Below are 94,071 nucleotides of genomic sequence, written 5' to 3'. Positions count from 1 at the left end.
ATCACAGCCGATTCCAGCCCCGCAAGCCGGAATCGCCAACCGACTCTGTCGACTCACAAACTCCCCGGACGGACACTAAACAGTAACTACCCTCGCCCGAATCATGCCAAAGGGTATGTCAGACCCTTGCGATTACCGAAACCGTAATCCTTCCCCACCGCCCCACATAGACATCCCCCCGCGCTTTCCCTAAAGTCTGCCGCCGCCATGCCATAATCGGCGGGCACCTAGACACCGTCTTCAAGCCTTGGGGAATTCCATGCGTCTTTCCGCCTATTTTCTGCCGATCCTGAAAGAGACGCCCGCAGAGGCGCAGATCGCCTCGCACCGGCTGATGCTGCGCGCCGGCATGGTGCGCCAGGCCAGCGCCGGCATCTATTCATGGCTGCCGCTGGGCTTCCGGGTCTTGCAGAAGATCGAACAGGTGGTGCGTGAGGAGCAGGACGCCGCCGGCGCGCAGGAAATGCTGATGCCGACCATCCAGTCGGCCGATCTGTGGCGCCAGAGCGGGCGCTATGACGGCTATGGCAAGGAAATGCTGCGCATCAAGGACCGGCACGACCGCGAGATGCTGTACGGCCCGACCAACGAGGAGCAGATCACCGAGATCTTCCGCTCCTCGGTGCGGTCCTACAAGGACCTGCCGCGCATGCTCTACCATATCCAGTGGAAGTTCCGCGACGAAGTGCGACCGCGCTTCGGCGTGATGCGCGGGCGCGAGTTCCTGATGAAGGACGCCTATTCCTTCGATGTCGATTACGAGGGCGCCAAGCGCGCCTACAACAAGATGTTCGTGGCCTATTTGCGCACCTTCGACCGGCTGGGGCTGAAGGCGATCCCGATGGCGGCCGACACCGGCCCGATCGGCGGCGACATGAGCCATGAATTCATCATCCTGGCGGAAACCGGCGAGAGCCAGGTGTTCTGCCACAAGGGCTGGATGGATCTCGGCATTTCCGGCATTGAGGTGGATTTCGAGGGCGACCTGCAGCCGGTGGTGGACAAGTTCACCAGCCTGTACGCCGCCACCGACGAGAAGCATGTGCCGGCGGACTGCCCGGTGCCGGCTGCCGAGCTGATCGAGACGCGCGGCATCGAGGTCGGCCACATCTTCTATTTCGCCAGCAAATATTCCGAGCCGCTTAAGGCCGAGGTGCAGATGCCCGACGGCTCGACCGGCCCGGTGCATATGGGCAGCTACGGCATTGGCGTGTCGCGTCTGGTTGGCGGCATCATCGAGGCCAGCCATGACGAGGCCGGCATCATCTGGCCGGAATCGGTGGCGCCCTTCAAGGTCGGGCTGGTCAATCTGAAGGCCGGCGATGCCGACTGCACCCGCGTGTGCGACGATCTCTATGCCAAGCTGAACGCCGCCGGCGTCGAGGTACTGTATGACGACCGCGACGACCGGCCGGGCCCGAAGCTCGCCACCATGGACCTCATCGGCCTGCCCTGGCAGCTCATTGTCGGTCCGCGCGGCATCCAGAACGGCGTCGTCGAGATCAAGAATCGCCGCACCGGCGAGAAGCAGGAACTCTCCATCGATTCCGCCCTGTCGAAGCTGATCGGTTGAGGCCGTCCGTATGATCTTCTCCGCCTTTGAGCGCATGGTCGCCTTCCGCTATCTGCGCGCGCGCCGGCAGGAGGGGTTCATCTCGGTCATCGCGGGGTTCTCGCTGCTGGGCATTGCGCTTGGCGTGGCGACGCTGATCATCGTCATGTCGGTGATGAACGGCTTCCGGGCGGAGCTGCTGGGCCGCATCCTCGGTGTGAACGGCCATCTGACGATCTTCGCGCAGCAGGGGCCGCTGCCCGGCTATGCCGGCATGGTCGATCAAGTGCGGCTGGTCGAGGGCGTGGCGATGGCCTTCCCGCAGGTCGAGGGGCAGGTGATGGCGACCGCCAATGGCGTGGCCTCCGGCGCGCTGGTGAAGGGCATGCGGCGCGAGGATGTGCAGCGCCGCGCGCTGCTGTCGGACGCCATCATGGCGGGATCGCTTGACGCGTTCGAGGGCAATGACGCGGTGATGATCGGCACGCGCATGGCGCAGCGCATGAATCTGACGGTCGGCAACCAGATCACCCTGATCAGCCCGCAATCGAACCCGACCGCCTTCGGCTCGATCCCGCGATTGAAATCCTACAAGATCGCCGCCCTGTTCGAGGTCGGCATGTACGAATACGACAACAGTTTCGTCTATATGCCGATGGACGCGGCGCAGACCTTCTTCCGGCTGGGCGACGCAGTGACCGGCATCGATATATTGCTCGACGATCCGGACGCGGTGCGCGACATCCGCGAGGCGATCTCCACCGCCATCGGGCCGGGCAAGCGGCTGTATGACTGGCAGCAGGCCAATTCCAGCTTCTTCACTGCGATCCAGGTGGAACGCAACGTCATGTTCCTGATCCTGACGCTGATCATCCTGGTGGCCGCCTTCAACATCATCTCCAGCATGATCATGCTGGTGAAGGACAAGGGCAGGGACATCGCCGTGCTGCGCACCATGGGCGCGTCCAAGGGCATGATCATGCGCATCTTCTTCATGACGGGGGCCTCCATCGGCGTGGTCGGCACGCTGGCCGGCTTCGTGCTGGGGCTGGTGTTCTGCCTGAACATCGAGAGCATCCGGAAGGGCGTCGAGTTCCTGACCGGGACCGAGCTGTTCTCGGCGGAGATCTATTTCCTGTCGCGCCTGCCGGCGAAGGTGGATAGCGGCGAGGTGGTCACCGTGGTGCTGATGGCGCTGATCCTGTCCTTCCTGGCGACGATCTATCCGGCCTGGCGCGCGGCGCGGCAGGACCCGGTGGAGGCCCTGCGCTATGAGTGAGGCCGCTGCCGATATGCCGGCTCTGGCGCTGAATGGAGTAATCCGCCGGTTCGAGCAGGCCGGGCGACCGCTTGAGGTGCTGCGCGGCGTCAATCTTACGGTGCAGCCGGGGGAGATGGTGGCGCTGGTCGGGCCGTCCGGCGCCGGCAAATCGACGCTGCTGCAGATCGCCGGCCTGCTGGAACGCCCAACCTCCGGCGAGGTGCTGATCGGCGGCCATTCCTGCGGGCGCATGGGCGACGCTGCGCGCACCGAGATGCGCCGCCACTCGATCGGTTTCGTCTATCAGTTCCATCACCTGCTGCCGGAATTCTCCGCGCTGGAGAATGTCGTGCTGCCGCAGCTTATCGCCGGCCTCAGCCGCAAGGAGGCGGTGGACAGGGCGCACGAGCTGCTGGCCATGGTCGGGCTGGCCGAGCGCGAGGATCACCGTCCGGCGCGGCTGTCCGGTGGCGAACAACAGCGGGTCGCCATCGTGCGCGCCATGGCCAACGTGCCGAAGCTGCTGCTGGCCGACGAACCGACCGGCAATCTCGACCCGCACACCGCCGAGGACGTGTTCGCCCATCTGACGCGGATCTGCCGGGCGGTTAGGCTGGGTGCGCTGATCGCCACCCACAATCTCGACCTCGCAGCCCGAATGGACCGCATTCTGGAAATGCGCGACGGGCTGGTTGTGGAATACAGCCGCTAGATACACTTATAGCGTGCATTAAATCACAGCCCTTGCTACCCTGTCGGAAAGTCAGGGAGCAGGATCATGCTGCGCATGCTCAGCAGGACGGGCCGGCCTGGGGTCCTCCAACGCCAGATTAACGCTCCTGGCGGTTTTGCTGCCTTAAATGGCCAGTCGCAGTCACTGACGGCCATCGTTGGATTGGTCACGCGTTACAATCGCTTCTGCGCAAGAATTCCCACCTATCAGCGGCTGCAGATGCTGAGCCAGATTCGCGATTCGCTGCATCGCTGGCTGGTAACAAACATTCAGCATATGGACCGTGACATTTTGCTCGACCTATTGGACCAGGTTCGTGCCGAGCATCAGCGGATCATCGCGACCACCGGCGCGACAGATCAAATCTATGCACTTAACGACGGGAATGGCGAGGCACAGCAACTATGGGGAATGCTTGTAGGCGGTCAGGGGAGGGTGATCATTGACGCGACGGATTACGGCCGTTTGATTCAAACCGGAGTCCGACAGACCGTACCGAATTTTCGTGCCCGCATGCTAAGCAGCCTTGCGGTGCTGTTAGAGACGCCGGAAGGGCGAAAGCTGATCCGCAAGCTGTTGAACAGTCCGCAAACGGTTCGACTGGTGCCGTTGACGCCACGGACGCAGCAGGCGTTGACCCTGATGCAGCAGCAGGTCGCTCTCAACCGCCAGACGCAACCGGGGGCAAGGGGGTTCCAGGTTGGGAATCCGCCTATTCTGCCGCCCCCCGTACATGGCGGTAATTCTCCTGGGCTAACTTTCGCCGATCCTGTGCCGTTTATTAGGCAGAATGGATTCGATGTTAATGCCTATATCGGCGCTGTTGTTGGCGCGCGCGCCAATATGGACCTAAATGGGGGGACGCTGCCGCCGTTGAATGGCGGCGTGCCGCAAGGCTCCGCCGCGATCGTTGCAATCGATCCCAATCTTGACGATTCCGGAGCGTTTGCCGTCAACGCTACGACCGGACAACCCTTGACTACGCCTTTGTTCCTGACGTTGGCGCACGAGTTACTGCATGCCAAACGTATCATGCGTGGCAGGTCACGCTCCGGTCCGGCACCGATTCCAGCTTTCAACAATGCGGAGGAATATCGGACCATCGCCGGGCCGAATTCTTCAGAAAATCGCTTTAGAACGGCCTATGGTCTTGGCACGCGATTCGGACATGGTGGCGGTCTGCGTAACCAACTTGCCCTGCCACAAGGACATCAACTTGTCCTCTACCAGCCGCCGCCTCAGGTGCCACAGCAAATGGCCCTCGTGCCGTACCAAGCGCCGGGCAACGGCCAGATGGTCCCTTATGTCGCGCCACCACAAGGCCCGCAACAGATGGCGCTGGTGCCGTACCAGCCACAGAATCTGGCGCTGGTTCCGTACAGGCCGCCGGCTGCGCGACTACCCCTGGCGATCATGCCGCCGCCACAACTGCCGATGATCGGTTGGCACTAAAAACAGCAATATCTGGTATGCGGCTTCTGGGGATAACCTATATGTTCGCATCCTGTTCCGGATGACCGGGGCGCGCTGGCGTGGAATCATGTCTCCATGTCCAGTCATGCCGATTTCGTCCATCTGCGCGTCCATTCCGCCTATTCGCTGTCGGAAGGCGCGCTGAAAATCAAGGAACTGGTGGGGCTCTGCCAGGAGCACCGGATGCCGGCCGTGGCCGTCACCGACACCGCCAACATGTTCGGCGCGCTGGAGTTTGCCGGCGCCGCGACCGGGGCGGGCGTGCAGCCGATCATCGGCTGCCAGGTCAATCTGCGCCGTGAGCAGAAGGTCGATCCCCGTATGCCAAACGGCAATGGCAACGGCCACACGACACCGCCGCCCGACCAGCTGGTGCTGCTGGTGCAGGAAGAGGCCGGCTACCGCAACCTGATGAAGCTGGTCAGCAAATCCTTCCTGGAGACGCCGACCGGCGAACTGCCACAGATCGCCTTCGCCGATCTGGAGGCCCACAATGCCGGACTGCTGTGTTTCACCGGCGGCCCGGCGGGGCCGGTCGGCCGGTTGCTGCTGGAAAGCCAGCGCGACGCCGCGACCGCGTTGATGAAGCGGCTGGCGGAACTCTTCCCCGGCCGGCTCTATGTCGAGCTGATGCGCCATGGACTGAATGCCGAGCGCCGCATCGAAGGGGCCTTGCTGGAACTTGCCTATGCGCAGGATCTGCCGCTGGTCGCCACCAACGACTGCTTCTTTGCCAATGAGGCGATGTACGAGGCGCATGATGCCTTGCTGTGCATCGCCGAGGGCACCTATGTCGTCGAGGAGAAGCGCCGCCGCCTGACGCCGGAGCATCGCTTCAAATCAGCCGCCGAGATGCGCGCGCTGTTCGCCGATCTGCCGGAGGCTGTCGATAACACCGTTCAGATCGCCCGCCGCTGCGCCTATTTTCCGGAGAAGATCGCGCCAATCCTGCCGCCCTACGATACCGGCGAGGGCCGGGACGAGGCCAGCGAACTGCGCGTGCAGGCCATGGCCGGGCTGGACCGGCGGCTGCCGGTGCATGTCTTCACGCCGGAGATGGACGAGGCGGCCCGCGAGGCGGCGGCGAAACCCTATCGCGAACGGCTCGATTTCGAGCTGAACGTGATCAACCAGATGGGCTTTCCGGGCTACTTCCTGATCGTCGCCGACTTCATCCAATGGGCGAAGGACGAGGGGATTCCGGTCGGGCCGGGCCGCGGTTCGGGTGCCGGTTCGGTGGTCGCCTGGGCGCTGACCATCACCGATCTTGACCCGTTGCGCTGGAACCTGCTGTTCGAGCGGTTCCTGAATCCCGAACGTGTCTCCATGCCTGACTTCGATATCGATTTCTGTCAGGAGCGGCGTGACGAGGTCATCCGCTACGTGCAGCGCAAATACGGCACCGACAAGGTCGCGCAGATCATCACCTTCGGTAAGCTGCAGGCCCGCGCGGTGCTGCGCGATGTCGGGCGGGTCCTGCAATTGCCCTATGGCCAGGTGGACCGTATCTGCAAGCTGGTGCCGAACAATCCAGCCAACCCGGTAACGCTGGCCGAGGCCATTGCCGGCGAGCCGGAACTGCAGCGCCAGCGCGACGAGGACCAGACCGTCGGCCAGATGATCTCCATGGGGCTGAAGCTGGAAGGGCTGTACCGCCACGCCTCCACCCATGCCGCCGGCGTGGTGATCGGCGACCGGCCGCTGGACGAGCTGGTGCCGCTGTACCGCGATCCGCGCTCCGACATGCCGGTCACCCAGTTCAACATGAAATATGTCGAATCGGCGGGGCTGGTTAAGTTCGACTTCCTTGGGCTGAAGACGCTCTCCGTCCTGGCGATGGCGGAGCGGCTGATCCGCGCGCGCGGCGTGGAGATCGACCTGGCGACGATCCCGCTGGAGGATGCGAAGACATTCAAGATGCTGAGCCGCGGCGATGCGACCGGCGTGTTCCAGCTTGAAAGTTCGGGCATGCGCGACGTGCTGCGCAAGCTTCAGCCCGACCGGTTCGAGGACATCATCGCGGTCGTGGCGCTGTACCGCCCCGGCCCGATGGACAACATCCCCAGCTACATCAACCGCAAGCATGGGAAGGAAGCGCCGGACTATCTCTATCCCAGCCTGGAAACGATCCTGAACGAGACCTACGGGATCATGATCTACCAGGAACAGGTGATGCAGATCGCCCAGGTGCTGTCGGGCTACAGCCTGGGCAGTGCCGACCTGCTGCGCCGCGCCATGGGCAAGAAGATCAAGGAGGAGATGGACGACCAGCGCAAGCTGTTCGTCGATGGCGCGGTGGAACGCGGCGTGCCGGCCAACAAGGCTTCGGACATCTTCGATCAGGTGGCGAAATTCGCCGGCTACGGCTTTAACAAGAGCCATGCGGCGGCCTATGCGCTGGTTGCCTACCAGACGGCCTATCTGAAGGCGAATTACCCGGTCGAATTCCTCGCCGCCTCGATGACCTTCGACATGGGCAACACCGACAAGCTGAATGTGTTCCGCCAGGAATTGCAGCGCCTCGACATCGGCCTGCTGCCGCCGGACATCAACCGTTCCGAGGTGGTGTTCTCGGTCGAGCGCGCGAAGCCGGAAGACAAGGGGGCCATCCGCTACGCCCTGGCGGCGGTGAAGAATGTCGGCGCGCAGGCGATGGGGCTGGTGGTGGAGGAACGGCGGCAGGCCGGCCCCTTCAAAAGCCTTGGGGATTTCGCGCAGCGCGCCGACCCGCGCAGCCTGAACAAGCGGCAGCTGGAAAATCTGGTCGCCTCCGGTGCCTTTGACGGGCTGGAGAAGAATCGCGCCAAACTTTATGAGGGGCTGGAAACCCTGTTGCGCCATGCCAGTGCCGCGGCGCAGGACCGCACCAGCAGCCAGGTCAGCCTGTTCGCCGGTGCCGCCAACGAGACCCCGACCATTCCGCTGCGCGAGCGCCCGGACTGGCCGATCATGGAGAAGCTGCAATACGAGTTCGATGCGCTGGGCTTCTATCTCTCGGCGCATCCGCTGGATGCCTACGGCACCTCGCTGCAACGCATCGAGGTTGTCGAATCCGCCAACCTGCTGCCCTTGCTGGCCGCCAGCGGCGGCTCCAAGCGGGTGAAGCTGGCCGGCAATCTGGTCAGCAAGCAGGAACGCATGTCGAAATCCGGCAACCGCTTCGCGTTCGTCACGCTGACCGACCGCGCCGGCGTGTTCGAGGTGACGCTGTTCTCGGAAATCCTGGCGACCAGCCGGGAGCTGATCGAGAGCGGCCAGCCGTTGCTGGTGACGGCCGATGCGCGGGCGGAGGGCGAGAGCTACCGGCTGCTCGCCAACGCCATCGAACCGCTGGACCGCGCCGTGGCGAACGCGGTGACCGGGCTGAAAGTGTTCCTGCGTGACGAGGCGCCGCTGACGCATCTGAAGACCCTGTTCCAGAGCCAGGGGCAGGGCAGGGGGCGGGTACGTTTCGTGCTTGATATCGAGGAGCAGGAGGTCGAGCTGGTCCTGCCGGGCAGCTATCAGATCAATGCCGGCATGCGTGCTGCCATCAAATCCATCCCCGGCATCGTCGATGTGCGCGATATTTAGGCGCAGGCAGCCCCCTTTTGCTTGCCAAATCGGGCTGTTGGGTCTATAGCACCGGCCAATCTCGCACGCGGGTTCGCGGCCAGGGCCGATAGGTCATGGTCGCTCCGGTGTCCGGCACAAGGGCTTTGCTGCTTGTCCGGGCGTTCGCCCGCGGAGGATTAACCGGAAAATGACAGGACACTTAACGCTATGACTCTGCCAACTTTCTCCATGCGCCAGCTGCTCGAAGCCGGCGTGCATTTCGGCCATCACACCCGCCGCTGGAACCCGAAGATGGCGCCGTACATCTTCGGCGTGCGCAATGGCGTGCACATCATCGATCTGGAACAGACGGTGCCGATGCTGCATCGCGCGCTGCAGGCGATCCGCGACGTGACTGCCCAGGGCGGCCGCGTGCTGTTCGTCGGCACCAAGCGCCAGGCGGCCGAAAAGATCGCCGAAGCCGCCGCGAAGTCCGGCCAGTATTTCGTCAACCACCGCTGGCTCGGCGGCATGCTGACCAACTGGAAGACCATCTCGCACTCGATCAAGCGCCTGCGTGACCTGGATGAGCAGCTTGCCGGCGATACGCACGGCCTGACCAAGAAAGAGCTGCTGAACCTCACCCGCGAGCGTGAGAAGCTGGACCGCGCCCTTGGCGGCATCCGTGAAATGGGCGGCCTGCCGGACGTGCTGTTCGTGATCGACACGAACAAGGAGGCGATCGCCATCCAGGAAGCCAACAAGCTGGGCATCCCGGTCATCGCCATCCTGGACAGCAACTGTAATCCTGACGGCATCGCCTTCCCGATCCCCGGCAATGACGACGCGATGCGCGCCATCGAGATGTATTGCGAGCTGGTTGCCAGCTCCGTGCTCGATGGCCTGCAGGCCGAGATGATCGCCAGCGGCGCCGATATCGGTGCTTCCGAGGAAGCGCCCGTCGAGACGCTGCCGACGACGGAAGCCACAACGGAAGCCGCCGCTGTGGAGACCGTTCAGGCATCTGCCTAAGTCGGTTTCAAAATGGGATACGGATCGGCGGCCTTGTGCCGCCGCTCCTTTTACGACCATCGGATTGTTACGCCACGCGCGCGTCCGCTGCGCGTCGGCAGGGAAATCAAGAGGAAGGAAAAGATCATGGCCGAGATTACCGCCGCCCTCGTCAAGGAGCTTCGTGAGAAGACCGGCGCCGGCATGATGGATTGCAAGAAGGCGCTCACCGAAACCGCTGGCGATCTGGAAGCCGCAGTTGACTGGCTGCGCACCAAGGGTCTTGCCGCCGCCGCCAAGAAGGCTGGCCGGGTTGCCGCCGAAGGTCTGGTCGGCGCTGCCGCCGCCGGCCCGAAGGCCGCCATCGTCGAGGTGAATTCCGAGACCGACTTCGTCGCCCGTAACGAGACCTTCCAGGGTTTCGTCGCCAAGGTTGCCGAGCTGTCGCTGTCCGTCGATGGCAACATCGACGCGCTGAAGGCCGCCGCCTATCCGGGCACCGGCCGTACCGTCGAGGAAGAGCTGGCGCACCAGATCGCGACCATCGGCGAGAACATGAATCTGCGCCGCACCGCCACCCTGTCGGTCCCGCAGGGCGTGGTTGCCAGCTACATCCACAATCAGGTCGCGCCGAACCTCGGCAAGATCGCCGTGCTAGTCGCCATGGAATCCGCCGGTGACGCGGAAAAGCTGCAGGCGCTCGGCAAGCAGCTCGCCATGCATGTTGCGGCCACCAACCCGGCCTCGCTCGGCACCGACGATCTCGATCCGGCCCTGCTGGAGCGCGAGCGCAACGTGCTGATCGAGCAGGCCAAGGCCAGCGGCCGCGCCGACGACATCATCCAGAAAATGGTCGAGGGCCGCATCCGCAAGTTCTATGAGGAGGTCTGCTTCCTGGAGCAGGTCTTCGTCATGGATGGCAAGACCAAGGTCAGCAAGGTGGTCGAAGATGCCGCCAAGGAGATTGGCGCTCCGGTGAAGGTGACCGGCTTCCTGCGCTTCGCGCTGGGCGAAGGCATCGAAAAGGAAGAAGGCGACTTCGCGGCCGAGGTGGCTGCCGCGGCCAAGGTCGGCTGATAGAAGCAGTCGGCGCGTTCTTCCCTTTGGGAAGGCGCGCTTGCACTTGTCACGCACGGCAGGAAGGTCGATAGTTTCGACCGCCTGCCGGCTTCGTATCCAGCTGTAGGAAAGGCCCGAGATGCCCACCCAGAACACGGACGAGGACAAACCGCTCTATCGGCGGGTGCTGCTGAAGATTTCCGGCGAAGCCCTGATGGGCGAGCGGGAATACGGTCTCGATCCCGACATGGTCAGTCGCGTCGCCTCGGAAATCCGGTCGGTCTGCGAACAGGGTGTTGAAGTCAGCGTCGTCATCGGCGGCGGGAACATCTTCCGTGGCGTTTCCGGCGCCACCACCGGCATGGAACGCGCGACCGCCGACTATATGGGCATGCTGGCGACGGTCATTAACTGCCTTGCCATGCAGAACGCGCTGGAGCGTTGCGGGGTCACCACGCGGGTCCAGTCGGCGCTGCATATCCATGCGGTGTGCGAGCCCTATATCCGCCGCCGCGCCATTCGCCATATGGAAAAGGGGCGGGTGGTGATCTTCGCCGCCGGCACCGGCAATCCGTTTTTCACGACCGATACGGCGGCGGCCTTGCGCGCCACGGAGATGGGCTGCGACGCCTTGCTGAAGGCGACGCAGGTGGACGGGGTTTACGATTCCGACCCGCTGAAGAACAAGGATGCGCAGCGTTTCGAGACGCTGACCTATCTCGATGTGCTGTCCAAGGACCTGAAGGTCATGGACGCCTCGGCGATCTCGTTGGCGCGTGAGAACAAAATTCCGATATTGGTGTTTTCTATTCACAAGCATGGGGCGTTTCGAGACGTCTTGTGCGGTCGCGGACGGTACACGAAAATCACCGACTGACCGGTGCGGCCAGAATTCGATCCGGGAGTCGATAAAGTGGGAGGATTAACGTGGCACAGCCTGATCTGAAGGACATCCAACGCCGGATGAACGGTGCCGTCGAGGTGTTGCGGCAGGAATTCGGCGGTCTCAGGACCGGCCGCGCCTCGACCAGCCTGGTCGAGCCGGTGACCGTGGATGCCTATAGCTCGCAGATGCCGCTGAATCAGGTGGCGTCGGTCAGCGTGCCGGAACCACGCATGCTGACGGTCCAGGTGTGGGACAATGGCATGGTCAAGGCCGTCGAAAAGGCGATCCGTGAGGCAGGCCTTGGCCTCAATCCGCAGACCGAAGGCAATATGATCCGGCTGCCGATCCCGGACCTCAGCGAGGAACGGCGCCAGGAACTGACCAAGGTTGCGGCGAAATATGCCGAGCAGGCCCGCGTGTCGATCCGCAATGTGCGGCGCGACGGCATGGACCTGCTGAAGCGCCTGGAGAAGGACGGCGATATCAGCCAGGACGAGCATCGCCGCTTCGAAAAGGACATCCAGAAGATGACCGACGACTCCATCGCCGAGGTCGATCAGGCGCTGGTGACCAAGGACAAAGAGATCATGCAGGTTTAGTCCTGGCGCATCATGGCCGTACTCGAACATCCCCAGGATCGCCAACCACCGGTTCATGTTGCCATCATCATGGATGGCAATGGACGCTGGGCGATGGCGCGCGGCCAACCGCGTAGCCTTGGCCACAAGCAGGGGGCGGAAGCGGTGCGCCGTACCGTGCGCAGCGCCGGCGAACTGGGCATCGGCTATCTGACCCTGTTCGGCTTTTCCAGCGAGAATTGGCGCCGGCCGACCGGCGAGATCGACGATCTGATGGGGCTGCTGCGCTTCTATCTGCGCCGCGAGATCGCCGAACTGCACGGCAACAATGTCCGCTTCCGCATGATTGGCGACCGCTCCCGGCTGGCGCCCGACATCGTGGCGCTGATCGAGAATGCGGAACGGCTGACCGCCGGCAATGGCGGGCTGGTGCTGACGGTGGCGCTCAGCTATGGCGGCCGGCAGGAGATTGCCCAGGCCGCAAGGACGCTTGCAGCCAAGGCGGCGGCCGGCGAACTCGATCCCGCCGCGATCGACGAGACAATGTTTGCAGGCGCCCTGGAAACCCAGAATATCCCTGACCCGGATCTGCTGATCCGGACCAGCGGGGAAAAGCGTATCAGTAATTTCCTGCTTTGGCAGACTGCCTATAGCGAGCTGGTTTTCCTTGATGTTCTGTGGCCCGATTTCGGCCGCGAGCATCTGGAAGAGGCGATCCACGAGTTCCATCGCCGTGAGCGGCGCTTTGGCACCGCGGTCGGCTGACCCGGTGGCCCGAACCGCCTTCTCTTCCTTTGCAGAATTGCCCCGGCGTGCGCTTTCGGCGGCGGTTATTGCCCCGCCGGCACTGGCGGCGGTCTGGTTCGGCGGCTATTGGCTGCTGGCGCTGGCCCTGCCGGTTGCCTTCCTGATGGGGCTGGAATGGGGGCGGCTGGTCGGCTATGGCGGCCATCCCTGGCTGGTGCGCGCGCTCGCCATCGCGGCGCCGCAGCCGGTGCTGGCGCTGCTGATCGGCGGTTGGCCGATTGCCGCGCTGCATCTGCTGCTGCTGGCCGGCGCGCTGTATGCTTTGGCCGGCGCGCTGGATCGTGATGCCAGCAAACAATCCGGCCTGTGGTATGCTGCTGGACTGCCGGCTATCGGACTGCCGGTGCTCTGCCTGGTCTGGCTTCGCGCGCAGGAACCGGCAGGTGCTGAGACGGTTTTGTGGCTGGTTGCGCTGGTGATCGCCACCGACATCGGCGCCTATTTCTGCGGCCGGCTGATCGGCGGCCCGAAACTGATGCCACGCATCAGCCCGAAGAAGACCTGGGCCGGCCTTGTCGGCGGCATGGCCGCGGCCGCGTGCATCGGTGCGCTGGCCACAACGCTTGTCGCGGGAGACGAGGGCCGGGCACCGGTCATGGCTGTGGCGCTGTTGTCGGCGCTGCTGGCGGTGGTCGCGCAGACGGGCGACCTTGCCGAATCGGCAGTAAAGCGTAATTTCAATGTCAAAGATTCAGGGACTCTGATCCCTGGACATGGTGGGTTGTTCGACCGGCTTGACGGATTCTTGATCACCTTGCCAGCCCTGGCCCTCCTGGTCGCCCTGACGGGAATGAGTGTGCTGCAATGGCAATAAACAACATGCTGAAGCCAGGAGAACCCCGCCATGTCACGGTGCTGGGCAGCACCGGTTCCGTCGGCTGCAACACGGTCGATCTGCTGCTGCGGGACCGTGAGGCCTTCACGGTGGAAGCATTGGCGGCCGGCAGCAATGTCACCTTGTTGATCGAGCAGGCGCTCGCCTTGCGGCCGGCTTTTGTGGCGATGGCCGATCCGTCCGCACGGGACGCGCTGGAAGCCGGGCTGGCAGGCACCGGCATCGCGTTCGCCGTGGGGCCGGAGGCTGTGATCGAGGCAGCGGAGCGGCCATCCGACTGGGTGATGGCGGCAATTGTCGGTGCCGCCGGCTTGTCATCGACACTGGCAGCGATCCGGCGCGGCGTCATCGTGGCGGTTGCCAACAAGGAGTGCCTGGTGTGCGCCGGCGATCTGGTGATGGCCGAGACGAAACGCAGCGGCGCAACCCTGCTGCCGGTCGATTCCGAGCATAGCGCCATTTACCAGGTCTTCGATTTCGCCCAGCGCGACAGTATCGAGCGGATTATCCTGACGGCGTCCGGCGGGCCGTTCCGCGAGGCCGATCTCGCCCATATGCGCAAGGTCACGCCGGCCGAGGCGGTGGCGCATCCGAACTGGAGCATGGGCGCGAAGATATCAATCGATTCAGCCACAATGATGAACAAGGGGCTGGAACTGATCGAGGCGCATTACCTGTTCGACATGCCGGAAAGCCGGATCGACGTGCTGGTGCATCCGCAATCGGTGATCCATTCCATGGTGAGCTACATCGATGGCTCGGTCCTGGCACAGCTGGGCAGCCCCGACATGCGGACACCAATCGCCTATGCGCTCGGCTGGCCGCGGCGGATCGCCGCGCCGGCAGCGCGTCTCGATCTCGCAGCCTTGTCCCGCCTGACCTTCGAACAGCCCGATCCGAAGCGCTTCCCGGCCCTGCGATTGGCTCGCACCGCCTTGCAAAGCGGGGGAGGCGCCCCTACTATCCTGAATGCTGCCAATGAAGTCGCCGTCCGGCATTTCCTCGAGCGTAATATCGGGTTTCTCGATATCGCGGACATCGTCGAGGAAACGCTTTCGGTCATTGACGGCGGACGCGTGACCAGCCTGGCCGAGATACTGGAACTGGACCGGCAAAGCCGGGACCGTGCTGGTCGCCTCGTCGAGCGCTGCGTTGCCCGTTAAAATTCCAGGCCCGTTAAGATTTTCGGGCCCGCCAAGAATTTCGATAATGTGCGTTTCGCAGCCTGCTAGGTAGTTTCATGGATTTGATTTCCGGCTTCTTCGACTATGTCCTGCCCTTCGTCATCGTGCTGTCGGTGCTCGTCTTCGTGCATGAGATGGGGCATTTCATGGTGGCGCGGTGGAACGATGTCAGGGTGGAGGTCTTCTCCATTGGCTTCGGGCCGGAAATCTATGGCTGGACCGCGAAAAACGGGACTCGCTGGAAGGTCAGCGCCGTGCCGCTGGGTGGCTATGTGAAGATGTATGGCGACGCCGATGCGGCCAGTTCGCCGGACGGTTCGCTGGCGGAGATGACGCCGGAAGAACGCGCGGTTTCCTTCCATCACAAGCGGCTTGGACAGCGTGCCGCCATCGTCGCTGCCGGTCCCGGGATTAATTTCCTGTTCGCCATCCTGCTGCTGGCGGGTCTCTACAGCATTGTCGGCCAGCCCTATACCCCGGCCGTGGTCGATCAGATCGTTGCCGGCAGCGCCGCCGAACGCGCCGGCCTGCAGACCGGCGACCGGATCAGCGCCATCGAGGGCACCGGCATCGACCGGTTCGAGGAATTGCAGCGCTATGTGCAGGAACGCCCCGGCCAGACCCTGGCCCTGACGGTGCAGCGCGAGGGCCAGCCGCTCGCCCTGTCCGTGGTGCCGGAGACTCATACCCTGACAGACCGCTTCGGCAACGAACGGCAGATCGGCCGGATCGGCATTCAGAGCAACCAGGTGCAGACGGTGCGGCACAATCCGCTGGTTGCGTCCTGGGAAGCGGTGAAGGAAACCGTGTTCCTGACCGGCGCAACGCTGAAGGCGGTCGGCCAGATCATTATCGGAACCCGTTCCGCCGACGAGCTGGGCGGCCCGTTGCGGATCGGCCAGATGTCTGGCGAAGTCGCCCAGGGCGGCATCGTACCGCTTATCTGGTTCATGGCGATTCTTTCGATAAACCTCGGTCTTATAAACCTTTTTCCTATTCCAGTCCTTGACGGCGGGCATCTATTATTCTACGCCGCTGAGGCGGTGCGGGGGAAACCGCTCGGCCAGCGTGTACAAGAGTATGCGTCGATGGTAGGGCTTACCCTCGTTGTCGCCTTGATGGTGTTCGCCACATGGAATGACCTGGTTCAGCTTCGGGTGGTCGATTTCATTGGCTCTCTGTTCAGCTAGGTCAGTTGCTCGTGAAGGATCGGGGTTCGTCGGTGTCGAAAGGCTCAATCAACGCTGTCTTGTTCGCCTGTATCCTTCTGCTGGGAGCGCTTGCCGCACCCGGGGCGAAGGCTCAGAGCGGCTTCATCGGAAATATCCGCGTCGAAGGCACCCAGCGCATCGACCCGAGCACGGTGATCTCCTATCTCAGCATCAAGCCTGGTGATCCGTTCGATGCGGTGGCACTCGACCGGTCGCTTAAAACGCTGTTCGCAACCGGTCTGTTCGCGGATGTGGCCTTGCGGCGCGAGGGCAGCGACCTGATTGTCCGTATCGTCGAGAACCCGATCATCAATCGCATCGCCTTCGAGGGAAACAAGCGCATCGAGGATGACGCCCTGAGCCGGGAGGTGCAGCTTCGCCCGCGCGTCGTCTATACCCGCACCAAGGTGCAGAATGATGTGCAGCGCATGCTGGATGTCTATCGCCGCAGCGGCCGTTTCGCTGCGACGGTGGAGCCGAAGGTGATCCAGCTCGACCAGAACCGTGTCGATCTTATCTTCGAGATCAATGAAGGCGAGCGCACCGAGGTGCGCCGCATTTCCTTCATCGGTAACAAGCGGTTCAGCGACCGGTCGCTGCAGGATGTCATCTCCACGAAGGAGACCGCCTGGTATCGGTTCTTCACCAGCGACGATACCTATGATCCCGACCGCCTGACCTTCGACCGTGAGTTGCTGCGCCGCTACTATCTGCGCAACGGCTATGCGGATTTCCGCGTGCTCTCCGGCATCGCGGAGCTGACGCCGGACAAGCAGGGCTTCTTCGTCACCTTCACGGTGGAAGAGGGGGAGCGTTACAAGTTCGGCAAGGTTGGTATCGACGCCGAGCTTAAAGGGCTCGATCCCAAGGTTCTGGACTCCCAGCTCACGGTGAAGGAAGGCGACTGGTACGACGCCAGCAAGGTTGAGCGCAATATCGATGCGATCACCGAGCGGCTCGGCAATCTGGGCTATGCCTTCGTCGATGTGCAGCCGCGCCTGAACCGCCACGCCGAGGACCGCACGGTGGATATCTCCCTGGTCGTGCGCGAAGGGCCGCGTGTGTTCGTTGAGGAAATCAACATCAAGGGCAATATCCGCACGCTCGACAAGGTGATCCGCCGGGAGATGCGGCTGGTCGAGGGCGATGCCTTCAATACGCAGCGCATTCGGCGCTCGCAGCAGCGGCTGCGCGACCTCAATTTCTTCAGCAATGTGACGCTGGATACCGTCGAGGGCACGGCGCCGGACAAATCGAAGATCGAAATCGCGGTGGAGGAACGTTCCACCGGCGAACTCAGCGTCGGTTTCGGTGTCTCCACCCGTGACGCTCTGCTGGGCGATATCCGCATCCGCGAACGCAACTTGTTGGGACGCGGCCAGGATCTGAGCCTGGGCTTCACCCTGTCGGCACGCCGGCAGGAAATCGACCTGCGCTTCACCGAACCCTATTTCCTGGATCGCGATGTGGCGGCCGGCTTCGACCTGTTCCGCGTTACCACCGACTACCAGGACGAAGCCTCCTACGATCTGGAACGGACGGGCGGTTCGCTGCGCGCCACCTACAGCCTGATGGAAGATTTGCGCCACACCGTGCGCTACACCTACAGCGCCACCACCATCAAGAACGTGCCTTCCACGGCTTCCTTCTTCATTCGGGCGCAGGAAGGCGATTCGACCAGTTCCATCGTCGGCAACAGCCTCGCCTACGACAAGCGCGACAGTAAGATTGATCCGCGCGACGGCTATATCGTCACGCTGAACAATGATGTCGCCACCCTGGGCGGCGACACGCGCTATGTCCGCACCGTGCTGCAGGGCGGCTACTACTTCCCGGTCGGCGAAACCTGGGTCCTGTCCACGAATGCGGAAATCGGCAATGTCACGCCCTATGGCGACGAAGATGTCAGGATCGCCGACCGCTTCTTCCTGGGCGGTGCCAAATTGCGCGGTTTCGAGTATGGTGGCGTTGGGCCGCGCGATCGTTCGACGGGCGATTCGCTCGGCGCCGAGAACTATTATGCTGGCAGCGTGGAATTGCTGTTCCCGCTGGGTCTGCCCCGCGAGATGGGCGTGCGCGGCGGCGTGTTCAGCGATTTCGGCTCCGCCTGGGATGTCGCGGCATCGGGCCCGAACATCGCCGATGTGAACTCGATCCGCGCCAGTGTGGGCGTCAGCTTCCTCTGGGAATCGCCCATGGGGCCTTTGCGTCTCGACTTCGCCGCGCCGGTGGTCAAGGAAGAGTTCGACGAGACCGAAATTTTCCGCTTTAGCTTTGGGACACGATTTTAATCATGCTTAGTTTCCTCGCCTGCCGCCGGATCGCGTTTGCCCGGATTGCTATTGCAGGGATCCTGGCGCTTGGGGTGGTAGCCGCGCTGTCGCCGCAGGTGCAGGCGGCAGATCCGTTGCCGCAGGCGCGCATCGCCTTCATCGACGTGCAGGGTGTGCTGCGCGCCTCCGAGGCGGCGCGCACGGTGCGCGATCAGATCGAGGCGCAGCGCGCGCGCTATCAGGAGGAAATCTCGAAGCAGGAGCGCGAGCTGCGCACCCTGGAGCAGGAGCTGGTGCAACAGCGCTCGGTGCTGGCGCCGGATGCCTTCCAGCAGCGCCGTCAGCAGTTCGAGCAGCGCGTCGCCGAAATCCAGCGCGCGGTGCAGGCCCGCAAGCGCCAGCTCGACGAAGGCTACGCGCAGGCGATGGAGCAGGTGCGTGTCGCCCTGGTCGAGATCGTCGCCGATATCGCGAAGGAACGGCAGGCAACGGCCGTGCTGTCGAAGTCGGCCATCGTGCTGGCGGAAAAGAGCATCGACATTTCCGAGGATGCGCTGAACCGGCTGAACCAGCGCCTGACCTCCGTCACTGTGAAATTGCCGCCGATCCAGCAGCAATAAGGATACGGAGGCCATGGCCGATCCGCGATTCTTCCTCACATCGCCGCCCAAGACTCTCGCGGAGCTGGCGGAGATCGCCGAAGCGACGCTGGCCGATGCCGCCTGTGCCGGCCGGCGGATCAGCGACATCGCCACGCTGGAAGCGGCCGGTGCGGAGCAGATCAGCTTTCTGGGGAACCGAAAATATATCCCGGCCTTCCAGGCATCGAAGGCCGGTGCCTGTCTGGTCGAACCCGCCTTCGCCGACAAGGCGCCAGCCGGCATGGCGGTGCTGCTCTGCGCAAAGCCGAGGCGCGGCTTCGCCCGTATCGCCGCCGCCTTCCATCCAGAGCAGGCATCGGCGCCAGGCATTCATCCCAGCGCCGTTATCGATGCCAGCGCCGAGATCGGCCCCGGGTGCCGGATCGAAGCCAATGTCGTGATCGGTCCGGGGGTCACGATTGCAGCCGGCACCCGTATCGGCGCGAACAGCGTGGTCGAACGCGGCGTCTCGGTTGGCGAGAACTGCATCATCGGGGCCAATGTCACGCTGAGCTACTGCCTGCTGGGCGACCGTGTCCTGATCGCTTCCGGTGCAGTGATCGGCAATACCGGATTCGGCTACGATCTCGATCCGACTGGCCGCGTGAAGGTACCGCATCTGGGCCGTGTCCTGATCGCCGATGATGTCGAGATTGGCGCGAACACGACGGTCGATCGCGGCAGCGGCCCGGATACCGTCATCGGGCGCGGCACCGTGATTGATAATCTCGTGATGATCGCGCATAACGTCCAGATCGGCGAGGGCTGCATCATTGCGGCCCAGAACGGCATCGCTGGCAGTGCGCGGCTCGGCAATTACGTGACCTTCGCCGGCCAGGTGGGGGTCGCCAATCATGCAACGGTCGGCGATGGTGTGGTCGCCGCGGGGCAAACCGGCATCACCAACAATGTGCCGTCCGGCAGCATCGTTGGCGGTACGCCAGCCATGCCGATCCGCGAGTGGCGGCGGCTGGTCGGCATGCAGCGGCTGATGCTGAAGAAAAGGCAGGGCAAGGACGTTAGCGAATGAATGATATCGGGGGCGCAAAGGGCGTGGCACAGGAGATCAAGGAGATTCGCGTCGAGCGGATCATGGAGATGATCCCCCATCGTTATCCGATGCTGCTGGTGGATCGTGTCATCGACGTGGTGCCGAACCAATCGGCGACCGGGATAAAGAACGTCTCGGTCAACGAACCGTTCTTCGTCGGGCATTTTCCGCGCCGGCCGGTGATGCCGGGCGTCATGATCGTCGAGGCCATGGCGCAGACTGCCGCCGTGCTGGTGGTCGCCACCCTGGGCGCGGAGGCGGAAAGCAAGCTGGTCTATTTCATGGCGGTGGACAAGGCCCGCTTCCGCAAGCCGGTTACGCCGGGCGACACGCTGCACATTCATGTCACCAAGGAGCAGAGCCGCGGCGCGGTGTGGAAATTCTCCGCCATCGCCAAGGTCAATGGCGCTTCCGTGGCCGAGGCAACCTACACCGCGATGATCATGGACGATTGATGACCGGTAGCAGCGCATCCGCGATCCATCCGACCGCCATCGTCGACCCCAAGGCAGAGCTGGGAGAAGGTGTCTCCATCGGTCCCTACAGCATTGTGGGGCCGCAAGTCCGGCTGGATGACGGCGTGGAGCTTCATGCCCATGTCGTGGTGGCCGGGCGGACACGGATTGGCGCGCGCACGCGCATCTTCCCCTTCGCCTCTATCGGCAGCGCGCCGCAGGATCTGAAATTCAAGGGCGAGCCATCGGAACTGGTGATCGGATCGGACAACACGATCCGCGAGCATGTCACCATGAATCCCGGTACCGAGGGCGGTGGCATGCTGACCCAGATTGGCGATGGCTGCCTGTTCATGGTGGGCAGCCATGTCGGCCATGATTGCCGTATCGGCAACCGGGTGATCCTGGCCAACAACGCCACGCTGGGCGGGCATGTGACCATCGAGGATCACGCGATCCTGGGCGGGCTCTCGGCGGTGCATCAGTTCTGCCGCATTGGCCAGCATGTGATGGTGGGCGGCATGACCGGCGTCGAACATGACGTGGTGCCCTATGCGATGGTGATGGGGAACCGGGCCTGGATTTCCGGTCTCAATCTCATCGGGCTGAAGCGCCGCGGCTTCAACCGCGAGACGATCCGCGCGCTGCGCGATGCCTATGCGATGCTGTTTGCCGAGGGTGGCACATGGCTGGAGCATATCGGGCAGGTGGCAGAGCGCTACGCCGACGATACCGCGGTGCGGGAGCTGATCGATTTCGTGCAGCAGGATTCCTCCCGTGGCTTCTGCCGACCCCAGGCGGAAGGGAAGGGCAATGCGCGGCCCGGCGATGACGCATGAGGGCAAGCCGGTAACGGACAAGATCGGCATTGTGGCCGGCGGCGGGGCGGTTCCCGGCCAGCTGATCACGGCGCTTCGGGATCGCGGGCATGCTTTTTTCGTGATCGGTCTGGACGGCCAGGTGCAGGCGGAAACGCTGGATGGCACGCCGCATCTACGAGTCCGCATCGGTGCTGTCGGCACGGCCCTTGACGCGCTGCGCCGGGAAGGCGTGCAGCGGCTGATCTTCGCCGGTTCCGTCAGGCGGCCTTCGCTTGCCGAACTGCGGCCGGACTGGACGGCGACCAAGCTGATCGCCCGGATGGGGCCGAAAATATTCTCCGCCGGTGACGATGCGCTGCTGTCGGCCGTCGTGAAGGTACTGGAAGGCGAGGGTTTTACCGTGGAACGCGCGGATTCGCTGCTGGATGGGCTGCTGGCCGGGGCCGGCTATCTGGGCCGGCACCGTGCCGATGTGACGGCGGAGGCGGATATCGCGCGCGGCGTGGCGATCCTGCGGGCGCTGGGGCCACTTGATGTCGGGCAGGGCGTGGTTGTGCAGCAGGGGCTGTGCCTCGGCATAGAAGCCATAGAGGGTACCGACGCGCTGCTGGCGCGGGTTGCCCCGCTGCGCCGCGAGGGCGGCGGCGGCGTTCTGGTGAAGCTGCGCAAGCCTGGCCAGAACGAGCGTGTGGACCTGCCGACCATCGGTGTCGCCACGGTGGAAGCGGCGGCTCAGGCCGGCCTCGCCGGTATTGCCGTGGATGCGGGCGGTGCCTGGATCGTGGACCGCGAAGCGGTCATCGAGGCGGCCGACCGGCTGGGCCTTTTCGTCACAGGCATCGCCGGAGACACGCCGTGAGCGAGACGCCAGCGCCGCTGATCTTCCTGATTGCCGGCGAACATTCCGGCGATGCGCTGGGTGCCAAGGTCATTGCCGGCCTGAAACAGGCCACGGGAGGCCATGTCCGGATCGCCGGCATCGGTGGAGCCGAAATGGCGGCGGAGGGGCTGCAGAGCCTGTTTCCGATGCGGGAACTGGCCATCATGGGGCTGCTGGAGGTGATCCCGCATATTCCCCGCGTGCTGCGTCGGATAGACCAGACCGTGAAGACAATCGAGGAGATGCGCCCCGACGCGGTGCTGACCATCGATGCGCCGGGCTTCTGCTTTCGCGTCGCGAAGAAACTAAAGGGGAAGGGCATTCCGCTGGTCCATCTAGTCGCGCCGACGGTGTGGGCCTGGAAGCCGAAGCGCGCGGAGAAGATCGCGAAGTTCCTCGACCATCTGCTGGTCATCCTGCCCTTCGAGCCGCCCTATTTCACGAAACATGGCCTCGACACCAGTTATGTCGGCCATCCGGTCGTCGAAAACCCGGCAGGCGATGGCGCCGCCTTCCGCGCCCGCCACGGCATTCCGCCACAGGAAACCGTGCTGGCGGTCCTGCCCGGCAGCCGGCGCGGCGAGATCGATCGGCTGCTGCCGCCCTTCGGCGAGGCGGTCGCCCGCCTGGCCGGGCGGCATCCTGGCCTGCGGATCGCCTTGCCGGCGGTCGATACGCTGCGCGACCAGATCGCCGAGACAGTCCGCGTCTGGCCGGTGCCGGTCACGCTGTGCGATGGCGCCACGGAAAAAGCCGATCTGTTCGCCGCCGCGAACCTGGCGCTCTCGGCGGCCGGTACGGCGGTGCTGGAACTGGTTCTGGCCGGCGTGCCGACGGTAGCCGCCTACAAGGTGAACCCTGTCAGCTACCGGATTGCGCGGCGGCTCGTCAGCCTGAAGCGCTATACCCTGCCGAATATTCTGCTGGACGGGGACATCGTGCCGGAACTGATCCAGGAAGATTGTACCGCCGACCGGCTGGAAGCGGCGCTGGAGCGGCTGCTCACCGACGCGGCGGCGCGATCACGGCAGGTCGAGGCAGGCGTGCATCTGAAGGAGCTGCTGGGCGGCAATGGCCCCGCGCCCAGCCGGCGGATTGCCGAGAAGCTGCTCGCAATCGCCGGCGAATACGCTAAATCTAGAAACTGAACCCCAACCCGAAGATCAGAAAGGGAGTCTCATGTCCGCGACGACAATGGAAGACCGTCCGGCGGTGGATACCAGCGGTTTTCGCATGCTGCACACAATGATCCGCGTGCTCGACCTGGATAAGTCCATCGATTTCTACACCCGGCTGCTCGGCATGAATCTGATGCGGCGCACGGATTACGAGAGTGGCCGTTTCACCCTGGCCTTCGTCGGCTATGGCGAGGAAAAGGCCAATACGGTGATCGAACTGACCCATAACTGGGACCAGGCGGAACCCTATACGATCGGTTCCGGCTTCGGCCATCTGGCAATCGGCGTGCCCGATATCTATGGCACCTGCGAGAAGCTGGCGGCGGAAGGGGTAAAAATCCCGCGCCCGCCGGGGCCGATGAAGCATGGCGGCAGCGTGATCGCCTTCATCGAGGATCCCGACGGTTACAAGATCGAGCTGATCGAGAAGAAGTAGGCGTCAGAAATCAGAAAATGTAGAAAACGGCGGCCATAATCAGGGCCGCCGTTCCTATAACAGCAATACGCGGCCACATGCCTTTACGGGCGGGCCGCGCATTGTCGTTAGCGGGCAGGCGCAGGCGGATGGCGAAGGTGCGGGAGAACGGCGAATCGCCGTTTCCCCTACCCAGTTCTGCGGCCTTGTCGAGCCACCTTTTCCGCCTTTGCAGAAGCAAGCCCGAATGCCTCCATACTACCTTGCTATATAAGCCCTAGCTTGCGTATAAGCCGCCTTAGCGCTTCGAGAGCGCCACATAGGGACGGTGATCATGGCCGGTATAGAGCTGGCGCGGACGCCCGATCTTCTGCCCCGGATCCTCGATCATCTCCTTCCACTGTGCCACCCAGCCAGTGGTGCGCGCAACGGCAAACAGCACGGTGAACATGCTGGTCGGGAAGCCCATCGCCTTCAGGATGATGCCCGAGTAGAAATCGACGTTCGGATACAGCTTCTTCTCGACGAAATAATCATCCTCAAGCGCGATCTTTTCCAGCTCCATCGCGATGTCGAGCAGCGGCTCGTTCTTGATGCCCAGCTCGCCCAGCACCTGGTGGCAGGTCTGCTGCATCACCTTGGCGCGCGGATCGTAGTTCTTATAGACCCGGTGGCCGAAGCCCATCAGGCGGAACGGATCGTTCTTGTCCTTCGCCTTTTTCACGAATTCCGGAATGTTCTTGGCATCGCCGATCTCACCCAGCATGTTCAGCACGGCTTCGTTGGCGCCGCCATGCGAGGGGCCCCACAGCGAGGCGATGCCCGCCGCGATGCAGGCGAACGGGTTAGCGCCCGAGGAGCCGGCGAGCCGGACCGTCGAGGTCGAGGCGTTCTGCTCGTGATCGGCATGCAGGATGAAGATCTTGTCCATCGCCTCGGACAGGATCGGATTATCGACATAATCCTCAGCCGGCACGCCGAACGTCATCTGCATGAAGTTCTGCGCGTAGGTCAGCTTGTTCTTCGGATACATGAAGGGCTGGCCGACAGAATATTTGTACGCCATCGCGGCGATCGTCGGCATCTTGGCGATCAGCCGGTAGGAGGCGATCATCCGCTGGCGCGGATCCTCGATGTCGGTCGAATCATGATAGAAGGCGGACATCGCGCCGACCACACCGCACATGATGGCCATCGGGTGCGCGTCGCGGCGGAAGCCGCGGAAGAAGTTGGCCATCTGTTCGTGCACCATCGTGTGATAGGTGATGTCGTGCTCGAACTTGGCTTTTTCGGTGGGGTTTGGCAGTTCGCCATTCATCAGCAGATAGGCGACTTCCAGGAAGTCGCAATGCTCGGCCAGATCCTCGATGGCGTAGCCGCGGTGCAGCAGCACGCCCTTGTCACCGTCGATATAGGTGATCTTGGATTCGCAGGAACCGGTCGAGGTGAAGCCCGGATCGTAGGTGAAATAGCCGGTCTCGGCGTACAGCTTGCGGATATCCATCACCTCCGGGCCAACGGACCCGGCGATCATCGGCAGCTCGACCGTCTTGTCCTTGTTCGGATCGACAAGCTTGATCGGCTTCAGATTATTGGCGGTCATTCTTGAGAACTCCCCTTTCTTCGGTCCCTCATGCGAGGGTTCAGACGGCCACTGGCCTTGTATTGCGTTGCAATATATTGCCCCGTAAACGGTTTGGCGAGGGCTTAGCGCAGGTTGCGTCAATTCCCCCCGGCAACCGCGCGGATACGCGCTATCGACGCGTCGCGTCCGAGCACGGCCAGGACATCGAAAATGCCAGGAGACGTGGTCGAGCCGGTCAGGGCGGCGCGCAGCGGTTGCGCGACGGCGCCCAGCTTCAGCGCTTCCGCCTCGGCAAAGCTCCGCACACGCTCCTCGAGCGCGGCTTCGCTCCAGTCGGCCTGCGCCTCCAGTGCGGCGGCCAGCTTGTCCAGTGTCTGCCGGGCTTCCGGCGTCAGCAGGGCGGCTGCCTTGTCGGTGAAGGGCAGGGGCAGGGGGTGCACGTAGAACAGCGCGCTGTCGGCCAGCTCGACCAGCGTCTTGGCACGGAGCTTCAGCCCGGCCATGCCTGCGCGCAACAGGGCCTTGCCTGAATCATCGACCGGACGGCCCAGCTTTTCCTCCAGCATTGGCAGGATCAGGGTGGCCAGCCGTTTGTCGTCGGCCTCGCGCAGGTAATGCGCGTTCAGATTCTCCAGCTTCGCCATATCGAAGCGCGAGGCCGAGCGGCCAACCGCGTCGAGATCGAACCATTCGATGGCCTTGTCGGTCGGGATGATCTCCTCGTCGCCATGCCCCCAGCCCAGGCGCAGCAAATAGTTGCGCATCGCCTCCGGTAGGAAGCCCATGTCGCGATAGGCCTCCACGCCCAGCGCGCCGTGGCGCTTCGACAGCTTTGCCCCGTCCGGCCCGTGGATCAGCGGGATATGCGCGAAATGCGGCACGTCCCAGCCCATCGCCTGATAGAGCTGGGTCTGCCGGAAGGCGTTGTTCAGATGGTCGTCGCCCCGGATCACATGGGTGATGCCCATATCGTGATCGTCCACCACCACTGACAGCATGTAGGTTGGGGTGCCGTCGCCGCGCAGCAGCACGAAATCATCCAGCTGTTCATTGGCGACCGTCACCTCGCCCTGCACCATGTCCTGAATGATCGTCTGGCCGGTCTGCGGCGCCTTCAGCCGGATCACCGGCGCCACGCCCGCCGGCGCATCGGAGTCCGGCCGGTCGCGCCAGCGCCCGTCATAGCGCACCGGACGCCCCTCCGCCTTGGCCTGCTCGCGCATCGCCGTCAACTCCTCCGGCGAGGCATAGCAGCGATAGGCCTTGCCCTGCGCCAGCAGCTCGTGCGCCACCTCGGCATGGCGGCCGGCACGGGCGAACTGCATGACGGCTTCGTCGTCCCAGTCAAGGCCCAGCCATTTCAGCCCGTCGAAGATCGCCTGCACCGCGTCCTCGGTGGAGCGCGCGCGGTCGGTATCCTCGATGCGCAGCAGGAATTTGCCGCCGGTGTGCCGCGCATAAAGCCAGTTGAACAGCGCCGTGCGGCCGCCGCCAATATGCAGGAAGCCGGTGGGCGAGGGAGCAAAACGGGTGACGACGGTCATGGGGGATCGGTTCCGATGCCGGATGGAGGAGCCCGGACCTAAAGCCAGGCCGGTGAATTGGTGGCCGCTATGTAGCACAAACCGCGCGAATCTGCACAGTGCGGGTGAAAGAATCTAGCCGGTGAATGATTCGGGATCGGTCTCCCGCAGGCTTTGCCGGCCGCGCATAGCCTCCCACCAGGCGGAGAGCTGTGGATAGGCTGCCAGCGCGGCCTGACCTTCCGCCGCCGCGGTGAAATAGGCCATCATCGGGGCCACATGCAGGTCGGCCAGCGACAAGGCGCTGCCGGCAAGATAGCCATCCGGTCCTGTCAGTCTTTCCAGCGCATCCAGCACCTTGTGCGATGCCTGCAGGCCGGTGCGAATCTACGCCTCCTCCACGGGTTCGCCAAGCCGGCTGCGGAATACCCGATGCGAAAAGACCTGCCGCACCATGGGCCAGTATCCATAGGAATCGATGATCGCGATGATCTGCGTCATCCGCGCCCGGTCGCGCGGATCGGCCGGTTGCAGGGCGGCCCCCGGAAAGGCGTCGTCGAGATAGCGGGTAATCGCAACGGTTTCGTAAAGCACGAACCCGTCATGCTCCAGCACCGGCACGCGCCGGAAAGGATGCAGCGCCAGAAACCCATCCGGCAGAGGCTCGGCGAACGGGTTTACCTCCACCCAGCCATAGGCGATGGGTTTTTCGGCGCAGACCATGCGCGCGATCCTGGCATAGACGCTGTGGCGATAGCCATGGAGTGTCACACCCAAAATCAGTCTCCTCATGCGCGGTGCAGTGGTGCCTGCGGCAGCCATACTACGGGATGCCTCCCGGTGAAAGCTGCATTAGTCTATGCTGCATAACAGGGAGGGGCGATGCTGCAGGAAACGGCCATAGAGCGCGCGGAAAGCGGCATTTTCGGCACCGGATTCGGCTGGCTTGTGTCCCCTTTCCTGGCAGAGCGGGAACGCTGGATGCTCTGGCTGCCGGTGGTGCTGGGCGGCGGCATCGGCTGCTACTTCCTGCTGAAGGCCGAGCCGCCCTTATGGATCGGCTGGGCGGGGCTGTGTGGCGCTTTCCTGCTTGGCCTTCTTCTGTACCGGTCGCTGAATGGGCGGCTGCTGGCCCTGCTGCTGTGCGCCTTCGCGCTGGGTTTCGCGGCGGCGCAATATCGCAGCCAGACCGTCGGTACACTCTTTCTGGAACGGCAGATCGGCCCGGTGAGCGTCGAGGGACAGCTGGTCCGCATCGAACAGCGGCCCGGCGATGTCCGGCTGACGCTGGAACATCCCCGCATCGGTCGGCTACCGGATGAGCATACGCCGCGCCGGGTGCGGGCGGTGGTGCGCGGCGATATGCCCGATGTCAGCCATGGCGATCTTGTGCGGCTGCGCGCCGTGCTGCGCCCGCCACCCGGGCCATCGGCGCCCGGCGGTTTCGACTTTCAGCGCCATGCCTATTTCGAGGGGATTGGCGGCGTCGGTTACGCGGTGGGCGATGTCACCCGCCTGGCCGAAGGCGCACCCTCCGGGTTCTGGGTGGGTATCGACCGGCTGCGCCGCACGGTCACCGCCCGGATTCGTACGGCCCTGCCGGGCGAGACCGGGGCCATGGCAGCGGCGCTGCTGACCGGAGACCGTTCCGGCCTGCCGGAGCGGGCGCTGGACACCATGCGGGATTCCGGCCTCGCGCATCTGCTGGCGATTTCCGGCCTGCATATGGGGCTGGTGGCAGGCACCGTATTCTTTGTGCTGCGATTGCTGCTCGCCTGCCATTCCGGCCTGGCGTTGAACCAGCCGATCAAGAAATGGGCGGCGCTGGCCGCCCTTGCGGCCTCCTTTGTCTATCTGCTGCTGGCCGGCGCCACCGTGCCGACGCAACGCGCCTTCCTGATGACCGGGCTGGTGCTGGTGGCGGTGCTGATTGACCGGGTGGCGATCTCGCTGCGGCTGGTTGCCTGGGCGGCCGCCGCGATCCTGCTGCTGGCGCCCGAGGTGATGCTGGGGCCGAGCTTCCAGATGTCCTTCGCCGCCGTGCTGATGCTGGTGGCGTTCTATGAGGCCAACAGGGAGCGCTTCGCCGCCCTGCGCGCCGGGGCGGGACCGCTGCGGCTGGGGCTGCTCTATCTGGTCGGCCTCTGTGCCACTTCAGTGCTGGCAACAGCCGGGACGCTGCCCTTTGCCGCCTATCATTTCAACCAGGTGGCGCTCTATGGCGTGCTGGCCAATATGGCGGCGGTGCCGCTGACCGCCTTCTGGATCATGCCATGGGGCGTGCTGGCCCTGCTATTGATGCCGCTGGGCCTGGAAGGGCTGGCGCTGGTGCCGATGGGGCTGGGAATCGAGGGTGTGCTGGCCGTCGGCGCCTGGATCTCAACCTTGCCAGGGGCCGTGCTGGCGGTCCCTGCCATGCCGGCGGCCGGTCTGCTGGCGATCTCGCTGGGCGGGCTGTGGCTGGCGCTCTGGCGGCGGTCCTGGCGGTTCGCCGGGCTGGCGCCGGTCGCCCTGGGGCTTGCCCTGCCGTGGTTTACCACCCAGCCGGTCCTGCTGGTCGATGGCGAGGCCAAGCTGGTGGCGTTGCGCACGGTGCAGGGGCTGGCGTTTTCCTCCGCCCGGGCGGCCTCCTTCACGGCGGATGCCTGGCTGCAGCGCACCGCCCAGCCGCGCCGCATCGCCATGCCGCGTGCCGGCAGCGGCGGGCGGGACGGCATTGCCTGCGATGCCCTGGGCTGTATCGGCGGCGTGGGGGCATTCAAGATCGCCATCATCCGCGATGCGCAAGCCCTGCCCGAGGATTGCACCAGTGCCGATATCGTCGTGGCGCTGGTGCCGGTCCGCCGCCGCTGCCCTTCGGCCCGGCTGGTGGTGGACCGTTTCGATCTGTGGCGGAACGGGGCGCATGCGCTCTATCTGGAGGCCGGCACCATCCGCCTGGACTCGGTTGGCCGGGATCGCGGCATCCGGCCCTGGGCGCCCGATCCGGCGGCCCGGCGCAACCGGGAGGCTCAGTAGCGGCCCTCAGTAGCGACGCAGCAGCCCGACGAGGCGGCCCTGAACCTTCACCCGCTCCGGTCCGAAGATACGGGTCTCGTAGGCGGCGTTCGCCGGTTCCAGCGCAATCGAGCCACCCTTACGGCGCAGCCGCTTCAGGGTCGCTTCCTGCTCATCTACCAGGGCCACCACGATGGTGCCGTTCTCCGCCGTATCACAGCGCTGGATGATGACGGTATCGCCATCCTGAATGCCGGCATCGATCATTGAATCGCCTTCGATTTCAAGGGCGTAATGCTCGCCTGTGCCGAGCAGGCTGAGCGGCACGTCGATCGCGGCGGTTTCATCGTGCAGCGCCTCGATGGGGGTGCCGGCGGCGATCTTGCCGTAGAGCGGCAAGGGGACCGCCCTTAAATCCTGGCCCGTGGCGGCGCCGGCCAGCGGCCCGGCGAAATGCCCCTCGATGACATTTGGCGTGAAGCGCCGGCCGGTGGTCTCCCCGGTCTGCTTGTCGCCCTGCTTGCTGGTGTCCTTCGCCGATACCTGGTCGGGCAGCCGCAGCACTTCGAGCGCGCGGGCGCGATGCGGCAAGCGGCGGATGAAGCCGCGCTCCTCAAGCCCGGTGATGAGGCGGTGAATGCCCGACTTGGAGCGCAGGCCCAGCGCTTCCTTCATCTCGTCGAAGGAGGGCGATACGCCGCTCTCGGTCAGCCGTCGGTTGATGAAGGTCAGCAGCTCGAATTGTTTGCGAGTCAGCATCGGCGCCTCCTGTCCATCACGCCCTCTTGCCGGATCGCCGCAAGGGCTGGCGGCTGACTGCATGAGCGCAACTAAATATGGAACAAAACAAAAACCTGAGTAAGTGTTTTAGTTTTGTTCTCGTTTCCGGTCAAGCCCGAACACTAGGCCGAACACCAGGCGGATAAAAAATCTCAGAAATAGCTGTCGCGGAAGGGAATGACCTGAACCGTCTCGCCGGCGCTGCGCGCCGGATCGTGCGGCGGCCGGACGAGCAGGCAGTCGGCCTTGGTCAGCAGCGAGAATTGCGAGCTGTCCTGCTTCGCGAAGGGCGTGGCCAGCATCGTCCCGTCAGCATCGACCGACAGCGTGGCGCGCAGATAATCCTGCCGGCGGTCGTTCGGCTTCAGGCCGGCGGTCAAGCGGGCCGGCTGTGTCTCCGGTCCCCTGGCGGAACGCCCCAGCAGCCGCTCGATGGCCGGCCCGAGGAAGAGCAGGGCGCAAACCATGGACGAGACCGGATTGCCGGGCAGGCCGAGCACCGGCGTATCGTGGATCTTGCCGAACATCAGCGGCTTGCCGGGCCGCATGGCGATCTTCCAGAAATCCAGGCTGCCGGTCTCGCCCAGCACGGTCTGAATCAGATCGTGATCGCCGACCGAGGCGCCGCCGGTGGTGACCAGCAAATCGGCGCCGCGTGCGCCGGCGATCATCCGGGTCAGCCCGTCCATCTCGTCCGGCGCGATGCCCAGCACCAGCGGCTCGCCGCCGGCGCCGCGCACGAAGGCGGAGAGCGCCAGCGCGTTGGAGCTGACGATCTGGTCGCGGCCGATGGGATCGCCCGGCCGGACGATCTCGTCGCCGGTCGCCAGAATGGCGATGCGCGGCCGGCGCACCACGCGCAGCCAGGGATGGTTCATGCCGGCGGCAAGGCCGATATCGCGCGCGGTCAGCAGCTTGCCGGCCGGAATGCCGATATCGCCGACGCGGAAGTCGAGGCCGGCAGGGCGCACGAAATTGCCGGGGGCGGGGGCTTCCTTCACGGTGACCTGGTTGCCGCTGGCCTCGGTATCCTCCTGGATGACGATGCTGTCGGCCCCGTCCGGCAGTGGCGCGCCGGTGAAGATGCGCACCGCCTGACCGCTTTCTACCATGCCCTGATAGCCGCGCCCGGCCGGCGCCTCGCCGATTACCGCCAGAGTGGCCGGCACGCTGGCGACATCCACCGCCTTCACGGCATAGCCATCCATGGCGGAGACCGGCTTGGGCGGCTGCGTCACGCGGGCGGCGACATCCTCGGCCAGCACCCGGCCCAGCCCCGCCTCGACCGAAATTTCCTCGGCGCCCAGCGGTGTCAGGGCGGCGAGAATCTTCGCCAGCGCCTCCTCGACAGGGATCACCGTTCTGCCTCGTAAGTACCGGATTTACCGCCCGATTTATGGACAAGCCGGATATCGCCGATGCGCATGCCGCGATCCACCGCCTTGCACATGTCATAGACGGTCAGTGCCGCGATGCTGACCGCCGTCAGCGCCTCCATCTCGACGCCAGTACGGCCGTTCAGCTTGCAGGTCGCCTCGATATCGACGGCGTTGCGGGACGGATCGGCCTTCAGCTCCACCTTCACCGAGGACAATGCCAGCGGATGGCACAGCGGGATCAGATCCGGCGTGCGCTTGGCGCCCATGATGCCGGCGAGGCGCGCGACCGACAGCACGTCACCCTTCTTCACGCCGCCTTCGAGGATCAGCGCCAGGGTTTCCGGCTGCATCGTGATGCTGCCGACGGCGGTCGCCACACGTTCCGTCTCGTCCTTGGCCGAGACATCGACCATGACCGCCTTGCCCTCGGCGTCGAAATGGGTGAAGCCGCTCATGATATCAGGCCGCCGCCTCGTTGCGGGCGAGCAGGGCGCGCGTCGCCGCCGCAACATCCGGCTGGCGCATCAGCGATTCGCCGATCAGGAAGCAGCGCGCGCCGGCGCGTTCCATGCGGGCGAGATCGTCTGGCGTGTAGAGGCCGCTCTCCGCGACCAGCATCTTGCTCGCCGGCACCCGCGCTGCCAGCTGTTCCGTCGTCGCGATATCGACCGCCAGGGTCTTGAGATTGCGGTTGTTCACGCCGAGCAGCGGCGATTGCAGTTTCAGCGCCCGGTCGAGTTCCGCGCCGTCATGCACCTCGACCAGAACATCCATGTCGAGATCGAAAGCGGCCTGTTCCAGCTCCGCCGCCTGCGCGTCTGACAGCGCCGCCATGATGAGCAGGATGCAATCCGCCCCCAGCGCGCGGGATTCCACGATCTGATAGGGATCGAGCATGAAGTCCTTGCGCAGGCAGGGCAGGTTCACCGCCGCGCGGGCGGCGACGAGATAATCGTCCTTGCCCTGGAAATAAGGCTCGTCGGTCAGCACCGACAGGCAGGAGGCACCACCCTCGCGGTAGGCGCGGGCGAGAGAGGGCGGATCGAAATCGGCGCGGATCAGCCCCTTGCTGGGCGAGGCCTTCTTGATCTCCGCGATCAGACCATAGCGACCCTCAGCATTGGCCTTTTTCAGCGCCGTCACGAAACCGCGCGGCGCGCTGGCCTGCTTAGCCTCGGTCTCAAGGGCCGACAAGGACTTCGCTGCCTTGCAGGCGGCAATATGCTCACGCTTGTCGGCGCAGATTTTCGTCAGAACGTCGCTCATGCCGCCTTGCCCCTGTTGGTGATGGCGACCAGCTTCGCCAGCGCATCCTTCGCCTTGCCCTGATCCAGCGCGGTGGCGGCGAGGGCAACCCCTTCCTGCAGGTCACTGGCCTTGCCGGCAACGATGAGGGCGGCCGCCGCGTTCAGCAGCACGATATCGCGGTAGGCACCTTTCTCACCGTCCAGCAACCGGTGCAGCGCGGCGGCGTTGAAAGCAGGGTCGCCGCCCTTGATGTCCTCAGGCTTCGCCAGTTTCAGGCCGGCATCGGCCGGGCCGATCTCGAACTCGGTCAGCGTGCCGTTCTTCAGCTCGACCACATGGGTCGGACCGGTGGTGGTGATCTCGTCCAGCCCGTCACTGCCATGGATGACCCAGGCATGCACGCTGCCCAGATTGCGCAGCGCCTCGGCCATCGGCTTCAGGAAATCGCGCGAGAACACGCCGATCAGCTGGCGTTTCACACCGGCAGGGCTGGAGAGCGGGCCCAGCAGGTTGAAGATGGTGCGCGTGCCCAACTCGACGCGGGTGCCGGCGACATGCCGCATGGCGCCATGATGGCGCGGCGCCATCAGGAAGCCGACATGGGCGTCGCGTATAGCCTCCTCGATCAGGCTCATGGCGCAGTCGATATCGACACCCAGCGCGGTCAGCACATCGGCGGCGCCGGATTTCGAGGTCAGGCTGCGGTTGCCATGCTTGGCGACCGGCACGCCGAGCCCGGCGCAGACCAGCGCCACGGCGGTGGAGATGTTGTAGGTGCCGGACGCATCGCCGCCGGTGCCGCAGGTATCGATGGCATCCGCCGGGGCTGCTACTTTCAGCGCCTTGTCGCGCATCACGCTGGCGGCGGCGGTGATCTCGTCCACCGTCTCGCCGCGCACGCGCAGCGCCATCAGGAAGCCGCCCATCTGAGACGGGGTGGCGTCGCCGCTCATGATGATCTCGAACGCGGCTTCCGCCTCGGCGCGGGTCAGCGCCCGGCCTGTGGCGACAATGCCCAGCAGGGCTTTCATATCCATAACCATACCCAACCCTCAGGCCGCGTTGCGGCGTTCCGCGATGTCGAGGAAGTTCTTCAGCATGGCGTGGCCATGTTCGGTTGCGATGCTCTCGGGGTGGAACTGCACGCCATGGATCGGCAGGGTCTTGTGCGCCAGCCCCTGAATTACGCCATCCTCGCTTTCCGCCGTGATCTCCAGGCAGTCCGGCAGGCTGGCCTTCTCGATCACCAGCGAATGGTAACGCGTTGCCGTCAGCGGCGAGGGCAGCCCCTTGAACACGCTGGCATTCTTGTGAAGGATCGGGCTGACCTTGCCATGCATCGGCACCGGGCCGCGCACCACCTTGCCGCCAAAGGCCTGGCCGATGGCCTGCATGCCGAGGCAGACACCGAAGATCGGCAGATTGCCCACGGCGCGCCCGATCAGTTCCAGGCAGATGCCGGCACGGTCCGGGTCGCACGGGCCGGGCGAGATGACGACGCCCTGATAGCCGCCCGCCAGCACCTGATCGACGGTGATCTGGTCATTGCGCTTCACGATCACCTCGGCGCCGAGGTCGCCCAGGAAGTGCCAGAGGTTGTAGGTGAAGCTGTCGTAATTATCGATCAGGAGATACATATCAATCACTTGGCAGTCATTGTTGGACCGTTTCAGCGGCCCGGATGATCGTTATAGCAAGCCCCGCCGCGCCCGGAAAGGCAAGCGCATTGGTGCTGTTCGAAATCTCCTTGACCTTCCCAATACTGGAAGCCCCATCTAGGAGTCATGAGCATTGAACAGACATATGACCTCGCCATCGAGGGGATGAGCTGCGCGGCCTGCGTCGGTCGCGTCGAGAAAGCCCTTGCCAAGGTGCCGGGCGTGGACCGGGCCGCCGTCAATCTGGCGACCGAACAGGCACGCGTGCGGCTGGCGGAGACGCTTGATCCTGCCGACCTCGTCGCCGCCGTGGAGAAGGCGGGCTATGGCGCGCATCTGATTGAGGCCGGGGCCGGACCGGACAAGCAGGCCGAGGCCGATACGCTGCGCTGGGAGAGCATCCGCCTGGCCGCCGCCATCCTGCTGACCCTGCCGCTGGTGCTGCCGATGATCGGTATGGCCGCGGGCGTGCACTGGATGCCGCCGGCCTGGGTGCAGCTCGTGCTGGCGACACCGGTGCAGTTCTGGATCGGCGGGCGGTTTTATATCAATGCCTGGAAGGCTTTGAAGACGCGCACCGGCACGATGGATCAGCTGGTCGCCATCGGCACCAGCGCGGCTTTCGGACTCAGCCTCTATCACATGGCCACCGGCGGCAGCGATCATCTGTATTTCGAAGCCTCGGCGGCGGTGATCACCCTCATCACGCTGGGCAAGTATCTGGAAAGCCGGGCAAAGCGCGGCACTGCCTCGGCGATCCGGGCGCTGATGGCGCTCCGGCCGGAAGAGGCGCGGGTGAAGCGCGGCGATACAATCGAGACCCTGCCCGTCGCCGCCCTGATGGAAGGCGATATTCTTATCGTGAAGCCGGGCGAACGGGTGCCGGCCGACGGCAGGATAGTGGAAGGCCGCAGCCAGTTCGACGAATCGCTGCTGACCGGCGAGAGCCTGCCGGTCGAAAAGCAGGCGGAGGATAACGTCATCGGCGGCTCGGTGAACGGTTCCGGCCTGGTCGAGATCGCGGTGACGGCGGTCGGCGGGGACAGCCTGCTGGCCCGCATTATCGAAAGGGTGCAGGGGGCACAGGCCTCCAAGGCGCCGGTGCAGCGGCTGGTGGACAAGGTCAGCGGCATCTTCGTGCCGATCGTACTGGCCATCGCGCTGGTGACCTTCCTTGGCTGGCTGGCGGCGGGCGCCGGCAGTGAGACCGCGATCCTGAACGCTGTCGCCGTGCTGGTCATCGCCTGCCCCTGCGCGCTGGGCCTCGCCACGCCGACCGCGATCATGGCCGGCACCGGCGTCGCCGCAAAGGCCGGCATTCTGATCAAGGACGCCGAAGCGCTGGAACGCGCACACGGCATCCGCACCGTGGTGTTCGACAAGACCGGCACGCTGACCGAGGGGCGGCCCCGCGTCACGGCGCTGCTGCCGGCAGAGGGCGTCGCCGACGAGGAGTTGCTCTCCCTTGCCGCCAGTGTGCAGCAGGGCAGCGAGCATCCGCTGGCGAAGGCGGTGCTGGCCGCCGCCGAAGAGCGGGGGGGGGGCATACCCAAGGCTCAGGATTTCGACTCGCTGCCGGGCAGGGGGGTGATGGCGACGGTGGAAGGCCGGGCTGTACTGATCGGCAGTCCGCGCCTGATGCAGGAGAAGGAAATCGCGACTTCGGCCCTGGAGGAACAGGCCGCAAAGCGGGAAGGCGAGGGCAACAGTGTGGTCTGGGTGGCTGCGGATGGCCGTCTGCTTGGCGCCATCGCCATCGGCGACCGGTTGCGCGGCAGCGCCGCAGAGGCGATCCGGCTGCTTGGCGAAAAGGACATTGAGACGGCGCTGCTGACCGGCGATAACCGCCGCGCCGCGGAATCGGTCGCAAGCCGGCTGGGGATTTCCACCGTGCTGGCCGAGATATTGCCGGACGGCAAGGCGGATGCGATTTCCGGCTTGCAGGAGAAGGGCGGCATCGTCGCCATGGTCGGCGACGGGGTGAATGATGCGCCTGCGCTGGCACAGGCGGATGTTGGCATTGCCATGGGCAGCGGGACCGACGTCGCTATGGAGGCGGCATCCGTCACGCTGATGCGGCCGGACCCGCTGCTGGTGCTGGACGCGATTTCCGTCTCGCGGGCGACAGTCGCCAAGATCTGGCAGAATCTGTTCTGGGCCTTCATCTACAACATCATCGGCATCCCGCTGGCGGCGCTGGGCTATCTCAGCCCGCTGATTGCCGGCGCGGCGATGGCGGCCTCCAGCGTCAGCGTGGTGTCGAACGCCTTGTTGCTGCGGCGCTGGAAACCGCGCGCCGGTTCGCGAAAGGATTAGCGTCATGAATATTGGACAGGCAGCATCGGCCTCCGGCGTACCGGCCAAGACCATCCGCTATTACGAGAGCATCGGCCTGCTGAAACCGGCGCCGCGCAGCGAGGGCGGCTACCGCGTCTATGGCGAGACCGATCTGCGGGTACTGAAATTCATCCAACGCGCCCGTTCCCTCGGCTTTTCGGTGAAGGATGTCGGCAATCTGCTGTTGCTGTGGAGCGACCGGGAACGCTCAAGCTCAGACGTCAAGGCAGTGGCCTTGCGCCATGTCGAGGAGATCGACCGCAAGCTGGTCGAACTGCAATCCATGCGCGATACGCTGATCGACCTGACCCATCGCTGCCATGGCGATGACCGTCCAGACTGCCCGATCATCGAGGATCTGGCCCGGAACGGATAAGCGGTGGCGGGGTAAGCTGCGCCAATTTCGCCGTATTTTGCGGTTAATATTCAGCGCGCTACAGGATATAGTCGCGCTCGGTGGCCGCCAGCCTGAGGGCGGTTTCCCAGATCTCGTCCGTTTCATGGGTAAGTCCTCGCATGGCGCGTAAGCCGGCCTCCCGAAAGCCCAAGACGAAGAAGCGTTCCGGCGGCAACGGATTCGGCCTCTCCGTCGCGCTGGCCATCGCCGCGCTGCTGATCGGCGGCGGGCTTGGCCTGTATTATGGCGATGCGCTCATCGGCCGGCAGGATGTCGCCGTGGAGAGGCCGGCTGCCGCGCCTGACCTTGCTGCACGGCCTGCCGCACCTTCGCCGGGCATCGCCCTGCCGCAGAAGCCGGCCCCCCAACCTGCACCCGAACCGGCGCCCGCCGCGCCGGAAGCCACGCAGCCGCCTGTGCAATTACAGCCTGAACCGCAGCTGGCCAGCCTGCCGCCCCAGGAAGCCGCCCCAGTGCCTTCCGAGTCCGATCCGCCCTGGCGGCGCAATGCCCTGCCGGCCATAGACAGCGGCAACAAGCCGAGGATCGCCATCGTCATCGACGATATGGGGATCGACCGCAAGCGCTCGCAGCGTGCGCTGACACTCAAGGCACCGGTAACCTTCGCCTATCTGCCCTACGCCCATGGCGTGGCGGAACAGGTGCGCAAGGCACATACCGCCGGCCATGAAATCCTCGTCCATCTGCCGATGGAACCGTCCTCGGAAACGATTGACCCCGGCCCAAATGCCATGCTTTCCGGTCTGACGCCGGAGGTTCTGGCAGAGCGTCTGGCCTGGAATCTCAGCCAGTTCGATGGGTTCGTCGGGGTGAACAACCATATGGGCAGCCGCTTCACCAGCGATGCCGCCACAATGCGCCCGGTGCTGGAAGAGCTGAACCGGCGCGGGCTGCTGTTCCTCGATTCGCGCACTGCGCCGAACACGGTCGGCTTCCGGATGGCGCGGGATCTGGGCATGCCGGCGCTGCAGCGTGATGTGTTCCTCGACAATACCGACAATCATGACGCGGTGGCGAAGCAGCTATCGGAGACCGAGCAGCAGGCCAGCAAATACGGCCAGGCCATTGCCATCGGCCATCCGCGCGATGCCACACTCGATATGCTGGAACTCTGGATCGAGGACGTCCAGGCGCGCGGTTTCGTGCTGGTGCCGCTGACGGCAATGCTGAAACCGGTACCGCCGCCGGCGACAGCCGGCCTGCCAATCAGATAGAGCCGATCAGATAGTAGGAGCGATGAAGTCCGGCAGGATGCCGCACTCACGGCTGAACGCCAGGCTGTCACGCCCGGCGAGGAAGCCGCTCTCGACCAGCAGGGCCCGCATGCCATGCGCCCTTGCGCCGATCACATCGGTATGCGGCGTGTCGCCGACGGCGAGAATGCGGCTTGGATCGACTTCCGGAAAGCGTTCGCGCACCAGCCGATAGACGCCACCGAAGGGCTTGCCGAGGAAGGTAGGCGATATTCCAGACCTGTCGGCGATGCGGTGGGCGAAATAGCCCGGCTCGGCCGAGAAGCCGCCGACATGCGGGGCGACCACATCCGGATTGGCGACGATGAAGGGGCGGGGGCGGACGGTCAGCGCGTCGCTGAGGAGCGCCTGACGATCCTCGTCCCAGATTTCCGTTGCCATGAAGACGATGCCATCCACCGACTCATAGGCTGCCCGGTCGAGGTCCAGCGTCACCATGCCCCCGGTAATCGCGGTCTCCGGACGCGGATCCTGTGCGATGATCCCCCAGTTCCGGACCTCGGGGAAGGAAGCCACGGCCTCTCCGACCAGCGACGCGCCGGCGATCACCTCGTCATCGCGGAAATCATAGCCCCGGCCGCGATGCTTCGCCGCAATGGCGGCGGTCCCTTGCGAGCCGTCATTGGTGATAACGCACAGATGCTTGCCGGCGGCGCGAATCGCCTTCACCGCTGCCAGACCCTGCGGAATGACGCTGCTGCCCAGATTGAGCACACCATAGGCGTCCAGCACCACGATATCGACCTGATCCAGCACCTCGGCGATGCCGGCGATGCGCTGCGGCTCGACGGGCACGGGCTTGGCGGGCAGGCGGTGCTCCCAGCGCCGGTAGGAGGACCAGGCGTCGTCGAAACCGAGTACGGGGAAGCTCATGGCGGGGGCGCTGCCTTGCAGGGAATGGAGGGCACCTATCTAAGCGGGCAAAAGCCTCTAGGCAATCCTGTTCGGTGCCGACTATTCTGCGCCGCAATCGAGACGACCAAGCCACGGATCACATAAAGCCGCACGCCAAGGGGGAAGATATGACCACCCAGTTCGACAAATCCAAGCTGCCCAGCCGCCATGTGTCGGTTGGCCCCAGCTCCGCCCCGCATCGCAGCTACTATTACGCGATGGGCATGACCGAGGAGGAGATTGCCCAGCCCTTCATCGGCGTGGCGACCACCTGGAACGAGGCCGCCCCCTGCAATATCGCGCTGGCCCGCCAGGCGCAGGCCACCAAGCGCGGCGTAAAGGCCGCTGGCGGCACACCGCGCGAATTCACCACCATCACCGTCACCGATGGCATCGCCATGGGCCATGCCGGCATGAAATCCTCGCTGGTCAGCCGCGAGGTGATTGCCGATTCGGTCGAACTGACGATGCGCGGCCATTGCTACGATGCGCTGGTCGGCCTGGCCGGCTGCGACAAGTCGCTGCCCGGCATGATGATGGCGATGCTGCGCCTGAACGTGCCATCGGTCTTCATGTATGGCGGTTCCATCCTGCCCGGCCGCTTCAAAGGCAAGGACGTGACCGTGCAGGACGTGTTCGAGGCTGTGGGCGCGCACGCCGCCGGCAGCATGTCGGACGAGGATCTGCACGAGCTGGAGTGCGTGGCCTGCCCGTCGGCCGGCTCCTGCGGTGGCATGTTCACGGCCAATACCATGGCTTGCGTGTCGGAGGCCATCGGCCTGGCGCTGCCCGGCTCGGCCGGTGCGCCGGCGCCCTACGAGACCCGCGATGCCTATGCCGAGGCGTCTGGCGTGGCGGTGATGGAGCTGATCAAGCGCAATCTGCGGCCGCGCGACATTGTCACCCGCAAGGCGCTGGAGAATGCGGCCACGGTGGTCGCGGCTGCCGGTGGCTCGACCAATGCGGCGCTGCATCTGCCGGCCATGGCGCATGAGGCGGGCATCGAATTCACCATCCATGACGTCGCCGAGATCTTCAAGCGCACGCCCTATATCGGCGATCTGAAGCCGGGCGGACGCTATGTCGCCAAGGATCTGTTCGAGATCGGCGGCGTGCAGGTGCTGCTGCGCGCACTTTACGATGGCGGCTACATCCATGGCGACTGCATCACCGTCACCGGCAAGACCATCGCGGAGAATCTGGAAGGCGTCACCCTGCCGACCGATCAGGATATCGTCCGTCCGACCAGCGATCCGATCACGCCCACCGGCGGTGTCGTCGGCCTGCGCGGCAATCTGGCCCCCCAGGGCGCCATCGTGAAGGTGGCCGGCATGCACAAGCTGCAGTTCAAGGGCGTGGCGCGCTGCTTCGATACCGAGGAACAGGCCTTCGAGGCGGTGAAGAAGAGCCAGTACAAGGAAGGCGAGGTGCTGGTCATCCGCTATGAGGGGCCGCGTGGCGGTCCCGGCATGCGCGAGATGCTGGCGACCACGGCGGCGATCTACGGCCAGGGCATGGGCGACAAGGTGGCGCTGATCACCGATGGTCGCTTCTCCGGCGCCACGCGCGGCTTCTGCATCGGCCATGTCGGGCCGGAGGCGGCGGTCGGCGGACCGATCGGCCTGCTGAAGGACGGCGATATCATCGTCATCGACGCCGAGAAGGGCACGCTGGACGTGGAACTGTCCGACGCCGAACTGGAAGCGCGCCGCAAGGAATGGAAGCCGCGCAGCCACGAGTATCAGTCCGGTGCGATCTGGAAATATGCCCAGACCGTCGGCGATGCCGAGAAGGGTGCCGTCACCCATCCGGGCGGTGCCGCCGAGGTGCATTGCTACGCCGACCAGTAACAGCGTTCGGCCTGAGACGGGACCGTCAGCGGGAAACGCTGGCGGTCCCGTCTCGTTTGGCCTATATTAGTATTTAGCGGCATCGAGAAGAGGTGCCCGAACGCGGCGGTAAAATACCATGGCGATCAACCCGGTAGCGACATACTCCTATAATCCCCAGACGGCTTCCTCGGGCAGCCGGCCTAATGTTGCGTCCGCACAGCCCGCAGGAGAAGCCGCGCCCGGCATGTATGTCGTACGCTCCACCACCGGCGCCAAGCCGCAGATGCTGGGCTTCATCATCGAGAATCGCGACCCGGATGCGATACGCGGCCAGCTGCGCGAGCAGCTCTCGCAATTCTTCAACGTGTTCTACAAGAAAGAGTCGGAGGCGAATGCCGCCATCGACAAGACGCTCTCCAGCCTGTCCGGCCTGATCGACAAGGCCGCCAGCGACAGCAGCGTCGACGGGTTCGACATCCGTCTGGCGCAGGTGTCCACACAGTACAGTGCGGGCGGCAGCTCGCTGGCCTCGATCCTGGGCATCGGCATCGAGGCCGGATTGTCGCGCGACGGCAAGGTCTCGGCCGAGGACAGCAGGGTCATGGATGTGGCCGGCGCGGCCGTGCCGCTGACCAAGAAGGAATTGTCCGCCGGCTTCGAGCAGGCACGCTATGTGCGCAACGACAGCACGCTGGGCGGTGCTTCCAACGGCGATGAGCGGCTGCAGAAGGCGATGGACCAGTTGCGCGAGACCCAGGACGCGCTGAACCGCTTCCGGAAGGGCGATACCGGTGCGCTGAAGCCGCTGCTGGAACGGCTGATGGGCAATAGCGGCTTTAACCTGTCAGCCTGAATCCCACTTTCCTGACGATTGCGCCCTTGCCCGGCCCGGCCGGGGCGGGCATCCTTCGCTGCACCCAATATCTGTAAGCAGTGGAGACAATTTCCCATGGCGCGTATCGCGATCGGCGGCTTCCAGCACGAGACCAACACCTTCGCCCCCTCCAAGGCGACATTCGAGGATTTCGCGCGCGGCGGCAGCTGGCCGGCGCTGGTCTCCGGTGGCGATCTGTTCGACGCGGTGAAGGGCATCAACCTGTCGATCGCAGGCTTCATCGAGGAAGCGCAGGAACGCGGCCATGAGCTGGTGCCGACCGCCTGGGGCGCCGCCAGCCCGTCCGCGCATGTGACCGAGGACGCCTATGAGCGCATCGCCGGCATGATCGTGGACGGCATCCGCGACAAGGGGCCGTTCGAGGCGGTCTATCTCTGCCTGCACGGCGCCATGGTGACCGAGCATCTGGAGGATGGCGAAGGCGAATTGCTGCGCCGGGTGCGGGAGCTCGTCGGGCCGAAGGTGCCGGTGATGGCCAGCCTCGACCTGCATTCCAACACCACGCCGGAGATGATCAAATACGCCGAAGCGCTGGTCGCCTACCGCACCTACCCGCATGTCGATATGGCCGATACCGGCCGACGCACGGCGATCCATCTGGACAATCTGCTGCGCGGCTCCGGCGCGGTGAACAAGGCGTTCCGGCAGATTCCCTTCCTGATCCCGCTGAATTTCCAATGCACGCTGATGGAGCCGACCAAGTCGATCTACGAGATGACGGAGGAGCTGGAGAAGGGCGATGTCGCGCGGGTTTCCTTCACGCCCGGCTTCCCGGCGGCCGACATCCATCATTGCGGCCCGTCGCTTATGGTCTATGCCACCGATCAGGTGAAGGCCGACAAGGCGGCAAAGGCGCTGGAGGAGGAAATCCTGCGCAATGAGGCGAAATTCGCCGGCAAGCTGTACGAGCCGGACGAGGGCGTGAAGTACGCGATGAAGATCGCGCGCTCCGCCAACAAGCCGGTGGTCATTGCCGACACCCAAGACAATCCGGGGGCGGGTGGTGATTCCAACACCACCGGCATGCTGCGCGCGCTGGTCGAGAATGACGCGCCGAACGCCGCCATCGGCATCATGGTCGATGAGGAGGTGGCGCGCATCGCCCACAGCGCCGGCGAGGGGGCGGAGATCACCGTGGCGCTGGGCGGCAAGTCGAACATTCCGGGCGACAAGCCGTTCCACGCGACCTTCAAGGTGGTGAAGCTGAACACCGGCGTGTTTACGGGGACCGGTCCGTTCTACAAAGGCGCCAGGATGAATCTGGGGCCGATGGCCTGCCTGAAGATTCGCGATGTAGAGATCGTCGTCGCCTGCAAGAAAGCGCAGATGGCGGATCAGGAAATGTACCGCCATGTCGGCATCGAGCCGACCCGCAAAGGCATACTGGTGAACAAGAGCTCGGTGCATTTCCGCGCCGATTTCCAGCCGATCGCCCAAGAGGTGCTGGTCTGCACCGCGCCCGGCCCGATGGTGGCCGATCCGGCGCTGCTGCCCTGGACCCGGCTGCGCAAGGGCATCAAGCTGCGCCCGCTGGGGCCGGTGTTCGAGGGGTAAGAGGGCCGGAGCCTACTTGTCGCCGACACGCTCCGGCTTGCCCTTTCGGCTGGTCGAGGCCAGCTCTTCCAGCTCGGCCTCGGTCATCGACTCGTACATCTCTTTCGATGCGCCCTGAAGGTCGCTCTTCCGGGCCTCGCCGCGTTTGGCCGCCAGTGCCGCGCCGGCGGCTTTCTGCTGGGCTTTCGATTTTGCGGGCATGATCCTGCCTCCTCTACTGCCTGTCTGTTCGGTGCAACCGATAAGGGCGGCTTCGGGTTCCCACCGATTGGTCAGTCTGCAAGCAGGAGGTTTCCGCCCAGGGCCGTGAGGCCGCCGAAGAAGATCAGGGCGAACAGCATCAGCAAGCCGTCCCGGGTGGTCAGCGACAGACCAAATAAAGCAATCACCGCTCCGGCGAGTGTCGATGCGAATGGTATGATTTCGAGAAACGGCATGCTGAGCGCCGCCAACAGGCAGATTGCGGCGGAAAATCGCGTCGCAAGGCCATGCGTCATCCAGGTGAGGCGCTGGCCGGTTGCCCGGTCGAGATAGTGGGCCGGTTTCTTCAGGAACCGGACCAGCCGGAGGACGCGGCTCGCATCAAGCGAAGCTGACTGCATGCCCGCGGGAAACCAGAGATGGCGGCGTCCGAGGATCATCTGCACACAAATCAGGGAAACCGTCACCCCCAGGAAAGTGGGCAGCAGCGGAATACCACTCAGGGGAGAAAATATAATCAGACCCGGAATCAGAAGCAGCGGTCCAGTGAAGCGATGACCGGCGATCTTCATGACGCTGTCCAGCGACATGTCCTCGCCTGACCTGGCCAACCGTTCCAGCCTCGCCAGCAGATCAACCACCGAGGTTGGCGTGCTGCTATCCTGATTACCTTCTGCGATCGTTCTGGAAACCATCCTTACCGAACGCGTGCGCAGGGAACATGTTCCTCGTCTTTCCCTCAGGGTTCTCGTCAGCGCGGCCCCAGTGGCGAGGGCAGCTCCGGGTCCTTCATACGATCCGGCCCATTATCCTGATACTGCTTCCGCCCGTCATCGAAATGCACCCAGCCTGGACTCGACATGGTCCAGATATGCCATTGCGGGTGCAGCGCTTCGGGATCGTCCAGACTGGCCAGCGTGACATCCATCTCCGCCGGGTCACTGCCGAGATAGCGGAAGGTCAGCGAGGTGCCGCAATGTGGGCAGAAGCTGCGCTCCGCCTGCGGGGTGGAGTGGTGCAGGGCGGGTGTGCCCTTGGTCCAACGGAAATTCTTCAGGAAGAAACTGCCCCAGGGCACGGCGGGCGCACCGACAGAGCGCTGGCACAGCCGGCAATGGCACCATCCGGAGACCCGGACCGGGCCGGTTGCCTCATAGCGGACGGCGCCGCACAGGCATCCGCCTTCATAGCGCGTTTCGCTCATATCCCTCTCCTGACATCGAACATAACAGGAACATATCGCAGCCAAAAAAGCGGCGCAACCATCCGGTCCGCCGCTTCCGGTAGAGACTGTGAGGTCTTGAGGCTAGACCGAGATATCGACCGAGGAACTGCCGGAAGAAGAAGAAGCGGCCTGCTGCGCGATCTGCTTGGTGGCTTCCAGCGCCTGGGTGACTGCCTGGGCCGCAACCTGAGCCTGCTGCTTTTCGCTGCGCATGCCGATCACGGCAAGGCCGGTGGTGTCAACGGGACCAATCGCCATTTTGGCTTCCTTTCGGTAATCCTGTGGGGCAGCCTTCTAGCCACCTATATTTCAGACTACCCGCAAAAGCCTCAGGAGTCCAGAACACACCAGACCGGGGTGTGGTCGGACGCCTTCTCGCGGCCGCGCACATGCTTGTCGATGCCTGCATCACGGAGCCGGTCGGCGGCCTGCGGGGAGAGCAGCAGATGGTCGATGCGGATTCCTTCGTCGCGCGGCCAGCGCCCGGCCTGATAGTCCCAGAAGCTGTAGGCGACGCGCTGCGGATTGATCGCCCGGAAAGCGTCGGTATATCCCAGATTGACGATTTCCCGGAAATGCCGGCGGGTTTCAGGCAGGAACAGCGCATCCCCGGCCCAGGCCACCGGGTCGTAGCAATCGCGCGGTTCCGGGATCACATTATAGTCGCCGGCCAGCACGACCGGCTGTTCGCTGGCCAGCAGCAATGCGGCATGCGCCTTCAGGCGCTTCATCCAGCCGAGCTTGTAGGGATATTTCTCGCTATCGACAGGATTGCCGTTCGGCAGGTAGATCGAGGCGACACGGACGCCACCAACGGTGGCCTCGACATAGCGCGCCTGCTCGTCCGACACATCGCCGGGCAGCCCTTCGATCACATCGCTGGCCGGCTGTTTCGACAGCAGCGCAACGCCGTTATAGCTCTTCTGGCCGACGGCATGCACCTGATAGCCCATCGACTGGAACTCCATCGCCGGGAAGTCCACGGCCTGGCATTTGATCTCCTGCAGCAGTGCCACGTCCGGATCGGCTTCCTTCAGCCATTCCAGCACATTGGGCAGGCGAGCCTTGATCGAATTCACGTTCCAGGTGGCGATTTTCACGGGGGCTTTGCTCCAAAACGAAAGGCGATTGTATACTTTACAAACCCATCGGATTTGATAAGATAAGGCTCATAAGGAGATTGAGCCATGTCCGTGCTTTCCCAGCCCTACTTTCATGACGAAGCCGCCGCGTTTGCGAAGCTAGAGGAAATCCTCTGGGCTGATGGCATTGTATGCCCGCATTGCGGCACGGTTGGGAAGGCATACGAGATCAAGGGCAAGACCACCCGGATTGGCCTCAAGAAGTGCGGTGCGTGCCGTAAGCAGTTTACCGTGAAGGTCGGCACCGTGTTCGAGTCCAGCCACGTCCCGCTGCACAAGTGGTTCCAGGCTGTCTTTCTGATGGCCTCCAGCAAGAAGGGCATTAGCGCTCATCAGCTTCATCGTACGCTGGAAGTCACCTACAAGACGGCTTGGTTCATGGCGCACCGTATCCGCGAGGCCATGCGCACGATGGGTATGGAGCCGATGGGCGGCGAAGGTGGCGTGGTTGAGGTTGATGAAACTTTCATCGGTCGCGAGCCGGGCAAGCCCAAGAAGCGCGCCTATCACCACAAGATGAAGGTTCTCACGCTGGTTGATCGCGAGTCCGGTCGGGCACGTAGCATGGTGGTGGATGATCTCAAGCCCGCCACCATCGCGCCGATCCTGCGTGAGAACATGGCGCGCGAGGCTCGCCTAGCTACCGATGAAGCCGGTCACTATCTGCGCATCGGCAAGGAGTTCGCCGCTCATGGCGTCGTCCGTCATGGCCGCGAAGAATATGTAGTTGGTGAAGTCCATACGAACACGATTGAGGGCTATTTCAGCATCTTCAAGCGCGGCATGAAGGGCGTGTATCAGCACTGTGCCAAAAAGCACCTGCATCGCTATCTGGCGGAGTTCGACTTCCGGTACAATTATCGGGAGGCCAACGGTGTCGGGGATCAATCGCGCGTGCTTAAAGTTCTTGAAGGTGTGGTAGGAAAGCGGCTCAAATACCAAACACCTTGTATCTAAGCGAGGCGGCTGATGGCGGCACAGTCAGCGCGAAAGTTGGAGCCTTGGCAAAGGCGGCTATTTGTCCCCAACTACCAAGTTGGAGAGGCTGCAAAGTACGCCAAGATTTCCGCGAAAACCGTTGCGGATTGGCACAAGGTTGGGGCGCGCCAAACGCTGTCCGTCCGCGAAAAGCGAGCCGCCCTAAGCTACATGCAATTAATCGAGGTAGCTGTAGTCGCAGCCTTTCGAAGAGCCGGCATACGATTGAATTCGATTCGAAACGCCCGCGACTACATTAGCAAGGAACTAAAATCGGAGTTTCCCTTTGCAGAGCATCGATTTAAGGCGGATGGGCATCGCCTGGTTATGGATTATCAGCAGATAATCGGGGAACGTGGTAACGGAAAGGTGCTGCGCCCTGATCAATCTGGGCAGCTGGCGTGGGAACATATTCTAGGCCGCTTAGAAGAATTTGAATACGAACGTCGCGGCATAGTGGTTAAGTGGCACATCGATGGCCCATCGTCACCAATAGTCATAGACCCGAGAGTAGCATTTGGCGCGCCTAGTGTAGGAGGCACCCCTACGTGGGTGATAAAGGGACGGTGGTCTGCGGGGGAGACCGTTGAAGAAATCGCTGATGATTTCGGCATAGACAACTCTCAAGTTGCTTATGCGCTGAAGTTTGAAGGCATAGAAAACGGCATGTGGAAGTGGCTAAACTAACGTTCTATTTTGATCGTTGTTTTGGGAAGCGGCTTCCAGAATTTCTGGAGCGCGCTAATCCGCCATTTTCTGTGGAGCATCAGCACAATAAGAGGAACCGATTCCCACAAGATATGACCGATGATGCGTGGTTGAAAATCTGTGGAGAGCGCGGTTGGGTGGCCTTCACCCATGACAGTAAGTTTCAGCATCTAGAAGTCGAGGCGCTAGCAATCAAGCAGCATAAAGTTGCGGGGTTTGCTATCTGGGGAGCGCAAATGCCAACGTGGGACAAGGTTTGCCTGTTCGTTCGTGGCTACCCGAAAATGATGGAAATCATAAAAAGCGAGAAGCCTCCTTATCTATACCGGCTTCGGTCAAATGCCCGATTAGAGAAAGTTAATCTGCGATGAATGCGACGCCCAAGAACTCCATCGCCGATCAATATGAGAGATTCAAAAAGGCCGCTCGCGAAAGCGGGTGCGACGAATCAGCGGAAGCCTTTGAGGCGAAACTGAAACGGATCGCCAAGGCGCAGCCGCCGAAGGACGATAAACCCAAGAAGCCCGGCCAGTGAGCCGGGCTTCTTCATTTAGGAGAAATAGAATGCGAAAAATGGTAGTTCATTTTGTAGCAAAAGCACTCCGTATATCTATTCGTATCGATGGTCTTCCGTACGGTCACTATAAGGCACGGCCAAAGGGCGTATCTGGATTCATTGGTGCCATTTCTCCATAATAAAATTAGAAACATTGTCTGGTAAGTTTTGCCACGCTGCGTTGTTATTAGTGGCATCAACCACATATACAGTATCGTTTTCATCACATGCGGCCCAAACTATATCACAAGCCTCAGATGCCGATTTCTTTGACTTCACATACCAAAACGATTCATGAATTTTTGCCCATTTGCCAAGAGATTTTATGGCGTCAGTGACATCATCGTAATTTTGTCCAGGTGAATGAAGGTCGTACGATATGTGCAGATTGTTTGCCATCCCACCCTCCCATTTGGCAATAACGGGAAAATTTGACTCGAATACAACCGAGAGTCAATTCAAGCGTAAGGCGCAACATGCCATCAGATCACTACTCTGACTGCGCGCTGCACAGCGGGCCGGCGCGCTACCCTCGTGCCTGCGACTGCGGCAGGATCACAGGCGACACACTATTCGGTCTATCGTCCGGTCATTGGGGTTATACCCATGCCGTGCGCCTTGAAAACGCGCTGTCGTTATTTGCAGTTCGCTTGATTTGGCTACGTGAAAGTCACGCCAGCCTACGCCACTGCCTCCAGACAGTTGCCATGCGCTTAGGGTTAAGTCGCCGCTGTCATCGTAGCCTAGCAAATGCGGCTCTACGGTGCGAACGCGCCCCTCATAGCGAAAGGAAATGACATGCTGATCTTTAATGGCTTGGCATATCGCGTTGGTGCTCATTGTCCCCTCCCATGCTGCCTGCATCAGAGTATGCTAAACGGCATGGGTGTGGGAAATATATAATCGCCAAACGAAAGGGCCCGCGAAGGCGGGCCCAGAAGTGTAGCGGGGGAGTCTAACGGGCGCGACCCCGGTTTTCTAGATCGCGAAAGAGGTACCGCAGCCGCAGGAAGAGGCCGCATTCGGGTTCTTCACCTGGAAGGAGGCGCCGATCAGCTCCTCCACATAATCGACCTCGGAACCGGACAGCAGTTCCAGCGACATCTCATCGACCACCAGCTTCACGCCGTCGCGCTCGAAGACGGCATCGTCGCTGCGCACCTCATCATCGAAGGAGAAATTATACTGAAAGCCGGAGCAGCCGCCGCCAGTGACCGACAGCCGCAGCATCAAATCCGCGCCACCCGGTTCCTGCGCGCGCAGCTTGGCAACCTGCCGCGCCGCGCTGGCACTCAGACCGACGCTGTGGGGACGTTCGAGGACAGTGGTTTCCGACATGATCCGATCCTTCCGCATGGGCGGGCCGCAACGGCGATAAATAACCTGCTCTAAATCTAGGGAATTTCGCGCGATTTTCAATTGCGGAGAATTCACAGCCCGTTGCGTCCGCCGCACCGCGCCTGTAGGTTCGCCAGCATGTCGAGCCTCGCCAGTCTTGCGCCTTATGCCTGCGATCCGGACAGTTCCCGGGGACGGCTCCATCCGGAGCCCGAACACCCCGAGCGGAGCTGCTTTCAGCGCGACCGCGACCGCATTCTCCATTCCGCCGCTTTTCGCCGGCTGAAGCACAAGACCCAGGTCTTCGTCTATCATGAGGGCGATCATTACCGCACGCGCCTGACACACAGTCTGGAAGTGGCGCAGATCGCCCGCTCCATCGGCCGGGCGCTGGGGCTGAACGAGGATCTGGCCGAGGCGCTGGCACTGGCGCATGATTTCGGCCACACCTGCTTCGGCCATGCCGGGGAGGAGGCGCTGGACGAGGCGATGCAGCCCTATGGCGGCTTCGACCATAATGTCCAGACCCTGCGCGTGCTGACCGAACTGGAACATCGCTACGCCGATTTCGACGGGCTGAACCTGACCTGGGAGACGCTGGAAGGCACGGTAAAGCACAATGGCCCGGTGACCGGGCCGCTGGCGACCCGCAAACCGCAGCCGGGTATCCTGAATTTCAGCGCCAAATTCGATCTGGAGCTGGACAGCTTTGCCTCGCTGGAAGCGCAGATCGCCTCGCTGTCCGACGATATCGCCTATCAGAACCACGATCTCGACGATGGCTTGCGCGCCGGACTGTTCGATATCGAGGATATTATCGAAATGCCGCTGGTCGGCCCGATCCTTCAGGGGCTGCGCAAAAGCCACCCGAACCTTGACCGGTCCCGTCTGATCCACGAGTTGGTGCGCCGGGTGATCAACGCCATGGTGACCGACCTGTTGACCGAGACGCGCGAGCGGCTGGCCCGCCAGCAGCCGAAATCGGCGCAGCATATCCGCGGGGCCGGCGCGCCGACCGCTGCCTTCTCCGAACGGATGATGACACATCACAAGGCCTTGCGCGCCTTCCTGTTTGAGCGCATGTACCGCCACTATCTGGTCAACCGCATGACCTCCAAGGCGCGCCGCGTCGTGCATGACCTGTTCGATCTGCTGTTCCGGGAACCGCAATGCCTGCCGACGGAATGGCGGGTCCAAACGGACGCCCCCCAGACTCCCCGCACGGCGCGCGTCGTGGCGGATTACATCGCCGGAATGACCGACCGTTTCGCGTTACGCGAATATGACCGGCTGTTCGATATAAAAGACAGAACATAATGAATATTTTCAACAACCTGAAATCCCGTATTTACGTAGCGCTGGAAGCGATGATGGCGGCGGGCGAGCTGCCGTCCGGCCTGGCGCTGGACCGCGTGACGGTGGAACCCCCGCGCGATTCCGCACATGGCGATGCCGCAACCAACGCCGCCATGGTGCTGTCCAAACCGGCCGGAATGAAGCCGCGAGATCTGGCGGAAAAGCTGCGCGTCCGCCTCGATGCCCTGGATTTCGTCACTGAAACCTCGGTCGATGGTCCGGGTTTCCTGAACATGCGGCTGGACGACACGATCTGGCGCGCGCAGGTCGCGGGCATCCTGCGTCATGGCACCAATTTCGGCGATTCGACGCTGGGCCAGGGCAAGCAGGTCAATGTCGAGTATGTCTCGGCCAACCCGACCGGGCCACTGACCGCCGGCCATGCGCGCGGCGCGGTGGTTGGCGATGCGCTAGCCAATCTGTTGCAGAAGGCAGGCTACGCCGTCTGCAAGGAATATTACATCAACGATGCCGGCAATCAGGTTGCCACGCTCGCGCGCTCGACCTACCTGCGCTATCTCGAGGCGCTGGGCGAGGGACCGGCCGATATCCCGGAAGGCTTCTATCCGGGCGAGTATCTGAAGGATGTCGGCAAGGCGCTGGCCGACCGTGATGGCGGCAAATGGAAGGGCAGGGACGAGGCGGAATGGCTGGAGCCGATCCGCAATTTCGCCATCGACTCCCTGATGGAGGAAATCCGCACCGACCTGAAGGCGCTGGGTGTCGAACAGACAGTGTTCTCGTCGGAACGCAAGCTGGTCGAGGCCGGCAAGGTGGAGGCGGTTCTGGCGACCCTGACCGAGGCCGGACACGTCTATACCGGCGTGCTGGAGCCGCCCAAGGGCAAGACGCCCGAGGATTGGGAGCCGCGGCCGCAGACGCTGTTCCGCGCCACGGCTTTCGGCGACGATGTGGACCGTCCGCTGAAGAAATCGGACGGCAGCTGGACCTATTTCGCCAACGATATCGCCTATCACCTGGACAAGTTCGAGCGCGGCTTCGCCACCATGATCGATATCTGGGGCGCCGATCATGGCGGCTACATCAAGCGCATGCAGGCGGCGGTAAAGGCGGTCACCGGCGGCAAGGGCGCTCTCGACGTGAAGACCTGCCAGCTGGTCCATATGTTCGACAATGGCAAGCCGGTGCGCATGTCGAAGCGGGCCGGCACCTTCGTCACGCTGCGCGACGTCATCGAGGCGGTCGGCAAGGATGTCGTTCGCTTCATCATGCTGACACGGCGCAACGACCAGACGCTGGAATTCGACTTCGCCAAAGTGACGGAACAGTCGCGCGACAACCCGGTTTTCTATGTGCAATACGCCCATGCCCGCGCCCATTCGGTGCTGCGCCATGCGGCCGAGGCGCTGTCCGGGCAGGCTCTCGACGACGCATCGCTGGCCATAGCCGATCTCACGCGGCTCGACGATCCGGCGGAGCTGGCGCTGATGAAGCGGCTGGCGGGCTGGCCGCGCCTGGTGGAGAGCGCCGCCGAGGCGCATGAGCCGCATCGCGTCGCGTTTTATCTGCAAGAGCTTGCGGCGGAGTTCCACGCGTTGTGGAATAAGGGCCGGGACGAGGCGTCACTGCGGTTCATCATCGCCGAGGACGAGGCTGTCACACTGGCGCGCATGGCGCTGGTACGGGCGGTTGCAGTGACCATTGCCTCGGGTCTGCAAGTCATGGGCGTCGTACCGGCGGAGGAAATGTAATGAGTTACGAGCGCGATCAGGATCCGATGGACCGTCCGCCGCTGCCGCCGGAGCCGGATGAATTCCGCCGCCGCCGCGGGCGCGATGGTGGGGGAGGCGGCGGCAAGCCGCGCAGCCGGGCCCTGCCGATCTTCATCGCGCTGTTCGCGCTCGGCGCCTTCGGCGGTATCGTCTGGTACGCCTATACGCAAGGGGTGCAGAGCGGCGTTTCCACCGTGGCGCCGGTGATCAAAGCGGAGGACGGGCCCACCAAGGCGAAGCCGGAACAGCCGGGCGGGTTGCAGGTGCCGCATCAGGACAAGCAGGTCTTCCAGCGGCTGCTGCCGGAAGGCCAGACCCCGCAGACCGTGGAGCGGCTGCTGCCGCCGCCGCCCGAGCCGCTGCAGCCGCCGCCGGCACCCGAACCCGCGGCCCCTTCCGCCGAACCGGTACAGCCACTCCCGTCGCAGACCGTGGCCGAACGGCCCGTCGTAACGCCCCAACCTGCCCCTCAGACCGTTCCGCAGGGCACACCGCCGGTGCCATCTGCCGCGCCCGCGCCGCAACCGCCCCAGGACGCGCCAGCCCAGACACCGCCAGCCGCCAGGGCGCCGGCTCCCCAGCCCGCACCGCAGCCGGTGGCTGAACCCAAGCCGGAACCCAAGGCTGAGCCGAAACCGACTCCGGCACCGGCCCAGACGCAGGCCAGCATCGCGGCGGTCAGCGGTGGCGGCTTCAAGGTGCAGCTTGCCGCCGTGCGCAGCGATGAAGCGGCGAAGCAGGAATGGAACCGGCTGAAGAACCGCTACAAGGAAGAGCTGGGGGCGCTGTCGCTGACCGTTCAGCGCGTCGATCTCGGCGCCGGCAAGGGCGTCTATCACCGCATCCAGGCAGGCCCGCTGGACGAAGCGGCGGCCGAGCGTGCCTGCACCGCGCTGAAGGCGAAGAACCAGGCTTGCCTGGTCGTTCGCCCCTGATCGGCCCGGTGAAAACCCGATGAGCGTATCCAGCGCCGTACTCTTCGGCCTTTCCGGTCTTGAGCTGAGCGCCACAGAGCGCGCCTTCTTCCGCGACTGTGATCCGGCAGGCTTCATCCTGTTCCAGCGCAATTGCGGCGATCCGGAACAGCTGAAGCGGCTGACCGGCGATCTGCGCGACTGCCTCGGGCGCGGCGACATCCCGATCCTGATCGACCAGGAAGGCGGGCGGGTGCAGCGCATGAAGCCGCCGCACTGGCGCCAGACACCGCCGGCCGGCGCCTTCGCCGATCTCTACCGGCGCGACGAGGAAGCGGCGATGGAAGGGGCCTATCTGAATGCCCGCCTCATCGCTGCGGAACTGGCCGACCACGGTATCAATGTCGATTGCGCGCCGGTCATGGATATCCTGCGCCCGGAAACCCACGGCATCATCGGCGACCGCGCCTATGGCGAAACGCTGGAGGCAGTGGCGGCCCTCGGCCTGATGGTCGCGAACGGCCTGCTGGCCGGCGGCGTGCGCCCGGTCATCAAGCATGTGCCGGGGCATGGCCGCGCCACGGTGGACAGCCATCTGGAACTGCCTGTCGTCGCGTCTTCCGTCGCGGAGATGGAGCAGAGCGATTTCGGTGCCTTCTCGGCGCTGGTGGACGCGCCCTTCGCGATGACCGCGCATGTCGTCTATACCGCCATTGACCGCGCGCGCCCGGCCACCATTTCTCCTGTTGTGATTGAACAGATCATCCGCAAGACCATTGGCTATCAGGGCTGCCTCATGTCCGATGATATCGGCATGAAGGCGCTGGGCGGCAGCTATGCCGACCGCACGACAGCCTGCCTGGATGCCGGCTGCGACCTTGTCCTGCATTGCAGCGGCAACATGGCCGAGATGGAGGAGGTCGCCGGTGCCATCCGGCCGCTGACACCGGCCGCCGCGCGTCGGCTGGGACGGGCCATGCGCCTTCCTCCCGAACAGGCTGGTTTCGACAGGTCGGAGGCGCTGGCGCGGCTGGACGCGCTGCTGGCGCGATGATGGACGCGCCCTTGGAGTATCTGGGGCAAATTCTCCTCGTCGCCTCGGTGTGGGTGCTGCCGGTGCTGATCGCCATTACCTTCCATGAGGCGGCGCACGGTTACGTCGCCTGGCGTCTGGGCGACCCGACCGCGAAGTCGCTGGGCCGTGTCACCTTCAACCCGCTGAAGCATGTCGATCCAGTTGGCACCATCCTGCTGCCGGGCCTGCTGCTGCTGTTGCGCGCGCCCTTCCTGTTCGGCTATGCGAAGCCGGTGCCGGTCAATTTCAGCCGGCTGGGCAATCCGCGCCGCGACATGGTGTTCGTGGCCGCCGCCGGGCCGGGGGCAAACATCATTCTGGCCTTTCTGGCGGCGCTGATGCTGCATCTCGTGCCTGTCCTGCCGGAAACTGTGGCATATTGGACAGCGGAAAACCTGCAGAATGCGATCTGGCTGAATCTGGTGCTGGCCGTCTTCAACATGCTGCCGATCCCGCCGCTCGATGGTGGCCGCGTTGCCGTCGGTATCCTGCCCTACGAGCTGGCGATCAGGCTGGCCCGGCTTGAGCGCGCCGGGCTGGCGATGGTGATTGGCCTGCTGTTCCTGATTCCCTTCGGCCTGGCGCAGTTCGGCATCAATTTCCCGATCACCGAATGGTTGATCCTGGCGCCGGTCGAATATCTGGCGCATGGAATCCTGTCCCTGAGCGGCGTGATCTGACCATGGCCGGCCCGCGCGACGATTTCGAGGAGGATGTGCCGGTGGCGATGCCGGCGCAGCTGATTCTCGACCTGGAGGGCTTCGAAGGACCGATCGACCTGCTGCTGACCCTGGCGCGCGACCAGAAGGTCGATCTCGCCCGCATCTCCATCCTGAAGCTGGCCGACCAGTATCTCGCCTTCATCCAGCAGGCGCGCCGGCTGCATCTGGAGATCGCCGCCGATTATCTGGTGATGGCGGCCTGGCTCGCCTTCCTGAAGTCCCGCCTGCTGCTGCCGGCACCGCCCGGCGAACCGGAGCCGAGCGGGGCGGAAATGGCAGAAGCGCTGGCGTTCCAGCTGCGCCGGCTGGAAGCCATGCAGGGAGCCGGCGTGCGGCTGATGGCGCATCCGCAGCTCGGCCAGGATGTCTTCGCGCGCGGTGCTGAGGAGCAGTTTCCCACCGTCATTTCGACGCGCTTCGAGGCATCGCTCTACGATCTGCTAAAGGCTTATGCGGATTTCCGCCGCCGGACCGAGCATAAATCGCTGCGGATCGCGCCGACCCAGCTCTATTCCGTCGAAGACGCGCTGGAACGGCTGCGCATGCTGGTCGGGCGCGTGCCGGACTGGACGATGCTGCAAAACTTCCTGCCGCCGGACCTGCGCGACAGCCTGATCGCGCGTTCGGCCATCGCCGCCACCTTTGTCGCCAGCCTGGAACTGGTGAAACAGGGCGCTGTTGAACTGCGCCAGGGCGAGACCTTCGGGCCGATCTATCTGCGGGCGCGCAGCGGCGTGCAGGAGACACAGGAATGAGCGATACGCCGCTTCTCGTCTCGTCTCGCGAGCGCGCCCAGGCACTGCGCCTGCTGGAGGCGATCCTGTTTGCCTCGCGGGAGCCGGTCGCCGAGGCCACCTTGCAGGAACGGCTGCCGGAAGGAATCGATCTCAAGGGTTTGCTGGCCGATCTAGCGGCGCTTTATGAGAATCGCGGCGTCGTCCTGACCCGTATCGGCGGTAAATGGGCGTTCCGCACCGCCGCCGATCTGGCGCCGATGATGGCGCATGAGCGCACGCAGTTGCGCAAGCTGTCGCGCGCCGCCATGGAGACGATGGCGATCATCGCCTATCACCAGCCGATCACCCGCGCGGAGATCGAGGAAGTGCGCGGCGTCGGCCTGTCGAAAGGCACCCTCGACGTGCTGCTGGAAGCCGGCTGGGTGAAACCCGGCCGCCGGCGCGAATCGCCGGGCCGGCCGCTGACCTGGGTGACAACCGATGTCTTTCTCGATCAGTTCGGCATCGCCGATCTGAAGGAGCTGCCCGGTGTCGAGGAACTGAAGGCGGCGGGCCTGCTGGACAAGCGCCCCAGCCTCGCGACCATTGCGATGCGCGAGGAGGAGGCCGATATGCCAGCAGGAACGGACGAAGACGAGGGCGCGGAGCCCCTCCTGCTCGACGATGAGGAATTCTGACGTGCAAAATGCTGCCCTGGCGCGAACCGCCGACGAGAACGGCGCGGTTGAGCCGGTTCTGAAGGTCGATAATGTCGTGCATCGCTACGGCGCGATTATGGCCGTCGCCGGTGTTAGCCTGTCGATCGCCCCCGGTGAGGTGGTCGCCCTGGTTGGCCCGTCCGGCTGCGGCAAGACAACGATGCTGCGCCTGTGCGCCGGGGTTGAGACCCTGCAGGAAGGATCGATCTCCATCGCCGGCCGTACCGTGGCGCGCACCGGGGCCAGCCTGCCGCCGGAGCATCGCGGCGTCGGTTTCGTGTTTCAGGATTTCGCGCTGTTTCCGCATTTGCGGGTAATCGACAATGTTACATTCGGCCTGGACAGGATGCCGGCCGCGCAACGCCGCCAACGCGCCCTGGCAGTGCTGGAACAGGTTGGCATGGCCGCGCATGCGCAGAAATATCCGCATCAGCTTTCCGGCGGCCAGCAGCAGCGTGTCGCCCTGGCGCGCGCCCTGGCCCCCGAACCCCGTATCGTGCTGCTGGACGAGCCGTTTTCCGGCCTTGATGCGCAGCTGCGCAGCCAGGTCCGCGACGATACGCTGCACGCGCTGAAGCAGAGTGGTGCTGCCACGCTGATGGTCACTCACGATGCCGAGGAAGCGATGTTCATGGCCGACCGCATCGCGGTCATGCGCTCTGGCAGCCTGCTGCAGCTCGGCTCGCCGGTGGACATCTACTATCACCCGGCCAGCGCCTATGTCGCCGGCTTCTTCTCCGACGTGAACCGGATTTCCGGAACGGTACAGGAAGGCCATGTGGCGACGCCGCTCGGCCGGCTGCCGGCGGCCGGCTTTCCCGATGGCGCGGCAGTCGAGATTATCATGCGCCCTGAAGCGCTGAAGGTTGGCGCGGAGGCGGTTTCCGGCGACGGCCAAGGCGTGGCGCGGGTTATGGCCGCGCGGATGCTGGGGCGCGCCAGCCTGCTGCATCTGGAACTCGACACGGAGGAGGTGGAAGGGCCGCCGCTGCATCTGCATTGCCGGGTGCCGGGACTTTTTCTGCCGCAGGAGGGCGAGAAAGTGGCGGTTTCGCTGGACCCTCAGCAGATCTTCGTTTTTCCGGCAGGGCAGGAGTGTTGACCTGGGCCTTTCCGGCATGAGGACGCGTTGCCTGTGGTTTGGCTTCGTGCCATTATCCCGGCACATGTCGGGGCGGTCGCACCAGTTGGAACGATACAAACAGACTGAACACCCCCGGAATACGGGAAGCATCGGAGAATTCGGAACATGAGCATCGGGTTTTGGCAGGTCATCCTCATTCTGGTGATCGTCCTGATCATCTTTGGCGCAGGCAAACTGCCGAAGGTGATGGGCGATGTCGCCAAGGGGGTCAAAAGCTTCAAGTCCGGCATGAAGGACGAGGAAGAGACAACGTCAGAACCGGCGAAGACGCTGGATCAGACACCGTCTCAGACCGCGGACACCGCCAGCGCGCCGTCCACGGCGCCGGACGAGTCGAAGAAGAACGAGCCGGCCAAGAGCTGAGCCAGCCGGCGGCTCCCCTGCTTTTCTGGCCGCAATGGCGTCCCATCAAAGGACGGTAATTCGTAATGTTCGATCTGGGATGGGGCGAGATGGCGGTGATCGCGCTTGTTGCGATCATCATCCTCGGCCCCAAGGAACTCCCCCATGCGTTGAAGACCCTCGGACGCGCCATCCGCAAGGTGCGCGAAGTGTCGCGCGAATTTCAGGGCCATGTCGATGAAATGGTCCGGGAAGCCGAGCTGGACGATGTCCGCAAGCAGCTCGAGGACGTCAAGGGCAAGGGCATAACCAAGGCACTGCAGGAGCAGGTGGACCCGAAGGGCGAATTCGATATCAATATCGCCCCGGACCGGATCGATTCCGGAGAGAGCCCGAAGGCGAAGCCGGCGGAACCGAAAGCCGAAGAAAAGACCAAACCGCTGCCGCCACCCGCCGATGCGCCCCTGCCAACTGCCAGCACTGGCGAACAGCAGGCTGAACCCGTTCCGGCGTCGGACACAGCGAAGTCCGATTCCAAATCCGGCACGTCGTAAGGGGCTTTAAGGAATGGTCTCCGAGAATCCCGACGACAACAAGATGCCGCTGCTCGAACATCTGGTCGAGCTGCGAAACCGGCTGATGTATTCGGTGGGCGCGCTGTTCATCGCCTTCATCGCCTGCTATCTGGTCGCCGAATACATCTACGCCTTCCTCGTCCAGCCGCTGGCCGATGTGCTGGGCAACGATGCCGGGCGGCGGATGATCTACACAAACCTGACCGAGGCGTTCTTCACCTATGTGAAGGTGGCGCTCTGGGCCGCCTTCTTCCTGTCCTTTCCGGTGATCGCCTCGCAACTCTGGATGTTCGTGGCGCCCGGCCTCTACAAGAATGAGAGGCAGGCCTTCCTGCCGTTCCTAGTGGTGACGCCGGTGTTGTTCTTCATGGGTGGCGCGCTGGCCTATTACGTGGTCATGCCGCTGGCCTGGGAATTCTTCCTCGGCTTCGAGACCTCGGGTGCCGAAGGGGCGCTGCCGATCCAGCTGGAAGCCCGCGTCAGCGAGTATCTCGGCCTGGTGATGACGCTGATCTTCGCCTTCGGCCTCGCCTTCGAGCTGCCGGTGCTGCTGACCCTGCTGGGCCGCATCGGCGCCGTTACCTCCGACGGCCTGCGGCAGAAGCGGCGCTATATCATCGTCGTCATGTTCATTGCCGCCGCGCTGCTGACACCGCCTGACCCGATCAGCCAGATCAGCCTCGCCGTGCCGCTGCTCATCCTCTACGAAATCTCGATCTGGTCGGTGCGCATCACCGAGCGCAAGAAGGCCAAGCGCGAGGCGGAAGAGGAAGCCCGGGAAGCCGAGGAAGAAGCTTCCTAGATACCGATAGCCGCGGGCGGTTTCTGGACGGAGTCCGGCGAAGCGGCTATAACCCTTGCCGCCTATCCCGTCACACCGGACCGGACTTTCCATGATCGACCTGAAGCTCATTCGCGACGATGCCGCCGCCTTCGACGCCGCCCTGGCCCGCCGGGGGCTGGCGCCGCTGTCCGCCGAAATTCTGGCGCAGGATGCGCACCGACGGTCGGTGCAGACCGAGTTGCAGAGCCTGCAGGCGCGCCGCAACGAGGCGTCCAAGGAAGTCGGCCAGATCAAGCGCCAGGGCGGCGACGCCGACGCGCTGATGGAAGAGGTCGCCCGGATCAAGGACCGGCTTGCCGCGCTGGAGGCCGAGGACAAGGAACTGGGCGAGGCACTCGATACCATCCTCGCCGGCATCCCGAACCTGCCCGCATCCGACGTGCCAGACGGCGCCGACGAAACGCAGAATGTCGAGGTTCGGCGCTGGGGTAACCCGCGCAACTACGCGTTCCAGCCGAAGGAGCATTTCGAGATCGGCGAGGGGCTCGGGATGATGGATTTCGAGGCCGCCGCCAGGCTGTCTGGCGCGCGCTTCGTCGTGTTGCGCAAACATCTGGCCAGGCTGGAACGGGCGCTCGCCGCCTTCATGCTGGACATCCACACGCTGGAATTCGGCTATGAGGAGACGCAGGTGCCCTACATGGTGCGCGACCATGCACTGTACGGCACCGGGCAATTGCCGAAATTCGGCGAGGATCTGTTCCGCACCACCAATGATTACTGGCTGATCCCGACCGCCGAGGTGCCGCTGACCAATCTGGTCGCCGACTCCATACTCGACGAGAAGGACCTGCCGCGGCGCTTCACCGCCTATTCGCCCTGTTTCCGGTCAGAGGCCGGGGCGGCCGGCAAGGATACGCGCGGCATGATCCGCCAGCACCAGTTCACCAAGGTGGAGATGGTCTCGATTGCCCATCCCGACCGCTCCGAAGACGAGCATGAGCGGATGACGCAAGCCGCCCAGACCGTCCTGGAACGGCTGGAGCTGCCCTACCGCACCGTCGTGCTGTGCACCGGCGATATGGGCTTTGGCGCGCGCAAGACCTACGATATCGAGGTCTGGCTGCCGGGGCAGAACACCTATCGCGAGATTTCCAGCTGCTCGAACTGCGGCGACTTTCAGGCAAGGCGCATGAAGGCACGCTTCCGCCCCGAGGGCGAAAAGAACACCCGCTTCGTGCACACGCTGAACGGTTCCGGCCTTGCGGTCGGCCGCACCATGGTGGCGATCCTGGAGAATTACCAGAATGAGGACGGTTCCGTGACCGTCCCGGAAAAGCTGCGCCCCTATATGGGCGGGCTGGAGGTCATTCAAGCCGATGCTTAAGCTCGATAAGCCGCTGGAGAAATGCCGCATCCTCGTCACCAACGATGACGGTATCAACGCGCCCGGCCTGAAGGTGCTGGAGAAGATCGCCAAGGCCCTGTCCAAGGATGTCTGGGTGGTAGCGCCGGAACAGAACCAGAGCGGTTCTGCCCATTCGCTGACGCTGCGCAGCCCGCTGCGGCTGCGCGAAGTGTCCAAGCGCCGCTACGCCGTGGACGGCACGCCGACCGACTGCGTGCTGCTGGCGGTGAACCAGCTGCTGCAGGATCACCAGCCTGACCTCGTGCTGTCCGGCGTGAACCGCGGCGCCAACATGGCCGAGGATGTGACCTATTCCGGCACCATCGCAGCGGCGATGGAAGGCACGCTGCTGGGCCTGCCCTCGATCGCGCTCAGCCAGGCCATCGCCTTCAAGCATGCGCCGAAATGGTCCACCGCCGAACAGCACGGGCCGGACATCATCCGCAAGGTCCTGGCTATCGGCTGGCCGAAGGGCGTGCTGATCAACCTGAACTTCCCAGACACCGGCGGGCAGGGCGTAAAGGGCATCCGGCTGGCGCGGCAGGCCCAGCGCCAGATCGGCTCCGCCGTGCAGCCGGGTACCGATCCCTATGGCAATCCCTATTACTGGGTCGGCCTCATCAAGAGCGAGGAAGAGGCCAAGACCGGTACCGACCTGGCGGCGGTGCGCGATGGTTATATCGCGATCACGCCGATCCATATGGACATGACGCATGCCGCGACCTTGAAGGCGCTGCAGACGGTGCTGGACTAGCATCGGGAGAGGGGAGCCCGCGTGAGCGCCGAAGACGCCCGCAAGATCAGGCTGATCATGGAGCTGCGCCGCAACGGCGTGGCCGATACACGCGTGTTGTCGGCCATTGAGCGGGTACCGCGCGAATTGTTCGTGCCCAGGACCTTCGACGATCAGGCCTATGACAATACGGCGCTACCCATCGGCTGTGGCCAGACCATCAGCCAGCCGACCGTGGTCGGAATGATGTCCCAGGCGCTCAATCCAGGCGACCGCATGAAAGTGCTGGAGATCGGCACCGGCTCCGGCTACCAGACGGCGATTCTGGCGCAGCTCTGCCGGCGGGTCTATACCATCGAGCGCCATCGCGACCTGCTGCGCGACGCCGAACAGCGCCTCCTCGCACTGGGGTGCAGCAATGTGACGGCAAAGGTTGGGGACGGTACCAAGGGCTGGCCGGAGCAGGCGCCGTTCGACCGTATTCTGGTGACGGCGGCGGCAACCGAAATGCCGGAAGCGCTGATGCAGCAGCTGGCCGTTGGCGGCATCATGGTGCTGCCGCTGGGGCCGCGTCCGGAAAATCAGCATGTGGTGCGCGTCACCCGCACGGAGGACGGTTTCCAGACCGAAACCCTGTGGGCCGTGCGTTTCGTGCCGCTGATTTCCGGCATGCCCGAAGAGACCGGAAAGACGAGGTAGGCCATGTCGTGCTTCCCGCGTTGCCGTAACGCCGGTCGCTTCGTAGAGTGAGGGGCATGAGCCGTCCCTTCCGGTTTCCTGTTCTGCTCCTGCTGCTGGCAGCGCTGACGCTGGCCTCCTGCGCGCGCAGCGGGCCGCCGGCGCCGGTCGTCAACGGCATCACCCCGTCGCGCCTGCCACCCAGCACCTCCGGCCCGTCCGATGGTTTGAGACAAGGCGCGCCGGGCACGGTGACGGTGCAGCGCGGCGATACGCTGTATGGCATTGCCCGCGCCAACGAGGTGCCGTTGCGGGCGATGATCGAGGCAAACCGCCTGCAGCCGCCCTATGTGCTGCGGGTCGGGGATGTGCTGCGCCTGCCCTATGCCCGGTCCCATGTCGTGGCCGGCGGCGACACGCTGTATGGCATCGCCCGGCGCTACAATGTGGATGTCAGCAGCCTTGCCCGCGCCAACAGCCTGTCGGAACCCTTCACGATCCGGCTTGGACAGCGGCTGCTGCTGCCCTCGCAGGTTCAGGAATCGCCGGCTCCAGCCATGGTTGCGAGCGGAACGGTGCCCCTGGCGAATCCGCGCCCGGCCCCATCTGCCGGCCCGACGTCCCCCAGCACGCCATCGCCCGGGGCACCCGCTGCAAGCGGTACAAGCGGCTCAGCTGGACGGGCCGAGTCCGCCCCTGAAACCACGCCATCCACCAGCGCGCCTGGTCAAGAACGAACACAAACGGCGGCCGCGCCACCGCCGGCGACCGGATCGAGCGCCATCCTGAAGTCGCCGCCGGCACGCAGCAGCTCAACCTTCCTGATGCCCGTGAACGGCCGCATCCTCTCCGATTTCGGCCCCCGGGGCGGCGGACTGCACAATGACGGCATCAATATTGCCGCCCCGCGCGGCACGCCGGTGCTGGCCGCCGAGAATGGCGTCGTCGTCTATGCCGGCAGCGAGTTGAAAGGTTTCGGCAATCTGCTGCTGATCAACCATGCCGGCGGCTACATGACCGCCTATGCGCATAATGAGGCGCTGCTGGTCAGGCGGGGCGACGAGGTGCGGCGCGGCCAGGCCATCGCACGCGTCGGGCGGACCGGCAGCGTGGATACGCCACAGCTGCATTTCGAGGTGCGGCGCAATTCCCGCGCCATCGATCCGAAACCCTATCTCCAGCGGGGCGTCGCGGCGCTTTCCCGCTAGTCGAGGCTCTTGCCCAGCCGTCCGGCCAGATCCTGGATGTACTGCCAGGCAACACGGCCCGAACGGCTGCCGCGGCCGACCGACCATTCCACGGCTTCGGCATGCAGCTGCTCAACCGGCACGCCGAGGCCGAACGCCTCATTATAGCCTTCGATCATCGCGAAGTAGGTATCCTGGTCGCAGGCATGGAAACCCAGCCAGAGGCCGAACCGGTCGGACAGCGAGACTTTCTCCTCGACTGCTTCCGACGGGTTGATCGCGGTCGAACGCTCATTCTCGATCATGTCGCGCGCCATCAGATGGCGGCGGTTCGAGGTGGCGTAGAACAGCACATTGTCCGGCCGGCCTTCGATGCCGCCCTCCAGCACCGCTTTCAGTGACTTGTAGGCATTGTCGGCGATGTCGAAGGACAGGTCGTCGCAGAAGATGATGGAACGCCGGCCAGCCTGCTTCAGCAGCTTCAGCAGCTGGGGCAGGGAGGCGATATCCTCGCGGTGGATCTCGACGAGCGCCAGGGAGCCCGGAATTTCCTGGTTGACGGCGGCATGCACCGCCTTCACCAGCGAGCTCTTGCCCATGCCGCGCGCGCCCCATAGCAGCGTGTTGTTGGCCGGCAGCCCCTGGGCGAAACGCCGGGTATTGTCGAGCAGCGTGTCACGCTGCCGCTTCACGCCCTGCAGCAGCCTAAGGTCGACGCGGGCAATTGATGGTACCGGGTCCATGCTGGCGCTTTCCGCATTCCAGACGAAACCATCGGCGGCGGCGATATCGACCGGTTTCACCGCTGGCGGCGCCAGCCGGTCCAGCGCATCGGCAATACGGGTCAGCAAAGGCAGAAGGTCGGGGGTCGTATTCATGTGTCCAGGCACCTACATCAGCGGAGCAGGGAGCCTAGTCGGGCCAGTCCGGCAGGGTCAACGGGCTGTGCCTCATGGCAGGGTCGATTCCGTAAGTGCGGCGTTGTTGCAATCGTCGCCCGTCCGGGTATAGTCCGCCCGATGAATCAACCGCCTGTGGGCGGAAAAACAAGGAGCCGCAAATGCTTATCTCCCCGGCTTACGCCCAGTCCGCAGGCGGCAGCGACTTTATCGTGTCGCTGCTTCCGCTGGTGCTGATTTTTGTCGTCTTCTACTTCCTGCTGATCCGTCCGCAGCAGAAGAAGGTGAAAGCGCACAAGGAAATGCTGTCGAATATCCGTCGCGGCGACCGCGTCGTGACCAATGGCGGCATCATCGGCACCGTCACCCGGGTGAATGACGACAGCGAACTCACCCTGGAGATTGCCGAGGGTGTGCGGGTGCGCTCGCTCCGCTCCATGGTTGCCGATGTGCTGGCCAAGACCGAGCCGGCGCGTGCCAGGGACGACGATGCGGAAGATGAGGACGAGGATGCACCGGCCGAGACCCCGCGCAAGCGCTCGTCCCGCAGCCGCGCGAAGCCTGCGGAGGCCAAGCCGGCCGAGAGCAAGGCCAGCGAAGCCGGCACGGACGCCCCTTAAGGCTGTTTCGAAACTCGGTTTCGCGACCGCCTGACTTTTTTCCCTTCATCGGAGCGTTCCGGCCACAATGCTGCATTTCCCCAAGTGGAAGATCGCACTGGTCCTGGTGATCTGTCTTCTCGGTGCCGTCTATGCGGCGCCGAACCTGATTGACCGGTCGGTTGTCGAAAAGGCGCCCAGCTGGATGAGCTTCCAGCGCATCAATCTGGGCCTCGACCTGCGTGGCGGCTCGCACCTGCTGCTGGAGGTCGATCTCGACACAGTGGTTCGGGAGCGGCTGGAATCGGTCGTCGATCTGGCCCGTACCGAGCTGCGCAAGGAGCGGATCGGCTATACCGATCTTGGCGTTTCCGGGGAAAATGTCGTGTTCCGCCTGCGCGAGCCAGCCGAGGCCGACAAGGCCATGGCGCTGCTGCGCGATGCCGATGGCGACCTGGTGATCGACCAGAGCGACGGCCGCATCGTCGCAAACCTGCGCGAAAGTGCGCTGACGGCGCGCAAGCAGGCGGCCATCGAACAATCCATCGAGATCGTGCGCCGCCGTATCGACGAAACCGGCACGCGGGAGCCGACCATCCAGCGCCAGGGCGAGGACCGTATTCTGGTCCAGCTGCCGGGCGTGGACGATCCGGAGCGCATCAAGGCGCTACTGGGCCAGACCGCCAAGATGGTGTTCCGCCTGGTCGATAGCCGCAATTCGCTGGGCGAGGCGCTGGCCGGCCGGGTGCCGCCGGGCTCTGCGCTGCTGCCCTCCGACGAGGTGGGGGCCGATGGCCGCCCGGCGCAGATGTATCTGGTCGAGCGCCGGGTGATGGTCAGCGGCGACACGCTGGTCGATGCCCAGCCGACCTTCAACAATGGCGAACCGGTGGTTTCCTTCCGCTTCGACTCGGTGGGCGCCAAGCGCTTCGCCGACACCACCGCAGAGAATGTCAACCGGCCCTTCGCCATCGTGCTGGACGACAAGGTCATCAGTGCGCCGGTCATCCGCGAGCCCATCCTGGGCGGCAGCGGTATCATTTCCGGCAGTTTCAGCGCGCAGGAAGCGCAGGATCTGGCGCTGCTGCTGCGCGCGGGCGCGCTGCCGGCGCCGCTAACAGTGCTGGAGGAACGCACGGTCGGTCCCGGCCTCGGTGCCGATTCGATTGCTGCCGGCGAGGCCGCCGCCGTGCTGGGCCTGATACTCGTCATCATCTTCATGGTCTTGGCCTACGGGTTGTTCGGCGTGATCGCCAACATCGCCCTGCTGGTCAATCTGATCCTGATCGTGGCTGCGCTGTCAGTGCTGCAAGCGACCCTGACGCTGCCGGGCATCGCAGGCATCGTGCTAACCATCGGCATGGCGGTCGATGCCAATGTGCTGGTGTTCGAGCGCATGCGCGAAGAGGCCAAGAACGGCCGTCCGCCGGTTTCGGCCATCGATGCCGGTTACAGTCGGGCGATCTCCACCATTGTCGACGCGAATTTGACGACCTTCATTGCGGCGCTGCTGCTGTTTATTTTCGGGTCCGGCCCGATCCGCGGCTTCGCCGTCACCCTGTCGATTGGCCTCGTCACCTCAATGTTTACCGCGATAATGGTGACGCGCCTCATCGTCGTGCTTTGGCTGCGCCGGTCGCGGCCAAAGACGCTGCCGATCTGAGCGGAGACTGACGATGCGTTTCATGCGATTCCTGGCCGGTACGCCGCATGTGCCCTTCCTGCGCTACAAGGGAATGTGTTTCGTGCTCTCCACCCTGCTGATGGTCGGGTCCCTCGGCTCCCTGCTGACCCAGGGGCTGAATTTCGGCATCGATTTCCGTGGTGGCATCCTGATGGAGGTGCGCACGCCGCAGCCCGCCAACCTGTCCGAAATGCGCTCGACGCTCGGCCAGCTCGGGCTGGGCGAGGTGTCTCTGCAGGAGTTCGGCGCCGATACCGACGTTCTGATCCGCATCCAGCAGCAGGATGGCGGTGAGGAAGGCCAGCAGGCTGCCATCGAGGCGGTGCGTGGCGCGCTAGGCGACGAGGTGAATTATCGCCGCGTCGAGTTCGTGGGCCCGAAGGTCGGCGCGGAGCTGATCCGGGACGGTATCCTGGCGGTGCTGATCGCGCTGAGCGCGATCCTGATCTACATCTGGTTCCGTTTCGAATGGCAGTTCGGCATCGGTGGCGTGCTGACGCTGGTGCATGACGTGCTCATCACCATCGGCCTGTTCTCCGTCCTGCAGCTGGAATTCAACCTGTCCACGGTGGCGGCGATCCTGACCATCGCCGGCTATTCGATCAACGACACCGTCGTGGTGTATGACCGCATCCGCGAGAATCTTCGCAAGTACAAGAAGCTCGATATCAGCGCCCTGTGCGATCTCAGCCTGAACGACACGCTGGCACGCACTCTGTTGACCAGTGGCACGACGATTCTGGCCCTGATCGCGCTGTTCGCCTTCGGCGGGCCGGTTGTCCGCGATTTCAGCGGCGCGCTGATCTTCGGCATTCTGATCGGTACCTATTCCTCGATCTTTATCGCCACGCCAGTGCTGACCTACATGAATCTGCGCCGGGACAACGACAAGGCGGAGGATGGCAGCAAGGCGACGACGGCCGGCTGACCACTAAATGGATGTTACACCGCGCATCGCCGAGGGACGCCAGCTCATCGAGAGCTATGGCGAGGGCCGTTTCAAGATCACCGGCACGGTATATGAAGGCTCCGTGCTGGTGTTCCCCGACCGGGTTCTCGACTGGCCGGTCACCGAGTTCCAGGCCATCGACGAGGCCAGCCTGTCGGCCTTCACCGCTGCGGACACACCGCCGGTCGATATCCTGCTGATCGGTTGCGGCCCGCAGATGCGCTTCGTCCCCCCAGCGCTGCGTAACGCACTGCGCACGGCCGGCATCGTGATCGACGCGATGGATACCGGCGCGGCCTGCCGCACCTATAATGTGCTGATGTCCGAGGACCGCCGCGTCGCCGCCGCCCTGATCGCGGTGGAATAAAAACGAAAACGGGGGCCGAAAGGCCCCCGCATCGTCTCTATCTATCTGGCCGGATATTAGGCGGCCAGGTTCTTCTCCGCAAAGTCCCAGTTCACCAGGTGATCCAGGAAGGCGGCCAGGAAGTCCGGCCGGCGGTTCTGGTAATCGAGATAATAGGCGTGCTCCCACACGTCGCAGGTCAGCAGTGCCTTCTTGCCCTTGGTCATCGGCAGCTCGGCGTTCGGGGTCTTCACGACCGCCAGCTTGCCGCCATCTTCGATCAGCCAGGCCCAGCCGCTGCCGAACTGGCCGGCGCCGGCGGCCTTGAACTCCTCGGCGAACTTGTCGTAGGAGCCGAAGGACTCGTCGATCATCTTGGCGATCTTGCCGGTGGGCTTGCCGCCGCCGCCCGGCTTCATCGAATTCCAGAAGAAGGTGTGGTTCCACACCTGCGCGGCATTATTGAAGATACCGGCCTTCGACGCATCGCCGGCGCTGTCGAGGATGATTTCCTCCAGCGACTTCGAGGCGAGCGGGGTGCCGTCGATCATCTTATTCAGGTTCACCACATAGGTGTTGTGGTGCTTGCCGTGATGGAAGCTGAAGGTGTTGGCGGAGATATGCGGCTCCAGGGCGTTCTGCGCGTAGGGCAGGGCCGGAAGTTCGAAGGGCATGATATTCCTCGTTGGCTTGTTCCGTTGCGCGGGAAGACGCCGAAAAAAGGCGGCGGCTCGCGAGAAAGTGTCCGGCACAGCGTGCTCGCCGGATACCCTTTCATGTAGGCCAATCCTAAGCCCATGAAAAGGCCAGAAAAACCCTTATTAACTTAGGGCCTCTACCGCCAGCCTGCCGGAACGCACCGCGCTTTCGATGGTGCAGGGCAGGCCGGTGTCGGTCCAGTCCCCGGCCAGCGCCAGATTTTTCCGGCGGGTTTCAGCACCGTGCCGTAAACGCGCCATTGCCGGTGTCTGCGCCAGAGTCGCGCGCTTTTCCTTCACGATCCGGTAGGGCGGCAGCGCATGATCGGCCGGCAGGGCGAGGGCCCGCGCGATATCCTGCCAGAGCAGCTCGGCGATCTCCCCGGCGGGACGTTCTGCCAGAACAGTGGCCGCGCTGGTGGTGGTGGAGATCAGCCCGTGGCGGTGGAACAACCATTCCGCCGTGCCGCCGACCAGACCCAGAAATGCCTCGCCGCCCGGCAATCCCGCTATATCGATCCTGAAATGCCCATTCACGATGGGCTGATGATCGAGTGGCATATCCAGCCCGAGAAACGCCGACGCCGGCTCCGCCGGAAGGGCGAGGATGATGGCATCGTCTGCGGCGAGCATCACCCGACGGTCACCGAAGGCGAGATAATCGATCCTTTCAGTCGTGACATCCAGCCCGGTCAGCCTTTCATGGAACCGGACGTTGGCGCCGGCCTTTTCCAGAACTGCCAAGGCCGGATCGACAAAGCTGGCGCCCAGACTGTCACGCGCGACCAGCGGACGGCAGGCGGTTTCGCCACGCAGCAGCGTTTCCCGCAGCAGACGGCCGGCCAGACGCGCCGAGGCCTGTTCCAGCGGCATGTTGAGGGCGGAGACCAGCAAGGGCCGCCAGACCCGCTCCAGCGCGCTCCCAGGGGGCAGGCAATCCGCAACGGTAGCGTTTGCATCCGCGGTCAGCAGCCGCCAGGGCAGATAATCGGCGGCGCTGGTGCCCGGCGCGCGGCGCGCGGCCGACCAGGGCATCAGATATCCTGGCTGCAGGCTCCAGCTTTCCCCACTGGCGAGATCGAGGAAGGGAAAGCACGCCCGTACCGGCCCGGTCAGCGTGTCCTGTGCGCCGATCCGTTCCAGATAGGCCAGCGTCTCCCGGTTGCCGGACAGCAGCAGGTGATTGCCGTTATCCAGCGTCACACCAAGTGTCGTATCGGCATAGGAGCGGCAGCGCCCGCCGGCCTGGCCCGATGCCTCGTACAGCGACACGGTGTAACCGGCCTCCAGCCCGCGCAACGCCGCCGACAGGCCGGCCAGTCCGGCGCCGACGATATGCAGATGCCGGCTCATGGCTTCAGCGTGAGGCCGGCGCGCAGGGCGATGGCGATCTTTTCCAGCCGTCCCAGCCGGATGCGCCGCGATGCCGGCAGGTCGGTTTCCTTCAGCCGGCTCAGCAGGCGCTTGTAGGTCGCCATGATGATAATGGCCGGGCGTAAGGCGCGCCGATCGCAGTCGGGCAGGGCGGCCTCGGCATCCTCGTAGCGTTGTTCCGCCCAATCGATCATCGCGTCGCCGACGCGGGGCAGGGCCGGATGAGCGATCACATCCGCAGGGTCGCGGGTGCGGATGCCAACCGCATCCAGCATGTCGCCCGGCAGATAAAGCCGCCCAATCTCCGCATCCTCCCGCAAATCGCGCAGGATATTGGTCAGCTGCACCGCATCGCCAAGCGCCAGCGCAAACCCGGCTGCTGCCTTGCCCGAGGCGCCATAGATCGCGATGGACAGCATGCCGACCGCACCGGCGACCCGGCGGCAATAGAGTTGCAGTTCAAGCAGGGAGGGCGCGCAGATATCGCCGGCGGCATCCATGCCCACGCCCGTCAGGATTTCCTCGAACCAGCGCCGGTCGAGCCTGTAGCGCGCAACAGGTCCGGCCAGCGCAATGGCAATGGGGTGGGAAGGCGTGCCGTCATACAGCGCCGCGATCTCCCGGCGCCAATCCTCCAGCCGGGCCAGCTTCTCGGCACGCGGCAAAGTGCCATCGGCAATGTCGTCCAGCTCCCGGCAATAGGCGTAGATTGCATACATGGCGCGGCGCTTCTCGCCGGGCAGCAGCCGCATGCTCCAGTAGAAAGAGCTGCGCGCGCGCCGCACGATATCCAGGACATGCGCCTCGGCTTCGGCCTGTAGGGTCATCGGGCGGAAAATCCGGCGCCCATGCCGCGCAACAGGCACCAGAACCGCATCGGCCAGCCCAGCCGGACGTGCCGGGCCAGCGGATCCTGCCGCTTGAGGCGCGCCAGCAGCGCTTCCGCGCCGATCTGCGTGGTCGCGGCCTGGATGCGCAGGCCGCGATGCCGGGTGCCCGCCGCCAGCGGGCGGGATGCTGCCAGCAGCGCTGCCGTGGCGTCCAGCACACGGTCCAGCGTGCGGCGTAGGGCAGGGGCGGTGTGCAAGGCAGTGAGCATGTCCGGCGTGACACCGTCTGCATCCAGCCAGTCCTGTGGCAGGTAGAGCCGGTCGAGCGCGCGATAATCTTTGCCGCAATCCTGCACATGGTTCAGCACCTGCAAGGCGGCGCACAGCGCATCGGAGCGGGACCACAGCGTGCGATCCTCCCCGAACAGGTCGAGCAGGAACCGCCCGACCGGGGCGGCGGAATGCCGGCAATAGCCCATCAGCTCGCCCCAGTCGGCATAGCGCGCCTTGCTGGCATCCTGCCGAAAAGCGATCAGCAGCGCGGCCGTGTGTTCCGCCCCGGCGGGCGGCAGCCGGCCCTCCATCTGGTCCAGCAGGCGCAGCTTCTCATCCGACGGCAAGGAGGGGTGATCGGCGATATCGTCGGCGGCACGTGCAAAGCGGTAGAACGCCATGATATCCGCCCGTTTCGACGGCGGAAGCAGCCAGGAAGCGACCGGAAAGCTCTCCTGTGCCGCTCCCTTGCCGGAAGCATAAATCGTATCAGGCAGGGTAACAGGCTGCGGCATGAATCCGAACGTGCTTGGCGATGGGACCGAAACTATATAGGACGGGTGCCGGGAAGCACACCCGGCTAGAACCGAAACTCACCGGAAGGAATCATGCCCGAGGCCGCCCTTTCTTATTGCGCCCTTGAGGTGCGGCGGAACGATCCGGAACGGTTCCTCACCTGCCTGTTCGCGCCAGCCGACCGGCGCGAGGCGCTGTTCGCGCTCTATGCCTTCAACCAGGAGGTCGCCAAGACCCGCGCCATCGTCTCGGAACCGCTGCTGGGCGAAATCCGGCTGACCTGGTGGCGCGAGGCGATCGCGGAGATCTATGAGGGCACGCCGCGCCAGCATGCCGTGGTACAGGCACTGGCCGAGGCCGTGCGCGCTTATGATCTGCCGCGTGCGCCCTTCGAGCGGCTGATTGATGCACGGGGGCTGGATTTGCTGCCGGAACCGCCCGCCGACCTGCCGGCGCTGCTGGCTTATGCTAATGGCACAGCCGGCACGCTGACTGACCTGTGCCTGGCGGCGCTGGGCGGGGTGGACCGGCAGGATGATCTGGCGCGACTCGCCGGTATCGCCGTGGCGCTCACCGGCCTGCTGCGGGCGCTGCCGTTCCATGCCCGCGAACATTGGGTGACTCTGCCATCCAGCCTGATGGAAGAGCAGGGCGTTGGCCTGCGTGAGCTGTACGATCTGAAGCCCGGTGCGGGACTGAACCGAATTGTAGAGACCGTCGCGGACAGCGCCCGCGGGCATCTTGCGGAAGCACGCGCCTTGCGCCGGCATGTGCCGAAACGGGCGCTGGCGGCGCTGCTGCCGCTGACGCTGGCCGAGGGGCATCTGAACCGGCTGGCGAAGAACGGCCATGACGTGTTCGACACCAGCCTCGGCGAGAAATCCCCGCTCGCCGCCTGGCGGCTCAGCTGGATGGCGCTGCGGGGACGGTTCTGATCTACTCCGCCGCCAGACGCGTGCCGCCGAGCCAGCCATCGAGATCGGCCAGCGCGCGGCCGGTATAGAGCTTCTTGCGCTCGCGGCCCTTGATGCGCTTCTTCGGGTCGGGATCCTGCTCCGGTTCCGGGAACAGGCCGAAATTCACGTTCATCGGCTGAAAGGTCTCGGCATCGGCGCCGCCGGTGATGTGGCCCAGCAGCGCGCCCAGCGCCGTGGTCGGCGGCGGCGGCGCGATGTCCCGGCCCAGCCGCTCGGCGGCAGCGAAGCGCCCGGCCAGCAGGCCGATGGCCGCACTCTCGACATAGCCCTCGACGCCGGTAACCTGGCCGGCGAAGCGCAGGCGCGGCAAATCCTTCAGGCGCAACACACCGTCCAGCAGCTTCGGCGAATTCAGGAAAGTGTTACGGTGCAGCCCGCCCAGCCGGGCGAATTCGGCGTTCTGCAGGCCGGGGATCATGCGGAACACCCGGGTCTGTTCGGCATATTTCAGCTTGGTCTGGAAACCGACCAGATTATAGAGCGTTCCCAGCGCATTATCCTGCCTAAGCTGAAGCACCGCATAAGGCCGGCGATTGCTGTTCGGATCGGTCAGCCCGACCGGCTTCATCGGCCCGAAGCGCAGCGTGTCGATGCCGCGCGATGCCATGACCTCAATCGGCAGGCAGCCCTCGAAATAGGGCGTGTCTTTCTCCCATTCCTTGAATTCGGTCTTCTCGCCATCCAGCAGCGCCTGGATGAAGGCAAGATACTCGTCCTTCTCGAACGGGCAGTTGATGTAGTCCTTGCCGGTACCGCCGGGCCCGACTTTGTCGTAGCGCGACTGGAACCAGGCGCGGGAGAAATCGATGCTCTCCTTATAGACGATGGGGGCGATGGCATCGAAGAAGGACAATGCCGTCTCGCCGGTCAACTCGCGGATCGCCTCGGCCAGCGCCGGAGAGGTGAGGGGGCCGGTGGCGAGGATGACGCTGTCCCAGTCTTCCGGCGGCAAGCCGGCGACCTCGCCGCGCTCGATCGTGACCAGCGGATGCGCCTCCAGCGCTGCCGTAACGGCCCCGGCGAAATCGTCGCGGTCCACCGCCAGCGCGCCGCCGGCGGGCAGTTTCGCGCCATCGCCGGAACGCAGGATCAGCGAACCGCAGCGGCGCATCTCCTCATGCAGCAGGCCGACCGCGTTATATTCGGCATCGTCGGAGCGGAAGGAATTGGAGCAGACCAGCTCGGCCATTTGGTCGGTCTGGTGCGCATCCGTGCCGCGTACCGGGCGCATTTCGTGCAGCACGACCGGCACGCCGGCCTCGGCCAGCTGCCAGGCGGCCTCCGATCCGGCCAAACCGCCGCCAACGACATGCACCGGTTGGATCATGATTCGTTCTCGCTTTGCAAAGGGGGAGTGGACGATTGGGCAAACAGATAGGCCATCAGGGGCGGATACGCAACCGCACCACATGCGCCTTTCCTAATGTCGGAAGTGGCCGCCGTTAGGAACTTGCTTACTGTTTGTGCGGTTTACTGCATACTCACTCTTTGAAGCAAATGCCGTCATAGACAGACATCCGAATGCCAAAATCGGAATTCTACCAAACGGTTCCGGAGGTCACGGGCGACCAGAGCGCCCGGAAGCAGAGCTTCTACGACTCCTATTCCAAGCAGAAGCTCGACCCTTCCGACCCGACCGCCTTCCGCAACAGCCTGCTGGACTTCGTGCGCTCCAACAAGCTGGTGGCGGAAGCGCTGGTCGCCGGCAATGTCCAGATGCTGGGCTTCTCGGAGGTCCGCAAGACCTTCGGCGAGCGCTGGCCGTCGATCAAGGGCAAGATCCTGCTGCTGGCCGAGACCGTCATCAAGAAACATACCGGCCCGGCCGATGCCTTTCTTATGGTTAACGAAGAACAGATCGTGATTCTGTTCGGCGGCGGCGACAAGGAGCGGGCGACAAAAAGCTCCGAAAAGATCGCCCGCGAGATCAACGATAAGCTGAGCGGCGTTTCCGGCATCAAAGAGGGGCTGGTGACCTGCCGCGCCCTCGTGCTTGAACTGGATCCCAAGACACCCGTCGAAGCCCTGACGACGCCGGATGGCCTGTCGCAGACGGTCGATGCCGCGCAGAAGAAGGAAGAGGATGTCGAAAGGCAGCATTTCGAGGCACTGCAAAGCGAACTGCGCGTCTCCTACTGGCCGATGGCCAATATCCGCAAGAAGCTGATTTCGGCCTACAGCGCCAGCGTCATCCTGCCGGTCTGGAAAGCATCGGGCGAGGAGCAGACCCATACCGGCGTTTTCAACTGCGAACTCGACTGTTTCATGCTGCGGCAGGCCGGGGAGGCGCTGCTGCGTGCCGGCCGCCAGCGCCGGGCCCTGCTGATCGTGCCGGTGCATTTCGATACCCTGGCGACAAAACCGCTGCGCCAGCAATTCATCGCGGCCTGCCAGCTGCTGCCGCGGCTGTCCTCAAAACGCATCCTGCTGGAAATCGTCGATCTGGCGGAAGGCGTGCCGCAGGGGCGGCTGCACACGCTGCTGTCCTTCGTCGGACCGTTCTTCGCCGGCTTCGTCGCCCGCCAGCCTTTCAGCTTCCGCAACCCGGAACGGTTCGTCGGTCTGAAGATGATGGCCATCGCCGCCGATGGCAGCCATGTCGGCACGCCAGCGCGCGAGGATGTGGAACGCATGCTGGGCTTCGCCAAGGCCTGCGGCAAGGCGCGGGTGCGCAGCATCTTCTATGGCGCGGCCACCTTCGAGGCAGCGACCGCCGCCCGGCGCGCCAATTACGATTATCTGCAGGGCGCTGCCGTGGCACCCGCGGTGACGGACCCCGGACGGGTCTTCCTGCTGAAGTAACCCGCCCAACGTCCGTGCCGGATCACGCCTTCGTCTTGGCCAGGGCCTGGTCGAGATCGGCCATGATGTCTTCCACCGTTTCGATGCCGATGGACAGGCGCACCACATCCGGCCCGGCGCCGGCGGCGATCTTCTGTTCCTCGGACAATTGCCGGTGCGTGGTCGAGGCCGGATGGATAATCAGCGAGCGCGTATCGCCAATATTCGCCAGATGCGACAGCAACTCGCAGCCCTCGACCAGCTTCACGCCGGCCTCGTAACCGCCACGCACGCCGAAGGTGAACACCGAGCCGGCCCCCTTCGGCAGATATTTGCGGGCCAGCGCATGATGCTTGCTGCTGGGCAGGCCGGCATAGGACACCCAGGCAACCTGCGGGTGATCCTCCAGAAATTCCGCCACCTTCTGCGCATTCTCCACATGGCGCTGCATGCGCAGCGGCAGGGTCTCGATGCCGGTGATGGTGAGATAGGCGTTCATCGGCGCCATGGTCGGCCCGAGATCGCGCAGCCCCATCGCATGACCATAGATGGTGAAGGCGAGATCGCCGAAGGTCTCGTAGAAATTCAGCCCGTGATAGGCCGGCTCCGGCGTGGTCAGCGACTTGAATTTGTCGTTCTGCGCCCAGTCGAACTTGCCGGAATCGACAACCGCCCCACCCATCGCATTGCCATGGCCGGACAGGAATTTGGTGGTCGAATGCACGATGATGTCGGCGCCGTAGTCGAAGGGCCGGCACAGATAGGGCGTGGCCATGGTGTTATCGACGATCAGCGGCACGCCGGCCTCATGCGCGATCTTCGCGACGGCCTCGATATCGACGATCACGCCGCCCGGATTGGCCAGGCATTCGACGAAGATCGCCTTCACCTTCGGCGTCATCGCCGTGCGGAAATTCTCCGGGTCGGTGGGATCGACAAAGATCGCGTTCCAGCCGAACTTCTTGAAGCTGCGCGAGAACTGCGTAATCGATCCGCCATAGAGCTTGCTGGCGGCCAGGAATTCGTCGCCCGGCTCCATGAAGGAGAAGAAGGCCAGCATCTGCGCGGCATGGCCGGAGGCAACGCAGGTGGCGCCGCGCCCGCCTTCCAGGCTGGCGATGCGTTCCTCCAGCACCGCAACCGTCGGGTTGGTCAGGCGCGAATAGATGTTGCCGAAGGCCTGCAGGTTGAACAGCGAGGCGGCATGATCCACATCGTCGAACACATAGGCCGTGGTCTGGTAGATCGGCGTGGAGCGCGCGCCCGTTGCAGGGTCGGGAGCGGCGCCGGCATGCACCGCGAGCGTGTCGAAACCGGGCTTGGTGTTGGTCATGGCGGATTCCTGAATCTGCTTGCTGTTTCACTTTTTTATTTCGTCATCCTCGGACCTGATCCGACCATGACGAGAAAGATCAGGCCTTCTGCGGCAGCTTCCGGCGTTTCGAGGAGATGACACCGGAATTGAAGCCGTGCCAGCCCAGTTCGCCATTCAGCCGGCCGAATTCGATCTTCGGGCAGCGGTTCATGATGACGGTCAGGCCGGCAGCCTCGGCACGGGCGGCGGCTTCGTCATTGCGCACGCCAAGCTGCATCCACACCACCTTGGCGCCGATGGCGATCGCCTCGTCGGTGATCGGGCCGGCGGCCACGGAATTGCGGAACACATCCACCATGTCGATCTTCTCGGGGATCTCGGCGAGGCTGGCATATACCTTCTCGCCCAGGATTTCGTCGCCGGCGACCTTGGGGTTCACCGGAATGACGCGATAGCCCTTCGCCTGCAGGTACTTCATCGCGAAGTAGGAGGGCCGGTTCCAGTCCGGGCTGGCGCCGACCATGGCGATCACCTTCACCTCGCGCAGCACCTTGCGGATCAGCGCGTCGGGGTAAGTCTCATGGTTGCCCTTCTCGAAGGACGGCTTCACGGCATTGGCGAACATGATCTTCCTTGTCTTCTAGTGACCCTGCCAGACCGGTGGGCGCTTTTCGATGAAGGCGTCAATGCCTTCGCCCGCATCCCGGGCCAGCATGTTCTCGGTCATCACCTTGCTGGCATAGTCGTAGGCATCCGACAGGCCCAGTTCAAGCTGCCTGTAGAAGGCTTCCTTGCCGATCTTCAGTACCAGCGGCGATTTCGCGGCAATCTTTCCGGCCATTTCCGCGACCGCCGCCTCCAACTCCGCCTCCGGCACCACCTGGTTGAGGAGGCCGAATTCCAGCGCCCGCGCGGCCGGCACCATCTCGCCCAGCAGCAGCATCTCCATCGCCTGCTTGCGGCCGATATTGCGCGACAGCGCCACCATCGGCGTCGAGCAGAACAGGCCGATGTTCACGCCCGGCGTGGCGAAACGCGCAGTGTCGGCGGCAAGCGCGAGATCGCACGACGCGACAAGCTGGCAGCCCGCCGCCGTGGCGATGCCGTGCACCCGCGCGATCACCGGCTGTGGCAACCGCACCACCGCCTGCATCATCCGGCTGCAGGCGGTGAAGGTCTGCTCGTAGAAGGCGCGGTCCGGATTGGCGCGCAGCTCCTTCAAATCATGGCCGGCGCAGAAGGCAGGGCCATTGCCGGCGATCACCACCACCTTTACCGAGGCATCGCCGGCTATCGCCTCCAACGCGTGGGTCACGGCATTCATCAGGGCCAGGGACAGCGCGTTGCGCGCCTGCGGCCGGTTCAGGGTCAGCGTGGCGATGCCGGCGCTGTCGCTGCGCAGCAGATTATCGCCGTCGCCGGGCAGGGGGGCTGGATGGGCCATAGCATGTCTCCCTCATATCCGCTGTTCGCCGGGTCTTATTTTCGCTGAGTCTGGCGTCCGGCGCAGGATCGCGCAAGTATCCGGGTCAACAAGGGAGGGTAGGGGAAAGCGCATGAGCAAGGTGACCGCTGAGGAACTCGACCGCATCGCCCGCGAGGAAGTGCCCTATGTCGGGCAGCTCGGCGTGCGCTTCGAGAGCGTGGGAGATGGCGAGGCCACGGCGCGCCTGCCGTTCCGAGACGATCTGCTGCGCCCCGGCGGCACCATCACCGGGCCGGTCATGATGGGGCTCGCCGATTTCGTCATGTATGGCTGCGTGCTGAGCCGGATCGGCATTGTGAAGCTGGCCGTCACCACGAACCTGACCGCCAATTTCCTGAAACGCCCGAAGCCCGGCGACCTGATTGCAAAGGGCCGGCTGCTGAAATGCGGCAGGCGTCTGGCCTATGGCGAGGTGTCGATTTTCTCGGAAGGCGATGACGAACCGGTATGCCATGTGACCTCGACCTACTCGATTCCCCCGGAAAATAAGGCCCCTTGAGCGCGGTATTATAATACCGTTTTTATAACATGCTGAAATTGCTTCGTTATTTTTGCATCACGCCCTGCTTTTTCGATTGACCACCTATCGGCGCTTCTGTAGATATTCGGCCTCGAACGAGGGGGAACCCTCTCACCGTGTTTCCAGCCGATTGGGGCAGACATGAAGACCTACTCCGCCAAACCGTCGGAGATCGAGAAGAAGTGGGTCCTGATCGACGCTGAAGGCGTTGTTCTGGGCCGACTGGCCTCGGTTATCGCCATGCGTCTGCGTGGCAAGCATAAGCCGACCTTCACCCCGCATATCGACACCGGCGATAACATCATCGTCGTGAATGCCGAGAAGGTGAAGCTGACCGGCAAGAAGCTGACCGACAAGAAGTTCTACTGGCACACCGGTCATCCGGGCGGCATCAAGGAGCGGACCATGGGTCAGATCCTGGGCGGCCGGTTCCCGGAGCGCGCGATCCAGAAGGCGGTCGAGCGTATGATGACCAAGGGCCCGCTGCGCAACAAGCTGATGGGCAACCTGAAGGTCTATGCCGGTACCGAGCATCCGCACGAGGCGCAGCAGCCGGAGGTTCTCGACCTCGCGGCGATGAATCCGAAGAACAAGAGGAGTGCCTAATCCATGACCACTGTTGAGAATCAGGGCATGGACGCGCTGAAGGACCTGGTGTCCGAGGCTGTCGAGGCCGCTCCGGCCGAGCCGAAGATCGACGCACAGGGTCGTGCCTATGGCACCGGCCGCCGCAAGAATGCCATCGCCCGCGTCTGGGTGAAGCCGGGCAACGGTCGTGTCGTGGTCAATGGCCGCGACCAGGAGGTGTATTTCGCCCGTCCGGTGCTGCGCCTCATCGTGCGGCAGCCGTTCGAGGCCGCCGGCCGCGTCGATCAGTATGACGTGATCTGCACCGTGACCGGTGGTGGCCTGTCCGGCCAGGCCGGCGCCGTGCGCCATGGCATCAGCCGCGCGCTCATCAATTTCGAGCCTGCGCTGCGTGGCGCCCTGAAGCAGGGCGGGTTCCTGACCCGTGACAGCCGCGTCGTCGAGCGCAAGAAGTACGGCCGTGCCAAGGCGCGACGTAGCTTCCAGTTCTCGAAGCGTTAAGTCCCTCAAGGGAAACGACTACCGGAAACGGGGCGTCCCAGCAGGGGCGCCCCGTTTTTCGTTGTGTCACAGGGTTTTCACTGTTTTGTTGCACACTGTCTGCCTTGTGGGGCCATCCCCAGGCGGGCGGAATTTCGGAAGGAGAGGAAGATGACAGCATCGTCGAACCACATCCGGGTCGGCATTCTGGGCGCCAGCGGTTACACCGGCGCTGAACTGATCCGACTGCTGGCGCAGCATCCTTCCGCGCGTCCGACCCTGCTGACCGGCGACCGCGCCGCCGGCAAGCCGCTGGGCGACGTGTTCCCGCATCTGGCCTATCTCGACCTGCCGGTACTGACCAAGGTCGAGGATGCCGATTACAGCCTGTGCGACCTGGTGTTCTGCGCGCTGCCGCATGGCACCACGCAGGAGGTGATCGCCGCCTTGCCGAAGCATCTGAAGGTAGTTGATCTGTCCGCCGACTTCCGGCTGCACGATGTCGATACCTATGCCGAATGGTACGGCCATGCCCATCTGGCGCCCGAGTTGCAGAAGGAGGCGGTGTACGGCATCACCGAGTTGGCCCGCGATGCGGTTGCCAAGGCCCGACTGGTCGCCAATCCCGGCTGCTATCCGACCGCCGCGCAGCTGCCGCTGGTGCCGCTGGTCGAAGCCGATCTGATCGACGCCGACGATATCGTCATCGACGCCAAGTCCGGCGTGTCCGGCGCCGGCCGGGCGGCCAAGGAAGGCTCGCTCTTCACCGAGGTCACCGAAGGCATCCATGCCTATGGCGTGGCCAGCCACCGCCATGCGCCGGAGATCGAGCAGGGGCTGACACAGGCCGCCGGGCGGCCGATCATCGTGAATTTCACCCCGCATCTGATGCCGATGAGCCGGGGCATCCTGTCCACCGCCTATGTGCGGCTGGCGAATGGTGCGACTGCCGCCGATCTGCGCGAGACGATGGCCAAGCGCTATGAAGGCGAGCCTTTCGTGCGGGTTCTGCCGCTGGGCCAGGTGCCATCGACGCGGCATGTGCGCGGTTCGAACTTCACGCTGATCGGCGTGGTCGCCGACCGGCTGAAGGGGCGCGCCATCATCGTCTCGGTCATCGACAATCTGGTGAAGGGTGCGTCGGGCCAGGCGGTGCAGAACATGAATGTGATGGCAGGATTGCCGGAAACCACGGCGCTCACCCAGCCGCCGATGTTCCCGTAACGGCCCATAACGGAGAGATGATGCCGATGTCCGCCCTGATCCTGCCCTATAAGGGCGTCACCCCGACGATAGACCCGTCCGCCTTCATCGCGCCGAACGCGGCGATCATCGGCGATGTCGAGATCGGGGCGGACTCGAGCATCTGGTTCTCCTGCACGCTGCGCGGCGACATTCAGGCCATCCGCGTCGGCAAGCGAACCAACATCCAGGACGGCACGGTGGTACATGTGCAGGGCAAGGGGCTGGGCTGCTTCGTCGGCGACGAGGTGACGGTCGGCCACACCGCGATCCTGCATGCCTGCACGCTGCAGGACCGCAGCTTCGTCGGCATGCAGGCCTGCGCGATGGATGGCAGCGTGATCGAGAGCAACGCCATGCTTGCCGCCGGCGCTTTGCTGACGCCCGGCAAGCGCATCCCCTCGGGCCAGCTCTGGGCCGGGCGGCCGGCGCGCTATCTGCGCGACCTTACCGAAGCCGATATCGCGGAGATCGCGGATTCAGCGCGGCGCTATGCGGAAACCGCGAAGGCCCACCACGCCTCCTATGGCGGGTAGGGGGCGGGTAGGGAGCGCTATTTCAGCGTGACCTTCACGTAGGAGCCGGGCGCGTCCTCGATCACCTTCAGCTTGCCGTCGCCGGGCTTGCGCGCAGGAACCTTGCCGCCGCCCTGCTTGCCGACCCATTCCGCCCAGTCGGTCCACCAGGAGCCGGGATTCTGGGTGGCGCCCTCCAGCCATTTGTCCGGGGTCTTGGGCTTGCGGCTGTTCGTCCAGTAGCAATATTTCTGCGCCGCCGGCGGATTCACCACGCCGGCAATATGCCCCGACCCCGACAGCACGAACTTCACCGGCCCGGCATAGAGCTGGGTCGCGGCATAGGTCGATTTCCAGGGCGCGATATGATCGTCCTTGGCGGAGAGGATATAGGTCGGCGTCTTCACCGTGCGCAGATCGATCTTCACCCCGTCCAGCGTGATGCCGCCCGGCTCGACCAGCTTGTTCTCCTGGTAGCATTTGCGCAGGTAGAAGCTGTGCATCTGGGCCGGCATGCGCGTGGAATCGGCATTCCAGTACAGCAGGTCGAAGGGGAAGGGTTCCTTGCCCAGCAGGTAATTATTGACGACGAAGGACCAGATCAGGTCGTTGGCGCGCAGCATGTTGAAGGTCGTCGCCATCGCCGCCCCGTCGAGATAGCCTTTCTCGTCCATCTTGGATTCCAGGGCCTGCAACTGCTCCTCGTCGATAAAGACGGACAGCTCGCCGGCCTCTTCGAAATCGACCATGGTCGTGAAATAGGTGATCGACTTGATGCGCGCGTCGCTCTTCTTCGCCGTCATGTAAGCGAGGGTGGCCGCCATCAGCGTGCCGCCGATGCAATAGCCGATGACGTTCGCGTCCTTCTCGCCGGTCGCCTTCTCGATGGCGTCGAGCGCGGCGAGCGGGCCGGCCAGCATGTAATCCTCGAAGCTCTTCTGTGCCAGGCTCTCATCCGGATTGACCCAGGAAATGACGAACACTGTTAGCCCTTGAGCCACCGCCCAGCGGATGAAGGAGTTCTTCTCGCGCAGGTCCAGGATGTAATATTTGTTGATCCAGGGCGGCACGATCAGCAGCGGCCGACGATAGACCTCTTCCGTCGTCGGGCTGAACTGCAGCAGCTGCATCAACTCGTTCTGGAACACCACCTTGCCGGGCGCCGTGGCGATGTTCTCGCCGACCCTGAAGGCGTCCATGTCGGTCATCTTGATCGACAGCTTGCCCTGTCCGCGTTCCAGGTCGGACAGCAGGTTCTCCAGCCCCTTGACCAGGTTTTCGCCGCCGCTTTCAACGGTGGCGCGCAGCACCTCCGGGTTGGTCATGACGAAATTGGAGGGCGCCATCGCATCGGCGAACTGCCTTGTGTAGAAATCCACCTTCTGCGCGGTCTTCGAATCCAGCCCCTCGACCTTATTGACCGTGGACTGCATCCAGCGCGCGGTCAGCAGGTAGGACTGCTTGATGAAGTCGAAGACGTAATTCTCCTCCCAGGCCGGATCCTTGAAACGCCGGTCGCCGGTGTCGGGCGCCACCATCGGCGGCACTTCCTCCTCGCCCATGAAGCGTTTGCTGGCGTTCTGCCAGAGCTGCATATAATCCTGCCAGAGTGCCAGCTGCGACTGCATCATCTGTGTGGGATCGCCCATCATCTTCGCGGTCATTTCCAGGAAGGCCTGACCAATATTCAACGGGTCATTGGAGCTGGCGTGACCATTCGAAGCCGCCTGCTTTTCCAGATAGCTGGCGATCAGCTTCTGGCTGCGCTCGGCAATACTGCTCATGGATTGGGAGAGCTGTACTGGATCCGGGACTTTCGTCATCGTTTCCGATTTATCATTCATCTCTTGCACCGGCAGGTATTTGTTACGGTTTATGGCATTTAAATTATCGAATTATTACAAATCCATCGAATGCCTTAACGCTTGCCCACACATTATATTATCCAGACCGTGGCGACGTTAAGGGAATTTCGTGACAAGATTCGTGCGTTTGATCCGGCGATGTGGTCTTGAGGCTCCGCCATGCTTGCCGGATGTGATATAAGCCGTTAATCCAATGGAAAAATTGTACTGACCGGGGGATGCAGATGCGGCGGCAGGGCAGGCACGGACGCGGAATGAAAATCGGGCTGGCGGCAACGGCTGGCCTGTTGCTGCTTGCGGGCTGTTCGTCGGTGCCGGACGCCGTCAACCCGGTGGAATGGTACAAGGGGGCCACCAGCCTGTTCGAGGATGATGAGGCGCCGGCCACCGAGCGCCCCGCTGCCGAGCGCCCCGCTGCCGAGCGCTCCGGCGAAAGCCAGGCCTACCCCAATCTTGGGTCGGTTCCCGCCCGTCCCGCCGATATCAGCAGCCCAAGCGAACGCCGCGCGACGCAGCAAGGGCTGGTGGCCGACCGCGACCAGGCCCGCTATACCGACCAACAGCCTGCCAATGCGATCAACACCGGCTCGTCCTCAGGTGCCTCCCGGACGGCACCAGCCGCCGCGCCGACCCCGCCCCCTGCGGTGGCTACGCCAGCCCCCATTGCGCCAGCCCCCACTGCGCCAGCCTCGGCGACCCCGACAACAGCAGAGACCACTCCGTCCGCGCCATCTGCCGCAAGGCCTCCTGCCGCGCGGATTGCGTCCCGCGCCGAGCCGACAGAGACCCAGTCCGTTGGCGCTGCAATGCTGGAACGCCGCCGCCAGGAAGTTCTGGCGGAACGTGCCGCCGCTGCGGAAGCGGCTGACGACAGCAAGCCGCCGATGGCGCCCGCCACCGCCCCGCAGCCGAGCGCGCCCCAGTCCACTGCGACAGAGTCAAGCGCACCCCAGCCGAGCGCTTCTGCCGCAATGACCGAACCTGCAAAGACCGCGTCCAGAACGGAACCCCAAGCGCGCACAGCAACCGAGATATACCAGGAGCAGTTCGCCCGCTCGGCATCGCCGGTCGCCACCCGCAGCGCGGAGCCCACCCAGACAGGCGCCCAAACAGGAACCCAGGCAGCGACGGCGCAGGACACCGCCGCCCCAGCCGCGTCCGACAGGGCTGGCATCTCCTATCTGGCCGCGACCATTCTGTTCGGCCATGGCTCCACGGCGCTTGACCCGTCCGAGCGTGAGACCTTGCGCAAGATTGCGGCCGAGTATCGCAAGACCGGCGGCACGCTGCGCATTGTCGGCCATGCCAGCAGCCGGACCACCGACATGCGGCCGCTGCAGCATCAGCTCGCCAATTTCCAGGTGTCGGTCAGCCGCGCCGAGACGGTGGCACAGGAACTGGCGCGCCTGGGTGTGCCGGCCAGGGTCATGCAGGTTGCCGGCGTCGGCGACAGCCAGCCGGTCTATTACGAGGTCATGCCGGCGGGCGAGACGGGCAATCGCCGGGTGGAAATCTTCGTCGATTACTGACCGTCCCGCCTTACCTTCGACAATCGACTTTTGCCTCGTCCGGGGCTAAATAGGTGCGGCCAATATTGACTGGCTATCCGTCACCATTCCGCATTCGCCATCTGGGGTTCCATGTCCATTGCATCGCTTCCGGCGCCGGCCGCCGCGCCGCACCATGACACATTGAGGCTGGCATGAGCGGCGCGCTTCGTATCGGAATCGCCGGCCTGGGTACGGTCGGGGGCGGCGTCGCGAAATTGCTGCGCGATCAGGCCGAGTTGCTGGCCGCACGCTGCGGCCGCGAAATCCGGGTCACCGCCGTCGCCGCACGCGACCGCACCAGGGATCGCGGCGTCGATCTGTCTGGCTGCCGCTGGCACGAGGATGCCCGAGCGCTGGCTGCCGACCCCGAGGTCGATGTGGTGGTGGAGCTGATCGGCGGATCGGACGGCGTGGCCCGCGAGCTGATCGAGGCCGCCATCGCCGCCGGCAAGCCGGTGGTAACCGCCAACAAGGCGCTGCTGGCGTTGCATGGCACCGCGCTCGCCAAGGCCGCCGAGACCGCAGGGGTGACGCTCGCCTACGAGGCGGCGGTGGCCGGCGGCATTCCGGTCATCAAGGCGCTGCGGGAAGGGCTGGCCGCAAACCGCGTGAAGCGGGTGCATGGCATCCTCAACGGCACCTGCAACTACATTCTTTCCACCATGCGCGAGACCGGCCGGGAATTCGCCGACGTGCTGGCCGACGCGCAGAAGCTGGGCTATGCCGAGGCCGATCCCAGCTTCGATGTGGATGGCATCGACGCGGCGCACAAGCTGGCCATCCTGACCAGCGTCGCCTTTGGCCGGGAACTGGATTTCAGTGGCATTCATGTCGAGGGCATCCGCCATATCTCGGCGCTGGATCTCGCCTTCGCCGAACAGCTCGGCTACCGCATCAAGCTGCTGGGCATCGCCGGCGTGACGGACCATGGGATCGAGCAGCGCGTGCATCCCTGCATGGTGCCGCTGGCCGCTCCCATCGCCCATGTCGAGGGCGTGTTCAACGCCGTCTTCGTCGAGGCCGACCCTGTCGGCAATGTGCTGCTGACCGGACGCGGGGCCGGCGAGGGACCGACCGCCTCTGCCGTTGTCGCCGACATTCTGGACATTGCGCGCGGCCACAATGCACCTGCTCTGGGGCTGCCGCCTGTCAGGCTGGCGCCCGGCGAAACCGCGCCGATGGGGCACCATTACGGCGCCTATTACATTCGCCTGATGGTCAGGGACCAGCCCGGCGTGATCGCCGATGTGGCCGCGGCCTTCCGCGACAATGCGGTGTCGATGGAATCCGTGCTGCAACAGGCGCGCGATCCGTCAGAACCGGTTCCGGTGGTGATTACCACCCATGAAACCGAGGAAGCGGGTATGATGCAGGCCATAGAGAGGATCGCCGCGCTGGACAGCGTGGTGGAACCTCCGCGCCTGATTCGCATCGAAGCGCTCTGATCTTCGTTTAACGATTGCCTATAAGAAAAAAGCCCAAGGAGTCTCATACAATGAATGACGGTGCAGCCATGGATCGGAACCTCGCGCTTGAGGTTGTCCGTGTTACCGAGGCCGCCGCGCTTGCCGCGTCCCGCCTGATGGGCCGTGGCGACGAGAAAGCCGCCGACCAGGCTGCCGTTACGGCCATGCGTCAGGCGCTGAATGGCCTGTCCATCGATGGCAAGGTGGTGATCGGCGAGGGCGAGCGCGACGAGGCGCCGATGCTCTATATCGGCGAGAAGGTCGGCCTTGGTGGACCGAAGATCGACATCGCCCTCGATCCGCTTGAAGGCACCACCATCACCGCCAAGGGCGGGACCAACGCGATGGCGGTCATCGCCATGGCGGAGGAGGGCGGCTTCCTGCATGCGCCGGACGTCTATATGGACAAGATCGCGGTTGGCGGCGGCCTGCCGGACGGCGTGGTCGATCTCGACGCCAGCCCGGCCGAGAATCTGAAGAACCTGGCCAAGGCGAAGAAGGTGGATGTGGCCGACCTGGTCGCCTGTATCCTCGACCGGCCGCGCCATCAGGAGCTGATCTCCAAGGTCCGCGACGCCGGTGCCCGCATCGTTCTGATCTCCGACGGCGACGTGGCCGGCGTCATGGCGACCTCGCAGCCCGAAAGCGGCATCGACATCTATATGGGCCAGGGCGGTTCGCCCGAGGGTGTGCTGGCGGCTGCCGCGTTGCGCTGCATCGGCGGCCAGATGCAGGGCCGGCTGGTCTTCCGCAACGAGGATGAGAAGGGGCGCGCCGCCAAGGCCGGCATCACCGACCTGAACCGCAAATACTCGATGCTCGACCTCGCCATCGGCGATGTGATGTTCGCCGCCACCGGCGTCACCGATGGCACGCTGCTGCGCGGCGTGCGCCGTACCCGCGATGGCGGACGCACCCATTCCATGGTCATGCGCTCCAAGACCGGCACGGTGCGCTTCATCGAGGCACGGCACGATTTCACCCGCAAGAGCGGCTACGACGGCGACTGATCCGGATGGCCGATCCCGCCGCCTTCCTCAATGTCGAGCGCTCGCTGACCGGGCGGCGCTGGATTGCCCGGGGTCAGGCGGCGGATTGGCAGAGTACCGAGCGGTCGGGGCTCGCCCTGTCGCAGCGTCTCGGCCTGCCGGAAATCCTGGGACAGGTGCTGGCAGCGCGCGGCATCGATCTGGAGGCTGCGGACGGCTTCCTGAACCCGACCCTGCGGGCCAGCCTGACCGACCCCTATGAGCTGAAGGATATGGCAAAGGCTGCCGAGCGTCTGGCAGCCGCCGTCATGCACGGCGAAAAGATCGCCATCTTCGGCGATTATGATGTCGATGGTGCCACCTCCACGGCGTTGCTGCACCGCTTCCTGACGGCGGTCGGCGGTAAGCCGCGCGTCTATATTCCCGACCGCATGACCGAAGGCTATGGCCCGAACGCCCCGGCGCTGCTGGCGCTGAAGCGGGAAGGGGCCGCCGTCTGCATCACCGTCGATTGCGGCATCACCGCCTTCGCCCCGCTGGAGGCCGCATCAGAGGCCGGCCTCGACATGATCGTCGTCGATCATCATGTCGCCGAGCCCTCCTTGCCGCGCGCCATTGCCGTGGTCAATCCCAACCGGCTGGACGAGGACAGCCCGCACGGCCAGCTGGCTGCCGTCGGCGTCGCCTTCCTGCTGGTGGTGGCACTGAACCGCAGGCTGCGGGAGGAGGGGTGGTACGCCAGCCGCCCCGAACCCGATCTGATGCAATGGCTCGACCTGGTGGCGCTTGGCACGGTCTGCGACGTGGTGCCGCTGACCGGCCTGAACCGGGCGCTGGTGGCGCAGGGGCTGAAGGTGATGGGCTGGCGCAACAATACCGGGCTGCGCGCGCTGTCGGAGGTTGCCCGCATCGACGAGGCGCCCGGCACCTATCACCTGGGCTTCCTGCTGGGGCCGCGCGTGAATGCCGGCGGCCGGGTCGGGCGCGCCGATCTTGGCACGCGGCTGCTCTCCACCGAGGATGCGGGAGAGGCGGCAAGCCTGGCGGCCGAGCTGGACAGCTTCAATACCGAGCGAAAGCTGATCGAACAATCCGTGCAGGAGGAGGCGCTGGCCCAGGTCGAGCGCCATGCCGATGGGCCGCTGCTGGTGGCAACAGGCGAGGGCTGGCACCCCGGCGTCATCGGTATCGTCGCCGGCCGGTTGAAGGAACGCTTCCACCGCCCGGCGCTGGTCATCGCCTTCGACGAACAGGGTATCGGCAAGGGGTCGGGCCGCTCGATCGCCGGTTTCGCGCTCGGGCCGGCGGTGATCGCCGCGCATCAGGCGGGCCTGCTGGTGAATGGCGGCGGCCATGCGATGGCGGCGGGCTTCACGCTGGAGCGCGCCAAGCTGGACGCCTTCCGGGAGTTCCTGACCGCGCGCGCCGCAGACTGGCTGGAAGGCGGCGAGGCAACGCCTGTACTGTCCATCGATGGCGCACTCAGGCCCGGGGGAGCCACGCTGGACCTGCTGGAGACACTGGGCCGCGTCGGGCCGTTCGGCGTCGGCAATCCGGAGCCGCGCTTCGCCTTCCCGGCGGCGCGTATCCTGGGCGCCGATGTGGTCGGGGAAAATCATGTACGTTGCCAGCTTGGCGATGCTGACGGAAGACGGCTGAAAGCGATTGCCTTCCGGGCGCTGGAGACGCCGCTGGGCGAAGCGCTGCTGAAGGCGCGATCGCTGCCGCTGCACATTGCCGGGCATCTCCGGATCGACCGCTGGCAGGGCAACGAGAAGGTGCAGTTGCTGATCGACGACGCGGCATCGGCGCAATAATCCGGGCCATTCGATACCGCGAATCTTCCCTCCGGAATTTAACGGCGGAATTTCGCCTTTCGTTCTTGATTTTCCGCCCCGACCCAGTATGTTCCTCCGCGCACAGCGCCTCGACGTCCCCATCGTCTAGAGGCCTAGGACACCGCCCTTTCACGGCGGCGACAGGGGTTCGAATCCCCTTGGGGACGCCATTGCTTTTTACCCTATATATTTCAATAACTTAGCGTCCCTTGTGGGAACCGCTGTGGGAACTCGTGTGGGAACTCACGGGCAGTCTTTTTTTGCGCCTTGAGCTGCTCGAATCCGCTTTCAGACTGAAACCGACTCCCTTCTGCGCTGCAATGCGCTGTTGAGGCGCAGTTTAACACTGAACAGTTATTTTTCCACTTATCCATTTTGAAATTTGACCAGTCGGTGATATTTCTTTGCTGCTCACTGTATTATCACTGAGCGGTAATAGGATATCAAACATGCACATTCGGGGTGTGGACGACGTTCGCCACTTTCTGCGAGAGGAGCGCAAGCGGCGTGGGCTTACCCAAAGCCAGCTCGCTGATCTGACGGCGACCTCGCAGAAATGGGTTAGTGACTTCGAGCGTGGTCGCGTCGATCCGCCGATGTCGATTGTGCTCAAGGTGCTGGTGTTGCTGGGTGTGACGATCACGTTCTCACCGGCGGCAGTCTCGGCGAGTGATCCATCAGACGCTGGATCGGAATTCTGATGCCCGCATCCATCCGACTCTACGGTCTTCCTGTTGGCGTCCTCGACGTTGCCAAGGACGGGGAACTGTCGTTTCGCTACGAACAGGGCTGGCTTGAGCGCAAGCAATTGCCGCATCATCCCCTCTCCCTGGCGCTCCCTCTCTCACCAGATCCCTACGACCACGATCGCGCCGGTCCGTTCTTCGATGGGCTGCTGCCGGACTCCCAGCGGACGCGCGAGGCTCTGGCGCGCTATCTGCAGGTCGACGCTGCCGATGATTACGCACTGCTCTACCAACTTGGCCGCGACTGCCCGGGCGCGGTCACCGTTGTGCCTCTCGATGATGAGGTGATCGCCGACGAGAACGTCGAGACGAAATGGGACGTGTTGGACGATGATCGGCTTGCCGAATATATCGAGGCCTTGCCGCGGCGGCCGCTGTTTATCGACGCCGACGGAGAGCTGCGGCTGTCTCTAGCCGGGGTCCACCACAAGGCTGGGGTCGGTGTTGTCGATCGCAAGATCGCGTTGCCGAGAGGGCATACCCCTAGCACTCACATTCTAAAGGTCGACATTGACGGTCTGCCGGACTCGATCCGCGTCGAGCATTTCTGCCTGCGCCTGGCGGCGGCCGTCGGCATCCCGGTGCCATTCTCGACCATCCGAGTGGTCAAGGACACGCCCTACATGGTCATCCGGCGATACGACCGTGTCGGGGTGAACGGGCAAGATGTTTTCCGTCGCTTGCATCAGGAGGATTTCTGCCAGGCGCTCGGGCGCTTTCCGCGGCAGAAGTACGAAAAGGATGGCGGGCCGGGCTGGCAGGAATGTTTCGAGCTGATGAAGAGTGTCACGGACGTCGTCACGGCCCGCACACAACTTCTTGATCGCGCGATTTTCCAGTTCCTGGTTGGCAACCCCGATGCCCACGCCAAGAACTACTCTCTGGTCTATCGGCTAGACCGGATCGAGCTCAGTCAGCTCTATGATGTAAACAACGCCGCTGCTTTCAGATCCCTCTACAAGGAGCAACGTCCGCGGCTGGCGATGTTCGTCGGGGGCAATCGTGATCCACTCACGCTGACGCCGGAAAACTGGGAAGCCTTCGCCCGGGAGACCGACTTCCGTCCCCGCTACGTGCTTCGCCAATTGCTCGATATGGCCGAGCGGATGATCCCGGCAGCCGAGAAGCTGCTCGCGGAAGTGGATGGAACCGAGGCCGACAGCGAGCTGCTGGCGCTGGCAGTCGAGGATATCGTTCGGCGTTGCACGGCAGTGCGCGCCTGGAGCACGTAGTTCACTCATGCGCTCTCCCGCAGACGGCTCTCGCGCCCTTCAAGAAATGAGTGCGTCAGCCTATCCAATTCTGCGGCCATTCCGCTTCAGCAGCGTCGGCGTGCCGCGCAGCGCCGATACGGCGTCGTCCAGAAGCGACCGCAGCAGATCGTGATAGCCGGCGGGCGGCGTGGGCAATGGCGGAGTGACGATCGATCATGGACAACTGAGATGCTCAACGAAATATAAGTTTGTTGAGCACGTACTCTTGCATTTCCACGGATTCGGCTGGGATACGTCCCAATTTTGTCTCCCGGCTCAGCTGCGGCGAATGGCGCAATTAATCTCCGCATATTCTACGGAGATTAATTCTGGCCAATGCGGAGATTATTGACCATAATCACCGCAAGGAGTGCGGATATTATGACCTATATTCATGAACTCGCGGAATGGCCGGAGTTCCGCTGGGACCACAAGGTTCTGGCGGACACGCTTGGCGCTGTCCGACATCGTCAAGGGCGTCTGATCGGCCGCATGGAGGCACTGGGTTTCGACCTGCGCAGGGCAGCGTCACTCCAGACCATGACCGAGGAGGTCCTGAAGTCCAGCGAGATCGAGGGCGAAATCCTCGACCGCGACCAGGTGCGCTCCTCCATTGCCCGGCGTCTGGGCATGGATATAGGTGGGCTTGTCCCGGCGGATCGGGACGTCGAGAGCGTCGTCGAGATGATGCTCGATGCTACCCAGAACTACGATCTGGAACTGACCGACGAACGCCTGTTCGATTGGCACGCGGCGCTCTTCTCTACAGGCCGCAGCAGAATGCAGCGGATAAAGGTCGGCGCGTGGCGCGATGACACATCGGGGCCGATGCAGGTGATCTCAGGACCGGTCGGGCGCGAGCACGTTCACTATGAAGCGCCGAAGGCAAAACGCCTTGTTGGCGATATGCAGGTTTTTCTTAGTTGGTTCAACGGCAAGGGTGCCTTCGATCCCGTCATGAAGGCTGGCATAGCCCATTTGTGGTTCGTTACCATCCACCCGTTCGAGGATGGCAACGGGCGCATCGCGCGCGCCATTGCTGACATGCAGCTTGCACGGTCGGAGCAAAGTCCGCAGCGCTTTTACAGCATGTCCGCGCAAATCCGGCAGGAGCGCAAGGCATACTACGATATTCTGGAAAGCACGCAGAAGGGCGATCTCGACATCACCGCGTGGCTGAGCTGGTTTCTCGCCTGCCTGTCGCGGGCGTTCGACGGCGCGGAAGATATTCTCTCGGGCGTCCTAACGAAGGCGCGCTTCTGGGAAAAGCACGCTGGCGATTCCCTGAATGAGCGTCAGCGCGACATGCTGAACCGGCTGCTCGACGGATTTGAGGGCAAGCTGACATCGTCGAAATGGGCAAAGATCGGGAAATGCTCGCCCGACACGGCGCTGCGCGACATTACCTACCTGCTGGAGCGCGGGATACTGGTCAAGGACAAAGGCGGGGGACGCAGCACCAGCTATTCGCTGAGTGACCAGGATAACGGCAGAGCATGAAGGCGGACATTTGATACGATCCGCCTATACCCGCTCGCTTTCGAGGCGCAGCCGCCATATAGGCGATGCTGTTTATCAGCAGCTGCGCAATAAGGCTGCAGTAGCGGTCCGGGCGTGTAATCGCCCGTCTTATCTCAATCCAAGGCCCACCAGATCAGGTGCCGGGCGGATTCCTCCAAGGCCCCGCTCCAAGGATCCGGCCAGGAAAGCGCCCGAATATTGCCTGCATCCCCCTGGAACCTTGTTTGGCGTTCTAGGACTTCCAGAGCCACACACGACGATATCGCCCAGCAGGGCTTGACCTTCCCCTAGCGGGAACCCCTATCTATCCATGCGTTGGCCAAACGGGCACATCACAAAAGACGCA

At 64.0% G+C, this 94,071-nt stretch carries 94 protein-coding genes and 1 tRNA gene; 66 read left to right on the top strand and 29 right to left on the bottom strand.

Annotated elements, in window-relative coordinates; all coding sequences use genetic code 11:
- Positions 1 to 259: 259 nt before the first annotated feature.
- The 21 genes from proS to gloA all read left to right on the top strand — a co-directional run bounded on the left by proS (position 260) and on the right by gloA (position 23,859).
- Positions 260 to 1,573 (top strand): proline--tRNA ligase, encoded by a 1,314-nt coding sequence (gene proS / locus BKM74_RS16300; protein ID WP_086466764.1) that lies wholly within the window; start codon positions 260 to 262, stop codon positions 1,571 to 1,573.
- A gap of 10 nt (positions 1,574 to 1,583) precedes the next feature.
- A complete protein-coding gene (locus BKM74_RS16295) occupies positions 1,584 to 2,831 on the top strand; it encodes a lipoprotein-releasing ABC transporter permease subunit (protein WP_086466763.1) in 1,248 nt (415 codons plus the stop codon).
- A complete protein-coding gene (locus tag BKM74_RS16290) occupies positions 2,824 to 3,525 on the top strand; it encodes an ABC transporter ATP-binding protein (protein WP_086466762.1) in 702 nt (233 codons plus the stop codon). Before BKM74_RS16295 ends, BKM74_RS16290 begins: the two co-directional genes overlap by 8 nt.
- Before the next feature lie 66 nt (positions 3,526 to 3,591).
- The gene (locus BKM74_RS16285; RefSeq protein WP_086466761.1) at positions 3,592 to 4,998 is read left to right on the top strand and encodes a M91 family zinc metallopeptidase; all 1,407 of its coding nucleotides are present in this window, start codon (positions 3,592 to 3,594) and stop codon (positions 4,996 to 4,998) included.
- A gap of 96 nt (positions 4,999 to 5,094) precedes the next feature.
- Positions 5,095 to 8,592, top strand: a complete 3,498-nt coding sequence (gene dnaE / locus BKM74_RS16280; RefSeq protein WP_086466760.1) for a DNA polymerase III subunit alpha — start codon at positions 5,095 to 5,097, stop codon at positions 8,590 to 8,592.
- Between the two features lie 189 nt (positions 8,593 to 8,781).
- Positions 8,782 to 9,585 carry a 30S ribosomal protein S2 gene (gene rpsB, locus BKM74_RS16275; RefSeq protein WP_086466759.1) on the top strand — a complete coding sequence of 268 codons (804 nt, stop codon included), beginning with the start codon at positions 8,782 to 8,784 and terminating at the stop codon, positions 9,583 to 9,585.
- Between the two features lie 126 nt (positions 9,586 to 9,711).
- Positions 9,712 to 10,641, top strand: a complete 930-nt coding sequence (gene tsf / locus BKM74_RS16270) for a translation elongation factor Ts (RefSeq protein ID WP_086466758.1) — start codon at positions 9,712 to 9,714, stop codon at positions 10,639 to 10,641.
- A gap of 121 nt (positions 10,642 to 10,762) precedes the next feature.
- Positions 10,763 to 11,500: a UMP kinase gene (pyrH, locus tag BKM74_RS16265; protein WP_086466757.1), complete on the top strand. Its 738-nt coding sequence runs from the start codon at positions 10,763 to 10,765 to the stop codon at positions 11,498 to 11,500.
- Between the two features lie 50 nt (positions 11,501 to 11,550).
- Complete coding sequence (frr, locus tag BKM74_RS16260; RefSeq protein ID WP_086466756.1) at positions 11,551 to 12,108, top strand: ribosome recycling factor; 558 nt, start codon at positions 11,551 to 11,553, stop codon at positions 12,106 to 12,108.
- A gap of 12 nt (positions 12,109 to 12,120) precedes the next feature.
- Positions 12,121 to 12,852 carry an isoprenyl transferase gene (locus BKM74_RS16255; protein ID WP_086466755.1) on the top strand — a complete coding sequence of 244 codons (732 nt, stop codon included), beginning with the start codon at positions 12,121 to 12,123 and terminating at the stop codon, positions 12,850 to 12,852.
- 4 nt (positions 12,853 to 12,856) lie between these two features.
- The gene (locus BKM74_RS16250) at positions 12,857 to 13,708 is read left to right on the top strand and encodes a phosphatidate cytidylyltransferase (protein WP_245825972.1); all 852 of its coding nucleotides are present in this window, start codon (positions 12,857 to 12,859) and stop codon (positions 13,706 to 13,708) included.
- On the top strand, positions 13,699 to 14,892 hold the full coding sequence (gene dxr / locus BKM74_RS16245) for a 1-deoxy-D-xylulose-5-phosphate reductoisomerase (RefSeq protein WP_086466753.1): 1,194 nt from the start codon (positions 13,699 to 13,701) through the stop codon (positions 14,890 to 14,892). The genes BKM74_RS16250 and dxr overlap by 10 nt, the downstream gene beginning before the upstream one ends.
- 77 nt (positions 14,893 to 14,969) lie before the next feature.
- A complete protein-coding gene (gene rseP, locus BKM74_RS16240; RefSeq protein WP_086466752.1) occupies positions 14,970 to 16,103 on the top strand; it encodes an RIP metalloprotease RseP in 1,134 nt (377 codons plus the stop codon).
- Between the two features lie 32 nt (positions 16,104 to 16,135).
- Entirely contained in the window at positions 16,136 to 18,415 is a 2,280-nt protein-coding gene (bamA, locus tag BKM74_RS16235) for an outer membrane protein assembly factor BamA (RefSeq protein WP_245825971.1), read from the top strand.
- A gap of 2 nt (positions 18,416 to 18,417) precedes the next feature.
- A complete protein-coding gene (locus tag BKM74_RS16230) occupies positions 18,418 to 19,017 on the top strand; it encodes an OmpH family outer membrane protein (RefSeq protein WP_245825970.1) in 600 nt (199 codons plus the stop codon).
- 13 nt (positions 19,018 to 19,030) lie between these two features.
- Entirely contained in the window at positions 19,031 to 20,068 is a 1,038-nt protein-coding gene (gene lpxD / locus BKM74_RS16225) for a UDP-3-O-(3-hydroxymyristoyl)glucosamine N-acyltransferase (RefSeq protein WP_086466751.1), read from the top strand.
- Positions 20,065 to 20,544, top strand: coding sequence for a 3-hydroxyacyl-ACP dehydratase FabZ (gene fabZ, locus BKM74_RS16220; RefSeq protein WP_086466750.1), 480 nt, complete (start codon positions 20,065 to 20,067; stop codon positions 20,542 to 20,544). Before lpxD ends, fabZ begins: the two co-directional genes overlap by 4 nt.
- Positions 20,544 to 21,383 carry an acyl-ACP--UDP-N-acetylglucosamine O-acyltransferase gene (lpxA, locus tag BKM74_RS16215; RefSeq protein WP_086466749.1) on the top strand — a complete coding sequence of 280 codons (840 nt, stop codon included), beginning with the start codon at positions 20,544 to 20,546 and terminating at the stop codon, positions 21,381 to 21,383. Before fabZ ends, lpxA begins: the two co-directional genes overlap by 1 nt.
- Positions 21,358 to 22,224: an LpxI family protein gene (locus tag BKM74_RS16210; protein WP_086466748.1), complete on the top strand. Its 867-nt coding sequence runs from the start codon at positions 21,358 to 21,360 to the stop codon at positions 22,222 to 22,224. The genes lpxA and BKM74_RS16210 overlap by 26 nt, the downstream gene beginning before the upstream one ends.
- Positions 22,221 to 23,393 carry a lipid-A-disaccharide synthase gene (lpxB, locus tag BKM74_RS16205; protein ID WP_086466747.1) on the top strand — a complete coding sequence of 391 codons (1,173 nt, stop codon included), beginning with the start codon at positions 22,221 to 22,223 and terminating at the stop codon, positions 23,391 to 23,393. Before BKM74_RS16210 ends, lpxB begins: the two co-directional genes overlap by 4 nt.
- 31 nt (positions 23,394 to 23,424) lie before the next feature.
- Positions 23,425 to 23,859 (top strand): lactoylglutathione lyase, encoded by a 435-nt coding sequence (gloA, locus tag BKM74_RS16200; RefSeq protein WP_086466746.1) that lies wholly within the window; start codon positions 23,425 to 23,427, stop codon positions 23,857 to 23,859.
- Between the two features lie 10 nt (positions 23,860 to 23,869).
- Here gloA and BKM74_RS16195 read toward each other — a convergent pair whose 3' ends face one another.
- The 5 genes from BKM74_RS16195 to BKM74_RS19025 form a co-directional block, all read right to left on the bottom strand.
- Positions 23,870 to 24,079 carry a hypothetical protein gene (locus tag BKM74_RS16195; RefSeq protein ID WP_086466745.1) on the bottom strand — a complete coding sequence of 70 codons (210 nt, stop codon included), beginning with the start codon at positions 24,077 to 24,079 and terminating at the stop codon, positions 23,870 to 23,872.
- 57 nt (positions 24,080 to 24,136) lie between these two features.
- Complete coding sequence (gltA, locus tag BKM74_RS16190; protein WP_456152413.1) at positions 24,137 to 25,372, bottom strand: citrate synthase; 1,236 nt, start codon at positions 25,370 to 25,372, stop codon at positions 24,137 to 24,139.
- A 188-nt stretch (positions 25,373 to 25,560) separates the two neighbouring features.
- Positions 25,561 to 26,967, bottom strand: a complete 1,407-nt coding sequence (gene gltX / locus BKM74_RS16185) for a glutamate--tRNA ligase (protein WP_086466743.1) — start codon at positions 26,965 to 26,967, stop codon at positions 25,561 to 25,563.
- Between the two features lie 114 nt (positions 26,968 to 27,081).
- Positions 27,082 to 27,321, bottom strand: coding sequence for a glutathione S-transferase family protein (locus BKM74_RS19030; RefSeq protein ID WP_281251465.1), 240 nt, complete (start codon positions 27,319 to 27,321; stop codon positions 27,082 to 27,084).
- A gap of 12 nt (positions 27,322 to 27,333) precedes the next feature.
- Positions 27,334 to 27,717, bottom strand: a complete 384-nt coding sequence (locus BKM74_RS19025; protein ID WP_245825974.1) for a glutathione S-transferase family protein — start codon at positions 27,715 to 27,717, stop codon at positions 27,334 to 27,336.
- A gap of 111 nt (positions 27,718 to 27,828) precedes the next feature.
- On the opposite strand from BKM74_RS19025, the gene BKM74_RS16175 reads away from it, so the two are divergent.
- A complete protein-coding gene (locus tag BKM74_RS16175; protein WP_086466742.1) occupies positions 27,829 to 29,964 on the top strand; it encodes a ComEC/Rec2 family competence protein in 2,136 nt (711 codons plus the stop codon).
- Positions 29,965 to 29,970: 6 nt separating this feature from the next.
- On the opposite strand, the gene lexA is transcribed toward BKM74_RS16175, so the two are convergent.
- From lexA to BKM74_RS16145, 6 genes are all read right to left on the bottom strand, one after another.
- Complete coding sequence (lexA, locus tag BKM74_RS16170; protein WP_086466741.1) at positions 29,971 to 30,702, bottom strand: transcriptional repressor LexA; 732 nt, start codon at positions 30,700 to 30,702, stop codon at positions 29,971 to 29,973.
- 173 nt (positions 30,703 to 30,875) lie between these two features.
- Positions 30,876 to 32,081, bottom strand: coding sequence for a molybdopterin molybdotransferase MoeA (locus BKM74_RS16165; RefSeq protein ID WP_086466740.1), 1,206 nt, complete (start codon positions 32,079 to 32,081; stop codon positions 30,876 to 30,878).
- Positions 32,078 to 32,557 (bottom strand): cyclic pyranopterin monophosphate synthase MoaC, encoded by a 480-nt coding sequence (gene moaC, locus BKM74_RS16160; RefSeq protein ID WP_086466739.1) that lies wholly within the window; start codon positions 32,555 to 32,557, stop codon positions 32,078 to 32,080. Before moaC ends, BKM74_RS16165 begins: the two co-directional genes overlap by 4 nt.
- A gap of 4 nt (positions 32,558 to 32,561) precedes the next feature.
- Positions 32,562 to 33,368 carry an indole-3-glycerol phosphate synthase TrpC gene (trpC, locus tag BKM74_RS16155; RefSeq protein WP_086466738.1) on the bottom strand — a complete coding sequence of 269 codons (807 nt, stop codon included), beginning with the start codon at positions 33,366 to 33,368 and terminating at the stop codon, positions 32,562 to 32,564.
- Positions 33,365 to 34,393 (bottom strand): anthranilate phosphoribosyltransferase, encoded by a 1,029-nt coding sequence (gene trpD / locus BKM74_RS16150; protein ID WP_086466737.1) that lies wholly within the window; start codon positions 34,391 to 34,393, stop codon positions 33,365 to 33,367. The genes trpC and trpD overlap by 4 nt, the downstream gene beginning before the upstream one ends.
- A gap of 9 nt (positions 34,394 to 34,402) precedes the next feature.
- On the bottom strand, positions 34,403 to 34,987 hold the full coding sequence (locus BKM74_RS16145) for an anthranilate synthase component II (RefSeq protein ID WP_086466736.1): 585 nt from the start codon (positions 34,985 to 34,987) through the stop codon (positions 34,403 to 34,405).
- A gap of 147 nt (positions 34,988 to 35,134) precedes the next feature.
- Here BKM74_RS16145 and BKM74_RS16140 point away from each other — a divergent pair, with 147 nt between their 5' ends.
- The 3 genes from BKM74_RS16140 (at position 35,135) to BKM74_RS16130 (ending at position 38,977) form a co-directional block, all read left to right on the top strand.
- The gene (locus BKM74_RS16140; protein ID WP_086466735.1) at positions 35,135 to 37,324 is read left to right on the top strand and encodes a heavy metal translocating P-type ATPase; all 2,190 of its coding nucleotides are present in this window, start codon (positions 35,135 to 35,137) and stop codon (positions 37,322 to 37,324) included.
- Positions 37,325 to 37,328: 4 nt separating this feature from the next.
- On the top strand, positions 37,329 to 37,721 hold the full coding sequence (cueR, locus tag BKM74_RS16135) for a Cu(I)-responsive transcriptional regulator (protein WP_086466734.1): 393 nt from the start codon (positions 37,329 to 37,331) through the stop codon (positions 37,719 to 37,721).
- Positions 37,722 to 37,861: 140 nt separating this feature from the next.
- Complete coding sequence (locus tag BKM74_RS16130; protein WP_086466733.1) at positions 37,862 to 38,977, top strand: divergent polysaccharide deacetylase family protein; 1,116 nt, start codon at positions 37,862 to 37,864, stop codon at positions 38,975 to 38,977.
- 6 nt (positions 38,978 to 38,983) lie between these two features.
- Here BKM74_RS16130 and BKM74_RS16125 read toward each other — a convergent pair whose 3' ends face one another.
- The gene (locus BKM74_RS16125) at positions 38,984 to 39,889 is read right to left on the bottom strand and encodes an HAD-IIA family hydrolase (protein ID WP_086466732.1); all 906 of its coding nucleotides are present in this window, start codon (positions 39,887 to 39,889) and stop codon (positions 38,984 to 38,986) included.
- A gap of 149 nt (positions 39,890 to 40,038) precedes the next feature.
- On the opposite strand from BKM74_RS16125, the gene ilvD reads away from it, so the two are divergent.
- The 3 genes from ilvD to BKM74_RS16110 all read left to right on the top strand — a co-directional run bounded on the left by ilvD (position 40,039) and on the right by BKM74_RS16110 (position 44,191).
- On the top strand, positions 40,039 to 41,760 hold the full coding sequence (gene ilvD / locus BKM74_RS16120) for a dihydroxy-acid dehydratase (RefSeq protein WP_086466731.1): 1,722 nt from the start codon (positions 40,039 to 40,041) through the stop codon (positions 41,758 to 41,760).
- A 226-nt stretch (positions 41,761 to 41,986) separates the two neighbouring features.
- Positions 41,987 to 42,595 carry a hypothetical protein gene (locus tag BKM74_RS16115; protein WP_086466730.1) on the top strand — a complete coding sequence of 203 codons (609 nt, stop codon included), beginning with the start codon at positions 41,987 to 41,989 and terminating at the stop codon, positions 42,593 to 42,595.
- 96 nt (positions 42,596 to 42,691) lie between these two features.
- Positions 42,692 to 44,191 carry a M81 family metallopeptidase gene (locus BKM74_RS16110; RefSeq protein WP_086466729.1) on the top strand — a complete coding sequence of 500 codons (1,500 nt, stop codon included), beginning with the start codon at positions 42,692 to 42,694 and terminating at the stop codon, positions 44,189 to 44,191.
- Between the two features lie 12 nt (positions 44,192 to 44,203).
- On the opposite strand, the gene BKM74_RS16105 is transcribed toward BKM74_RS16110, so the two are convergent.
- From BKM74_RS16105 to xth, 5 genes are all read right to left on the bottom strand, one after another.
- Entirely contained in the window at positions 44,204 to 44,392 is a 189-nt protein-coding gene (locus tag BKM74_RS16105) for a DUF3008 family protein (RefSeq protein WP_086466728.1), read from the bottom strand.
- A 71-nt stretch (positions 44,393 to 44,463) separates the two neighbouring features.
- A complete protein-coding gene (locus tag BKM74_RS16100; protein WP_245825968.1) occupies positions 44,464 to 44,982 on the bottom strand; it encodes an exopolysaccharide biosynthesis protein in 519 nt (172 codons plus the stop codon).
- A gap of 161 nt (positions 44,983 to 45,143) precedes the next feature.
- Positions 45,144 to 45,596, bottom strand: coding sequence for a GFA family protein (locus BKM74_RS16095; protein WP_086466726.1), 453 nt, complete (start codon positions 45,594 to 45,596; stop codon positions 45,144 to 45,146).
- A 102-nt stretch (positions 45,597 to 45,698) separates the two neighbouring features.
- The gene (locus BKM74_RS18800) at positions 45,699 to 45,875 is read right to left on the bottom strand and encodes a hypothetical protein (protein WP_176342573.1); all 177 of its coding nucleotides are present in this window, start codon (positions 45,873 to 45,875) and stop codon (positions 45,699 to 45,701) included.
- A 71-nt stretch (positions 45,876 to 45,946) separates the two neighbouring features.
- Positions 45,947 to 46,717, bottom strand: coding sequence for an exodeoxyribonuclease III (gene xth, locus BKM74_RS16090; RefSeq protein ID WP_086466725.1), 771 nt, complete (start codon positions 46,715 to 46,717; stop codon positions 45,947 to 45,949).
- An 87-nt stretch (positions 46,718 to 46,804) separates the two neighbouring features.
- Between xth and BKM74_RS16085 the strand changes: the two genes are divergently transcribed.
- The 4 genes from BKM74_RS16085 to BKM74_RS18795 are packed head-to-tail and all read left to right on the top strand — an operon-like array spanning position 46,805 to position 48,980.
- Positions 46,805 to 47,716, top strand: a complete 912-nt coding sequence (locus tag BKM74_RS16085; protein WP_086466724.1) for an IS1595 family transposase — start codon at positions 46,805 to 46,807, stop codon at positions 47,714 to 47,716.
- A 12-nt stretch (positions 47,717 to 47,728) separates the two neighbouring features.
- Complete coding sequence (locus BKM74_RS16080) at positions 47,729 to 48,424, top strand: DUF433 domain-containing protein (protein ID WP_086466723.1); 696 nt, start codon at positions 47,729 to 47,731, stop codon at positions 48,422 to 48,424.
- Positions 48,412 to 48,816, top strand: a complete 405-nt coding sequence (locus BKM74_RS18605) for a PIN-like domain-containing protein (RefSeq protein ID WP_176342572.1) — start codon at positions 48,412 to 48,414, stop codon at positions 48,814 to 48,816. The genes BKM74_RS16080 and BKM74_RS18605 overlap by 13 nt, the downstream gene beginning before the upstream one ends.
- Positions 48,813 to 48,980, top strand: coding sequence for a hypothetical protein (locus BKM74_RS18795; RefSeq protein WP_176342571.1), 168 nt, complete (start codon positions 48,813 to 48,815; stop codon positions 48,978 to 48,980). The genes BKM74_RS18605 and BKM74_RS18795 overlap by 4 nt, the downstream gene beginning before the upstream one ends.
- Before the next feature lie 138 nt (positions 48,981 to 49,118).
- On the opposite strand, the gene BKM74_RS16075 is transcribed toward BKM74_RS18795, so the two are convergent.
- The gene (locus BKM74_RS16075; protein ID WP_086466722.1) at positions 49,119 to 49,400 is read right to left on the bottom strand and encodes a hypothetical protein; all 282 of its coding nucleotides are present in this window, start codon (positions 49,398 to 49,400) and stop codon (positions 49,119 to 49,121) included.
- Between the two features lie 579 nt (positions 49,401 to 49,979).
- On the bottom strand, positions 49,980 to 50,339 hold the full coding sequence (gene erpA, locus BKM74_RS16070) for an iron-sulfur cluster insertion protein ErpA (protein WP_176342570.1): 360 nt from the start codon (positions 50,337 to 50,339) through the stop codon (positions 49,980 to 49,982).
- 138 nt (positions 50,340 to 50,477) lie between these two features.
- Between erpA and BKM74_RS16065 the strand changes: the two genes are divergently transcribed.
- From BKM74_RS16065 to BKM74_RS15995, 15 genes are all read left to right on the top strand, one after another.
- Positions 50,478 to 51,656, top strand: a complete 1,179-nt coding sequence (locus tag BKM74_RS16065) for a deoxyguanosinetriphosphate triphosphohydrolase (RefSeq protein ID WP_086466770.1) — start codon at positions 50,478 to 50,480, stop codon at positions 51,654 to 51,656.
- The gene (gene argS, locus BKM74_RS16060; RefSeq protein ID WP_086466721.1) at positions 51,656 to 53,407 is read left to right on the top strand and encodes an arginine--tRNA ligase; all 1,752 of its coding nucleotides are present in this window, start codon (positions 51,656 to 51,658) and stop codon (positions 53,405 to 53,407) included. Before BKM74_RS16065 ends, argS begins: the two co-directional genes overlap by 1 nt.
- Positions 53,407 to 54,363, top strand: a complete 957-nt coding sequence (locus BKM74_RS16055) for an SPOR domain-containing protein (RefSeq protein ID WP_086466720.1) — start codon at positions 53,407 to 53,409, stop codon at positions 54,361 to 54,363. The genes argS and BKM74_RS16055 overlap by 1 nt, the downstream gene beginning before the upstream one ends.
- Before the next feature lie 19 nt (positions 54,364 to 54,382).
- Complete coding sequence (nagZ, locus tag BKM74_RS16050) at positions 54,383 to 55,396, top strand: beta-N-acetylhexosaminidase (protein ID WP_086466719.1); 1,014 nt, start codon at positions 54,383 to 54,385, stop codon at positions 55,394 to 55,396.
- On the top strand, positions 55,396 to 56,097 hold the full coding sequence (locus tag BKM74_RS16045) for a site-2 protease family protein (protein ID WP_322096695.1): 702 nt from the start codon (positions 55,396 to 55,398) through the stop codon (positions 56,095 to 56,097). The genes nagZ and BKM74_RS16045 overlap by 1 nt, the downstream gene beginning before the upstream one ends.
- Positions 56,098 to 56,099: 2 nt before the next feature.
- Positions 56,100 to 56,894 (top strand): segregation and condensation protein A, encoded by a 795-nt coding sequence (locus BKM74_RS16040; protein ID WP_086466717.1) that lies wholly within the window; start codon positions 56,100 to 56,102, stop codon positions 56,892 to 56,894.
- Positions 56,891 to 57,553 carry an SMC-Scp complex subunit ScpB gene (gene scpB, locus BKM74_RS16035; protein WP_086466716.1) on the top strand — a complete coding sequence of 221 codons (663 nt, stop codon included), beginning with the start codon at positions 56,891 to 56,893 and terminating at the stop codon, positions 57,551 to 57,553. Before BKM74_RS16040 ends, scpB begins: the two co-directional genes overlap by 4 nt.
- 1 nt (position 57,554) lies before the next feature.
- On the top strand, positions 57,555 to 58,676 hold the full coding sequence (locus tag BKM74_RS16030) for an ABC transporter ATP-binding protein (RefSeq protein ID WP_245825967.1): 1,122 nt from the start codon (positions 57,555 to 57,557) through the stop codon (positions 58,674 to 58,676).
- A gap of 147 nt (positions 58,677 to 58,823) precedes the next feature.
- On the top strand, positions 58,824 to 59,081 hold the full coding sequence (gene tatA, locus BKM74_RS16025; protein ID WP_086466714.1) for a twin-arginine translocase TatA/TatE family subunit: 258 nt from the start codon (positions 58,824 to 58,826) through the stop codon (positions 59,079 to 59,081).
- A 65-nt stretch (positions 59,082 to 59,146) separates the two neighbouring features.
- Positions 59,147 to 59,614: a Sec-independent protein translocase protein TatB gene (tatB, locus tag BKM74_RS16020; protein WP_086466713.1), complete on the top strand. Its 468-nt coding sequence runs from the start codon at positions 59,147 to 59,149 to the stop codon at positions 59,612 to 59,614.
- Positions 59,615 to 59,627: 13 nt separating this feature from the next.
- Entirely contained in the window at positions 59,628 to 60,437 is an 810-nt protein-coding gene (gene tatC, locus BKM74_RS16015) for a twin-arginine translocase subunit TatC (protein WP_086466712.1), read from the top strand.
- A gap of 91 nt (positions 60,438 to 60,528) precedes the next feature.
- On the top strand, positions 60,529 to 61,806 hold the full coding sequence (serS, locus tag BKM74_RS16010) for a serine--tRNA ligase (RefSeq protein WP_086466711.1): 1,278 nt from the start codon (positions 60,529 to 60,531) through the stop codon (positions 61,804 to 61,806).
- A complete protein-coding gene (gene surE / locus BKM74_RS16005) occupies positions 61,799 to 62,581 on the top strand; it encodes a 5'/3'-nucleotidase SurE (RefSeq protein WP_086466710.1) in 783 nt (260 codons plus the stop codon). Before serS ends, surE begins: the two co-directional genes overlap by 8 nt.
- Before the next feature lie 57 nt (positions 62,582 to 62,638).
- The gene (locus BKM74_RS16000) at positions 62,639 to 63,259 is read left to right on the top strand and encodes a protein-L-isoaspartate(D-aspartate) O-methyltransferase (protein WP_245825973.1); all 621 of its coding nucleotides are present in this window, start codon (positions 62,639 to 62,641) and stop codon (positions 63,257 to 63,259) included.
- A gap of 56 nt (positions 63,260 to 63,315) precedes the next feature.
- Positions 63,316 to 64,446 carry a LysM peptidoglycan-binding domain-containing M23 family metallopeptidase gene (locus BKM74_RS15995; protein ID WP_086466708.1) on the top strand — a complete coding sequence of 377 codons (1,131 nt, stop codon included), beginning with the start codon at positions 63,316 to 63,318 and terminating at the stop codon, positions 64,444 to 64,446.
- On the opposite strand, the gene BKM74_RS15990 is transcribed toward BKM74_RS15995, so the two are convergent.
- Positions 64,443 to 65,303: an ATP-binding protein gene (locus tag BKM74_RS15990; RefSeq protein WP_086466707.1), complete on the bottom strand. Its 861-nt coding sequence runs from the start codon at positions 65,301 to 65,303 to the stop codon at positions 64,443 to 64,445. The genes BKM74_RS15995 and BKM74_RS15990 overlap by 4 nt on opposite strands.
- A gap of 182 nt (positions 65,304 to 65,485) precedes the next feature.
- On the opposite strand from BKM74_RS15990, the gene yajC reads away from it, so the two are divergent.
- The 4 genes from yajC (at position 65,486) to BKM74_RS15970 (ending at position 68,923) form a co-directional block, all read left to right on the top strand.
- Positions 65,486 to 65,944, top strand: coding sequence for a preprotein translocase subunit YajC (gene yajC, locus BKM74_RS15985; RefSeq protein ID WP_086466706.1), 459 nt, complete (start codon positions 65,486 to 65,488; stop codon positions 65,942 to 65,944).
- A 67-nt stretch (positions 65,945 to 66,011) separates the two neighbouring features.
- The gene (gene secD / locus BKM74_RS15980; RefSeq protein WP_086466705.1) at positions 66,012 to 67,586 is read left to right on the top strand and encodes a protein translocase subunit SecD; all 1,575 of its coding nucleotides are present in this window, start codon (positions 66,012 to 66,014) and stop codon (positions 67,584 to 67,586) included.
- A gap of 13 nt (positions 67,587 to 67,599) precedes the next feature.
- A complete protein-coding gene (secF, locus tag BKM74_RS15975; protein WP_322096693.1) occupies positions 67,600 to 68,535 on the top strand; it encodes a protein translocase subunit SecF in 936 nt (311 codons plus the stop codon).
- 7 nt (positions 68,536 to 68,542) lie between these two features.
- Positions 68,543 to 68,923, top strand: coding sequence for an Mth938-like domain-containing protein (locus tag BKM74_RS15970; protein WP_086466704.1), 381 nt, complete (start codon positions 68,543 to 68,545; stop codon positions 68,921 to 68,923).
- A gap of 56 nt (positions 68,924 to 68,979) precedes the next feature.
- Here the strand turns inward: BKM74_RS15970 and BKM74_RS15965 are convergent, their stop codons facing one another.
- The 4 genes from BKM74_RS15965 to BKM74_RS15950 all read right to left on the bottom strand — a co-directional run bounded on the left by BKM74_RS15965 (position 68,980) and on the right by BKM74_RS15950 (position 72,592).
- Positions 68,980 to 69,576 (bottom strand): superoxide dismutase, encoded by a 597-nt coding sequence (locus tag BKM74_RS15965; RefSeq protein ID WP_086466703.1) that lies wholly within the window; start codon positions 69,574 to 69,576, stop codon positions 68,980 to 68,982.
- 147 nt (positions 69,577 to 69,723) lie between these two features.
- Entirely contained in the window at positions 69,724 to 70,953 is a 1,230-nt protein-coding gene (gene hpnE / locus BKM74_RS15960; RefSeq protein ID WP_086466702.1) for a hydroxysqualene dehydroxylase HpnE, read from the bottom strand.
- On the bottom strand, positions 70,950 to 71,801 hold the full coding sequence (gene hpnD, locus BKM74_RS15955) for a presqualene diphosphate synthase HpnD (protein WP_086466701.1): 852 nt from the start codon (positions 71,799 to 71,801) through the stop codon (positions 70,950 to 70,952). The genes hpnE and hpnD overlap by 4 nt, the downstream gene beginning before the upstream one ends.
- Entirely contained in the window at positions 71,798 to 72,592 is a 795-nt protein-coding gene (locus tag BKM74_RS15950) for a squalene/phytoene synthase family protein (RefSeq protein ID WP_086466700.1), read from the bottom strand. The genes hpnD and BKM74_RS15950 overlap by 4 nt, the downstream gene beginning before the upstream one ends.
- A 93-nt stretch (positions 72,593 to 72,685) precedes the next feature.
- Between BKM74_RS15950 and BKM74_RS15945 the strand changes: the two genes are divergently transcribed.
- Positions 72,686 to 73,528: a phytoene/squalene synthase family protein gene (locus BKM74_RS15945; protein WP_086466699.1), complete on the top strand. Its 843-nt coding sequence runs from the start codon at positions 72,686 to 72,688 to the stop codon at positions 73,526 to 73,528.
- A 1-nt stretch (position 73,529) separates the two neighbouring features.
- Here the strand turns inward: BKM74_RS15945 and trmFO are convergent, their stop codons facing one another.
- Positions 73,530 to 74,897 carry a methylenetetrahydrofolate--tRNA-(uracil(54)-C(5))-methyltransferase (FADH(2)-oxidizing) TrmFO gene (gene trmFO / locus BKM74_RS15940; protein WP_086466698.1) on the bottom strand — a complete coding sequence of 456 codons (1,368 nt, stop codon included), beginning with the start codon at positions 74,895 to 74,897 and terminating at the stop codon, positions 73,530 to 73,532.
- Between the two features lie 194 nt (positions 74,898 to 75,091).
- Between trmFO and BKM74_RS15935 the strand changes: the two genes are divergently transcribed.
- On the top strand, positions 75,092 to 76,372 hold the full coding sequence (locus tag BKM74_RS15935; RefSeq protein WP_086466697.1) for a hypothetical protein: 1,281 nt from the start codon (positions 75,092 to 75,094) through the stop codon (positions 76,370 to 76,372).
- Between the two features lie 22 nt (positions 76,373 to 76,394).
- Here the strand turns inward: BKM74_RS15935 and BKM74_RS15930 are convergent, their stop codons facing one another.
- From BKM74_RS15930 to BKM74_RS15920, 3 genes are all read right to left on the bottom strand, one after another.
- On the bottom strand, positions 76,395 to 77,684 hold the full coding sequence (locus tag BKM74_RS15930; protein ID WP_086466696.1) for an O-acetylhomoserine aminocarboxypropyltransferase: 1,290 nt from the start codon (positions 77,682 to 77,684) through the stop codon (positions 76,395 to 76,397).
- Between the two features lie 79 nt (positions 77,685 to 77,763).
- Positions 77,764 to 78,291: a CoA-binding protein gene (locus BKM74_RS15925; RefSeq protein WP_086466695.1), complete on the bottom strand. Its 528-nt coding sequence runs from the start codon at positions 78,289 to 78,291 to the stop codon at positions 77,764 to 77,766.
- A 15-nt stretch (positions 78,292 to 78,306) separates the two neighbouring features.
- Positions 78,307 to 79,110, bottom strand: a complete 804-nt coding sequence (locus BKM74_RS15920; protein WP_086466694.1) for an enoyl-CoA hydratase — start codon at positions 79,108 to 79,110, stop codon at positions 78,307 to 78,309.
- Between the two features lie 112 nt (positions 79,111 to 79,222).
- On the opposite strand from BKM74_RS15920, the gene BKM74_RS15915 reads away from it, so the two are divergent.
- From BKM74_RS15915 to BKM74_RS15895, 5 genes are all read left to right on the top strand, one after another.
- Entirely contained in the window at positions 79,223 to 79,651 is a 429-nt protein-coding gene (locus tag BKM74_RS15915) for a PaaI family thioesterase (protein ID WP_086466693.1), read from the top strand.
- Positions 79,652 to 79,813: 162 nt separating this feature from the next.
- The gene (rplM, locus tag BKM74_RS15910) at positions 79,814 to 80,278 is read left to right on the top strand and encodes a 50S ribosomal protein L13 (RefSeq protein WP_086466692.1); all 465 of its coding nucleotides are present in this window, start codon (positions 79,814 to 79,816) and stop codon (positions 80,276 to 80,278) included.
- Positions 80,279 to 80,281: 3 nt separating this feature from the next.
- Positions 80,282 to 80,761 (top strand): 30S ribosomal protein S9, encoded by a 480-nt coding sequence (rpsI, locus tag BKM74_RS15905; RefSeq protein WP_407668713.1) that lies wholly within the window; start codon positions 80,282 to 80,284, stop codon positions 80,759 to 80,761.
- Positions 80,762 to 80,911: 150 nt separating this feature from the next.
- Positions 80,912 to 81,964 (top strand): N-acetyl-gamma-glutamyl-phosphate reductase, encoded by a 1,053-nt coding sequence (gene argC / locus BKM74_RS15900; protein ID WP_086466691.1) that lies wholly within the window; start codon positions 80,912 to 80,914, stop codon positions 81,962 to 81,964.
- A gap of 26 nt (positions 81,965 to 81,990) precedes the next feature.
- Positions 81,991 to 82,518 carry a gamma carbonic anhydrase family protein gene (locus BKM74_RS15895; protein ID WP_245825966.1) on the top strand — a complete coding sequence of 176 codons (528 nt, stop codon included), beginning with the start codon at positions 81,991 to 81,993 and terminating at the stop codon, positions 82,516 to 82,518.
- 17 nt (positions 82,519 to 82,535) lie between these two features.
- Here the strand turns inward: BKM74_RS15895 and phaC are convergent, their stop codons facing one another.
- The gene (gene phaC, locus BKM74_RS15890) at positions 82,536 to 84,281 is read right to left on the bottom strand and encodes a class I poly(R)-hydroxyalkanoic acid synthase (RefSeq protein ID WP_086466690.1); all 1,746 of its coding nucleotides are present in this window, start codon (positions 84,279 to 84,281) and stop codon (positions 82,536 to 82,538) included.
- 335 nt (positions 84,282 to 84,616) lie between these two features.
- On the opposite strand from phaC, the gene BKM74_RS18600 reads away from it, so the two are divergent.
- The 8 genes from BKM74_RS18600 to BKM74_RS15850 all read left to right on the top strand — a co-directional run bounded on the left by BKM74_RS18600 (position 84,617) and on the right by BKM74_RS15850 (position 93,704).
- Positions 84,617 to 85,891: an OmpA family protein gene (locus BKM74_RS18600; RefSeq protein WP_140056110.1), complete on the top strand. Its 1,275-nt coding sequence runs from the start codon at positions 84,617 to 84,619 to the stop codon at positions 85,889 to 85,891.
- Between the two features lie 173 nt (positions 85,892 to 86,064).
- Positions 86,065 to 87,357, top strand: a complete 1,293-nt coding sequence (locus tag BKM74_RS15880) for a homoserine dehydrogenase (protein ID WP_086466688.1) — start codon at positions 86,065 to 86,067, stop codon at positions 87,355 to 87,357.
- Between the two features lie 68 nt (positions 87,358 to 87,425).
- Positions 87,426 to 88,388: a class II fructose-bisphosphatase gene (glpX, locus tag BKM74_RS15875; protein WP_086466766.1), complete on the top strand. Its 963-nt coding sequence runs from the start codon at positions 87,426 to 87,428 to the stop codon at positions 88,386 to 88,388.
- 5 nt (positions 88,389 to 88,393) lie between these two features.
- Positions 88,394 to 90,184 (top strand): single-stranded-DNA-specific exonuclease RecJ, encoded by a 1,791-nt coding sequence (recJ, locus tag BKM74_RS15870; protein WP_086466687.1) that lies wholly within the window; start codon positions 88,394 to 88,396, stop codon positions 90,182 to 90,184.
- A 115-nt stretch (positions 90,185 to 90,299) separates the two neighbouring features.
- Positions 90,300 to 90,375 (top strand) — tRNA-Glu (locus tag BKM74_RS15865).
- 279 nt (positions 90,376 to 90,654) lie between these two features.
- Positions 90,655 to 90,906 carry a helix-turn-helix domain-containing protein gene (locus tag BKM74_RS15860; protein WP_086466686.1) on the top strand — a complete coding sequence of 84 codons (252 nt, stop codon included), beginning with the start codon at positions 90,655 to 90,657 and terminating at the stop codon, positions 90,904 to 90,906.
- Positions 90,906 to 92,183 carry a type II toxin-antitoxin system HipA family toxin gene (locus BKM74_RS15855; protein WP_086466685.1) on the top strand — a complete coding sequence of 426 codons (1,278 nt, stop codon included), beginning with the start codon at positions 90,906 to 90,908 and terminating at the stop codon, positions 92,181 to 92,183. The genes BKM74_RS15860 and BKM74_RS15855 overlap by 1 nt, the downstream gene beginning before the upstream one ends.
- 402 nt (positions 92,184 to 92,585) lie before the next feature.
- Entirely contained in the window at positions 92,586 to 93,704 is a 1,119-nt protein-coding gene (locus BKM74_RS15850) for a Fic family protein (RefSeq protein ID WP_086466765.1), read from the top strand.
- Positions 93,705 to 94,071: the final 367 nt, after the last annotated feature.

This window comes from Oceanibaculum nanhaiense, assembly GCF_002148795.1.
In the GTDB taxonomy this organism is placed as follows: Bacteria; Pseudomonadota; Alphaproteobacteria; order Oceanibaculales; family Oceanibaculaceae; genus Oceanibaculum; species Oceanibaculum nanhaiense.
Note: the sequence above shows the minus strand (reverse complement) of the source record. Positions and strands in the feature narration are given on the sequence as shown.

Excerpts from the sequence above, each read along its gene's own strand:
- proS (WP_086466764.1), top strand. The coding sequence starts at position 260 with ATGCGTCTTTCCGCCTATTTTCTGCCGATCCTGAAAGAGACGCCCGCA.
- BKM74_RS16295 (WP_086466763.1), top strand. The coding sequence starts at position 1,584 with ATGATCTTCTCCGCCTTTGAGCGCATGGTCGCCTTCCGCTATCTGCGC.
- BKM74_RS16290 (WP_086466762.1), top strand. The coding sequence starts at position 2,824 with ATGAGTGAGGCCGCTGCCGATATGCCGGCTCTGGCGCTGAATGGAGTA.
- BKM74_RS16285 (WP_086466761.1), top strand. The coding sequence starts at position 3,592 with ATGCTGCGCATGCTCAGCAGGACGGGCCGGCCTGGGGTCCTCCAACGC.
- dnaE (WP_086466760.1), top strand. The coding sequence starts at position 5,095 with ATGTCCAGTCATGCCGATTTCGTCCATCTGCGCGTCCATTCCGCCTAT.
- rpsB (WP_086466759.1), top strand. The coding sequence starts at position 8,782 with ATGACTCTGCCAACTTTCTCCATGCGCCAGCTGCTCGAAGCCGGCGTG.
- tsf (WP_086466758.1), top strand. The coding sequence starts at position 9,712 with ATGGCCGAGATTACCGCCGCCCTCGTCAAGGAGCTTCGTGAGAAGACC.
- pyrH (WP_086466757.1), top strand. The coding sequence starts at position 10,763 with ATGCCCACCCAGAACACGGACGAGGACAAACCGCTCTATCGGCGGGTG.
- BKM74_RS16255 (WP_086466755.1), top strand. The coding sequence starts at position 12,121 with ATGGCCGTACTCGAACATCCCCAGGATCGCCAACCACCGGTTCATGTT.
- dxr (WP_086466753.1), top strand. The coding sequence starts at position 13,699 with ATGGCAATAAACAACATGCTGAAGCCAGGAGAACCCCGCCATGTCACG.
- rseP (WP_086466752.1), top strand. The coding sequence starts at position 14,970 with ATGGATTTGATTTCCGGCTTCTTCGACTATGTCCTGCCCTTCGTCATC.
- BKM74_RS16230 (WP_245825970.1), top strand. The coding sequence starts at position 18,418 with ATGCTTAGTTTCCTCGCCTGCCGCCGGATCGCGTTTGCCCGGATTGCT.
- lpxD (WP_086466751.1), top strand. The coding sequence starts at position 19,031 with ATGGCCGATCCGCGATTCTTCCTCACATCGCCGCCCAAGACTCTCGCG.
- fabZ (WP_086466750.1), top strand. The coding sequence starts at position 20,065 with ATGAATGATATCGGGGGCGCAAAGGGCGTGGCACAGGAGATCAAGGAG.
- lpxA (WP_086466749.1), top strand. The coding sequence starts at position 20,544 with ATGACCGGTAGCAGCGCATCCGCGATCCATCCGACCGCCATCGTCGAC.
- BKM74_RS16210 (WP_086466748.1), top strand. The coding sequence starts at position 21,358 with ATGCGCGGCCCGGCGATGACGCATGAGGGCAAGCCGGTAACGGACAAG.
- gloA (WP_086466746.1), top strand. The coding sequence starts at position 23,425 with ATGTCCGCGACGACAATGGAAGACCGTCCGGCGGTGGATACCAGCGGT.
- gltA (WP_456152413.1), bottom strand. The coding sequence starts at position 25,372 with ATGATCGCCGGGTCCGTTGGCCCGGAGGTGATGGATATCCGCAAGCTG.
- gltX (WP_086466743.1), bottom strand. The coding sequence starts at position 26,967 with ATGACCGTCGTCACCCGTTTTGCTCCCTCGCCCACCGGCTTCCTGCAT.
- BKM74_RS16175 (WP_086466742.1), top strand. The coding sequence starts at position 27,829 with ATGCTGCAGGAAACGGCCATAGAGCGCGCGGAAAGCGGCATTTTCGGC.
- lexA (WP_086466741.1), bottom strand. The coding sequence starts at position 30,702 with ATGCTGACTCGCAAACAATTCGAGCTGCTGACCTTCATCAACCGACGG.
- moaC (WP_086466739.1), bottom strand. The coding sequence starts at position 32,557 with ATGAGCGGCTTCACCCATTTCGACGCCGAGGGCAAGGCGGTCATGGTC.
- trpC (WP_086466738.1), bottom strand. The coding sequence starts at position 33,368 with ATGAGCGACGTTCTGACGAAAATCTGCGCCGACAAGCGTGAGCATATT.
- trpD (WP_086466737.1), bottom strand. The coding sequence starts at position 34,393 with ATGGTTATGGATATGAAAGCCCTGCTGGGCATTGTCGCCACAGGCCGG.
- BKM74_RS16145 (WP_086466736.1), bottom strand. The coding sequence starts at position 34,987 with ATGTATCTCCTGATCGATAATTACGACAGCTTCACCTACAACCTCTGG.
- BKM74_RS16140 (WP_086466735.1), top strand. The coding sequence starts at position 35,135 with ATGAGCATTGAACAGACATATGACCTCGCCATCGAGGGGATGAGCTGC.
- cueR (WP_086466734.1), top strand. The coding sequence starts at position 37,329 with ATGAATATTGGACAGGCAGCATCGGCCTCCGGCGTACCGGCCAAGACC.
- BKM74_RS16130 (WP_086466733.1), top strand. The coding sequence starts at position 37,862 with ATGGCGCGTAAGCCGGCCTCCCGAAAGCCCAAGACGAAGAAGCGTTCC.
- BKM74_RS16125 (WP_086466732.1), bottom strand. The coding sequence starts at position 39,889 with ATGAGCTTCCCCGTACTCGGTTTCGACGACGCCTGGTCCTCCTACCGG.
- ilvD (WP_086466731.1), top strand. The coding sequence starts at position 40,039 with ATGACCACCCAGTTCGACAAATCCAAGCTGCCCAGCCGCCATGTGTCG.
- BKM74_RS16115 (WP_086466730.1), top strand. The coding sequence starts at position 41,987 with ATGTATGTCGTACGCTCCACCACCGGCGCCAAGCCGCAGATGCTGGGC.
- BKM74_RS16110 (WP_086466729.1), top strand. The coding sequence starts at position 42,692 with ATGGCGCGTATCGCGATCGGCGGCTTCCAGCACGAGACCAACACCTTC.
- BKM74_RS16105 (WP_086466728.1), bottom strand. The coding sequence starts at position 44,392 with ATGCCCGCAAAATCGAAAGCCCAGCAGAAAGCCGCCGGCGCGGCACTG.
- BKM74_RS16100 (WP_245825968.1), bottom strand. The coding sequence starts at position 44,982 with ATGTCGCTGGACAGCGTCATGAAGATCGCCGGTCATCGCTTCACTGGA.
- BKM74_RS16095 (WP_086466726.1), bottom strand. The coding sequence starts at position 45,596 with ATGAGCGAAACGCGCTATGAAGGCGGATGCCTGTGCGGCGCCGTCCGC.
- BKM74_RS18800 (WP_176342573.1), bottom strand. The coding sequence starts at position 45,875 with ATGGCGATTGGTCCCGTTGACACCACCGGCCTTGCCGTGATCGGCATG.
- BKM74_RS16085 (WP_086466724.1), top strand. The coding sequence starts at position 46,805 with ATGTCCGTGCTTTCCCAGCCCTACTTTCATGACGAAGCCGCCGCGTTT.
- BKM74_RS16080 (WP_086466723.1), top strand. The coding sequence starts at position 47,729 with ATGGCGGCACAGTCAGCGCGAAAGTTGGAGCCTTGGCAAAGGCGGCTA.
- BKM74_RS18795 (WP_176342571.1), top strand. The coding sequence starts at position 48,813 with ATGAATGCGACGCCCAAGAACTCCATCGCCGATCAATATGAGAGATTC.
- BKM74_RS16075 (WP_086466722.1), bottom strand. The coding sequence starts at position 49,400 with ATGGCAAACAATCTGCACATATCGTACGACCTTCATTCACCTGGACAA.
- erpA (WP_176342570.1), bottom strand. The coding sequence starts at position 50,339 with ATGTCGGAAACCACTGTCCTCGAACGTCCCCACAGCGTCGGTCTGAGT.
- BKM74_RS16065 (WP_086466770.1), top strand. The coding sequence starts at position 50,478 with ATGTCGAGCCTCGCCAGTCTTGCGCCTTATGCCTGCGATCCGGACAGT.
- argS (WP_086466721.1), top strand. The coding sequence starts at position 51,656 with ATGAATATTTTCAACAACCTGAAATCCCGTATTTACGTAGCGCTGGAA.
- BKM74_RS16055 (WP_086466720.1), top strand. The coding sequence starts at position 53,407 with ATGAGTTACGAGCGCGATCAGGATCCGATGGACCGTCCGCCGCTGCCG.
- nagZ (WP_086466719.1), top strand. The coding sequence starts at position 54,383 with ATGAGCGTATCCAGCGCCGTACTCTTCGGCCTTTCCGGTCTTGAGCTG.
- BKM74_RS16045 (WP_322096695.1), top strand. The coding sequence starts at position 55,396 with ATGGACGCGCCCTTGGAGTATCTGGGGCAAATTCTCCTCGTCGCCTCG.
- BKM74_RS16040 (WP_086466717.1), top strand. The coding sequence starts at position 56,100 with ATGGCCGGCCCGCGCGACGATTTCGAGGAGGATGTGCCGGTGGCGATG.
- scpB (WP_086466716.1), top strand. The coding sequence starts at position 56,891 with ATGAGCGATACGCCGCTTCTCGTCTCGTCTCGCGAGCGCGCCCAGGCA.
- tatA (WP_086466714.1), top strand. The coding sequence starts at position 58,824 with ATGAGCATCGGGTTTTGGCAGGTCATCCTCATTCTGGTGATCGTCCTG.
- tatB (WP_086466713.1), top strand. The coding sequence starts at position 59,147 with ATGTTCGATCTGGGATGGGGCGAGATGGCGGTGATCGCGCTTGTTGCG.
- tatC (WP_086466712.1), top strand. The coding sequence starts at position 59,628 with ATGGTCTCCGAGAATCCCGACGACAACAAGATGCCGCTGCTCGAACAT.
- serS (WP_086466711.1), top strand. The coding sequence starts at position 60,529 with ATGATCGACCTGAAGCTCATTCGCGACGATGCCGCCGCCTTCGACGCC.
- surE (WP_086466710.1), top strand. The coding sequence starts at position 61,799 with ATGCTTAAGCTCGATAAGCCGCTGGAGAAATGCCGCATCCTCGTCACC.
- BKM74_RS16000 (WP_245825973.1), top strand. The coding sequence starts at position 62,639 with ATGGAGCTGCGCCGCAACGGCGTGGCCGATACACGCGTGTTGTCGGCC.
- BKM74_RS15995 (WP_086466708.1), top strand. The coding sequence starts at position 63,316 with ATGAGCCGTCCCTTCCGGTTTCCTGTTCTGCTCCTGCTGCTGGCAGCG.
- BKM74_RS15990 (WP_086466707.1), bottom strand. The coding sequence starts at position 65,303 with ATGAATACGACCCCCGACCTTCTGCCTTTGCTGACCCGTATTGCCGAT.
- yajC (WP_086466706.1), top strand. The coding sequence starts at position 65,486 with ATGCTTATCTCCCCGGCTTACGCCCAGTCCGCAGGCGGCAGCGACTTT.
- secD (WP_086466705.1), top strand. The coding sequence starts at position 66,012 with ATGCTGCATTTCCCCAAGTGGAAGATCGCACTGGTCCTGGTGATCTGT.
- secF (WP_322096693.1), top strand. The coding sequence starts at position 67,600 with ATGCGTTTCATGCGATTCCTGGCCGGTACGCCGCATGTGCCCTTCCTG.
- BKM74_RS15970 (WP_086466704.1), top strand. The coding sequence starts at position 68,543 with ATGGATGTTACACCGCGCATCGCCGAGGGACGCCAGCTCATCGAGAGC.
- BKM74_RS15965 (WP_086466703.1), bottom strand. The coding sequence starts at position 69,576 with ATGCCCTTCGAACTTCCGGCCCTGCCCTACGCGCAGAACGCCCTGGAG.
- hpnE (WP_086466702.1), bottom strand. The coding sequence starts at position 70,953 with ATGAGCCGGCATCTGCATATCGTCGGCGCCGGACTGGCCGGCCTGTCG.
- hpnD (WP_086466701.1), bottom strand. The coding sequence starts at position 71,801 with ATGACCCTACAGGCCGAAGCCGAGGCGCATGTCCTGGATATCGTGCGG.
- BKM74_RS15950 (WP_086466700.1), bottom strand. The coding sequence starts at position 72,592 with ATGCCGCAGCCTGTTACCCTGCCTGATACGATTTATGCTTCCGGCAAG.
- BKM74_RS15945 (WP_086466699.1), top strand. The coding sequence starts at position 72,686 with ATGCCCGAGGCCGCCCTTTCTTATTGCGCCCTTGAGGTGCGGCGGAAC.
- trmFO (WP_086466698.1), bottom strand. The coding sequence starts at position 74,897 with ATGATCCAACCGGTGCATGTCGTTGGCGGCGGTTTGGCCGGATCGGAG.
- BKM74_RS15935 (WP_086466697.1), top strand. The coding sequence starts at position 75,092 with ATGCCAAAATCGGAATTCTACCAAACGGTTCCGGAGGTCACGGGCGAC.
- BKM74_RS15930 (WP_086466696.1), bottom strand. The coding sequence starts at position 77,684 with ATGACCAACACCAAGCCCGGTTTCGACACGCTCGCGGTGCATGCCGGC.
- BKM74_RS15925 (WP_086466695.1), bottom strand. The coding sequence starts at position 78,291 with ATGTTCGCCAATGCCGTGAAGCCGTCCTTCGAGAAGGGCAACCATGAG.
- BKM74_RS15920 (WP_086466694.1), bottom strand. The coding sequence starts at position 79,110 with ATGGCCCATCCAGCCCCCCTGCCCGGCGACGGCGATAATCTGCTGCGC.
- BKM74_RS15915 (WP_086466693.1), top strand. The coding sequence starts at position 79,223 with ATGAGCAAGGTGACCGCTGAGGAACTCGACCGCATCGCCCGCGAGGAA.
- rplM (WP_086466692.1), top strand. The coding sequence starts at position 79,814 with ATGAAGACCTACTCCGCCAAACCGTCGGAGATCGAGAAGAAGTGGGTC.
- rpsI (WP_407668713.1), top strand. The coding sequence starts at position 80,282 with ATGACCACTGTTGAGAATCAGGGCATGGACGCGCTGAAGGACCTGGTG.
- argC (WP_086466691.1), top strand. The coding sequence starts at position 80,912 with ATGACAGCATCGTCGAACCACATCCGGGTCGGCATTCTGGGCGCCAGC.
- BKM74_RS15895 (WP_245825966.1), top strand. The coding sequence starts at position 81,991 with ATGTCCGCCCTGATCCTGCCCTATAAGGGCGTCACCCCGACGATAGAC.
- phaC (WP_086466690.1), bottom strand. The coding sequence starts at position 84,281 with ATGAGCAGTATTGCCGAGCGCAGCCAGAAGCTGATCGCCAGCTATCTG.
- BKM74_RS18600 (WP_140056110.1), top strand. The coding sequence starts at position 84,617 with ATGAAAATCGGGCTGGCGGCAACGGCTGGCCTGTTGCTGCTTGCGGGC.
- BKM74_RS15880 (WP_086466688.1), top strand. The coding sequence starts at position 86,065 with ATGAGCGGCGCGCTTCGTATCGGAATCGCCGGCCTGGGTACGGTCGGG.
- glpX (WP_086466766.1), top strand. The coding sequence starts at position 87,426 with ATGGATCGGAACCTCGCGCTTGAGGTTGTCCGTGTTACCGAGGCCGCC.
- recJ (WP_086466687.1), top strand. The coding sequence starts at position 88,394 with ATGGCCGATCCCGCCGCCTTCCTCAATGTCGAGCGCTCGCTGACCGGG.
- BKM74_RS15860 (WP_086466686.1), top strand. The coding sequence starts at position 90,655 with ATGCACATTCGGGGTGTGGACGACGTTCGCCACTTTCTGCGAGAGGAG.
- BKM74_RS15855 (WP_086466685.1), top strand. The coding sequence starts at position 90,906 with ATGCCCGCATCCATCCGACTCTACGGTCTTCCTGTTGGCGTCCTCGAC.
- BKM74_RS15850 (WP_086466765.1), top strand. The coding sequence starts at position 92,586 with ATGACCTATATTCATGAACTCGCGGAATGGCCGGAGTTCCGCTGGGAC.